Here is a 111,386-nt window from a genome sequence, read left to right as displayed (position 1 = left end):
GCAATTCTACAACCGGCTGATGCCCTGGGATCACCTGCCCGGCTGGCTGCTGCACCGCGAGGCGGGCGGCTATGCCGCGCGATTCGACGGCAGCGCCTACACGCCGCAGCATCGCGACGGCGGGCTGATCTGCGCCCCCGACCGCGCCTGCTGGGAGGCGGTGCGCGCCACCCTCCTCGACCCGTGAGCGCCGAGGGTGAGGATGAGGGGGAGGACGGGCCGCCCGGCCTGCCCCCCGGCACGCCCTTCTACATGACGCCCGCGGGCGCGGCCGCGCTGCGCGAGGAACTGCGCGCGCTGTGGGAGGAGGAGCGCCCGAAGGTGGTCGAGGTGGTGGCCTGGGCCGCGAGCCTCGGCGACCGGTCCGAGAATGCGGACTACCAGTACGGCAAGCGGCGCCTGCGGCAGATCGACGCCCGCGTCCGCTTCCTGCGCAAGCGGCTCGAACGCGTGCAGGTGGTGGACCCGGCGGCGCAAGAGCGGCGCGACCAGGTGTTCTTCGGCGCCACGGTGACCTTTGCGCGCCTCGCCGACGATGCCGAGGTGACGATCCGCATCGTCGGGGTGGACGAGGCGGATGCGGAGAAGGGGGATGTCTCCTGGGTGGCGCCGGTGGCGCGCGCGCTGCTCGGCGCGCGGGTGGGGGATGTGCGGAAGATCCGCACCCCCGGCGGCGTGGAGGAGGTGGAGGTGGTGGCGATCCGCTACCCCTGAGCGGGGGCGCGGGCTGCCCGGGCGCCTGCGTCGGCGTTCTTTTCAACCCGGGCGGGTGGCGCGGCGGGTGGCGGCATAACCCATTGAGCGAAGGCTGTTTTCAGACTGGCATCCGCCTTGCAAGACAATCGCTCAGATCCGTTACGCCGCACTGGAGACACCCCCATGTCCCTCCGCAAGGCCCTTTTCGCCGCTTCCGCCCTTCTCGGGCTTGCCTTCGCCGCCCCGGCCACCCAGGCCTCGACCGTCGGCACCATCCCGGGCGGAGCGACGGCCAACAACCAGGTGATCGCCCCGCTGCCGAAGATCGAGGGCTGGTACGGCGCGAATCTCTACCTCATCGGCGGGCCGTCGCAGATCACCGCGACGCTGATCGGCTACGAGGCGGGCTGGACGAACTCCTTTGTCTGGAACGGCACCCCGATCCTGACCGGCGGCGGCGGCACGTCCGGCACGCTCGGCAGCCCGATCGGCACGAGCGTCACGATCAACAACGTGCTGTCGGGCCTCCTGCCCTTCATGTTCGACACCAACGGCGGCGGCAATCCGACCTTCGCGGCGAATGGCGACGTCGTGAACGGGGCGAACGTCCTGCCGAACAACAACCTCGGCAATTTCTTCGTCACGCTCGGCAACTGCACGGCCCTGTCCTGCATCGACACCACCATCAACGGCATCACCGCCTCGAGCGGCACGGTGGCGTGGCTGTTCTTCGACGACCTCGGCGCCGGGCCGGACGACAACCATGACGACCTCGTGATCCGCCTGGAGATCACCGGCGGCTCCGTCAGAGTGCCGGCGCCGGCCTCCATTGCCCTGCTGGGCATGGGCCTGCTCGGGCTGGGCGCGGTCGTGCGCCGCCGCCGCGCGGCGGCCTGAAGGCGGTCCTGCCGCGCCGACCCGCGCGGCGCCGGAACGGGGGGAGAAGTGGGGCGGTCCGCCGGCGCGGGCCGCCCCTTTCGCGTGCGCGCCTGCAGGCGGCGGGGATGGCGGCCGGGCGGGGGCGTCCCCATCCTCATGGGACCACGGCCGGGAGCGCGCCATGTCCACCCTCGACGAAGCCGAGCCATCCTGCCCCGCGCCGCCCCCGGGCCTCGAGCATGTCATCATCCCCCGCGCCCACGACGTCGGCGGTTTCGAGGTGCGCCGGGCCTTGCCCGCGCGCGAGCGGCAGATGGTCGGCCCCTTCATCTTCTTCGACCAGATGGGGCCGGGCGAGTTCCTGACCGGGCAGGGGCTCGATGTCCGCCCGCACCCGCATATCGGCCTCTCGACCGTCACCTACCTGTTCGAAGGAGAGATCCTGCATCGCGACAGCCTGGGCAGTGCCCAGCCGATCCGCCCGGGCGAGCTGAACTGGATGACCGCGGGGCGCGGCATCGTCCATTCCGAGCGCACCGACCCCGCGCAGCGCGACCGGGCGCAGCGCATGTTCGGCATCCAGTCCTGGGTGGCGCTGCCCCGCGAGGCGGAGGAAACCGCCCCGGCCTTCGCCCATCACGGCGCCGGCGCGCTGCCCTTCGTCGAGGACCAGGGGCTCAGACTGCGCCTGATCGCCGGGGAGGGCTGGGGCCTGCGCGCGCCGGCCGCCGTCTCCTCGCCGCTGTTCTACGCCGATGCGCTGCTCGCGCCGGGGGCGCGGCTGCCGCTGCCCTCGGGGCATGAGGAGCGGGGCGCCTACCTCGTGCAGGGCAGCGCGGAGGTGGCCGGCACCTGGTTCGAGGCCGGCCGGATGCTGGTCTTCCGCGCCGGGGATTCGCTCGCGCTCACCGCCGGGCCGCAGGGGGCGCGGCTGCTGATGCTGGGCGGGGCGGTGATGGACGGGCCGCGCTACCTCTACTGGAACTTCGTCGCTTCCTCCCGCGAGCGGCTCGAACAGGCCAAGGAAGACTGGAAGGCCGGGCGCTTCGGCCGCGTGCCGGGGGACGAGGCCGAATTCATCCCCCTGCCCGAAGGGCGCGTGACGGTGCGGGCCGGGATCCGCCCGGCCTGATCAGCGCCAGCCGAGCGTGAAGACCGCCGTCTGGTCCGGGCCGTTGCGCTGGCAGCGCGCGGTGGTGAAGGGCGCGCGCGGCGCGTTCACCGCCCGCACCGCCGCGGCGAAGGGGCTGCAGGCGAGGCGCGCGGCGAGCTGGCGCTCGGTCTCGGCGCGGCCGGGGATGTCCGCCGGCCAGGCCTCGCGCAGCAGGTGCGCCGCCTCTCCGGCATGGCCGGCATAGATCAGGCAGGCGGCGAGGCGCGCGGCCTCGACCCCCGGATGGGGCTGGTCCGCCGGGCGGCGCCAGTCCCGCGCGCGCAGGGCGGCGATGGCGGCATCGAGATCGGGGTAACGGGCGATCCTCTCCTCGGGCGGGGGCAGGTCGTCGGGCGCGGCCATCTCGGCGCAGGCGGTGCCGAGCGCCTCCGCGACCGGGCGGCGCATGGCGGCAAGGTCCGGCTCCAGCGCCCGGCCGTTCCAGCGGAAGGGGATGGTCGGGTGCAGGTCGGCGGCGAGGCTGGCCGGCGCCTCCCAGAAATCGAAGGCCGCATCGGCGAGGCGGATGCCCGCGGCCCCGGGCGGCGTCAGGCGCAAGACGGCCGGCTCCCGCTTGCCGAGCGGCAGGGAGGCGATATGCGCGAGGCCGCCCGGACCCCGCCGGAAGAGATGGAGGGTCCAGCAGCAATAGGCGCCACCCGACCAGCCCGTGATGCCGATGGCGGTCTGCCCGTCACCGATCGGGACGGGGGTGCCCTCGCTGAACAGTGTGAAGCGCTGGTCCCGGGCCTGCCAGACCGTGCGGCCCTCGCGGCGCAGGCGCAGGGCCTCGCCCTGGCCCTGCGGGGCGGCGACGACACGGCCGGCCGGCCCTTCGTCCAGCAGGGTGCGGCGGGGCTGGGCGGATGCCTCATGCACCGAGAAGAATTGCAGGATCAGCACAAACAGGATCGCAGCGCGCATCATCTTTCAACGGCTCCGCTGTTCGAGGCGCTTGGCCTCCTGCCAGATCGCCTCCATGCGATCGAGCGTCGCGTCGGCCGGCGAGGATCCTTCACGTCGAAGGGTTTCCTCGATGTGGCGGAAGCGGCGCTCGAACTTCCGGTTCGCCCCGCGCAGGCAATCCTCGGGGTCGAGATCGAGCTTGCGGGCGAGGTTGGCCAGCACGAAAAGCAGGTCACCGACCTCGTCGCGCAATGCTGCAGGATCAGCGGTTTCCGGGGTGCGCCTGAGTTCCTTGCGGAGTTCCAGCGCCTCCTCCTCGAGCTTGTCGAGCACGGCGGCGGCGTCCGGCCAGTCGAAGCCGACGCGGGCGGCGCGGCGGGTCAGTTTCGCCGCCCGCGTCAGGGCCGGCAGGCCGGCTGGGATGCCGGCGAGCGTGCCTGCCTCGGCGCGGTCGCGGCGCTCGGCCTCCTTCTGCGCCTCCCAGGCCTGGACCTGCTGGGCCGTGTCCCGCGCCGCGGCATCGCCGAAGACATGCGGATGGCGGCTGACCATCTTCTCCGAGATGGCCTGCGCGACGTCGGCGAAGGCGAACCAGCCGCGCTCCTCGGCCATGCGGGCGTGATAGACGACCTGGAAAAGCAGGTCCCCGAGCTCGTCCTTCAGCGCGGCGGGGGAGCCGCGGGCGATGGCGTCCTCGACCTCGTAGGCCTCCTCGATCGTGTAGGGGGCGATGGTCGGGAAATCCTGTTCCCGGTCCCAGGGGCAGCCGGTCTCGGGGTGGCGCAGCGCCGCCATGATGGCGAGCAGGCGGGTCAGCGCGGCTTCGGGCTCCTGCGGCATCACGTCTCCGGGGGCGAGGATGGCGGAGTCCTCGCGCGGCGGGCGGCGGCAGGCAAGCCCCCGGGGGACGGTTGCCAGGGCGGTGGAGCGGGCTGAGACTGCCCGCGTCGCGCCCGCCGAGGAACCCGCCCCCGATGCCCAAGACCCGCGTCGTCTGCGGCCATGACTGCCCGGACATGTGTTCCCTGATCGTCGAGACCGAGGGCGACCGCATCATCCGCATCCAGGGCGACCCGGAGGAGGCCTACACCGCCGGTTTCGCCTGCGCGAAGGTCAACCGGGACATGGAGGTGGTGCATTCGCCCGACCGGCTGCGGACACCGCTGCGCCGCACCGGGCCGAAGGGCGCCGGGCGGTTCGAGCCCATCACCTGGGACGCCGCGCTGGACGAGATCACCTCCCGCTGGAAGGCCATCATGGCCGAGAGCGGGCCGGAGGCGATCCTCGGCTATGCCTATTCCGCCCATCAGGGCCAGATGAACCGGCGGCTGGTGGCCGGGCTGTTCCACGCTCTCGGCACCTCGCGCCTGATGGCCGGCACGGTCTGCGACACCTGCTGCGAGACGGCCTGGGACCTGACGCTCGGCCCGGTCGGCGGCACCGATCCGCAGAGCGTGGTCCATTCCGACCTCGTCATCGCCTGGGGCTGCGACCTGATGGCGGTGAACGTCCATTTCTGGGCGCTGCTGGAAAAGGTGCGCAAGCGCGGCGTGCCCCTGGTGGTGATCGACCCCCGCCGCAGCCAGACCGCGGCGCGGGCGGATTGGCACCTGCCCATCCGCATCGGCACCGACGCCGCGCTGGCCTGCGGCATCGCGCATATCCTGCTGCGCGACGGGCTGCTGGACCGCGACTACATCGCCGCCCATACCCTTGGTTTCGAACGATGGGCGGCGGAGGTGCTGCCCGGCTTCCCGCCGGCGCGGGTGGCTGCCATCACCGGCCTGCCCGAGGCCGATATCGAGCGGCTGGCCGCGATGTACGGGGCGGCGCGCACCTCGCTGATCCGGCTGGGCGAGGGCATGACGCGGCTCGCCCGCGGCGGGCAGGCGCTGCGGGCGGTGGCGACCCTGCCGGCCCTGACAGGCGCCTATGGGCGGGAAGGGGGCGGGGCGCTGCTGCTGGCCGCCGCCTCGATGGACTTCCAGTTCGGCTTCGTGGGCAAGCCCTCGGGCCCGGCCTCGGCGCGGACGGTGAACCACCTGGCGCTGGGCGAGGCGCTCGAGGAGATGCGCGACCCGCCGATCCGGGCGCTCTTCATCGCCGCCAACAACCCGGCGGTGACCAACCCGGACGTGAACCGGCTGCGCCGGGCACTGGCGCGGGAGGACCTCTTCACCGTGGTCCACGACCCCTTCATGACCGACACGGCGCGCTATGCCGACATCGTGCTTCCGGCCGCCACCTATCTGGAAACTGAGGATTTCTACCGCTCCTACGGCTCCTACCGGATGCAATACGCGCCGGCGGCGGTGGCGCCGCAGCACGAGGCCTGGTCGAACTTCCGCCTGGCGCAGGAGCTGGGCCGCCGGATGGGGCTGACCGACCCCGCCTTCCACCTCGGCCCGCGCGAGATCGTGCCGCATTTCTTCAAGGGCGCGACGGGCATCATCGCCGGCGTGGACCCGGCCGAGGTCTTCGCCGGGCCGGTGAAGGTGAGCCCGCCCCCGGCGCAGGCGTTTCGCACGCCGTCGGGCCGGCTCGAGATCCATTCCGAGGCGCTGGCCAGCCAGGGCGTGCCCCCCATGCCGGTCTGGGAGGAGGATCCCATCGAGGCCGCGGCGGCCGCCCGCTGGCCGCTGCGTCTGCTGACCGCGCCGGGCTACTTCCAGGCCCACACGGCGTATGCCGCCTCGCCCTTCCTGCGGAAGCGGGAAGGGGAGCCCTGCGCCATTCTGCACCCGGAGGAGGCGGCGCGCCGGGGCCTGACGGACGGGCAGCGGGTGAGATTGTTCAACGATCTCGGGGAGGTGGGGCTGGTTCTGAAGATCAGCGACGAGGTGCGGCCGGGGGTGGTGCTCGTGCCCGGCCAGCGCCCGGACGGGGAGGCGGTTGCCGGGACCATCAACATGCTCTGCGACATGCGGCGGACGGATATCGGGGAGGGGGCCTGCTACCAATCCACCTTCCTCGACGTGGCACCCTGGCGGGAGGCGGCGTGATGAGGGGCCGGCGCATCGCCTGTAGCCCCTAGTTGGGCCATGCTCGGGTGGACCCCGAGAGCGCCGATGCGGCCCCGCGCCGCCGCCGGGACCATCGCGCTTGCGCGAGCGCAAGGCTGCGGAACCGACGGCAGGATAGGGAATGCGTCACTCCACGGAAGCAAGGAGGGTCGAATGAATCGACGTGTATTCCTCTCCCTCGCCGCTGTCTCCCTGCCGGGACTTGCCCTTGCCCAGCCGGCGACGACGCCGCCCTGGCGCGGCTCCGGCCCGCCTCGCACGGCCGAGGAGCGGGCCGCCCGCCATCGCTGGCTGGAGGAGAACTGGGACACGCTGCCGCCCGAGGAGCGGCGCCGGGTCGAGGATCGCTTCCGGCGCGGCATGGGTCCGCAAGGCCCGGCCCCTGAGGAGATGCGCCGCCGGTGGGATTCGATGTCGCCGGGCCAGCGCCGCGAGCTGATGGGGCCGATGCATCGCCGAGGCCCCGGGCCGCACGGCTATCGCACTCGGCCGCCAGCACCCGCCGGCAGCCAGAACTGACGGCTGGCAGGCGCGGCCGCCCCCAGGGGCCCGCCGCTGACGCTCGCGGCGCATGGCTGATTCGGAGCACCGGCGGCAAAGGGGGCGGTGGAGATTGCCGCATAAGGTATATTATGGAAAATACGGCTGGCGCGGGGTGAGGCTCAGATCTCCTCCACCGCCGACACCCCGGGCACCACCTTCATCGCCTGCATGACCTTCGGGCCGACATTGAAGCCGCCGGGCAGCGCCACCTCCACCTCCTGGCCCGGCCCCGTGCGCGGGACCAGCACCACCCGGCCCCGGCCGCGGCCCTCCCGCGCCAGGATGGCGCGGATCGGATCCACCGCCGCCACCTCGTCCAGCCAGAGCCTGATCCCGCCCCCCACGCCCGAGGCCGCCTTCTCGAGGCTCTCCACCTCGCTCGCCGTCAGGCGCAGCGCCTCGCCCTCCATCCGCGCATCGGCGGTCACCAGCACGGCCTGGCCCTCGGCGAGCAGATCCCGGGACCGGTTCAGCACCTCGGCGAAGCAGGTCACCTCGTAGGAGCCCTGGGCGTCGGACAGCCGCACCCAGGCCATGCGGCTGCCGGTCTTGGTCGTCCGCTCCTTCGCATTGACCACCGTGCCCGCGAGTTTCAGCCGCGCCGAGCCCGCCCGCGCGCGCTCCGCGATCTGCGCGGATGGGGTGACGCCCAGGCGATGAAGCGCCCTCCGATAGGTGTCGAGCGGATGCGCCGAGAGATGGAAGCCGACCGCCTCGGCCTCATGGGCCAGCCGTTCCAGCAGCGGCCAGTCGGGGATCTCGGGCAGCCGCAGGGGCTCGTTTCGTTGCGAATCCGCCCCGAAAAGGCCGATCTGGCCGGACTCGCGCTCCTCCGCGCTGGCCTGGGCGCGGCGCAGGATCGTCTCGGCCCCGGCCATCACCTTCGCCCGGTTCTTCTCCAGCGCCTCGAATGCACCGGCGCGGGCGAGGTTCTCGAGCTGCATCTTGTTCAGCAGCTTCGGGTCCACCCGCGCGGCGAAATCGGCCAGGGAGGCGAAGGGCGCCTCGCCGCGCGCGGCCACGAGGTCGCGCATCGCCTGTTCGCCCACGCGCTTGACGGCGGCGAGCGCGAAGCGGATCGCCTCCTTGCCCTCGGGCGTCTTCTCGACGCGGAACTCGGCGCCGGAGCGGTTGATGTCGGGCGGCAGGACCGGGATGCCGAGGCGCGCGGCCTCCTGCATGTGCCCGGCGAGCTTGTCCGTGTTGGAGAGGTCGAGCGTCATGGAGGCCGCGAGGAAGGCGACCGGATGGTTCGCCTTCAGCCAGGCCGTCTGGTAGCTGACCAGCGCATAGGCCGCGGCGTGGGATTTGTTGAAGCCGTAATCGGCGAAGCGCTCCATCAGGTCGAAGATCTCGGCCGCCTTGGCCGGCTCGATCCCGCGCTTCTCGGCGCCTTCGCAGAAGATGGCGCGCTGCTTGACCATCTCCTCGCGGATCTTCTTGCCCATCGCGCGCCGCAGCAGGTCCGCCCCCCCGAGGCTGTAGCCCGCGAGTTCCTGCGCGATCTGCATCACCTGCTCCTGGTAGACCATGATGCCGTAGGTCTCGGCCAGGATGTGGTGGATCGCCGGATGCGGCGCCGCCCAGGGCTCGCCAGCCTTGCGCGCACAATAGGCGGGGATGTTGGCCATGGGCCCCGGGCGGTAGAGTGCGACTGCCGCCACAAGATCCTCGAAGCGGGAGGCGCGCATCTGCCTCAGGCAGTCACGCATCCCCTGCCCTTCGAACTGGAACACGCCCGCCGAATCGCCCTTGGCGAGCATGGCGTAGGTCTTGGCGTCGTCGAGCGGGATGGCCGCAATGTCGATATGCGTGCCCTGCGCGCGCAGGATCGCGAGCGCGCGCTCGATCACCGTCAGCGTCTTGAGGCCGAGGAAGTCGAACTTCACGAGCGACGCGGCCTCGGCGTACTTCATCGAGTACTGCGTCACCAGCATGTCCGAGCGCGGGTCGCGGTAGAGCGGGACCGTCTCGATCAGCGGCTTGCGCCCGATCACCACGCCCGCCGCATGGGTCGAGGCGTTGCGGTAGAGCCCCTCGACCTGGCCCGCGATCTCGAGCAGGCGGGCCACCTGCTCGTCGGAATCCCGCATCTCCTTCAGCCGCGGCTCGCCCTCGATCGCCTGGGCGAGCGTCACGGGCTTGGCCGGGTTGAAGGGGATCAGCGAGGCGATCTTGTCCACCTGGCCGTAGGGCATGCCGAGCACGCGCCCCACGTCGCGCACCGCCGCCTTGGCCTGCAGCTTGCCGAAGGTGATGATCTGCGCGACCCGGTCGGCGCCGTATTCGCGCACCACGTAGCGGATCACCTCGTCGCGCCGGTCCTGGCAGAAGTCGATGTCGAAATCCGGCATCGAGACGCGCTCGGGGTTCAGGAAACGCTCGAAGAGCAGGCCGAAGCGCAGCGGGTCGAGGTCGGTGATCTGCAACGCCCAGGCCGCGACCGAACCCGCGCCCGAACCGCGCCCCGGCCCCACCGGAATGGGCGGCGTCTGCGCCTTGGCCCATTGGATGAAGTCCGCGACGATCAGGAAGTAGCCCGAGAAGCCCATCGTCTCGATGACGCCGAGTTCGTAGTCGAGCCGGTCGCGATAGACCTTCCGCTGCGCCTCGTCCGGCGGCGGCTGCATGGCATCGAGCCGCCGCTCCAGCCCCTCGATGGCCATGGCGCGCACTGTCTCGGCCTCGGTCTTGCCGGGCTGCACCTTCGGGCAGATGGGCAGTTCGGGCTTCCGCTCCTCCGCCATGACGGCGCAGAGGCGCGCGATGGCGAGCGTGTTGTCGCAGGCATCGGGCAGGTCGCGGAACAGCGCGCGCATCGCCGCGGCGGGCTTGAACCAGTGTTCGGGCGTGACGCGCCGGCGGTCGCGCTCGGCCATGGTGCGCCCCTCGGCGATGCAGAGCAGGGCGTCATGCGCCTCGTGCATCTCGGGCCTGGCGAAATAGACGTCGTTGGCCGCGACGATGGGCAGGCGCGCCTGCTTCGCAAGGCCGAGCAGCCCGCTCTCGATGGCGGGTTCCTGCGGCAGGCCGTGGCGGTGCAGCTCCACGGCCAGCCGGTCCGGGAAGGCCTCGCGCAGCGCGTCGAGGATGCGCGCGGCGGCATCGCGCCGCCCCTCCCCGAGCAGCCGCGCGACCGGGCCGAGAGTGCCGCCGGTCAGGAGGAACAGCCCCTCGGCATGCTCGCGCAGCAGGTCGAGCGTGACGGCCGGACGGCCCGAGGGGTCGTCGCGCAGGTAGCCCTTCGAGGAGAGCTTCTGCAGGTTGTCGAGCCCGGCCGCATCCATGGCGAGCGCGACCAGCGGATCGGGGTTCTGGCGCGCTGCCTCCGGGCGGTCGGGATCGGCCTCGGCGCGGGTGAGGAACAGCCGGCAGCCCATGATCGGCTGCACGCCCTTCTTCGCGCAGGCGCCGGCGAATTCGAGCGCGCCGAACATGTTGGCGCTGTCGGTCAGCGCGACCGCGGGCATGCCCTCCTCGGCGGCGAGGCTCGCGAGCTTGTCGGCCTTGATCGCGCCCTCGCTCAGCGAATAGGCCGAATGGACATGGAGGTGGACGAAGGCGGCAGGCTCGGTCATGGGCGACTCGCGCGGCAGTATTCCAGGCTAGCGGAGCGGGGCGCGGGGCGGAACGCGCGGCTCAGGCCGGGACCACCCTGCCCTCGCGCAGCGTCACGATGCGGTCCATCCGCCGCGCCAGATCGGGGTTGTGGGTCGCCACCAGCGCGGCGACACCGTGCCCGCGCACCTCGTCGAGCAGTTCGGCGAAGACGCGCTCCGAGGTGCCGACATCGAGGTTCCCCGTCGGCTCGTCCGCAAGCAGGATGCGCGGGCGGTTGGCCAGCGCGCGGGCGATCGCGACGCGCTGCTGCTCCCCGCCCGAGAGCTTGCCGGGCCGGTGCCCCTCCCGGCCCGAGAGGCCGAAGGCGGCCAGCAGATCGCGCGCGCGCGCCCTGGCCGCGCCGCGCGCAACGCCTGCGGCCATCTGCGGCAGGGCGATGTTCTCCTCGGCGGTGAACTCGGGCAGCAGATGGTGGAACTGGTAGACGAAGCCGATGGTCGCGCGGCGGATCGCCGTGCGCGCGTCATCGGCCAGGGTGCCCGCGGCGCGGCCTTCCACGAACACCTCCCCGCCATCGGGGCGTTCGAGCAGCCCGGCGAGGTGCAGCAGCGTGGACTTGCCGGTGCCGGAAGGGGCGACGAGCGCGACGATCTCCCCGGCGGAGAGCGTCAGGTCGGCGCCGCGCAGCACGGGCAACTCGCCCGCGCCGCTGCGGTAGCGGCGCTCCACGCCGGCGAGGCGGAGCGGCGGTTCACTCATCGCGCAGGGCCTCCACGGGGTCGAGGCGCGCGGCGCGCCAGGAGGGATAGAGCGTGGCGAGCAGCGACAGGCCGAGGGAGAGCGCGGCCACCTGCGCGACCTCCCACGGGTCCACCACCGCGGGGATGCGGGTGAGGAAGTAGATCTCGGGATCGAAGACGGCGGTGCCGGTGGCGCGCATCAGCGCCTGGCGGATCGCCTCGATATTCGCGCAGAAGAGCAGGCCGAGCACGAGCCCGGCCGCCGTGCCGAGCCCGCCGATCGCAGCACCGCAGAGCAGGAAGATCCGCATCACCGCCCCCCTGCCCGCCCCCATGGTGCGCAGGATGGCGATGTCCCGCCCCTTGTCCTTCACCAGCATGATGAGGGAGGAGATGATGTTGAAGGCGGCGACGAGGATGATCAGCGTCAGGATCAGGAACATCACGTTCCGCTGCACCTGCACGATCTGGAAGAAGCCGCTGTTGGCATCCTGCCAGTCGAGCAGCGCGATGCGGCGGTCCGAAAGCGCCGAGCGGATGGCCTCCGCCGCGGCGAAGGAGGCATCGGGGTCGCGCAGATGGACCTCGATCTGGCTGACCGCGCCGGGCTGGCGGAAGAACAGCTGCGCGGCGGGCAGCGGCATGAAGACGAAGCCGCCGTCATAGTCCTGCATGCCCACCTCGAAGACGGCCACCACGCGATAGGCGCGCAGGCGCGGCACGGTGCCGAAGACCGTGACCCGGCCCTCGGGCGAGACCACGGTCACACGGTCCCCGACGCCGACATCGAGGCGGCGGGCCAGCACCGTGCCGATGGCGATGGCGTCCTCGCCCTCGAAATCCGCGAGGCTGCCGGCGCGGATGTTGCCCGCGACCATGGGCCGGGCGCGCAGATCCGCGGGCGCGATCCCGCGCACGAGGCCGCCGGCCGAGGCGCCGGCATCGGTGGTGAGCAGCACCTGGCCTTCCAGCACCGGCACCGCCTGCGCGACCATGGGCAGGGCGCGGATGCGCGCGGCGGCCTCGGCATAGCCGCGCATCGGCCCCTCGCCCGACACGATGCCGAGATGGCCGTTCAGGCCGAGGATGCGCGCCTGCATCTCCTGTCTGAAGCCGCCCATCACCGCGAGCACGACGATGAGCGTGCCGACACCGAGCGCGATGCCCGCGAGCGAGAAGGCGGCGATGAGGGAGACGGCGCGCTCGCCCCGCCCCGCGCGCAGGTAGCGCGCGGCGATGCTGCGCTCGAAGGCGCTGAACACGCCGGCCTCAGCCATGGCGCAGCCCCTCGACCGGGTCCACCCGCGCGGCCCGCCAGGAGGGATAGAGTGTCGCCAGCAGCGACAGGCCGAGGCCCATGGCGAGGATCGCCACCACCTCGCGCGGCTCCACCACCGAGGGCAGTTGCATCAGGAAGCGGAGCTCGGGCCCGAGCGGCATCACGGCGTCGAGGCGCGCGAGCCAGCCGCGCAAGGCCGGGAAGTTCGTCGCGACGCCGAGACCGAGGGCGAAGCCGACCAGCGTGCCGCCGCAGCCGATGCTCGCGCCGCAGAGCAGGAAGATGCGCAGGATCGCCCCGCGTGGCGCGCCCATGGTGCGCAGGATGGCGATGTCGCGCGCCTTGTCCTTCACCAGCATGGTCAGCGAGGAGACGATGTTGAAGGCCGCGACGATCACGATGAGGGTGAGGATGAGGAACATCACGTTCCGCTCGATCACCACCGCGGCGTAGATGCTGCTGTTCGCCCCCTGCCAGTCCACCACGCGCAGCGGACTGCCCGCCACCGCGGCGCGCACCGCCGCGGTGACCTGCGCGACGCGGGCGGGGTCGTCCACCAGCAGCTCGACCTGGTTCACCGCCTCGCCGAGGCCGAACAGCGCCTGGGCGGTGGCGAGCGGGACGAAGAGGAAGCGGCCGTCGTATTCCGGCATGCCGACGTCGAAGGTGGCGGCGACGCGGAGCGCGCGCTGGCGCGGCGCGGCGGTGAAATCCCCGCCGCGGGCCTGGGGCAGCAGGAGCGTGAGCGTGTCCCCCGGCTGCAGGCGCAGCCGCGCGGCGAGGCGCGCGCCGACGATGACGCTGTCCGGTTCGCCGAAGGCCTCGAGGCTGCCGAGGCGGATGCCGCGGCGGATGACCGGCCGCGCGGCGAGCGCCTCGGGCGGCAGGCCGCGCAGCATCGCAGCCCCTGCCCCGCCGCCCGGCGCGGAGAGCAGCACCTGGCCGTCCACCACCGGTGCGGCCTGCGCGACGCCCGGAAAGGTGGCGAGGCGCGCGACGAGGGCCTCGTGATCGGCCAGCACGCGGCCCCGCTCGGGCTGCACGGTGAGGTGGCCGTTCAGCCCGATGATCCGGTTCATCAGGTCGGCGCGGAAGCCGTTCATCACGCTGGTGACGATGATGAGCGCGGCCACGCCGAGGGTGATGCCGAGCAGCGAGAAGGCCGCGGTGATCGAGACGAAGCGTTCGCCCTTGCGCGCGCGCAGGTAGCGGAAGGCGATGGCGCGCTCGAAGGCGTCGAACATGCGGCGTCAGGAACCGCGGATGCGTGCCACCGCGTCCTCGAGCGAGACCTCGGCGCGTTCGCCGCTCGCGCGGCGCTTGAGTTCGATACGGCCGGCCGCCGCGCCGCGCGGGCCGATGATGGCCTGCCAGGGGAAGCCCATCAGGTCGGCATCGGCGAATTTCTCGCCCGCGCGGGCGGGACGGTCGTCATAGACCGCGTCCTCGCCGAGGCGGGCGTAGAGCGCCTCGCTCAGCGCATCCGTCGCGGCATCGCCGGGGCGCAGGTTCAGGATGGCGGCGGACCAGGGGGCGACCGCATCGGGCCACTTGATCCCGGCCTCGTCGTGGTTGGCCTCGATCAGCGCGCCGACGAGGCGCGAGACGCCGATGCCGTAGGAGCCCATCTCCGGCGTGACCAGCGCGCCATCCGGGCCGGCCACGGCGAGGCCCATGGCGGCGGAATACTTGGTGCCGAAATAGAAGACGTGGCCGACCTCGATGCCCCGCCCCTCGCGGCGCCGGGCCTCGGGCACGGCGGCCCATGCCGCGGGGTCGTGCATCTCGTCGGTCGCGGCGTAGGTCGCGGTGACGCGCTCGAAGAAGGACTTGAGCCCCGCCACGTCGTCATAGGCGACGGTGCTGCCGGCCCAGTCCGTCTCCTCGTAGGCGGCGTCGTAGAAGACGGCGCTCTCGCCCGTCTCGGCCAGGATGATGAACTCGTGGCTGAGATTGCCGCCGATCGGCCCGGTGTCCGCGCGCATCGGCACGGCGGTCAGCCCCATGCGCTGGAAGGTGCGGAGGTAGGCGAGGAACATCTGGCGGTAGGAATGCTGCGCGCCCGCCTGGTCGAGGTCGAAGGAATAGGCGTCCTTCATCAGGAATTCGCGGCCGCGCATCACGCCGAAGCGCGGGCGCACCTCGTCGCGGAACTTCCACTGGATGTGGTAGAGGTTGCGCGGCAGGTCGCGGTAGGATTTCGCGAACTGCTTGAAGATGTCGGTCACCATCTCCTCGTTGGTCGGGCCGAACAGCATCTCGCGCTCGTGCCGGTCGCGGATGCGCAGCATCTCCTTGCCGTAGTCGTCGTAGCGACCGGACTCGCGCCAGAGCTCGGCCGGCTGGATCGTCGGCATCAGGATCTCCTGCGCGCCGGCGCGGTCCTGTTCCTCGCGCACGATCTGCTCGACCTTGCGCAGCACGCGCAGCCCGGCCGGCAGCCAGGCATAGATGCCGGCCGAGGTCTGCCGGACCAGCCCGGCGCGCAGCATCAGGCGGTGGGAGGCGATCTGCGCCTCGGCGGGGGTTTCCTTGAGCGTCGGCAGGAAGGCGCGGGAGAGGCGCAAGTTGCGATCCTTTGCTGCGATGCGGGCGGGGATTCGCGGCGGACCCTAACGGCGGCCGGGCATTGCCGGAAGGGGCCAGCGGCGCCGGCGCGGCGCGAAAGAAGCGTGCGGCGGCGTGAGGCCCGGCGACAGGAAATATCGGCGAAAGGCCGCCTGTGGCAGTTTTCCACTTGCACGCGGCCGTGAGGATTGCTTAGGAAAAGAAAGGGCCGCGCCCCAAGGGTCGCGGCCCAAGTTTAGGGAGGAAACGCCAGTCACACGGCAGGAAGAGCACCAACTCTTCCTGTGCATCAGAGTGACGGCTGGGCGGCTGCCGGACAACGGGAAACCCAAGGCGAAAAGCCGAAAAATGCGGCGCCCGGCCCGATTCTGCACATGCCGTGACCATGGGCTGCCCAGCCTGCCCCGAAAACGGTCAGGAACCCGGCATGGCCAGGATGCCGCTGCGGAAGGAGAGCCATTCGCTCTCCACCAGCGCCCAGATGCCGAGCCAGATCAGGCTGGCGAGGACGGTGGTCCCGATCAGCTTGGCCCCGAGCCGGGCCGCGACCGGCGTGCCGCGCCAGCCGCCGGCGGCGGGGTCGCCCGCCGGATCGGGGCGTGTGCCGATCGGCAGGACGCAGAACAGGGCCGTCCACCACACGAGCAGATAGACGACGATGCCGGTGAACCATGTCATGATCGCTAGGTGGCGCATTCCCCGCCCCTTCGCCAGGGGGTGAGGCGCGATGCCCGCCATGACGACTGATCCAGGGACCGTGTTATGACTGGCAGGCGGAAGGCCGTTCCGAGTGCGATGCTGCTCGTCCTGCTCGCCATGCCGGCCGCTGCGCTGGTCCTGCCGCCCGCTGCCCTGGCCGCGGGCGAATCCGGCGGCGGGGCCTCGGCCGGGCACGAAACGCCGCGGGAGGGCCGCATTGCCGAGCATGAACGGGCCATGATGGAGGCGCTCGCCATGCCGGCCCGCACGCCAGCAGAGATCGCGGCGCGCGAGGCCGCGATCGCCGCGGCGCGGGCGCAGGAGCTGGCCGAGGCACCGAACCGCCCCCAGGGCGGCGGCGTGGTGGACCGGGTGGACCAGTCGCTGGGCCTGCCCCCCGCCGACCCGACGCTCGGGATCGGCCGGCGCTGACCGGCCGGGCGTGCCCATCGCCGCCGGGCTGCCGGGGCCGCCTCCCGGGGAACGACCGATCCCTTGCCCGGCGCGGGTCAGACGCGGATGACGTGGACCTCGACCGTCGGGCGCTTGCGCAGCCGCCGTCCGACCTGCTTGCGCAGCGTGGCGCGCACGGCCTCGCGCAACTCGTCGTCGCCGCGGCGCAGCGCGGCCGGCATCTCGGCGAGGCCGCGGCGCAGCTCGGCGGCGATCAGGCCCGGTTCGGGGTCGCCCATCTCGAACAGGCCCGGGGCGGAGATCTGCGGCTCGCCGAGCAGGCGGCCCTGCCCGTCCACCGCGAGCGAGGCGACCACCACGCCGTTGAACATCATCCGTCGCCGCTGCGCGAGCAGGCTGCCATCCATCGGCACCAGCCGGTCCCCGTCCACCGCAAGGCGGCCAGCGGGCACGCTCTCGCACACCTCGGGGCGGTTGCCCGAGAGGCGCAGCGCGTCGCCGTCCTCGATCAGGAAGGGCACGGCGCCGCATTCGGTCGCGAGGGCGGCGTGTTCCTGCATGTGCCGCCATTCGCCATGCACGGGCACCGCGAAGCGCGGCCTGACCAGGGCGTAGAGGCGGCGCAACTCGTCCCGCGCTGGGTGGCCGGAGACATGGACCATGTGGTCCTCGTCCGTCATCACGCGGCAGCCGCGCCGCGCGAGCCCGTCCTGCACGCGCTGGATGGCGCGTTCGTTCCCCGGGATGCGGCGGGAGGAGAAGATGACCGTATCCCCCTCCCCCAGCGCGATGTGGGGGTGGGTGTCCTCGGCGATCTTGGCCATGGCCGAGCGCGGCTCGCCCTGGCTGCCGGTGCAGACGAGGAGGATCTCGTCATCGGGCAGGAAGCCCGCCTCCTCCTCCGGCACGAAGGGGGGAATGGATTTCAGGTAGCCGCAGTCGCGCGCCGCCTGCTCGATGTTGCGCAGCGAGCGTCCGAACAGCGAAACCTGACGCCCCGCCGCGCGCGCGGCGAGCGCGATGGATTCGAGGCGCGCGACATTGGAGGCGAAGCCGGTGACGGCGACGCGGCCCTTGAGGCCACGGATCAGCGCGGCGAGATTGCGCCGCACCTCCGCCTCGCTGCCCGAATGCCCCTCGACCATGGCGTTGGTCGAATCGCAGATCATGGCGAGCACGCCTTCCTCGCCGAGGGCCGCGAAGGCGGCCTCGTCCGTGCGGGGGCCGATCAGCGGATCGGGGTCGAGCTTCCAGTCGCCGGTATGCAGCACGAGGCCGTGGCGCGTGCGGATCGCGAGCGCCTGGGCCTCTGGGATGGAATGCGCGACGGGGATGTATTCGAGGTCGAAGGGCCCGAGGCGGAAGCGCGCGCGGGGCTGCGTCACCACGAGCGGCACCTCGTGGATCATGCCCGCTTCCGTCAGCTTGCGCGTCAGCACGGCGGCGGCAAAGGGCGTGGCGTGGACGGGGCAGCGGAACTGCCGCCACAGATGCGCGACCGCGCCGAGATGGTCCTCATGCGCATGGGTGATCACGAGGCCTACCAGCCGGTCGCGGCGTTCCGCAAGCCAGGCCGGGTCGGGCACCATGATGTCCACCTCGGGGGCGTCATCGCCCGCGAAGCCGATGCCGCAATCCACTGCGAGCAGCGCCTCGTCGCAGCGATAGACGTTGAGGTTCATCCCGATCTCGCCCGTCCCGCCGAGGGGGAGGAAGGCGAGGTCGCCAGAGACGGCATCCATGTCGGTCAGTCGGACTCCGAGCGCAGAGGGTCGCGCAGCGCTGAGTGGTGGAAGACGGGAACGGGGTTGCGGTCCGCGAGGAGGCGCAGTCCCTCGAGCGTGATGTCGGGGTCGGTCTTCTCGATGACAAGGGTGCCCTCGGCGAAGAGGGGCGCGAGGCCGCCGGTGGCGATGACCTTGAGCGGCGCGCCGAACTCCGCCTTGATGCGCGCGACGATGCCCTCGATCATGCCGACATAGCCCCAGTAGATGCCGGACTGCATGGCGGGGACGGTCGCGCGGCCGATCACCGCCTGCGGGCGGCCGATGCCGATGCGCGGCAGGCGCGCGGCGGCCTTGTGGAGCGCCTCGATCGAGAGGTTGATGCCGGGAGCGATGACGCCGCCGAGATAGGCGCCGTCGCCGTCCACCACGTCGAAGGTGGTGGCGGTGCCGAAGTCGATCACCACCAGCGGGCCGCCGTAATGCGTGTGGCTCGCCAGCGCGTTGAGCAGGCGGTCGGCGCCGACCTCGTTCGGCTGGTCCACGCGGATCTCGAAGCCCCAGTCGAGCGGCGCGCGGGCGATCAGCGGCTCGGTGTCGAACCAGTCGCGGCAGAGGCGGCGGAGATTGTAGAGCGCGGCGGGCACCACGGTGCCGATGACGCAGCGCGTGACATCGTTCGCGTTCACGCCCGCGTGCTGGAACAGCGCGAGCAGCCAGACCGCGTATTCGTCCGAGGTGCGGTCCGCGCGCGTCGCGATGCGCCAGCGCCCGCGCCATTCGCGCCCGTCATGGACGGCGAAGACGACATTCGTGTTGCCGGCATCGATGGCGAGCAGCATGGCTCAGGTGACCTCCCCCGAGGCGACGGCGTGGATGCGGCCGCCGCTGGCGAGCAGCAGGCTGCCATCCTCGGCGAGGCCCGCGAAACGTCCGGCGATCTCGCAGCCGCCCCGATGCACGGCCAGCAGCGTGTCGAGCGCCGGCCCGCGGGCCATCCAGGCGGCGCGGATCGGGCCGAAGCCCTCGAGCAGCCTCTCGCGCCGGCGGCGCGCGAGGGCGGCGAGCAGGCGTTGGGCGAAGGCCTCGGGCGCGGGCGCGGCGATGCCGGCATCGGCGAGGCAGGCGGTGGCGCGGCCCGGCACCTCGGGCGCATGGGCAAGGTTCACGCCGAAGCCGAGGCTGAGCCAAGCGATGCGCGAATCCGGGCCGGCCGCGGCCTCGGCCAGGATGCCCGCGGCCTTGGCGCCGTTCAGCAGCAGGTCATTGGGCCATTTGAGGCGGAGCACAGCCGGATCGGGCAGGTAGTCCGCGACCGCATCGGCGAGCGCGACGGCCGCGAGCAGGCCCCATTGCGGGGCATGGCGCATGGGCTCGGACGGGCGGAGCAGGACGCTGAGATGGAGATTGCCCGCGCGCCCTTCCCAGGCGCGGCCCTGGGTGCCGCGCCCGGCCGTCTGACGGCGCGCGAGGACGGCGAGGCCCTCGGGCTCGCCGGCCTCGGCCAGGCGCAGGACGAGATCCGAGGTGCTGGGCAGCGCCTCGTGGACGCGGAGGCGGAAGGCTGCGCCGCTCACCCCAGGAGCGCGGCGGCGGCGGCCTGCGCGGCGGCGACGAGCGGCGCGGGCCAGAGGAAGAAGAGCGCGTTGAACAGGCCGGTGCTCGCCATCACGAAGGAGGCGCCCGTGGGGCGGACATCGAGCGCGCCGGCCGGCTCGTCGAAGAACATCACCTTGACGATGCGCAGGTAGTAGAAGGCCGAGACGACCGAGGCAAGCACGCCGACGACGGCGAGCGTCCAGAGCCCGGCGTCGATCGCCGCCTTGAAGACGAAGACCTTGGCGAAGAAGCCCGCGAGCGGCGGGATGCCGGCCATGGAGAACATGAAGATGGCCATCCAGACCGCCATGCCGAGATCGGTCCTGGCGAGGCCGGCAAGGTCGCCCACCGTCTCGACCGCCCTGCCCTGCCGCCGCATCGCGACGATCACGGCGAAGGCGCCGAGGCTCATGAGAAGGTAGATCGGCGTGTAGAGGATGACGCCGCGCAGGCCCGCATCGCCGCCGGCGGCGAGGCCCATCATCACGAAGCCCGTGTGGCTGATCCAGGAATAGGCCATCAGGCGCTTGATGTTCTCCTGCCGCAGGGCGGCGAAGGCGCCGAGCACCATGGAGGCGAGCGAGGAGAGCATCAGCACCTGCTGCCACTGGTCCGCCAGGCTGCCGAAGGGGCCGGCCATGACACGGACGATGACGGCGATGGCGCCGACCTTGGTCGCGGTGGCGAAGTAGGCGACGACGCTCGAGGGCGCGCCCTCGTAGACGTCGGGCGTCCACATGTGGAAGGGCACCGCCGCGACCTTGAAGGTGAAGCCGGCGATCATGAACACCATGCCGACGATCACGCCCGAGGAGACGTTCGCCGGGGTGGCCATGGCATCGGCCAGGCGGTCGAAGTTGGTGGTGCCGGCGAAGCCATAGACGAGGGACATGCCGTAGAGCATGAGGCCCGAGGAGAGCGCGCCGAGCACGAAGTACTTGAGGCCTGCCTCCGCGCTGCGGGCATTGTCGCGGTCGAAGGAGGCGAGGACATAGAGCGAGAGCGAGAGCAGCTCGAGCCCCATGTAGAGGCTCATGAGGTCGTTCGCCGAGATCATCACGAGCATGCCGAGCGTGGCGAAGAGCACCAGCACCGGATACTCGAAGCGCGCGATCCCTTCCGCCCGGTTCCATTCGAGCGAAAGCAGCAGCGCGAGCGCCGCGCCGCCGAGGGTGAAGAGCTTCATGAACCGCGTGAAGGCATCCGAGACGATCTGCCCTCCGAAGGCCGTGCCTTCGGGCGAGCCGAGCACCAGCGCCCCGGTGAGGATGAAGGCGCCGATCGTGGCCATGCAGCTCGCATCGTAGGTGTCCCGCCGCGGCAGGACGCCGACGCCGAGGATGGCGAGGCCGGAGAGCGCGAGCACGATCTCCGGCAGGGCGAGGGTCCAGTTCATCGGTTCACATCCCGGCCAGGCGGGTGGCCGCAAGAGCCGCCTCGTGGCGCACCACCAGCGCGTTCACCGAGGCCTCGAAGAAGGAGAGGAAGGACTGCGGATGGACGCCCATCCAGACGGCCAGCAGAATCAGCGGCGCGAAGACGAGATGCTCGCGCGGCGACATGTCCGCGAGGCCGCGCAGATCCTCCCGCGTGATCCGGCCGAAGGCGACCCGCTTGTAGAGGAAGAGCATGTAGGCCGCGCCGAGGATCATGCCGAGCGCCGCGCCGAAGGCGACCCAGGGGTTGATCTTCCACGCGCCGACGATGACGAGCAGCTCGCCCGGGAACCCAGCGAGGCCGGGCAGCGCGACCGAGGCCATGGTGAAGAGCATGAAGACCAGGGCGTAGGCCGGCATGATCTTCGCGACACCGCCGTAGCGCGCGATCTCGCGCGAGTGGACGCGGTCGTAGAGGACGCCCACGCAGAGGAAGAGCGCACCCGAGACGACGCCGTGGGACAGCATCGTGAACAGGGCGCCCGAAAGCCCCTGCGCGTTGAAGGTGAAGATGCCCAGCGTGACGATGCCCATATGGGCGACCGAGGAATAGGCGATGAGCTTCTTCATGTCCTCCTGCGCCAGCGCGACCAGCGAGGTGTAGACCACCGCGATGATCGAGAGCGCGTAGATGAAGGGCGCGAAATCCGCGCTGGCATGGGGCAGCATCGGCAGGCTGAAGCGCAGGAAGCCGTAGGCGCCCATCTTCAGCAGCACGCCCGCGAGGATGACCGAGCCGGCCGTGGGCGCCTCCACATGCGCGTCCGGCAGCCAGGTGTGGAAGGGCCACATCGGTACCTTCACCGCGAAGGAGGCGAAGAAGGCGAGGAAGATCCACGTCTGCAGCGCCGGCGGGATGGCATGTTGGAACAGCGTGGGGATGTCCGTGGTGCCCGCGCGATACCACAGCAGCAGGATCGCGAGCAGCATCAGCACCGATCCGAGCAGCGTGTAGAGGAAGAACTTGAAGGAGGCATAGACGCGCCGCTTGCCGCCCCACACCCCGATAATGAGGAACATCGGGATCAGCACGCCCTCGAAGAAGATGTAGAACACGATGAAGTCGAGCGCGCAGAACATGCCGACCATCATCGTCTCGAGGACGAGGAAGGCGACCATGTACTCCCGCACCCGGTTCTGGATGGCGTCCCAGGAGGCCAGGATGCAGATCGGCGTCAGCAGCGTGGAGAGCAGGACGAACAGCACCGAGATGCCGTCCACGCCCATGTGGTAGGTGATGCCGATATCGGCCAGCCAGTCGAGGCGCTCGACGAACTGGAAGCCCGGATCCGCCTTGTCGAAGCGGAACCACAGGATGAGGGAGAGCGCGAAGACGATCAGGCTGGTCCACAGCGCGGTCCAGCGCGCGTTCTCGGCGACGACCTTCTCCTCCCCGCGCAGCGTCAGGATGAAGAGCGCGCCGGCCAGGGGCAGGAAGGTGAGTAGGCTGAGCAGCGGGAAGCCGGCGGCGTTCATCGTGCGGCACCGAAAGCGAGAAGTGTGACGAAGACCGCGAGCCCCGCGATCATGACGAATGCGTAGGAGGCGACGCGGCCGGTCTGGATGCGGACCGCCCCGCCCGCCACGTCGTCCGCGAGCGAGGCCGCGCCGTTGGGCACGCCGTCAATGATGCGGGCATCGGCCGTCTGCCAAAGGACGCGCGCGAGCGCGCGGGCAGGGCGGACGAAGATCGCGTCATAGAGCTCGTCGAAGTACCACTTGTTCAGAAGGAAGCGGTACACGCCGCCGAAGCTCGCGGCGAGCCTGCCGGGAATGGACGGCGCCAGCATGTAGAGCAGATAGGCGAGCGCGATTCCCGAGAGCCCCACCACGGTCGGCGCCAGTGGCACCCAGGAGGGCACGTGGTGCGCGGCCTCCATGATGTGGTTGTGCGGCGCGTTGACAATGGCGCCGTTCCAGAACTGGCCCCACTCGTAGCCCACGAAGTAGGGGTAGAACACGGCGCCGGTTACGACCGCCCCGAGCGCAAGGACCAGCAGGGGCACGATCATCACGGGCGGGCTCTCATGCACATGGGCCATCGTCTCGGCATCGGCCCGCGGCGTGCCGTGGAACGTCAGGATGATGAGGCGCCAGGAGTAGAAGGCCGTCAGGAAGGCAGCGGCGAGGCCGCACACGAAAGCATACATGCCGACGCTGGTATTCGCCGCAAAGGCGGCCTCGAGCACGAAATCCTTCGAGTAGTAGCCGGCGAAATACGGCACGCCCGCGAGCGCGAGGGAACCGATCCACATCAGTGCATAGGTGATCGGGATCTTGCGCCAGATGCCGCCCATCTTGCGGATGTCCTGCTCGTCAGACATCGCGTGGATCACGGAACCCGCGCCGAGGAAGAGCAGCGCCTTGAAGAAGGCGTGGGTGAAGAGGTGGAAGATCGCGCCCTGATAGGCCCCCACGCCGGCGGCGAAGAACATGTAGCCGAGCTGCGAGCAGGTCGAGTAAGCGATGATGCGCTTGATGTCGTTCTGCACGCAGCCGACCGTCGCGGCGAAGAGCGCGGTCGAGGCGCCGACCACCGTCACCAGCGCCAGCGCGGTCGGCGCGTATTCGAAGACCGGCGACATCCGCGCGACGAGGAACACGCCGGCGGTGACCATCGTCGCCGCGTGGATGAGAGCGGAAACCGGGGTCGGGCCCTCCATCGCGTCCGGCAGCCAGGTGTGCAGGCCGAGCTGCGCCGACTTGCCGCAGGCGCCGAGGAACAGCAGCACGCAGATGACCTCGTAGGCGGGCAGGCCCGCGAAGGCGGCACCGCGATGCTGGTCCACTGAGGCGAAGATGGTGCTGAACTCGACCGAGCCGAACACCCAGAAGGTCAGCGCCAGGCCCAGCATGAAGAAGAGGTCGCCGACGCGATTCACGATGAAGGCCTTCATCGCCGCGGCGCAGGCGCTCTCCTTCTCGTACCAGAAGCCGATCAGCAGGTAGGAGGCGAGGCCAACCCCCTCCCAGCCGAAGAAGAGCTGCACGAGGTTGTCCGCCGTCACCAGCATCAGCATCATGAAGGTGAACAGCGAGAGATAGGCGAAGAAGCGCGGCCGGTCCGGGTCGTGGGACATGTAGCCGACGCTGTAGATGTGGATCAGCGTCGAGATCAGCGTGACCATCCCGACCATGACGGCGCTGAGCGTGTCGTACCGCAGCGCCCAGGATACCTCGAAGCCGCCGACATCGAGGAAGGTCACGATCTCGACCGTGCTCGGCGCCTGGCCGAGCGCGACCTGCCAGAAGGCGGCAAGCCCGCAGATGGCGGCAAGCACCATGCAGATGATGGTGGCCATCTGCGCGGCGCGATCGCCGATCCAGCGGCCGAAGAGGCCCGCGATGCTCGCACCCAGCAGCGGGAAGAAGACGGCGCCGACGAACATGCGCTCAGCCCTTCAGGGTCGAGATGTCCTCGACCTCGATGGTTCCGCGGTTGCGGAAGTAGATGACAACGATGGCGAGCCCGATCGCGGCCTCGGCTGCCGCGACGGTCAGGATGAACATGGTGAACACCTGGCCGGTCAGGTCGTTCAGCGCGGCGGAGAAGGCCACGAGGTTCAGGTTCACCGCCAGCAGCATCAGCTCGACCGACATCAGGATGACGATGACGTTCTTCCGGTTGAGGAAGATGCCGAACACCCCGAGAACGAGCAGGATCGCCGAGACGGTCAGGTAGTGGGCGAGCGAGACGGCCATCATCAGTGATGCCCCCCGTGATGGTGTTCGATGGGCTTGGGGGCCGTCTCCTCAGGCGAGGGCGGGCGCTCGATGCCGATCTCCTTGAGGCCGGCGCCGAGCGGCACCCTCCGCACGGAGACGCTGCCGGAGCGCGAGACCTGCGCCGCGATGTCCTGCCGCCGCGTGCCCGGCCGGTCTCGCAGCGTGAGGACGATGGCGCCGATCATGGCGACCAGGAGGATCAGGCCGGCCGCCTGGAAGAGGTAGATGTAGTCCGTGTAGAGGATGCGCCCGAGCGCTTCGGCATTGGTCACGCCTTCCGGGTTCGGGTTGAGGCGCAGCGTCGCCGCCTCCGGCGCGAAGCGCCAGACTGTGACGGCCATGAAGAGCTCGATGAGCAGGATGCCGCCGATGACGGCACCGAACGGCGCGTAGCGCTGGAAGCCCTCGCGCAACTGCGCGAAGTCGATGTCCAGCATCATCACGACAAAGAGGAACAGAACCGCGACCGCCCCGACATAGACGATGACGAGGATCATCGCGAGGAACTCGGCGCCCGCGATCAGGAACAGCCCCGCCGCGTTGAAGAAGGCGAGGATGAGGAACAGCACCGCATGGACCGGGTTGCGCGCGGTGACCACCATGACCGCGGAGGCGATCAGGATGGCGGCGAAGGCGTAGAAGGCCAGGGCAGCGATCATCGCACGCTCACCGGTAGGGCGCGTCGAGGCGCAGCCGCTCGGCGAGCATCGGCTCCCAGCGGTCGCCGTTATCGAGGAGCTTCTCCTTGGTGTAGATCAGTTCCTCGCGCGTCTCGGCGGCGAATTCCATGTTCGGCCCCTCGACGATGGCATCCACCGGGCAGGCCTCCTCGCAGAGGCCGCAATAGATGCACTTCGTCATGTCGATGTCGTAGCGCGTGGTCCGGCGGGATCCGTCCTCGCGCGGCTCGGCCTCGATGGTGATGGCCTGGGCCGGGCAGACGGCCTCGCACAGCTTGCAGGCGATGCAGCGCTCCTCGCCGTTCGGGTAGCGGCGCAGCGCGTGCTCGCCCTTGAAGCGCGGCCCCAGCGGCCCGCGCTCATAGGGGTAGTTCAGCGTCACCTTCTTCTTGAAGAAGTACTTGAGCGTCAGCGCCATCCCCGAGACGAGCTCGGAGAGCAGCAGGCTGCGCGCGACGCGGTCGAGAGCGGCCATGGTCAGGACCCCATCAAGCCGGCAGCCAGCCGGTCAGCTTCAGCACCGCCGCGGTCAGCACGAGCCAGGCGAGCGAGAAGGGCAGGAACACCTTCCAGCCGAGGCGCATGAGCTGGTCGTAGCGGTAGCGCGGGAAGGTCGCGCGGACCCAGATGAACACGAACAGGCAGAAGCAGATCTTGAGCACGAACCAGACCGGCCCGGGCACCCAGTTGAAGGGCGCGATGTCGATCGGCGGCAGCCATCCCCCGAGGAACAGGATGGTCGTGAGCGCCGACATCAGGATCATGTTCGCGTATTCCCCGAGGAAGAACAGCGCGAAGGACATCGAGCTGTATTCCACGAAGAAGCCGGCCACGAGTTCGGACTCGCCCTCCGGCAGGTCGAAGGGCGCGCGGTTCGTCTCCGCAAGGGTCGAGATGAAGAAGATCACGAACATCGGGAACAGCGGAATGACGAACCAGACATTCTGCTGCGCCCGGACGATCTCGGTCAGGTTCAGCGAGCCGACGCAGAGCAGCACGGTCACGATCACGAAACCCATGCTGACTTCGTAGGAGACCATCTGCGCCGCCGAGCGCAGCGCGCCGAGGAAGGCGTATTTCGAGTTGGACGCCCAGCCCGCGATGATCACGCCATAGACGCCGAGGCTCGAGATCGCGAAGAGGTAAAGGATGCCGACATTGATGTCGGCGATCGCCCAGCCGTCGTTCACCGGGATGACGGCCCAGGCCAGCATCGCCAGCATGAAGGTCAGCATCGGCGCGAACAGGAACAGGAGGCGGTTCGCGCCGGTCGGCACGATCGTCTCCTTCATCAGCATCTTGATCGCGTCCGCGAAGGGCTGGAACAGCCCGAAGGGACCGACGACATTCGGACCCTTGCGGAGCTGCATGGCGGCCAGCACCTTGCGCTCGGCATAGGTCAGGTAGGCGACGCCGATCAGCAGCGGCACCAGCAAGGCGAGCGCCTTCACGACGGTGAGGATCAGGATCCCGAGCGGATGGTTGAAGAAGAAATCCATGGCCTCACTCCGCCGCCAGGGCCGGCTGCGGCCCATAGACCGCGGCACAGGTGGCCATCACCTCGGAGGCGCGGCTGATCACGTCGGCCTGGTGGTAGACCGGGATCGGCAGCACGAAGGGCGCATCCGACACCTCACCGCCGGCAGCCGGACCGGTGATGTCCGCGCAGCCTGTGCGCGCCACTTCGCCCACGCGGGCGAAGACAGGGCTCACCTCCGCAAGCCGGGCGCGGATGGCGCCGATGTCGTCATAGGGCAGCGCCTTGCCCACGCCTTCGCTGAAGGCGCGGATGATGCGCCAATCCTCCTTCGCCTCGCCGGGCGGGAAGATCGCGCGATGCCCGCGCTGGGCGCGGCCCTCCGTATTGACCCAGGTCGCGTCCTTCTCGGTGTAGGCCGCTCCCGGCAGGATGACATCGGCGCGAGAGGCCATCGCATCCCCGTGATGGCCCTGGTAGATCACGAAGGTGTCGGCGGCGATGCGCGCGGGATCGAAGCCGTCGGCATTCAGCAGCCACAGCGCGCCGACGCCGCCGGCAAGCATCTCCGCCAGCGGCTTGCCGCTGACGAAGCCGAGTTCCAGTGCGCCGACCTGCCCGCCGAACAGGTGCAGAAGGTTGAAGCCGTGCCAATCGGGCTTCAGCGCGCCGACATCGGCGGCGAGCGACCACGCCGCAGCAAGCACCGCCGGACCGTCCGGCCGCCGCAGAGCGCCGCGGCCGAGGATGATCATCGGCTTCTGCGCGGCCTTCAGGGTTTCGGAGAAGGCGCGCATCGCCGCAGGCCCCTCCCCCATATGCCGGGCCGGATAGGTCAGGTCCACCCCGCGCGGCCCGACGAAGCCGACAGGGAACTTGCCGGCCGTCCAGCGCTTGCGGATGCGGGCGTTCAGCACCGGCGCCTCGCGCCGCACGTCGCTGCCGATGATGAGCAGCGCGTCCGCCTCCTCGATCCCGGCGATGGTGGTGTTGAAGCGCCAGAAATCCGGGCGGCCCGCGTCGATCGCCGCGAAATCGTCCCGGCAGTCGAGGTTGTTCGAGCCGTAGGCGGCCATCAGCTCCTTCAGCACGAGCGTGCTCTCGGCATCGGCCAGCGCCCCGGCGATCGCGCCGATGCGCTCGGGCGGGAGCGCGGCGAGCCTGGTCGCGATGGCCGCGAAGGCCTCCGGCCAAGTCGCCGCGACCAGCTTGCCGTCCTTGCGCACCCAGGGGCGATCGAGCCGCCGCCGCTTCAGCCCGTCGAAGGAGAAGCGGCCGCGATCGGCCATCCACTCCTCGTTCACCGCCTCGTTGATGCGGGGGATGATGCGAAGCACCTCCGGCCCGCGCGCATCCACGCGGATATTCGCGCCGACAGCGTCCAGCACGTCGATGCTGTCCGTCTTGGTCAGTTCCCAGGGGCGCGACACGAAGGCGTAGGGCCGCGACGTCAGCGCACCGACCGGGCAGATGTCGATCAGGTTGCCGGAGAGCTCGGAGGTCAGCGCCTTCTCGACATAGGTGCCGATCTCCATGTTCTCGCCGCGGTTGGTGCCGCCCAGTTCGGGCGTTCCGGCGACCTCGGCGGCGAAGCGGACGCAGCGCGTGCACTGGATGCAGCGCGTCATCACGGTCTTGATGAGCGGCCCGATGTCCTTGTCCTTCACCGCGCGCTTCGGCTCGCCGTAGCGCGAGGTGTCGTGGCCGTAGGCGTAGGCCTGGTCCTGCAGGTCGCACTCGCCGCCCTGATCGCAGATCGGGCAGTCGAGCGGATGGTTGATCAGCAGGAACTCCATCACGCCGCGGCGCGCATTGCGCACCACCGGCGTGTCGGTGAACACCTTCATGCCGTCCGCAACGGGATAGGCGCAGGAGGCGACCGGCTTCGGCGCGCGCTCCACCTCGACGAGGCACATGCGGCAATTGCCCGCGACGCTCAAGCGCTCGTGGTAGCAGAAGCGCGGGATCTCCTTGCCCGCGGCCTCGCAGGCCTGCAGCACGGAGGCGCCGTTCGGCACCTCCACCTCGATGCCATCGACCGTGACCTTCGCCATGGCGCCTACTCCGCCGCGAGGCGCTGGTGCCGCGCCTTGTACGCCTGGATGCGTTCTTCCATCAGCGGCCGGTAGTGGCGGATCAGCCCCTGCACCGGCCAGACGCCGCCATCGGCGAGCGCGCAGATGGTATGGCCCTCGATCCGGCGCGTGACGTTCTCGAGGACGTCGATCTCCTCGATCTCCGCATTGCCTTCGACCATCCGGTCCATCATGCGCTTCACCCAGCCCATGCCCTCGCGGCAGGGCGTGCACTGGCCGCAGCTCTCATGCTTGTAGAAGGCCGACAGCCGCGCGATCGCCTTGATGACGTCGGTGGACTTGTCCATCACGATCACGCCCGCGGTGCCGAGGCCCGACTTGTGCTCGCGCAGCGCGTCGAAATCCATCAGCACGTCGTCGCAGATGTGCTTCGGAAGCAGCGGCGTGGAGGAGCCGCCGGGAATGACGCAGAGCAGGTTGTCCCAGCCGCCGCGAACCCCGCCCGCATAGCGCTCGATGAGCTCGCGCATGGGGATGCTCATTTCCGCTTCCACGTTGCACGGCTTGTTCACGTGCCCCTGGATGCAGAAGATCTTGGTCCCCGAGTTCTTCGGCCGCCCGAAGGAGGCGAACCAGTCGGCGCCGCGCCGCATGATCTCCGGCACGACGGCGATGGTCTCGACGTTGTTCACCGTGGTCGGGCAGCCATAGAGGCCAACGGCGGCGGGAAATGGCGGCTTCAGCCGCGGCATGCCCTTCTTGCCCTCGAGGCTCTCGATCAGTGCCGTCTCTTCGCCGCAGATATAGGCCCCTGCCCCGCGATGGACGTAGAGGTCGAAGTCGTAGCCCGAGCCGCAGGCGTTCCGGCCGAGAAGCCCGGCATCATAGGCTTCCTGGATCGCCGCCTCGAGCACCACGCTCTCGTTGTAGTACTCGCCGCGGATGTAGATGTAGCCGGCGACCGCGCCCATCGCGAAGCCGGCGATCAGGCAGCCCTCGATCAGCGTGTGCGGATCGTGGCGGATGATGTCGCGGTCCTTGCAGGTGCCGGGCTCGGACTCGTCGGCGTTCACCACGAGGTAGGAGGGGCGGCCATCCGACTGCTTCGGCATGAAGGACCACTTCATGCCGGTCGGGAAGCCCGCACCGCCGCGTCCGCGCAGGCCGGAGTTCTTCACTTCCTCGATGATCGCGTCGCGACCTTTCGCGAGGATCGCCGCCGTCCCGTCCCAGTTGCCGCGCCGGCGCGCGGCATCGAGGTTCCAGGGCTGGAACCCGTAGAGGTTCCGGAAGATGCGGTCCTTGTCGGAAAGCGCCATGGCTCAGTCCTGCTCCGCGCCCGTCAGCGCAGTCGCGCCGCCGGCGGCCTCGCTCGAATGGCGCCCGATCGCGCTGCCCGGCTTCGGCCGCTCGCCGCGCTTCAGCGCCTCGATCAGCCTGACCGTGCTCTCGTAGTCGAGGTCCTCGTAGTAGTCGTCGTCCACCTGCAGCACCGGCGCGTTCACGCAGGCGCCGAGGCACTCGACCTCGGTGAGCGTGAAATTGCCGTCCGCGCTGGTGTCGCCGTAGCCCTTGAGGCCGCCGGCATCCTTGCAGGCGCGCAGCACCTCGTCCGACCCGCGCAGCATGCAGGGCGTGGTGCCGCAGACCTGCAGGTGATAGCGGCCGATCGGTCGCGTGTTGAACATGAAGTAGAAGGTCGCGACCTCATAGACGCGGATCGGCGGCATGCCGAGCCGCTCCGCGATCACGTCCATCGCCACGCGCGGGACCCAGGCGCTGCCCGTCTGCCGCCCCATCTGCTTCTGCGCGACGTAGAGCAGAGGGATCACCGCCGAGGCCTGCTTGCCCTCGGGGTAGCGCCGGATGATCGTCGCGATCTTCGCCTCGCTCTCCGCATCGAAGGCGAAGGAGGCGGGTTCCTCGTGCTGCGGCGCGCTCACCGGTCGATCTCCCCGAACACCACGTCAAGCGAGCCGATCACAGCCACCGCGTCGGCCAGCATGTGCCCCTTGGACAGCACCTCCATCGCCTGCAGATGCGCGTAGCCCGGCGCGCGGATCTTGCAGCGATACGGCTTGTTCGTGCCGTCCGCCACGAGATAGACGCCGAACTCGCCCTTGGGCGCCTCGGTCACCGTGTAGGTGCTGCCGGCCGGCACGTGGTAGCCCTCGGTGTAGAGCTTGAAGTGATGGATCAGCGCTTCCATCGAGCGCTTCATCTCGCTGCGCTTCGGCGGTGCGATCTTGTTGTCGAGCACCTTCACCGGGCCAGGCTTCATCTGGTTGAGGCACTGGTGGATGATCCTGAGGCTCTCGCGCATCTCGAGCATGCGCACGAGGTAGCGGTCGTAGCAGTCCCCGCGCGTGCCCACCGGAACGTCGAACTCCATCCGGTCATAGACGTCGTAGGGCTGCGCCTTGCGCAGGTCCCATGCGCAGCCGGAGGCACGCAGGCAGGGGCCGGAGAAGCCCCACTCCATCGCCTGCTCGGCCGTCATCACGCCGATGTCCACGGTGCGTTGCTTGAAGATGCGGTTCTCGGTCAGCAGGCCCGAAAGGTCGTCGATGAAGGCGGGAAACTTCCGCGCCCATTCGCCGATGCGGTCCTCGAGCCCCGGCGGCAGATCCTTCGCCACGCCGCCCGGGCGGAAGTAGTTGGCGTGGTAGTGGCTGCCGCTGACCTGCTCGTAGAACTCGAGCAGCGTCTCGCGCTGTTCGAAGCCCCAGAGGGCGGGCGTGATGGCGCCGCAATCGAGCGCATAGGTCGTGATGTTCAGCAGGTGGTTCAGGATGCGCGTCAGCTCCGCGAAGAGCACGCGAATGTACTGCGCCCGCTCCGGCGCCTCGATGCCGAGCAGCCGCTCCGTCGCCAGCGCGAAGGGATGCTCCATGCACATCGGGCTGACGTAGTCGAGCCGGTCGAAATACGGCAGCGCCTGGATGTAGGTCTTGTGCTCGATCAGCTTCTCGGTGCCGCGGTGCAGCAGGCCGATATGCGGATCGGCACGCTCCACCACCTCGCCCTTCATCTCGAGGATCAGGCGCAGCACGCCATGCGCGGCGGGGTGCTGCGGACCGAAATTGATCGTGTGGCTCTCGACCTCGACGCTGCGCTTCGTCGTCTCGACGGGCGCCTCGCCGAGCAGGGGCTGGCCGCTCATGCCGGGCCCTCCAGACGGTTCAGATGGACCTTCTCGTCCCCCGGGAGCGTCGTCATCCCTTCCCAGGGGCTGAGGTAGTCGAAGTTGCGGTATTCCTGCGTGAGCTGCACCGGGCCGTAGGCGACGCGCTTCAACTCCTCGTCGTAGCGCAGCTCGACGAAGCCGGTGAGCGGAAAGTCCTTGCGAAGCGGATGGCCCTCGAAGCCATAGTCCGTCAGCAGGCGGCGCAGATCGGGCTGGCCCTCGAAGACCACGCCGTACATGTCCCAGGTCTCGCGCTCGTACCAGGTCGCGGAGGGCCAGATGGCAGCGACCGAAGGCACCGGCGTCGCGGCGTCGGTCGTCACCGAGACGCGCACGCGATGGTTATGGGAGAGGCTCAGCAGGTTGTAGACGACCTCGAACCGCTCGGCCTCCTGCGGCCAGTCCACGCCGCAGATGTCCATGCACTGCTCGAAGGCGAAGCGCGGGTCGTCGCGCAGCAGCAGCATCAAGGCCGGCAGCGATTCGCGGCGCGCGCGCAGCACGAGTTCGGCGCCGCCGCGCGCCAGCGTCACCTCGGTGACCGCGCCACCGGCCGCGGCCGCGATGGCCGCGCCGAGGGCACGGAGCGGATTCTCGGGCGCGGCGGGCTCCGCCGCCGCGATCTCGTTCTCAGCCACGCAGGATGGTCCCCGTCCGCCGGATCTTCTTCTGCAGTTGCAGGATGCCGTAGACCAGCGCCTCGGCCGTCGGCGGGCAGCCCGGCACATACACGTCCACCGGCACGATGCGGTCGCAGCCGCGCACCACGCTGTAGGAATAGTGGTAGTAGCCGCCGCCGTTCGCGCAGGAGCCCATGGAGATCACCCAGCGCGGCTCGCTCATCTGGTCGTAGACCTTGCGCAGCGCGGGGGCCATCTTGTTGGTCAGCGTGCCTGCCACGATCATCACGTCGGACTGGCGCGGGCTACCGCGCGGGATGATGCCGAAGCGGTCGAGGTCGTAGCGCGCCATGTAGGCGTGGATCATCGGCACCGCGCAGCAGGCGAGGCCGAAGGTCATCGGCCAGAGCGAGCCGGTGCGCGCCCAGTTCACCACCTTGTCGATGTTGGCGACGACGAAGCCCTTCTCCTGGATCTCGTCCGTCACCTGCCCGATCACGGCATCCTGCGCCGCGCCCGGCGGCAGGGCCTGGCTGTTCCAGGCGATCTCGTTGCTGGCGCCGCTCATGCTGCGCTCACTCCCAGTCCAGGGCGCCCTTGCGCCATTCGTAGAGGAAGCCGACCGTCAGCACGAAGAGGAAGGCCATCATCGAGCCGAAGCCGAGCCAGCCGATATCCCCGAGCGTGATCGCCCAGGGAAAGAGGAACGCCACCTCGAGGTCGAAGATGATGAAGAGGATGGCGACCAGGTAGAAGCGCACGTCGAACCGGCGCCGCGTGTCGTCGAAGGGGGCGAAGCCGCATTCATAGGCCGAGAGCTTCTCGGCATAGGGCTTCTGCCGGGCCGCGAGGAAGGCGCCGCCGACCATGGCGATGGCGATGCCCGCCGCGATCCCGAGGAAGACGAGGACCGGAAAGTACTCGGCCAGCAGCGGCTGGGTCATCTCAACCTGGCTCCCCTGCCCGTTTTCCGGGCACGCAGTTGCCGCGCGGGGCGTCATGCCGCAGCGCAGCGCGGGCGGACATTAGCCGCCCTTCTCGCGCTTCGCCATAGGGCGCGGCGGAATGATTTCAAGGATATCGAGGCTGCGTGCCGCACAGACGAAAGCGGCGCCGCGGATGATCCCGCAGCGCCGCTTTCCGTCCGATGAAGCGCGGCGTGGCGCGAGTGACGGGGCTCGAACCCGCGACCTCCGGCGTGACAGGCCGGCGCTCTAACCGACTGAGCTACACCCGCGTAACCGCGACAGGTGGCGGGGGATACGGGCTGGGGCGGGTTTCGTCAAGCGGTGCTGTGAAGGTGGTGCGTTGGTCGGTGGGCCGCGCCGCAACGCAATGCGCTGCGGGTAGTTACGCTCTCCCTCCGGGAGATTCATCTCGGGCCAGCCCACGGCACGGGGTGGCGCGAGATGAATGGGCGCTGCCGGGATCGAACCAGCGACATCCTGTGTGTAAGACAGGCGCTCTACCGCTGAGCTAAGCGCCCCCTGCCCCACCGCATAGCACAAGGGCCGGCCCTTGCGGACCGGCCCCTGGCGGTTCCATCCCCGCGGGGAAGGATCAGTTCACGGCGTCCTTGAGGCCCTTGCCGGCCTTGAAGCGCACGGTGGTGGAGGCAGGGATCTTGATCTCCTCGCCCGTGCGGGGGTTGCGGCCCTTGCCGGCCTTGCGCTTGGAGGTCGAGAAGGTGCCGAAGCCGACCAGGCGGACTTCCTGCTTCTTCTTGAGCGACTTCTGGATCGCCTCGAAGACGGCGTCCACGACGTCGCCGGCCTTGGCCTTCGGCAGATCGGCCGCCTCGGCGACGGCGGCAATCAGGTCCTGCTTGTTCACTGGGGTATCCCTCCGTTGATCCGCGGATGACAGGCCGGCGAGTCGTCCGACCGGGTCGGCGCGGAGAGTAGGAGCGCGGATTTTCCAGCGTCAACGAGAGACCGCCCGATTCGCGGCGGAAAACCGCCAGTTTCGCGACGCGATGCGGCAGGAATGCAACGGGGGCCAGGGTTTTCCACAGGCCGGCCCCGGCGAAGCGGCCTTCGCCGGGGCTTTGCGATGCGCCCCCGCGGGCGCGACTCGCATCAATGCGGCAGCGCCGGCCCCATCGAGCCGGCCTCGCCGCCGCGAGGCGCCGGGGTTTCCTCCGGCTCCTCCCAGGTGATCGGCTCCGGCTTGCGCACGAGCGCCCGGCCGATCACCTCGTCCACATGCGAGACGGGGATCAGTTCGAGCCCCTTCTTCACATTGTCCGGGATCTCGGCGAGATCCTTCTCGTTCTCCTTCGGGATGAAGACCGTCTTGATGCCCGCGCGCAGCGCGGCCAGCAGCTTCTCCTTCAGCCCGCCGATCGGCAGCACGCGGCCGCGCAGCGTGATCTCGCCGGTCATGGCGATGTCCCGCCGCACCGGGATGCCCGTCAGCACCGAGACGATCGAGGTCGCCATCGCGATGCCCGCGCTCGGCCCGTCCTTCGGCGTCGCGCCCTCGGGCACGTGCACGTGGATGTCGCGCTTCTCGAACAGCGTCGGCTTGATGCCGAAGGTGGTCGAGCGGCTGCGCACGTAGGACATCGCGGCCGAGACGCTCTCCTGCATCACGTCGCCGAGCTTGCCGGTCTGCTTCACGTTGCCCTTGCCGGGCAGCATGACGCTCTCGATCGTCAGGATCTCCCCGCCCACCTCGGTCCAGGCGAGGCCGGTGACGACGCCCACCATGTCCTCGGCCTCGGCCTCGCCGAAGCGGAACTTCCGCACGCCGGCGAACTTCTCGAGGTTCTTGTGGGTGATGGCGACCTTCTTCGACTGCTTGGAGACGATCTCCTTCACCGCCTTGCGCGCCAGGCCCGCGATCTCGCGCTCGAGGTTCCGCACGCCGGCCTCGCGCGTGTAGTAGCGGATCAGGTCGCGGATCGCGCTGTCGGAGAGCGACCATTCGCCTTCCTTCAGCCCGTTCGCCTCGCTCACCTTCTTCATCAGGTGCCGCTTGGCGATCTCGACCTTCTCATCCTCGGTGTAGCCGGGGATGCGGATGATCTCCATGCGGTCGAGCAGCGGCTGCGGCATGCGCAGGCTGTTGGCCGTGGTCACGAACATCACGTCCGAGAGGTCGTAGTCCACCTCGAGGTAGTGGTCGTTGAAGGTGGAATTCTGCTCCGGGTCCAGCACCTCGAGCAGCGCCGAGGACGGGTCCCCCCGCCAGTCGGCGCCGAGCTTGTCGATCTCGTCGAGCAGGAAGAGCGGATTGGACGTCTTCGCCTTCTTCATGCCCTGGATGATCTTGCCCGGCATGGAGCCGATATAGGTCCGGCGATGGCCGCGGATCTCGGCCTCGTCGCGCACCCCGCCGAGGGACATGCGCACGAAGTTGCGCCCGGTCGCCTTGGCGATGGACTTGCCGAGCGAGGTCTTGCCCACGCCGGGCGGGCCGACGAGGCAGAGGATCGGCCCGCGGATCTTCGCGCTGCGGCTCTGCACCGCGAGATACTCGATGATCCGCTCCTTCACCTTCTCCAGGCCGAAATGGTCGGCGTTGAGGACCTTCTCGGCCTCGACGATGTCGTTGCGGACCTTGGAGCGCTTCTTCCAGGGGATGGAGAGCATCCAGTCGAGGTAGTTGCGCACCACCGTCGCCTCGGCGCTCATCGGGCTCATGGTGCGGAGCTTCTTGAGCTCCTGCATGGCCTTCTCGCGCGCTTCCTTGGACAGCTTGGTGGCCTTGATGCGCGCCTCGAGCTCGGCGGCCTCGTCCTTGCCGTCCTCGCCCTCGCCGAGCTCCTTCTGGATCGCCTTGAGCTGCTCGTTCAGGTAGTACTCGCGCTGCGTCTTCTCCATCTGCCGCTTGACGCGGTTGCGAATGCGCTTCTCCACCTGCAGCACGCCGATCTCGCCCTCCATATGGGCGAAGACGCGCTCGAGCCGCGCGGTGACGGAGGGCGTCTCGAGCAGCTCCTGCTTCTCGGGAATCTTGAGGCCGAGATGCGAGGCGACCGTGTCGGCGAGCTTCGCCGGCTCCTCGATCTGGTTGATCGAGACCAGCACCTCGGGGGCGATCTTCTTGTTGAGCTTGATGTACTGCTCGAACTGGGAGACCACGGTGCGCGCGAGCGCCTCGGCCTCGCGCGGGTCGGAGAGCACCTCCTCCACCGGCTCGGCGAAGGCCTCGAAATAGTTGGTGGTTTCCTTGAAGGCGGCGATGCGCGCGCGGCGCCCGCCCTCGACCAGCACCTTCACCGTGCCGTCGGGCAGCTTGAGCAGCTGCAGCACAGTGGAGACGGTGCCGACCTGGTAGAGGTCGTCCGCGCCAGGGTCGTCCTGCGCGGCGTTCTTCTGCGCGACGAGCAGGATCTGCTTGTCGTCCTTCATCACCGCCTCGAGCGCGCGGACCGACTTCTCGCGGCCGACGAAGAGGGGGACGATCATGTGCGGGAACACCACGATGTCCCTCAGGGGGAGCACCGGGAGGAGTTCGCCGCGGATGGTTTCCGTCATGTGACCTCGCTGGGGACAGTCGGCGCCCGGCCCGCCCGGAGGCGGCACGGGCGGGGCGCCACGGTATCTCCCGGATCTGGGGGCCGGGTGGCGCCCGCTCAAGATCTTGACAAGGCGGCCCCGGCCGCCCTGTCCGGGCCGGTCAGGCCGAACTCTGCTCGGCCGGCCGCTCCGAGAGGATGAAGAGCGGCTGGGCGCGGCCTTCGGCCACTTCCCGGTTCACCACCACCTCCTCGACCGATTCGAGGCCGGGCAGGTCGAACATGGTGTTGAGCAGGATGGCTTCCATGATCGAACGCAGCCCGCGCGCCCCGGTCTTGCGCTGGATGGCCCGCGTCGCTACCGCCTTCAGCGCATCCTCGGTGAAGGTGAGTTTCGCGCCCTCCATCTCGAACAGGCGGCCATACTGCTTGACCAGCGCGTTCTTGGGCTTGGTCAGGATCTCGATCAGCGCCTTCTCGTCCAGGTCGTCGAGGGTCGCGACCACCGGCAGGCGGCCGATGAACTCGGGGATCAGGCCGAATTTCAGCAGATCCTCGGGCTCGACCTCGCGCAGGATCTGGCCGGTGCGGCGCTCATCGGGGTCGCGCACATCGGCGCCGAAGCCGATGCCCGAGCCCTTGCCGCGCGCGGCGATGATCTTCTCGAGCCCCGCGAAGGCGCCGCCGCAGATGAACAGGATGTTGGAGGTGTCCACCTGCAGGAATTCCTGCTGCGGATGCTTCCGCCCGCCCTGGGGCGGGACGGAGGCGACGGTCCCCTCCATGATCTTGAGCAGCGCCTGCTGGACGCCCTCTCCCGACACGTCGCGGGTGATGGAGGGGTTGTCCGACTTGCGGCTGATCTTGTCCACCTCGTCGATGTATACGATGCCGCGCTGCGCCCGCTCCACGTTGTAGTCCGCGGCCTGGAGCAGCTTGAGGATGATGTTCTCGACATCCTCGCCGACATAGCCGGCCTCGGTCAGCGTGGTCGCATCCGCCATGGTGAAGGGCACGTCGAGGATGCGCGCGAGCGTCTGCGCCAGCAGCGTCTTGCCCGAACCGGTCGGCCCGACCAGCAGGATGTTCGACTTCGCGATCTCGACCTCGGGGTTCTTTCCCCCGTGGGCGAGGCGCTTGTAGTGGTTGTGCACCGCGACGGAGAGGACCTTCTTCGCATGGTCCTGCCCGATCACGTAGTCGTCGAGGACCTTGCAGATCTCCTTGGGCGTCGGCACGCCGTCGCGCGACTTCACCAGGGTGGTCTTGTGCTCCTCCCGGATGATGTCCATGCAGAGTTCGACGCATTCGTCGCAGATGAACACCGTCGGACCGGCGATGAGCTTCCGGACCTCGTGCTGCGACTTGCCGCAGAACGAACAGTAGAGAGTGTTCTTGGAATCGCCCGACTTGCTCATGCGGTCTCCGTGTCCCCCGCAAGGGCGGGGAACTGCAACAGGAATGTAGCCCCCGGAACCCCCAAGGGAAAGTGAAAGCCGGCCCGGCCCCGGCGGCGCGTCACGCCTTGGCGGCTTCCGCGGCGGGGACCGGCCGCTCCTCGACCACATGGTCCACCAGGCCGAAGTCGCGGGCCTCCTCGGCGGACATGTAGCTGTCGCGGTCGAGCTTCTTCTCGATCGCCTCGATGGGCTGGCCGGTGTGCTTGACGTAGATCTCGTTCAGCCGCTGGCGGAGCTTCAGGATCTCGCGCGCCTGGATCTCGATGTCCGCCGCCTGGCCCTGCGCCCCGCCCGAGGGCTGATGGACCATGATCCGGCTGTTCGGCAGGGCGTAGCGCTTGCCCTTGGCACCCGCGCAGAGCAGCAGCGAGCCCATGGACGCGGCCTGGCCGATGCAGACGGTGCTCACCGGCGCACGGATGTACTGCATGGTGTCGTACATCGCGAGCCCGGCCGAAACCACGCCGCCCGGAGAATTGATGTAGAAGGCGATGTCCTTGGTGGGGTTCTCGCTCTCGAGGAACAGAAACTGCGCGCAGATGAGCGAAGACACCTGATCGAATACAGGGCCAGTCAGGAAGATGATCCGTTCCTTGAGCAGGCGCGAATAGATGTCGAAGGCCCGTTCGCCCCGCGCCGTCTGCTCGATGACCATCGGCACCAGGGTGTTGTTGTAGACCTCGACCGGGTCACGATCCCGAATCATGGGGTTTGTCCTTTCGTCCCGGCGGCGCCGAATCAGCCCGCCGATCGTGTGGCGAATGTGGGGCATCCGCCGCGCCTGCGAAAGCCCCGGCGGTCGCGCATGGCTGCCCGGCCTCAGCCCGGGACCTCCAGCACCATCCCGTCATGCCCCGGCTCGATCCCCGGCGGCAGGTTGGCGAGCAGCCAGCCATGGTCGAGGTCGGGGCTCATATGCGTCAGCACCGTCCGCCGGGGGCCGAGCCGCTCCACCCAGGTCAGGACCTGGTCGAGGTTGGCATGGACCTTGTGCGGCCGCCGCTGGAAGCATCCCACCACCCAGGTGTCGAGGCCGTGCAGCCGCGCGAGGCTCTCCTCCGGCAGGCGCACGAGGTCGGTCGAATAGGCGAAGCCGCCGATCCGCAGCCCGACCGTTTCCATCACGGCATGGTCCTGGCTGAAGGTCTGCACGGTATGGCCGGCGATGCCCAGCGCCTCCCCCGTCCGGAAGCGGACGGGCTCCACGGCCGGGCGGAAGAAGGCCGGGCCGGTCGAAGGCAGGAAGGCGTAGTCGAAGCGCTGCTTCAGGATCGCGAGGGTGCGCTCCATCCCGAAGGCCTCGAGCGGCCGCCCGGCGATCCGGTTGAGGATGCGCACCTCGTCGAGCCCCATGATGTGGTCGGCATGCTCGTGGGTGAAGAGGATGGCATCCACGCCCGGCACCCCGCAGGCCAGCATCTGGCTGCGCAGGTCCGGGCCGGTGTCCACCAGCAGCCGACCACCTCCATTGCCCTCGATCAGGATCGAGGAGCGGGTCCGGCGGTTGAGCGGATTGGCGGGGTCGCAGGCGCCCCACCAGCCGCGGCCGTCCTCCCCCCCGATCTGGGGCACGCCGCCCGAGCCGCCGCAGCCGAGAATCGTGACCTTGAGCAAGGATTTATGCGGCCTTCCTGAACAGGCGATGGAAGTTGGCCGTGGTCAGTTCCGCCAGCGCCGCCATCTCCAAGCCCCGCACTTCGGCGAGCATCCGCGCGGTATGGGCCACCATCGCGGGCTCGCAGCGCTTGCCGCGGAAGGGCACGGGGGCGAGGTAGGGGGCATCGGTCTCGACCAGCAGGCGCTCGGCCGGCAGGTCGCGGGCGATGGCGCGTATCGCCTCGCTCTTCGGGAAGGTCAGCATGCCGGAGAAGGAGACATAGGCCCCCATCTTCACGGATTCCTCCGCCAGTTCGCGCCCGCTGCTGAAGCAGTGCAGGAGGAAATCGAAAGCCCCGCCGGAGGCCCGTTCCTCGCGCAGGATGGCAAGGATGTCGGCGTCGGCGTCGCGCGCATGGACCACCAGCGGCAATCCGGCCATCCGCGCGGCGCGGATGTGACGGCGGAAATTCTCCGCCTGCGCCGCGCGCGGGGCCTTTTCGTAGAAGTAGTCGAGGCCGGATTCGCCGATGCCGATGATGCGCGGGTGCTCGGCCTCCGCCGCGATGGCCTCGGGGCTCGGCAGCGGCCCCTCGCCGGCATTGTGCGGATGGATGCCGACGGTGCCCCAGACCTCGGGGAAGCGGTCCGCGAGCTCCTTCACGCGCGCCGCCTGGGCCATGCGGACGCCGATCGTGACCATGCGGCCGACCCCGGCCTCCTTCGCGCGGGCGATGACCTGCCCGATCTCGGCCTCGCCGTAGTAGTCGAGGTGGCAATGGCTATCGACAAGCATCAGGCGGGCAACTCGATCTTGCGGAACAGGGGAGAGGGCGGCGGCAGCGGCGTGCCCTCGGGGAGCGGGTCGTCCAGGGCCGCGAAATGCCGTGCGTCGCGAGGCACGCCGAGCTGGTCGAGCAGCGCGGCCATGGTGCCGGGCATGAAAGGCTGCAGGGCAGTGGCATAGCAGCGCAGCGCGGTGTGCAGGTGGCGCAGCACGGCGGCCATGCGCGCCGGATCGGTCTTCCGCAGCGCCCAGGGCGCCTGCCTCGTGATGTAGGCATTGGCCTCGCGCACGCTCGCGAAGATCGCCTCGAGCGCCGAGTGGAAGTGCTGCTGGTCGAGGTGCTTGCGCAGCGTGTCCACCACGCCGTCCACGGAGGCGAAGAGCGCCGCATCCTCCACGCTGCGGGCGGCATCGGCCGGTAGCCTGCCCTCGCAGTTGCGCTGGATCAGCGAAAGCGTCCGGTTGGCGAGGTTGCCCAGCGCATCCGCCAGTTCCCCGTTCAGCCGGTTCACCAGAGCCTTGCGCGAGAAATCCCCGTCCTGGCCGAAGGGGACCTCGCGCAGCAGGAAGTAGCGCACAGGATCGAGCCCGTATTCCGCCACCAGCGCCACCGGGTCGATCACATTGCCGAGCGACTTGCTGATCTTCTGGCCCTCGTTCGTCCACCAGCCATGGGCGAAGACGCGCCGCGGCGGGGCGATGCCGGCGGCCATCAGGAAGGCCGGCCAGTAGATGGTGTGGAAGCGCACGATGTCCTTGCCGACGAAATGCACATCGGCCGGCCAGAACTTCCAGCGCGGATGGTGCGTGTCCGGATAGCCCACGGCGGTGATGTAGTTGGTCAGGGCATCGAGCCAGACATACATCACATGCGCCGGATCGCCCGGCACCTTCACACCCCAGGTGAAGGAGGTGCGTGAGACGGAGAGATCGAGCTTCTCCGGCCGGTCGGCGAAATCCTTCAGCCCCTGCTGGATGAAGGCGCGGATCTCGTTGCGCCGGCTCTCGGGCTGGATGTCGATGCGCTCGGGGTGGCCCTCGGGCAGGTCGTAGCGGCGCAACAGTTCCGGCAGCCATTTCGAGAGGCGGAAGAAGTAGGAAGGCTCCCTCACCCACTCCACCGGCGCCCCGGAGGGCGCGTATCGCACGCCGTCGCGCTCGGTCAGCTCATCCGGGCCGTAGAAGGCCTCGTCGCGCACCGCGTACCAGCCCTCGTAGTCGCCGAGGTAGATCTCGCCCCGCTCCGCCAGCACCTGCCACAGCGCGACGCAGGCCGCCTTGTGGCGCGCCTCGGTGGTGCGGATGAAGTCGTCGTTCGAGAAGCCCATCGTGACCGTCAGGTCGCGGAAGGCCTGGCTCACGCGGTCGGTGAAGGCCTGCGGGTCCTCGCCCGCCTCCTGCGCCGCCTTCTCGACCTTCTGCCCGTGCTCGTCGGTGCCGGTGAGGAAGAACACCTCGTGCCCGTCCAGGCGCTTGAAGCGCGCGAGCACATCGGTCGCGAGCGAGGTGTAGGCATGCCCGATATGGGGCTTGTCGTTCACGTAGTAGATCGGCGTGGTCAGGTAGATCGGTGGCTTGGCCATGGGGCTGTCCGGTGAGGTGTCCGGGCGCTCCGGTCAGGGCCGCGCGAGCCAGGAAAGGCCCGTCAGCACGGCCTGCTTGCGGTCGAGATTCAACCGCTCGGTGTCGTCCGCGAGGGTGCCGAGCCTATCCCACAGCGAAGCCCACACGGCAAGCGGATGCCGGGCGAGCCAGGGCGGCGCGGGCCGCCCGCGCGCGGCCTCGCGCAGCGCACCGGCAATGGCGCCGCGCAGCAGCGCCATGAAGATCGTGAAGGCGCCGCCGCTGCGATCCGCCGCGAGGCGGTCGGCGAGGGCATGCTCGCGCGGCGGCTCGGGCCGCGCCAGGGCGGCGAGCGTCGCCTCGACGCTTTCCTGCAGTTCGAGCCCGCCCGCCTCGGCGAGCGCGAGCGCCCGCCCGGGCGATCCGGCGGCGAGCGCGGCAAGGCGGGCGCGTTCCGCCTTGCCGGTCGCAGGCAGGAGGCGTTCGAGCAACCCCTCCATCGCATCGGCCGGCAGCGGGTTGAGATCGAGCCGCCGGCAGCGGCTGCGGATGGTGGGCAGCAGCCGCTGCGGCGCCGAGCAGACGATCAGCAGCACGGTGCGCGGCGGCGGTTCCTCGAGCGTCTTGAGCAGCGTGTTCTGCACCGCGGCCTGGTCGGCGCGCTCGGCCTCGTCCATCACGACGACGCGCCAGCCGCCCTCGGCCGCGGTCTGGGTGAGGAAGCGCACGGCCGCGCGGGCGTCCTCCACCCGCAGCACGCGCTTGGTGCCGCGCTCGCCGGTGTTGGGTTCGAGGGTGAAGCAGTCGGCATGGGTGTCGGCGGCGACGCGGCGGAAGACGGCGCTGGCCGGGTCCACATGCAGGGGCGGCGTGCCGGGCGGCATGCCGGCGAGCAGCCAGCGGGCGAAGCGCCAGGCGAGCGTCGCCTTGCCGATGCCGGGGGGGCCGCAGAACAGCCAGGCGTGGTGCAGGCGGCCGGAGCGCGCCGCCGCCTCGAGCAGCCGCGCCGCCTCCTCGTGCCCGGCCAGGTCCGGGTTGGCGCGAGGTTCGGTCATGGGCACGGCGGCGCAGGCGCCACCCTCCCCCCGTGCCTCTTTCGCAACATGCTGCCGCGCAGCCACGGACGAGCCCGGGAATCGGTTTCCAAAGGCTTTTCGGCCTTTGGCGGGGAGGCCCGGAGGGGCGGAGCCCCTCCGCTCACAGCCGCACCCCGAGCCGTTCCCGCACGGCCTGCCCGATCGCAGCCGCCACCTCCTCGACGGGGGCTGATGCGTCCACCACCGCGCAGCGCGCGGGCTCGGCGGCGGCGATGGCGCGGAAGGCCTCCCGCACCGCCTCGTGGAAGCGGCGGCCCATGCCTTCGTAGCGGTCGAAGGTCTCGGCGGGATCGGCCCGGCTCGTGCCGGGGCGGGCGCCGCCGCGGTTGCCGACGCGCGCCATGCCGGCCTCCACGGGCAGATCCAGGACCAGCGTCAGGTCGGGCGAGAGACCTTCGAGCGAGAGGGCGGCGAGCCGGGCCCAGACCTCGCGCGGCAGGCCCTGCGCGCCCTGGTAGGCGAGGGTCGAATCGGCGAAGCGGTCGCACACCACCCAGCCGCCGGCGTCGAGGAAGGGCCGGATGACGCGCACCAGATGCTCGCGCCGCGCGGCGAAATGGAGCATCGCCTCGGCCACCGGATCCCAGGGCCCGTGGCCAAGCAGGAGGTCGCGGATGCGCTCCGCCCCGGGCGTGCCGCCGGGTTCGCGCGTGCGCAGCACCGGCAGGCCGGCGCCGGCCAGCGCCGCGGCAAGGCGCCGGGCCTGGGTGGATTTCCCCGCCCCCTCCCCGCCTTCGAGGGTGATGAACCGACCACGCGCCGCCATGGCGCTGGTGTGGCGCCGCGCGGCCACGGCGTCAAACCATCGCGCGTGACTTGCTGGATATTCCCGAATATCAATCTATGATTGAGATTCGGTATCCGCGGGGGTGGCGATGTGGCTCCGGCGACTTCTCGGCCGCAGCGAAAGAGCGGAGGGATGGACGCCACAGCCCGCCGAGGGCGAGGGCAAGGCCCGGCCTGCGGCGGCCCCGCCGGCGCCCGGCTTCGCCGAAGGCCCCGCGGCGCCGCCCTGGCCGCCCCGCGCGCGGGAGCGCCTCGCCACGGAGGCGGCGGAGCATGACCCCGGCTATGTCCATCGCGCGCCCGTTCCGCCCCGGGATGCGCGCGAGGCCCCCTTCCCCAGCATCGGCCCACATGGCCACCGAGGCCGGATGCGCGAGCGGCTGCTCGAGCGCGGGCCGGATTCGCTCGCCGATTACGAGATGCTGGAGATGCTGCTCTTCTTCGCCTTCAAGACCGGCGATACCAAGCCGCTCGCGAAGTCGCTGATCAACCGCTACGGCAGTTTCGCCGCGGTGCTTTCCGCCCCGGTGCAGCAGCTGATGCAGACGCGCGGGCTCGGCCCGCACAGCGTCGCGGCCATCAAGCTCGTGCAGGGCGCGGCGCTGCGCCTCGCGCGCGCCGAGGCCGCCGAGAAGCCGGTGCTCAACAACTGGGAGCGGCTGATGGACTACCTGCACGCCGCCATGGCGCGCGAGCGGGTCGAGCAGTTCCGCATCCTCTTCCTCGACCCGAAGAACCGGCTGCTGGCCGACGAGGCGCAGGCGCGCGGCACGGTGAACCACACCCCGGTCTATCCGCGGGAGGTGGTCAGGCGCGCTCTCGAACTGCACGCCACCGCGCTGATCCTGGTTCACAACCATCCTTCGGGCGACCCGACGCCCTCGCGCGAGGACGTGCTGATGACGGCGGAGGTGAAGAAGGCCGCGGCCGCGCTCGCGATCGTGGTGCATGACCACGTGATCGTCGGCAATGGCCGCACCTTCTCCTTCCGGCGCGAGGGGCTGCTCTGACGCGCCGCGCGATCCGGCGGCATCGCCCGGGCGGGGCGGGCCGGAACGGCCCTAGGTGCCGAACACGTAGCGGCTGACCACCGCCGGGATGCGGGAGACGAGCCCGAGCCGCGCCACATCCGCCCCCGCGAGCAGAGGGATGCGCAGTTCGGGCACCCCCTGCCCGCCCACCAGCATTTCGCCGATCTGCTGGCCGCGCGCGACGGGGGCGGACAGCGGGGCCTCGTAGCGCAGCCGCACCTGCAGGTTCCGCCGCCACTGACGCGGCAGCGTCAGCACCAGATCGCGCCCGCCCACCATCGGCACGCGGGCGCGTTCGCCGAGATAGACCGGCACCTCCTCGATGGTGTCCTGGGCGCGGAACAACACCACCGCCTCGAACTCGCGGAAGGCCCATTCCATCAGGCGCTCGGTCTCCTCCGCGCGCGCGCGCATCGAAGGCAGGCCGTTGACCACGAGGATCACGCGCCGGTCGCCGCGCATCGCCGTGCCGGTCAGGCCGAAGCCTGCCTCCTCGGTATGGCCGGTCTTGAGGCCGTCGGCGCCCGCGACGCGGCCGAGAAGCGGATTGCGGTTCGCCTGTTCGATGTTGTTGAAGCGGAAGGAACGCTCGCTGTAGAAGCGGAAGTATTCCGGGAAATCGGTGATGATTCGCCGCGCGAGCGTCGCGAGGTCGCGGCAGGTGGTGCGGTGCTCGGGGTCGGGCCAGCCGGTCGCGTTGCGGAAGGTGCTGTTGATCAGCCCGATGCGGCGCCCCGTCTCGTTCATCAGCTCGGCGAATTGCTGCTCGCTCCCGCTGATCGCCTCGGCGAAGACGATGCAGGCGTCGTTGCCCGACTGCACGATGACGCCGCGCACCAGATCCTCGACGCGCACCTGCGAGTTCAGCTCGACGAACATCCTCGAGCCGCCCATCCGCCAGGCGCGCTCGCTGACCGGCAGGGTCTGCTCCATCTGCAGGCGGCCGGCCTTCAGCTGCTCGAAGACGACGTACATCGTCATGAGCTTGGACATGGAGGAGGGCGGCATCCGCTCGTCGGCGTTCTTCTCGAGCAGCGTCGCGCCGGTCGCGAAATCCACCACGAGTGCCTGCCGCGCCTGGGTGTCGAGCGGGCCGAGCGGCGTCTGCGCCGGCGTGCCCTGGGGCTGGGCCGGACCGCGCCGCGGCTGGGCGCGCTGCGCGACCGCCGGGGCGGGCAGCGTGACAGCGGCGAAGGCGGCGGCGACGGCGCCGAGCACGATGCGGCGATGGGTCATGCGAAGGGCTCCCGTGGTCTCGTTCGGCCGGGTCAATCCACCAGGATCCGCGCCCCGGATACCCCCGCGGCCAGAGTCCGCTCAAGCGCCGCGTCGGCCGCCGCGACCGAGGCGAAGGGCCCGAGCACCACCCGGAACTGCTGCGCCCGGCGCGGGCCGGAGGCCTCCACGCGCGCGCCGGGCAGCCGCGCGGCGAGCCGCCCGGCGGCATCCGCGCCGGAGAGCGTGCCGGCCTCGATCACCAGCCGCCCGGGGCTTGCCGGGCCGGTGGTGACGGTCTCGGGCAGCCGCAGGGCGGGCATGGCCGCGGACTCGGGCGCGGCGGCGGCCACGGCGGCGCGCGGCGGCGGCGCGTCGGCGGCGCGTGCGCCCGGCGGGGGCGCGAGGCTCTCGGCGGCCACGGCGGCGCGTGGCGCGGTCGCGATGGCAAGCACGGGGCGGCCTGGCGCGGCCTCGGCGAGGAGGCGGCTGCGCTCGCCATCCACCGCGACGCGCACCTGCGCCGCGCCGCCCGGCGGGACGCCGAGCAGCTCCGCCGCGCGGTCCGACAGGCCGATGACGCGCCCCGGATGGACCGGCCCGCGCTCGTTCACCCGCAGCAGCATGGAGCGGCCATTCTCGAGGTTGGTCACGCTGACCACCGCGGGCAGTTGCAGCGTGCGGTGCGCGGCGACCGCGCCGGACCACGCCTCCCCGTTCGCGGTGCGCGCGAAGGCGCCGGGGCCGGGGTGGCGGGTGGCGAGGCCCGTCTCGACCAGCGCGAAATCCTCGCGCGGGTAGGACCAGACGCCGCCCATCCGGTAGGGCTCGCCCACCACGTAACGCGCGGGGGTCTCGGCGCAGGCGGCGAGCGCCAGCGGCAGGGCGAGCAGCGCCGCCCTCAAGCGATGCGGTCCGACAGCAGCCCCACCGCGAGGCCGTAGTTCACCGGCGAGTTGTAGCGGCGGATGACGCGCAGGTTGTGATGGCCGAGGAAGACCTGGCCGCTGCCGCGCGAGGGCAGGACGATCTGCGCCTCCGGCCCGTCGGGGAGCGGGCCGCCGCCGGCCGCCCGGAAGCCCATGCGGGCGAAGTCGCGCATCGGGCGGCGCTCGGCGTCGGCCCGGGCGGGGCTGAAGCCGGGTGGCGGCAGGACCTCGCGGCCCCAGGGCTCGCCCGGCCGCCAGCCGTTGCGCTGGAAGTAGTTGGCGATGGAGGCGAGCGCGTCGGCCCGGTTGTCCCAGATGTCGCGCCGCCCGTCGCCGTCGAAATCCACCGCGAGCCGCTCGAAGTTCGAGGGCATGAACTGCGGCTGGCCCATCGCGCCGGCCCAGGAGCCGAGCATGCGGTCGGGGCGGATGTGCCCGTCATCGAGGATCTTCAGCGCGGCGAGGAGCTCGTTGCGGAAATAGGCGGCGCGGCGGCCCTCCCAGGCCAGCGTGGCCAGCGCCTCGATCACGCGGAAGCCGCCGGTGTTGCCGCCGAAATTGGTCTCCACGCCCCAGATGGCCACGATGATCCGCGGGGAGACCTGGAAGCGCGCCTCGATCCGCCGCAGCAGGTCGGCGTTCTCGGCATACATGCGCCGCCCGTTCTGCACCCGGGTCGGGGAGACCATGATGCGGTCGCGGTATTCCTCCCAGGGCAGCCCGCCCTCGGCCTGGCGGCGGTCGAGTTCGATCACGCGCTGGTTCGCCCGCACCCCGGCGAAGGCGGTGTTGAGCGTGGCCGCCGATATGCCGCGGCGGCTCGCCTCGGCCTTCACACCTTCGACGAAGCGGTCGAAGGAGACGGAGGAGACGCCGGCATAGACCGGCGCCTGCAACGGCGGCGCGGCGGCGGCGGGCGCGGCAGGCGACGAGGCCGAGGGGCTGCCGGAGGCCGCGCAGCCGGCCAGCGGCGCGGCGGCGAGAAGGAGGCGGCGCGTGATCATGCCGATGAGGTGCCATGCGCGCCCGCGCGACGCAAACGCCGGTTGCATGCCTTGGCCCGCGCGGCGGGAGTGCTACAAACCGGCGATACGAACCGGAGGAACGCCGCCATGGCCGCCGTCACGCGCGAACTCGCCGCCTTCACCGCCGCCATCCGCTACGAGAGCCTGCCGGCCGAGGTGCAGGAGCGCACCCGCTTCCTGGTGCTCGACCTCGTGGGCAACATGCTGCGCGGGCGTCACGATGCCGAGAGCACCGCGCCGCTGCTCGCCGCGGTGCGCGCGCTCGGCCTCGCGGCGGGCTCGGCCGCGGCCTTCGGCGATTCGGCGCGCTACACGCCGGCCGGCGCGGCGCTGGTGAACGGCACCACCGCCCATTCGCTCGACTTCGACGACACCCATGCGGCGGGCACGCTGCATCCCGGCGCGCCGGTCATCCCCGCCGCGCTCGCGGCGGCCGAGATGGTGGGCGCCGACGGCAGGACGGTGCTCGCCGCGATCGTGGCGGGCTACGAGGTGACGTGCCGGCTCGCGCTCTCCCTGCCCGGTGGCGACCACTACGAGCGCGGCTACCACCCGACGGCCACCTGCGGCGCTTTCGGCGGCGCGGCGGCGGCTGCGCGCGTGTTCGGCCTGAGCGCGGAGCAGGTCGAGAGCGCCTTCGGCATCGCGCTGTCCCAGGCGGCCGGGTCGCTGCAGTTCCTCGCCAACGGCGCCTGGACCAAGCGCTTCCAGGTGGGCTGGTCGGCGCTGAACGGGCTGACCGCCGCCTGCCTCGCGCGCGAGGGCTTCCGCGGCGCGGGCGAGGCGCTGGAAGGCCGCGCCGGCTTCCTGCGAGCCTACGCCCCGAACCCGAAGCCCGAGCGCGCGCTCCAGGATCTCGGCAAGGTCTGGGAGCTGATGGAGACGGCGGTGAAGCCCTACCCCTCCTGCCGCTACGGCCATGCCAATGTGGACGCGGCGCTCGCGCTGCGCGCCGAACTCGGCCTGAAGGCCGAGGAGATCGAGGCGGTCACCATGGGCCTGCCGAACAAGGGCATGCTGCTGGTGGGCACCCCGATCCAGTACAAGCAGAACCCGCAGAACATCGTGGACGGGCAGTTCTCCGGCCCCTTCGTCGTGGCCTGCGCGCTGGCGCGCGGCCATTTCGGCTGGGATTCATACGCCTGGCTGCAGGATGCGGACATCCGCGCCCTGATGCGCAAGATCACGCCGGTCGAGGATGCCGAGGTGGAGGCCGACTTCCCGACCTACATGTCCGGCAAGCTGACCGTGCAGGCGCGCGGCCAGACCTTTGTGAAGAAGATCAACGTGCCGAAGGGCGAGCCCGCCAACTTCCTCACCGAGGCGGAACTGCGGGCGAAGTTCCATGGCCTCGCCGATGCGGTGCTCGGCGCCGAGCGGGCGAAGCAGCTTGCCGATGCCGTGCTCAACCTCGACAAGGCGGCCGATGTGCACGCGATGATGCGCCTCGGCGCGCCGATGATGGCCGCGCGGCTCGCGGGCGAATAGCCGCGCGCAGCCTGCCGGGATGGGTGGCCGAGCGGTCGAAGGCAGCGGTCTTGAAAACCGCCAGGGCGCAAGCCCTCGTGGGTTCGAATCCCACCCCATCCGCCAGGCCGCGCCGCGGGCCGCGCGGGTGTGAGCGCCTTCCTGCATGACGCGCTGCGCGGCCTCGTCCTCGTCGGGGGGCTGATCGCCTTCGGCGTCGCGCTGCGCGCCGCCTATGCCTGGCGCGACGAGCGCGAGCGCGTCGGCCTTGTCATGGCGCTCGCGCTCCTGATGCTGCTCGGCATGGGGCTCAACCTCGCCGCCTTCGGTGCGGCGCGGCCGGGGGCGGGCTGGACCGGATGGCTGCGGATCGCCACCGATGCGGCCCTGCCGGTGCTCGTGCTGCTGCTGCTGCAGGCGATGCGCCGGCGGGTTTTGGCGGCGGAGCGCGCCGCGCTCGCCTCGCCCTTCGATCCCGTGACTGACCTCGCGCGACGCCCGCTCTTCCTGCGCCATGCCGCGACGACGCTCGCGCTGTGCCGGCAGACGCGCGTTCCGGCGACGATGCTGGCCGTCGCGATCGACGATCCCGCGGCGCTCGAGGCGGCGCACGGGAAGGAGGCCCGCCGCGCGGCGCTGCGCGGGCTCGCCGGCGTGCTCGCCGATGCGCTCGGCCCGGCCGATCCCACGGGCATGCTGGCCGAGGATGTGCCCGGCGCGCTGCTCGCCGGCCAGGACATCGTCGCCGCGCGCGCCACCGCGGCCCGGCTCTCCGCCCTGGTGCGCGAGCAGGTGGCCGATCCGCGCATGGACGGGCGCGGCCTCGGGGTCAGCATCGGCCTCGCGGCGGTGGGCGACGGCGCGGAACAAGCGGTGCTCGAGGAAGCCGCCTCGGGCGCGCTGAGGGCCCTGGCCGGCGCGCAGGCGGCGGGCGGGGCGGCGATTGGCGAGGCGCCCGCGCCGCCGCCGCGCCGGGCGACCGCGCCCTGAGGCCGCGGGGCGGGACGGCGGGCGCGCTCCGCGCTATGCTGTGCCCGTGAACCTTCTCGTCCCGCCCCGTGCCCGGCTGCAGATCGAGGTCGTCTTCGATCTCGTCTGCCCCTGGTGCTACCTCGGCACGCGGCGCCTGCGCCGGGCGCTGCGCGCGCGGCCCGACGTGCTGGCCGACATCCTCTGGCGGCCCTTCCTGCTGAACCCGGACATTCCCGCGGCCGGCCTGCCGCGGCAGGAGTTCCTGACGCGGAAGTTCGGCGGCGAGGAGCGCGCGCGCCGGCTGCACGCCACCATCGCCGAACTCGGCGCGGCCGAAGGCGTGGCCTTCCGCTTCGACCGCATCCGCCGCATGCCCTCGAGCCTCGACGCGCACCGGCTGGTGCGCTTCGCGGCGCGCGAGGGGCTGGCGGAGGCGATGGTGGATGCGCTGTTCCACGCGCATTTCGCCGATGGGGCGGATCTCGGCCACGCGGACACGCTGGTCCGCCTCGCGACGCGCGTCGGCCTCGACGGCGATGCCGTGCGGCGCTTCCTCGAAAGCGGCGCCGAGGTGGATGCGGTGCATGCTGAGAACCTCCGCGCCCACCGGCTCGGCATCAACGGTGTGCCCTGCTTCGTCATCGGCGGGCGGCATGCCATCGCCGGGGCGCAGGAGCCCGAGGTGCTGGAACGCCTGATCGACGTCGCGCTGGTGGAGGCGTGATCCCGCCGCGGGGCCTTGCGCGCATCGCGCACCGCGGTTAGAGAGGCGGCCCCGTCAGGGCCCGGGGGCGCATAGCTCAGTGGTATGAGCGCCTGCTTGACACGCAGGAGGTCCGTGGTTCGATCCCACGTGCGCCCACCATTCCCGAACCGCCCGTCTTGTGCGGCTTGTGCCGCGCGCTCGCGCGGGGCGGGCACGCCCCCCGGATGCGGCGGAACGCGCCGCCCCCTTCAGAACCGGTAGCGGAAGCCGAGCACGAAGCTGTTCGCGCCCTCATAGACGCCGTTGTAGGTGCCGAAGATGCCGCTGCGATGCATGTAGCGGAAGGCGAGCTCGTATTGCGGGTAGTCGGGCAGCGCCACCGTGATCTCGGGCGAGAAGTAGTTCAGCCAGCGCGACTGGTTGGGCTCCGGCCGCAGGTCGGTGCCGCGCTCCACGCGCGGCAGGCGCGTCACGTAGTCCGGCCCCATCGAGAAGCCGATCGTGGTGTAGAGGTAGTTCGTCCAGGGAAAGCCGTCGTAGCGCAGATAGGCCGCGGCCCAGAACTCGCCGCCCTCGGTGTCCCCGATGCGGTAGAGCCCGCCGCCCTCGAGATCGAGCATGAAGAAGCGCCAGAAGCGCGCGACCCGGTACTGGACGGCGCCGCCGACGATGGTGTCGTCCCCCCAGGAGCCCGACCACGGCGCCACCACCAGGTCGCGAAGCTTCCCATCCGCGACCGAGGAGCCGAGGAAGAGCGTCGCCGACCAGCGCCGCGCATCCGCAAGCGCGCGGGCGCGGTCCCCGGGCGAGAGGCCCGTCAGGTCCGGCACGCGCACCGTCTCGGGCGCCGCCGGGGCGGCCCGCATCGGCCCGGGCACCGGCGCGGGCTCGGAGACCGGCGCGGGCTGGGCGGCGGGTGCGACCTGCGCGCGCGGCACTGTCCGCCGTTCCGGCGGCGGGCCGCCGGCCACGAGCAGGAAGGCAGCGGCCATCAGCCCGGTCAGGCGGGCCGCCGGGAAGCGGGCGGTGGTCATGCGCCGGGCACCTCGGACGAATTCCGTTCCGCTTAGGGCGCGCCGCCCCGGCTGGCAACCGGGTTCAGGCGGCCCGGGCCTGGCGCGCCACCTTGGCGAGCGAGGCGAGCAGGTCCCGCGCCGCCTTGACACGCTGCATGAGGTCCATCTCCCGCAGCAGGGCGAGCTTGTGGTCGGGCCGCAGCTTCACCTGGTCCTTGCGCGCCTGGACCCAGGCCACGAGCCCGGCGGGATTGGCGAAGCGGTTGCCGCGGAAGGAGAGCACGATGCCCTTGGGCCCGGCGTCGAGCTTCTCCACACCCGCCTCCCGGCAGAGGCGCTTGACCGCGACGACGGCGAGCAGGTTCTCGACCTCGGGCGGCAGCGGGCCGAAGCGGTCCACGAGCTCGGCGGCCATGGAGTCGTTCTCGCCATCCGTCGCCAGCGCGCCGATGCGGCGATAGAGGCCGAGGCGCACCGGCAGGTCCGCGACGTAGTCCTCCGGGATCAGCACCGGCAGGCCGAGATTGATCTGCGGCGTCCAGTCGCGCTCGGATTCCGCCTCGCCCTTGCCCTGCCCCGCCCTGATGTCGGCCACTGCCTCCTCGAGCATCTGCTGGTAGAGTTCGATGCCGACCTCGCGGATCTGGCCCGACTGCTCCTCGCCCAGCAGGTTGCCCGCGCCGCGGATGTCGAGGTCGTGGCTCGCGAGCGTGAAGCCGGCGCCGAGGTTGTCGAGCGTCTGCATCACCTCCAGCCGCTTCTCCGCCGCGGCGGAAAGACGGTGCGATTGCGGCCAGGTCAGGTAGGCATAGCCGCGCAGCTTGCCGCGGCCCACGCGGCCGCGGAGCTGGTAGAGCTGCGCGAGGCCGAACATGTCCGCGCGGTGGATGATCAACGTGTTCACCGCCGGCATGTCGAGGCCGGATTCGACGATGTTCGTGGACAGCAGCACGTCGTGCTTGCCGTCGCCGAACTCGGTCATCACCCGCTCGAGTTCGGTCGGGCTCATGCGGCCATGGGCCTGCACCACGCGCGCCTCGGGCACGATCTCGGCCAGCCGCTCGGCGACCTTCGCCATGTCCTCGATGCGCGGCACCACGCAGAAGACCTGCCCGCCGCGGAAGCGCTCGCGCTGGATCGCCTCGCGCAGCACCACAGGGTCCCAGGGCATGATGAAGGTCCGCACCGCGAGGCGATCGACCGGCGGGGTCGCGATGACGCTCATCTCCCGCACGCCGGTCAGCGCCAGTTGCAGCGTGCGCGGGATCGGCGTGGCCGTCAGGGTCAGCACATGCACGTCGGCCTTGAGCGCCTTCAGCGCCTCCTTGTGCTTGACGCCGAAATGCTGCTCCTCGTCCACGATCACGAGGCCGAGGTTGTCGAACTCCACGCCCTTGGCCAGCAGGGCATGGGTGCCGATGACGATGTTGATCGCGCCGGACTTCAGCCCCTCGCGCACCTGCGCGGCTTCCTTGGCCGTCACCATGCGGGACAGTTGCGCCACCTTCACGGGGAAGCCCTGGAAGCGCGCGGCGAAGATCCGGCTGTGCTGGCGGGCGAGCAGCGTGGTCGGCACCACCACCGCCACCTGCGCGCCCGACATCGCCACCACGAAGGCCGCGCGCAGCGCCACCTCGGTCTTGCCGAAGCCGACATCGCCGCAGACGAGGCGATCCATCGGCCGGCCGGCCGAGAGATCCTCCAGCACGTCGGCGATGGCACGATGCTGGTCCTCGGTCTCGGCGAAGGGGAAGCGGGCGCAGAACTCGTCCCAGAGCCCCTCGGGCGGGGTGGCGAGCACGCCTTCCTTCATCCGGCGCAGCGCCGCGGTGCGGATCAGTTCCCCCGCCATGTCGCGGATGCGCGACTTCGCCCGGGCCTTGCGGTTCTGCCAGGAGACGCCGCCGAGCTTGTCGAGCGCGACGCCCGCCGTCTCGGTGCCGAAGCGCGAGAGGATCTCGATGTTCTCGACCGGCACGAAGAGCCGGTCGCCGCCGTCATAGGTCAGTTTCAGGCAGTCATGGGGGGCGCCGTTCACCTCGATGGTGACCAGGCCCTCGTAGCGCCCGATGCCGTGGTCCTGGTGGACGACCAGATCGCCCTCCGCGATCTCGGTGGCATCCGCGATGAACTGGTCGGCGCGCCGGCGACGCCGCGGCGGGCGGGCGATGCGCTCGCCGAGGATGTCCTGCTCGGCCGTGACGCAGATGCCCTCGGCCACGAAGCCGCGTTCGAGGCCCATCACCACCAGGGCGACGACGCCCTCGGGCAGCGCCCGCGCGGCCCTCCAGTCCTCGGCGGGGGCGGCGGCGACGCCGTTCTCGCGCAGCAGGTTCGCCAGCCGCTCGCGCGAGCCCTTGGTCCAGGCCGCGAGCAGCGGCCGTCGCCCGGCCTTCACCTGCGCGGCGGCGAGGCCGGCATAGGCGGCGAAGACGTTCTCCCCCGCCGTTCGGGCTTCCGTCAGCAGCGGGCCGGGGCGGCCGCCGGCCTCGATGCCCTCCGTCCCCTCGGGCTTCGCGAAGGGGTTGAACTGCAGCACCGGGCCGGCGGAAAGCATCTCGTCCCAGGCCCGGCGGTCTAGGTGCAGCGTCGCGGGCGGCGCCGGGCGGTAGGGCACCTCGCCCTCGTTCACGCGCACCGGCACGCGGCGGGCCTGGTAGTGGTCGGCCACCATCTCGAAGCGCGCGGTGGCGACATCATCCGCCTGGTGGTCGAGGCTGACCGAGGCGCCCGGCGCATAGTCGAGCAATGTCGCCATGCTTTCGTGGAACAGCCCGGCCCAGTGCTCCATGCCCGGGTGCTTCCGCCCGGCGCTGATCGAGACATAGAGCGGGTCCTCCGCCGCCGCCGCGCCGAACAGGTCGCGATAGGCGGTGCGGAAGCGCGCGCGCGACTCCTCGTCGAGGAAGACCTCGCCGACCGGGCGCAGGCGCAACTCGGGCACGATCTTGCCGCTGCGCTGTGTCGCGGTGTCGAAGCGGCGCATGTCCTCGATCTCGTCGCCGAAGAGGTCGAGGCGCACCGGATCGGGCTCGCCCGCCGGGTAGAGGTCGATGATGCCGCCGCGCACGGCGTATTCGCCGTGTTCCATCACCGTGCCCGTGCGGTGGTAGCCATTGGCTTCCAGGAAGGCGGTCAGGGCCTCGGGCCGCACCCGGCCGCCCTTCCGCAACGCCATGGTGGCGCCCTCGAAGGTCGCGGGCGGCGGCACCTTCTGCGCCAGGGCGTTGACCGTCGTCAGCAGGATGCGCGGGCGGGTGGGCTTCTCCAGCAGCCGCGTGAGCGTCGCGACGCGCTCGGCGACGATCTCCGGGTTGGGGGAGACGCGGTCATAGGGCAGGCAGTCCCAGGCCGGGAAGCGCAGCACCTCGACCTCGGGGGCGAAGAAGCCGATCGCCTCGGCCATGCGGGCCATGCGCGCGTCGTCGCGGCAGACATGAACGACCGGCGCATCGGTCTCCGCCCGGCGGCGGCACAGGAGGAGGGCGTCGAAGCCTTCGGGGGCGCCGTGGACCTGGACGGCCCTCACCGCTCCGCCCCCGGCGGCACACCCGCGCCCATCCGGCCGCATTCGGCGGCCATGCGGCGCAGCATCGGGCTGTCGGCCTCGGGCGGGATGGGACGGCGGCCGGAAAGCCAGTCGGCGAGGTCCACGTCCCAGTGTTCGAGGATGGCCTCGATGGCCTCGAGGTCGGCATCGGAGAAGGTGGCGATGTGGCGGGAGACGAAGCCGCCGATCATCAGGTCGGCTTCCTTGGTGCCGCGGTGCAGCGCCCGGAAGACGAGGCGACGGCGGCGCGGATCGAGGTCGGGGGTGTCTGACATGTCGGCTGCGGCTGGCATATAGAGGCCGATGGGAATCGTGTCAGCCCGGCCGGATACGCGCCAGACGCAGGGTGCCGATGCGCTGGCGCCGCTGATGGGCCCGCTCGCCGGGCTCAAGGGCGTGCGGGAGAACGAGGCGCAGCTGATCGCCCGGGCCGCGGGCGGGCCGCGGGTGCTCGACCTGCTGCTGCACCTGCCTGAGCGCTACATGGTCCGCCGCCGCGTCACCCGCCCCTCCGAGGCGCCGCCGGAGGCCGAGGTGCTGATCGCGGTCACCATCGGCACGCACAAGGCCGGGCGCTCGGCGCAGGGCCGCCCCTATGTGCGCGTGCGCTGCGAGGCGGGGGGCGAGCCGCTCACCGCCTACATGATGAACTGGCAGAAGGCCTGGGCGGAGAAGGCCCTGCCCGCCGGCGCGACGCGCTGGTTCGCCGGCACGCTGAAGGCCGAGCAGGACGAGTGGGTGATCGTGAACCCGCAGGTCTCCGTGCGGCCGGACGGCATTCCCGCGATCCAGCCGGTCTGGCCGCTGAGCGGGGCGCTCACCCTGCCGCAGGTCACGCGCGCCATGGCCGCGGCCCTGGCGCTGCTGCCCGAGCTGCCGGAATGGAACGACGCCCCGCTGCTGCGGCGGGAGGGATGGCCCGGCTTCGCTGCCGCCATCCGCGCCATCCAGGCCCCGGAGGCGGAGCCCGGCGAGGCGCCGCGGCGGCGGCTCGCCTATGACGAGCTGCTCTCGGGGCAGGTGGCGCTCGGCCTGGTGCGGCGGCGCTCGCGTGAAAGGCCCGGGCGCGCGCTTGTCGGCCACGGCGCGCTGCGCGCGCGCGCCCTTGACGCTTTCGGCTTCCCGCCGACCGAGGCGCAGCGCCTCGCGATCGCCGAGATAGACGCCGACCTCGCGGCGCCGCGTCGGATGCTGCGGCTGCTGCAGGGCGATGTCGGCTCGGGCAAGACGCTGGTGGCGCTGATGGCGATGCTCCGCGTCGCCGAGGCCGGCGCCCAGGCGGCGCTGATGGCGCCGACGGAACTGCTCGCGCGTCAGCATCTGCGCGGTTTCGAGCGTCTCTGCGGCGCGGCGGGCGTTCCGGTGGCGCTGCTGACGGGCAGCGTGAAGGGCAAGGCGCGCCGGCGCGTGCTGGAGGGCCTCGCGGACGGCTCCATTCCGCTGGTCGTCGGCACCCATGCGCTGTTCCAGGAGGGTGTGGCCTTCCGCGACCTCGCGCTCGCCGTGGTGGACGAGCAGCATCGCTTCGGCGTGGCGCAGCGGCTGATGCTGGCCGAGAAGGGCGAGGCGGTGGACATGCTGGTGATGACCGCGACACCCATCCCGCGCACCCTGCTGCTGACGCAATGGGGGGAGATGGCGGTCAGCCGCCTCGCCGGGAAGCCGCCCGGGCGGCAGCCCATCACCACGCGCGTCGTCAGCCAGGACCGGCTGCCCGAGATCGTGGCCCGGCTCGGCGAGGCGATCGGGCGGGACGAGCGTGCCTATTGGGTGGTGCGCGCCATCTCGGGCTCCGAGCGCGACGATTCGGTGGCCGCGGAGGACCGCTTCGCCGAGCTGGCGGCGCGCTTTCCCGGCCAGGTGGGACTCGCCCACGGGCTGCAGGACATCGCGGTGCGCGAGGCGGCGCTGGCCGATTTCGCCGCCGGGCGCACGCGCATCCTGGTCGCGACCACGGTGATCGAGGTGGGCGTGGACGTGCCCGAGGCCACCATCATGCTGATCGAGCAGGCCGAGCGCTTCGGCCTCGCGGCGCTGCACCAGTTGCGCGGGCGCGTCGGGCGCGGCTCGCGGCCCTCCTCCTGCCTGCTGGTCCACTCCCCGGGCCTGACCGAGGGCGAGAAGCGCCGCCTCATGGTCCTGCGCGATTCCGAGGACGGCTTCGTGATCGCCGAGGAGGATCTGCGCGCCCGCGGCGGCGGCGATGCGCTCGGCGCCCGCCAGGCCGGGCTGCCCGGGGCGCGCCTGCTCGACCCGCGCGAGGACCCGGAGGAGTATGCGCGCCTCGTGGACATCGCGCATCGCGACGCGGAACTGCTGCTGGGAAAGGATCCCGGCCTGTCCGGCCCGCGCGGGCGGGCGGCGCGGCTGCTGCTCGCGCTGTTCGGCCACGACATCAGCATGGCGCCGCTCGACGCGGGCTAGCAGGAGCCCCGGGGGGTTGCATCCGGGGCCGGGGCGGGTCAAATCGCCCCCCGCCCGACGAGGCTTCTGTCCGGAACGGTGAACCACAGGGGAGACCGGCCTTGGCCGCGTTGATCGAGATCGAGCGCCTGAGCAAGCGCTTCGGCGCCTTCACCGCCGTGGACGACGTGTCCTTCACGGTGGATCGCGGGGAGGTCGTCGGCTTCCTCGGCCCCAATGGCGCCGGCAAGTCCACCACCATGAAGATGCTCGCGGGATTCGTCACGCCTTCCGCCGGCACGGCCCGCATCTGCGGCAAGGACGTGGTGGAAGATCCGGTGGCGGCCAAGCGCAGCCTCGGCTACCTGCCCGAAGGCGCGCCGACCTACCCGGAGATGACGGTCACCGCCTTCCTCGGCTTCGTCGCGCGCATCCGCGGCTATCGCGGCGCGGAGGCCGCCGACCGCGTGGCGCATGCGATGGGGCTGACGCAGCTCGAAGGCGTGCGCCTGCAGCCGATCGAGACGCTGTCCAAGGGCTTCAAGCGCCGTGTCGGCCTCGCCCAGGCGCTGCTGCACGACCCGCCGGTGCTGGTGCTGGATGAGCCGACGGACGGCCTCGATCCCAACCAGAAGCACGAGGTGCGCGAGCTGATCCGCCGCATGGCGCCGGAGAAGGCCATCGTGATCTCGACCCACATCCTCGAGGAGGTGGGCGCGGTCTGCACGCGGGCGATCATCATCGCGCGCGGCAGGGTGCTGGCGGATTCCACGCCGGCCGCACTCGAGGCGCCGGGCAGGACGCTCGAGCAGGTCTTCCGGGACCTGACCATGGCGCGGGAGGCCGCGTGATGGCCGCGCTGACCGTCGCCCGCCGCGAACTCGCGGGCTATTTCGCCACCCCCGTCGCCTATGTGTTCATCGTCATCTTCCTGATGATGGCCGGCGCGCTCACCTTCACCATCGGCGGCTTCTTCCAGCGCGGGCAGGCCGATCTCGGGCCGTTCTTCACCTTCGTGCCCTGGCTGTTCCTGTTCCTGGTGCCGGCGCTGACGATGCGGCTCTGGGCCGAGGAGCGCCGGCTCGGCACGATCGAGCTGCTGCTGACGCTGCCGCTGCCGCAGTGGCAGGCGGTGGTGGGCAAGTTCCTCGCCGCCTGGGCCTTCTGCGCCATCGCGCTGGCGCTCACTTTCCCGCTGGTGCTGACGGTGAACTTCCTCGGCAAGCCGGACAATGGCGTGATCCTCGCGGGCTATGCCGGCTGCCTGCTGGTCGCGGGCGCCTATCTCTCGGTGGGTGCCGCGATGTCGGCCATGACCAAGAACCAGGTCATCGCCTTCGTCCTCGCGGTCGCGGTGTGCTTCGTCTTCGCCGCCGCCGGCTCGCCGGTGGTGACCGAGTTCCTCTCGAAGCGCATCCCGATGCTGGCCGAGGTCGCGCGCGGGCTGTCCGTCACCGAGCGCTTCAACAACTTCACCCGCGGGGTGATCGCGCTTCGGGACGTGGTGTTCTTCGCCTCCTTCATGGGCTTCTTCCTCTTCGCGAATGCGGTAGTGATCGACCACCGGAAGGCGGACTGAGCGATGAGCGGCACCCCCTCCCCCCGCCCCGGCACGCGGCGGATCTGGTCCTCCGCGCTCGGCCTTGTCGCGGCCGCCGTGCTGGCGGTCGGCGTCAACATGCTGGTGGACCGCCTCGCGCCGCGCGCGCGGATGGACCTGACCGAGCAGCGCCTCTACACGCTCTCCGAGGGCACCCGCTCGGTCCTGCAGAACCTGCAGGATCCGGTGACGCTGCGGCTGTTCTATTCGCGCCGCCTGGGCGCCGCGGTGCCTGCCTACGGCGCCTATGCCGAGCGCGTGCGCGCCATGCTCGAGGAATATGTCGCCGTCTCGGGTGGGAAGGTGCGCCTCGAGGTCTTCGACCCCGAGCCCTTCAGCGAGACCGAGGACCGCGCCCTCGCCTTCGGCCTGCAGGGCGTGCCGGTGGACCAGTCGGGGGAGCAGATCTATTTCGGCCTCGCCGGCGTGAACCTGCTCGACGACGAGCGCACCATCCCCTTCTTCCAGCCCGAGCGCGAGCGCTTCCTGGAGTTCGATCTCACGCGGCTGGTCTATGAGTTGTCCAATCCGCGGCGGCCTGTCGTCGGCGTGATGTCCACCCTGCCGGTCAACGGCGACCCGCGCATGATGATGATGATGCGCGGCAGCCCGATGGCCCAGCCCTATGCGGTGATGCAGACGCTGCGGCAGTTCTTCACCGTCCAGGACGTGGCGCTGGATGCGCAGCGCATCGGGGATGACGTGCAGGTGCTGCTGGTGGTCCATCCGCAGGACCTGCCGGACGCCACGCTCTACGCCATCGACCAGTTCGTGATGCGCGGGGGCAAGCTGATCGTCTTCGTGGACCCGCATTCCGAGGGCCAGGCGTCGCGCCCCGGGCCCGGCGGGCAGCCCACGCGGCAGACCGCCTCGAACCTCGACCGCCTGCTCAACGCCTGGGGCGTCGAGGTGCCCGAGAACGGCGTCGTGCTCGACCTGCGCGGCGCCTGGCGCGTGCGCGCCAACCCGACCGACCGCGTGCAGGCGGTGGACTACGTCGCCTGGTTCAACCTGCAGGGCGATTCCATCAGCCAGACCGAGGTCGCGACCGCGCAGCTCAACCAGGTGACGGTCGCCTCCGCCGGCTGGGTACGGCCGCGGGACGGCGCCACCATCGAGTTCGTGCCGCTGCTGCGCTCGAGCGAACGCAGCATGACCGCGAGCGTCGAGCATGTGCGCGACAATCCGAACCCGGCGCGCATCCTCGCCGAGTTCCGCCCGGACAACCTGCGCCGGACCATCGCCGCGCGGGTGCGCGGGGAACTCGCCTCGGCCTTCCCCGACGGCCCGCCGCCGCCGCCCGAGGGGGCGGAGCGCCCGGCCGATTTCCCGCCGCATCGCGCGCGCAGCGAGGGCCCGGCCAATTTCGTCGTCGTCGCGGATGCCGACATCCTCGAGGACCGCTACTGGGTCCGCGTGCAGGACTTCTTCGGCCAGCAGGTCATGACGCCGGTCAGCGACAATGGCGCGCTGGTGGCGAACCTCGTGGACACCTTCTCGGGTGGCGATGCGCTGATCTCGCTGCGCTCGCGCGGCGAATCGCTGCGCCCCTTCACCGTCGTCGAAGACATCCGCCGCGACGCCGATGCGCGCTTCCGCCAGACCGAGCGCGACCTGCAGGCGACCCTCGAGCAGACCGAGCGCCGCCTGCGCGAGCTGCGCCAGGGCCAGGGCGGGGAGCGCGGCCAGGGCAGCGCCGTCATCACGCCCGAGCAGCGCGCGGAGATCGACGCCGCGCGCGCGCAGATCCTGCAGACGCGCCAGCAGCTCCGCGCCGTGCAGCTCGAGCTGCGGCGCGACATCGAGGGACTGGAGACCTGGCTGCGGGTGATCAACATCGCCGCCGTGCCGCTGCTGCTGACGGTGTTCGCGCTCGGCCTCGGCATCGCGCGGGCGCGGCGCCGCGCGGCGGCGCGGGCCTGAGGAGGCGGCGATGCAGCGCAGGACGCTTCTTCTCCTCGGTGGCGCGGCGGCGGTTGTGCTCGGCGGCGCGCTGCTGCTGAGCCCGGCCGAGCAGGCGCCACCCTCCCCGGCCGGCGCGGCCCTCGCCTTTCCGGGCTTGGCGCAGCGGCTGCAGGGCGCGGCGCGGATCGAGGCCACGCGCCACGACGCGAGCCTTGCGGTCGAGCGTCGCGGCGAGACCTGGGTGCTGCCGGCGAAGGGCGGCTATCCGGTCAGGCAGGAACGGGTCCGCGAACTGCTCACCGGCCTGACGGAGCTGCGCCTGACGGAGCCGCGCACCGCCAATCCGGAGATGCTCGACCGGCTCGGCCTCGAGGATCCCGCGCGGGAGGGAGCGACCTCGACGCTGCTGCGCGTGCTCGACGCGCAGGGCGGCGTGATCGCCGAACTGGTGATCGGCCGGCGGCGCGTACGGACGCAGGGCAACGTGCCGGAGAGCGCCTTCGTGCGCCGCCCGAACGAGAACCAGGCATGGCTCGCCGAGGGGCGGGTGCCGGTGGACACCGACGCGCAGCTCTGGCTCGACCGCGACATCGCGAACATCCCGCGCGACCGCGTGCGCCGGGTGGCGGTGGCGCGCACGGGGGAGGCGCCGCTCGTCGTCACGCGCAGCGGCGACCCCGATGGCCGCTTCGGCCTGACCGAGCCGGCCGATGCGCCGCCGGCCGAGGAGACGGCGCTCGACGAGATCGGCCGCGCCTTCGAGTTTCTGACCTTCCTCGATGTCAGGCCGGAGGCGGAGATCCCCGGCGAGGCGCTGGGCGAGACGCGCTTCGAACTGACCGACAACCTCGCCATCCTGGTGCGCCCGCGCAAGGACGGCGAGGCGGTCTGGATCACCCTCGCCGCCGAGGGCGACGACGAGGCGGCGCGGCTGAACGCGCGCTGGCGCGGCTGGGCCTATCAGGTGGGGCAGTGGAAGGAGAAGGCCTTCGCGCCGCTGCTCGCCGACCTGCGCCGGCAGGAGGAGCAGCCGGCGGAGGAGACGCACGCCGAGCCGCCCGCAGGGGCGGAACCGCCCGCGCCCGCCGCTGCCGAGGGCGCCCAGGGCGAAGCCCCGCGCCCGCAGTGAGCGGCCGGGAATATCCGGACCGGCCCTGGGTCGGCATCGGCTGCATCGTCTTCCGCGAGGAGCGCGTGCTGCTGGTCCGCCGCGGGAAGCCGCCGAGGCTCGGCCAATGGTCGCTGCCCGGCGGCGCTCAGCATCTCGGCGAGGCGGCGGAAGAGGCGGCGCGGCGCGAACTGCGCGAGGAGGCGGGCGTCGAGGTCGGACCGATGGTGCTGGCGACGGTGGTGGACGCGATCTCGCGCGATGAGGCGGGGCGCGCCCTCTATCACTACACGATCATCGACTACGCTGCGGAGTGGCTGGCCGGCGAGGCGCAGGCCGGCGACGACGTGAGCGAGGTCGCCTGGGCCGCGCCGGCGGACCTCGCGCGCTTCGACCTCACGCCGCAGACCCATCACGCGATCTCGGCCGCGCGGCTGGCGCTCGGGCGCGGCTGAGCGCGCGCCACCTTTGATCCGCGCCGCGTGATGGGGCAGGCTGGCCGCGCCCTTCCCTTTCCTGCCGGAGCGCCCCGCATGAGCCGCCCTCTCCCGCTCGCCCGCCGCGCCCTGATGGGCGGCGCCGCAGCCCTTCTCGCCGCGCCGGTGGTCGCGCAGCCGCTCGCCGGCGGGCGGACGGTGCGGGTCATCGTCCCCTTCCCGCCCGGCGGCGCGGTGGACATCACCTCGCGCCTGCTCGCGGACCGGCTGGGCCCGGTCCTCGGCCAGACCGTGGTGGTGGAGAACCGCGCCGGCGCCGGCGGTCTGATCGGCGCCGACGCCATCGCCAAGGGCGATCGGGACGGCACGGTGATCGGCCTCGTCAGCGCGACCACCTATTGCGCCATGCCCTTCATGCATGCGCGCATGCCCTTCGACCCCCTGCGCGACCTGACGCCGGTGACGCAATTGACCGACGGCGTGCTGCTCTGCGTGGTGAACGCGCAGACCGCGCAGGCCCGGGGCTGGACCGATTTCCGCTCGCTGATCCAGTGGTCCCGCGCCAATCCCGAGCAGCTCCGCATGGGCTCCTCCGGCACCGGCACCTCGTCGCATCTGAACATCGCGGCGATCAACCGCTTCGCCGAGGCGAGGATCCTGCACGTGCCCTATCGCGGCGGCGGGCCGGCCATCAACGACCTCCTCGCCGGCACCATCGACATGATGTTCGACGTGATGCCGGCGCTGATGCCGCATGTGGAGGCGGGGCGCTTCAAGGCCTTCGCGGTCTCCTCGGGCGATCCCATCCCGCTGCTGCCGCAGGTGCCGGGCATGAAGTCCTTCGCCGATCTCGGCCTCGCCCAGCACGAGCTGATCAACTGGAATGTGCTCAGCACCGCCGGCGGCACGCCCGCCCCGGTGGTGCAGCGGATCTTCGAGGCCGTGCGCACCGTGAGCCAGCAGCGCGAGTTCATCGAGCGTCTGCGCCCCCTCGGCTACGGCATCGTCCTGAGCGAAAGCCCCGAGGCGGCCGCGCGCATGATTCGCGGCGAGGTGCCGCGCTGGCAGCGCATGGTGGAACTCTCCGGCGCGCGGATCGAATAGCGCGGCCTATCCGCGCCGCGCCCAGGCCTCCCGCTTGCGGTAGAGCGTCGAGGGGCTGACGCCGAGGAAGGCGGCGGCCTTGGGGATGTTCCCGCCGCACAGGCGGATCGCCTCCTCGATCGCGTCGCGCTCGACCTCCGCAAGAGGGCGGATGCGCCGCGCGGGGTCGGCCGGGCGCGCGGGCGGCGCGGGCGCGGCGCCCTCGGCAGCGCCGCCATGCACGCTGACCGGCAGCATCGCCGCCGTCAGCGCCTCCCCGTCATGCAGCACGACGGCGGTGCGGATCGCGTTCTCGAGTTCGCGCACATTGCCCGGCCAGCGATGGGCGCGCAGCAGCGCGAGCGCATCCGGCGCGAAGCGGAGGAAGCGCTTGCCCTCCTCGGCGGCGCTGCGGGCAAGGAAGGCTTCGGCCAGCAGCACGACATCCTCCCCGCGCTCGCGCAGCGGCGGCAGCGCCACCGGCACCACGTGCAGGCGGTAGTAGAGATCCTCGCGGAACCGCCCGGCCTTCACCTCGGCCAGCGGGTCGCGGTTGGTGGCGCAGACGAAGCGCACATCGGTGGAGACGGGGCGCGTGGCCCCGACCGGGACGAAACTGCCGGTCTGGATGAAGCGCAGCAGCTTGCCCTGCAGCGCGAGATCCATCTCGCAGATCTCGTCGAGGAAGAGCGTGCCGCCATCGGCCGCGCGGGCCGCGCCGGGCCGGTCGGACACCGCCCCGGTGAAGGCGCCGCGGACATGGCCGAAGATCTCGCTCTCGATCAGGTCCTTCGGGATGGCGGCGCAGTTGAGCGGGACGAAGGGCCCCTCGCGCCGGGGCGAGAGGGCATGCACCGCCTCGGCCGCCAGTTCCTTGCCGGTGCCGCTCTCGCCCGTCACGAACACGGTCGCGCGGGAGGCGGCGGCGTTCTCGATGATGCGATAGACGGCCTGCATGGCCGGGGCGGCGCCGATGAATCCGGCGAAGCCCGCGCGGGGGGCGCCGGCGGCCAGCGTCTCCACCTCGCGCCGCAGGGCCGCGCGTTCGAGGACATTGGCCAGGGTGACGACCAGGCGCTCGGCCGGGAAGGGCTTGACCAGGAAATCCGCCGCACCCGCGCGCATGGCGGCCACCGCGTTGCCGACCGAGCCATGCGCGGTCATGACCACCACGGGCGGCGGATTCGCGCCGCGCCGGATCTCCGCCAGCAGGTCGAGCCCATCGCCGTCGGGCAGGCGCAGGTCGAGCAGCACGGCGTCGGGCGTGGCCTCCGCGAGCGCCCGGCGGGCCTCGGCGAGGTTCGGCGCATGGCGGATGGCATGCCCCTCCCCGCGCAGGAACTCGCGATAGAGGGTGGCGAGCGACAGCGTGTCCTCGACCAGCAGAAGCCGGGCCGGCGGCACGCGGTTCAGCCCTTGCCGGGCCGCAGGGCGCTGATGAGGACGAAGAGCGTGCCGAGCGCCACGGGGATGACCCAGGCCGGGAGCTGGAGCAGCGGCACGAAGATCGAATCCCACAGCGCGGGCGAGAGGTTGCGCTGCACCCCGGCCTGGAAACTGTTCAGCGCGCCGGGGTTGATGTTGAACAGCATGGCGCCGAACGACCAGCCATAGCCGAAGGCCAGCGCGATGAGCAGCGCCGCCGAATAGAGCACGAGGGCGATGGTCTTCAGAACCATGTCATGCCCAAAGTCGCTCGTTCCGCAGCCCGGTGTAAAGGGCCGCGACGAATTCGCCGTAGCCGTTGAAGATCTGGGTCGGAACCCGCGCATTGGTGCCGAGCACGCGCTCGCTCGCCTGGCTCCAGCGCGGATGGGGCACTTCGGGGTTCACATTGGCCCAGAAACCATATTCCTGGGGCTGGACCCTCTCCCAGAAGGAGACGGGCCGGCGGTCGGTCAGGGTGATGCGGACGATGCTCTTGCCGGCCTTGAAGCCGTATTTCCAGGGCTGGTGGAAGCGGATGGGGCCGCCATTCTGCGGCGGCAGCGGCTTGCCATAGGCGCCGACCACCATGAAGGAAAGCTCGTTGGCGGCCTCCTCGATGGTGCAGCCCTCGATATAGGGCCAGGGATACCAGGACTGGCGCAGGCCGGGCATCACGGCCGGGATGGCGGCGGTCTCGAACACCACATACCGGGCCGAGCCGAGCGGCCGGACGGCATCGAGCAGCGCGGAGAGCGGGAACCCGGTCCAGGGGACCACCATGGACCAGGCCTCCACGCAGCGCAGGCGATAGACCCGCTCCTCGAGCGGCATGAAGCGGAGCAGGTCCTCGATGCCGAACTCGCGCGGGGACTCGACCATGCCCTCGACCTTCACGGTCCAGGGCCGCTGCGGCAGGCGCTGGGCGGCGCGGCTGATCGTCTTGTGACTGCCGAACTCGTAGAAGTTGTTGAAGCTTGTCGCCTCTCGCTCATCGGTTATGTCGCGGCCGGGCGCGTAGCGCGTGTTGCGCATCGCCGGCGGCAGGGCCGGGGGCGCGCCCTGGGCGAGCGCCGTGGCGGGCGCGGCCAGAAGCCCCGCGCCGAGGGCCAAGCCGCGCCGTCGGCCGAGAACCAGCGCTTCGGGCGTGACGCGGCTCTCCGGGATCTCCCAGCCGCGCGGAATGCGGATCGGCATCGTCTCTCCTCCGGTATCCGGTGCAGATCGGGCGCCGCGCGCCGGGGTCAAGCGGGACCGGCCGTCACGGGCGCGGCAGCACCGCGGCGGGGGGCTGGCCGGGCGCCGTCCGCACGCGGAACAGCCGGTAGGCTTCGGCCTCGATGCCGCCGCGGCTGCGGACGAGCCTGCCCTCCGCACCCCCCAGGGCCTCGGCGCCCGGCCACAGGGGCGGGCCCTCGCCGCGCCTCTCGCTGCGGATCAGCAGGCCGCTCGCACCGATGGGCGGCGGGGCGAGGCGGAAATAGGCCCAGCGCGGGTCCATCGCCACCACCATCCGCCCCGGCGGCAGGCTGAAGGCCAGGATGGCGGCGAGGCCGTATTCCTCGGCCGCCACGAAGCCGGCCTCCTCGCGCCGGGCGGATTCCTCGGCCGCGACCACGAAAGCCGGCCAGCCGCCGAGACGCGCGAGCGTCGGGTCGTGCCGGCGGGCGAGCGCGAGCGGCGCCGCCGTCGCCTGCAGATAGACGAAGCCGGTCATCGCGAAGCCGAGCAACAGCGCCGGCACGCGCAGGCGCCGCCAGCCCGGCGCGGTGAGCAGCGCCGCCGCCCCGATCGCCGCCGCCGGATAGAGGATCGCCGGCCAGTTCCCCTGCACGCGGCTGCCGGTCGCCTGCCAGAGGAACAGCGCCGCGCCGGGCAGGGTGAGCGCGGCGATCAGCAGCGCTTCCGCATCCCGCATCCGCCAGGCGTGCCGTGCCGCGGCCGCCGCGCCGGCAACGCAGAGCAGGAAGACCAGCGGGGTGGCGAGGCCGACCTGCCCCCCGAGCAGTTCGCCAAGGAAGCGCAGCGCATCGGCCGCATCGCCGCCGCCGGCACGCCCGCCCTGCTTGGCGAAGGAGGCCCAGCCATGCGCGGCATTCCAGGCGAGCACCGGCGCGAAGAGGGCGAGCGCGATCGTGCCGCCCGCCCAGGGCTCCCAGCGGGTCAGCCAGCGCCGCCCCTGCGCGTGCAGCAGCAGCCAGGCCAGGATGCCGAGGCCGAGCAGCAGGGCGGTATATTTGCTGAGCAGCGCCAGCCCGGCCGCCGCGCCGACGGCGAGCCACCACCGCCCCTCGCCGCTGCGCTGCAGGCGGGCGAGCGCCCAGATCGCGACGGTCCAGAAGAACAGCAGGGACGTGTCCGGCGTCATGGCGACAGCGCCGACGCCGGCCAGCAGCGTGGCGTTGAGCAGCGCCGCCGCCCAGGGGCCGGCGCCGCGCCCGGGGAACAGAATGTCGGTCGCGCGCGCCAGCAGCACCGAGCCGAGGGCGAGCGAGAGCGGCCCCAGCAGCCGCACCCCGAGCGGCGTCTCGCCCGCGATCAGCGTTCCCGCGCGGATGAACAGCGCCACCATCGGCGGGTGGTCGAGGTAGCCGGGCTGGAGGCTGCGCGACCACAGCCAGTAGTAGGCCTCGTCCGGCGCGAGCGGCAGGATCGCGGCCAGAACCAGGCGCAGCGCCGTCAGCGCCAGCAGCGCCGCGAGCCAGAGCCTCACCGCGGCCGCCAGACCAGTGTCGAGGAGACGGCGTAGTTCCACACCACCGTCAGCAGCGCCCCGGCCGTGCCCGCGAGCCCCCAGGAGACGACCCCATCGCGCAGCAGCAGCCCGGCTATGCCGACATTGGCCACCGCCCCGATGCCGCAGACCAGGTAGAACAGCACCAGCCCGCGCAGCAGCGCCGGGCCGCGCAGCCGCCGGTCGCGATAGGTGATGCGGTTGTTGAGCAGGAAGTTCGCCGTCATGGCGACGAAGGTCGCCGACCATTGCGCCGCGTCGAAGCCGAGCGGGCCGAGCCCGTGCAGCAGGCCGAGCGCGGCGAGATGGACGAGAACGCCGACGCCGCCGACCAGCGCGAAGGCGAGGAAGCGCAGCGGCACCATCCCGCCCAGCGCCTTGTCCGCGAGCAGGCCGGCGAATTCGAGCAGCACGGTGGCGTCGAGCTTGCTCTCGCCGGCCTCGCGGCTGCGGAAGGTGTAGGGGATCTCGGCCACGCGCAGCGGCCGCCCGGCCGAGAGAAGGATGTCGAGCAGGATCTTGAAGCCGGTGGCGGTCAGGTTCGGCGCGATGCTGTCGAACAGGGCGCGCGGCATGGCGAAGAAGCCGCTCATCGGGTCCGCGACGCGGACCGGCAGCACGGCATTGGCGAGCGCCGCCCCGCCGTCGGAAACCATGCGCCGGATCGGCGAGAGCCCCTCCCCCTTCGTGCCGCCCTCGACATTGCGGCTGCCGATCGCGATCTCGGCCTCGCCGCTTTCCAGCGCCGCGAGCATGCGCGGCAGGATCGTCTCGTCGTGCTGGAGGTCGCCGTCGATGACCGCGACATAGGGTGCGGCCGTGGAGAGCATGCCCTCGACACAGGCCGAGGCGAGGCCGCGCCGCCCGATCCGGCGGATGCAGCGGATGCGTGGATCGGTCGCGGCGATGGCCTTGGCCCGCTCGGCCGTGCCGTCCGGGCTGTTGTCGTCCACGAAGATCGCTTCCCAGGCGATGCCCGCGAGCGCGGCGTCGAGTTTCGCCACCATCGGGGCGACATTGGCCGCCTCGTTGTAGCAGGGGATCACCACGGCGAGTCGGGGCGTCAGGGGCTCCGTCATGGGTCCGCTTCCTGCGCCGCCCCGCGGCCGAGGGCAAGCGCGGCGAGCGGGGGTGACCTCAGCTCCCGGGCAGGGAGCCAGGCCTGCCGAACAGGTAGCCCTGGCCGAAGGTGACGCCGAGCTCCTGCATCAGCCGGGCCTGGGCCTCGGTCTCGATGCGCTCGGCCACCACCTCGGCGCCGACGGTGCGGGCGAGGTCCACCATGGCGGCGATGAAGCCGCGGTCGCGCTCGCTCTCGGGCGCGTTGCTCACGTAGATGCCGTCCACCTTCACGAAGTCCACGCGGAACAGGCGCAGGTAGCGGAAGGCGGCGGCGCCGGCGCCGAAATCGTCGATGCAGACCGGCAGGCCAAGTCCGCGCAGGGCCTCGACGGTGCGCACGGCCTCGGCCTCGTTCTCGATCTCCGCCGTCTCGGTGATCTCGATCAGCAGGCGGCGGGCGAGGTCGGGCGCGGCTTCCAGCATGGCGACGAGGCGCTCGCGGAAGGGCGGGGATTGCAGCGACAGGCCCGAGAGGTTGCAGGCGATGCGCGCACCGGCCGCCGCGCGGGCGGCCTCGCAGGCCGTCTCGACCACCGCCCAGTCGAGGGTCTCGGACAGGCCGACCGTCTCGGCGAGGGCGATGAACTCCGAAGCCTGGTCGTAGGGATTGCCGGGCGTGGCGATGGGCCGGAGCAGCGCCTCGTAGTGGTGCGCCTTGCGGTCCGCGAGCAGGACGATCGGCTGGAAGGCGAGGCGGAAGCGGCGTTCGGCGATGGTGCGCCGGAGCGCGGCCGCGCGCTCCCCCGCGCTGGCGACGAACCCGGCGAGGCCGCCCGAGAAGCCCGCCTTCTCGAGCGCCGCATCCCCGCCGCGGGCGAAGGCCGAGAGGGCGAAGCGCAGCGCGCGGCTGGCCTGGACCGGGCTCAGCCCCTCCGAACTGAGCGGGACGGCGCGCGTGCCGACCTCCCCGGGCAGTCCGTGCTGGGCGAGCAGCAGCGCCACATGGCCTGCGAGTGCGGCGAGATCGGGCATACCCTCCCCTGGCAGCACGCCGAACCGGCCCGAGCCGAGGTCGGCCGCGATGGCGCCGCTGCCGGCGCGCGAGGCGAGCGTCTCCTGGATCCGGGCGGCGAGGTCGGCGCGCGGGTTCAGCCCGCCGCCATCCCCGCGCAACTCGATCAGGCCGACGGCGCCCTGGCCCTCCTCGCCGCGCAGCATCTCCTCCGCGGCGCGGCTGAGGCCGGGGCCGCCGGGCAGCGGCCCGCCGGGGAGGTCGGCCGGCAGGGGGGCGAAGGTCAGGCAGTAGCGCCCATGCCCCCCGGGCGCGGCAAGGCCCGCGACGCTGAAGGGCGAGCGCGCGGCATCGGCGAGGCGGATCGCCGTCGGGCGGATGCGGCCGGTGGCGCCGAGCAGTTCCAGCGCCGTGCCCATGCCCGAGCGCAGGTCCCGCGCGACCAGCCGGTGCACAGGCTGGCCGAGGAAGCTCCGCCCCGGGCGGCCGAAGCGGGCGGGGAAGGCGCCCTCGGCGAAGGTGATGCGCCCGGAGGGGTCGGTCTCAACCAGCAGTTCGGCCGCGGCGAAGGCGAAGGTCAGGAAGCGGTCCGCGGCGCTGACGGCGGGGGGGCGTACGGTTTCCTGCATGATCCTTCCGTCGGCGGGCAGGCGCATCCTCGCCGACGGGGGCTTAAGCGGAGGTGAAGCCGCGGATCAGCGGGCCTTGACCGGCCGGTTGCCGTGGCTGTCCTGCGGCACGCCGCGGCCGAGCGACATGTGGCTGTGCACGCCCACCCAGCGCCCGTCCGGCTGCTTCTGCAGCACGATGGTGGCGCGGCCGGGCCGGTCGAACTCGCTGCCATCGGGGTTCCAGCCGATGCTGGTCCAGGGGGTGACCGCAACCGCCATGGCGCCGTCGGCCGAGGCCAGCACCTCGGTATTGGCGAGGTCGAAGCGGAACTCCTTGGTGCGCGGCCAGACATTCGACCACTGCGTGTCCGTCCAGGCGAGGCGCGAGCGCACCAGCTCCTGGTAGGTGCCGAAGATCACGATGTCGTCGTGCCAGAACGGGTAGGCCGACCTGAAGTCCACCTCCCGCACGCAGGCGGCGAAGCGGTCGAGCCAGTCGAGGATCTCGGCGCGGGTCGCGGCATCGGCCGCGGGAATGGGAAGGTTGCTCATGCCGGCTGCCCCTGCTGGGCCGCGGCGCGGGCGCTGCGGCCCGCGCCGGGCGACATCACTTCACGACCGAGAAGGCGGTCGGCTTCAGCGCCATCACGGTCTGCTGCTTGAGGGCGCCCATCTCGCCCACCTTGCGCATGAACTCCTGCCATTGCGGGTCGGCGGCCATGGCAGCGCGGCGGCGGTCGCGGTCCCCGAAGCCTTCATAGAGCCAGCAGAACACCACCTGGTTGATCGGGCCGATCTCGGTCACGCCGAACATCAGCAGCTGGCCGAGCAGGCGCTTCTGGATCGGCAGGCCGATCTCCTCATAGGCCTTGAGCCAGAGCGGCATCTTGCCCGGGTGGAAGTCGTAGGTGCGGTGGTCCACGACCATGCCGGTGCCGCCGATCTCGCGCCTGAAGGCGAAGCCCTTGGCGGACTGGATGGGCGAGAAGGCGGTCGGCTTCAGGAACTTCACCTCCTGCGACATGATGCAGCCGGCCGAGAGCTTCTTGAACTCGGCCCATTGCGGGTCGGCCTCGCGCGCCGCCAGGCCCGCGTCGCGGGTGTCGATGTCGTCCCAGCCGCGCATGAAGACGAAGCGGTTGATGGTGCCGACCTCGACCGTGAAGGTCCCGAATGAGGGCGCGCCCAGCGTGCGCACCGAGGCAGGGAAGCCGTGGCTGCCGAAGGCCTCGATCCATTGCGGCTGCTTGCCGGGATGGAAGGTGTACTGGCGGTGCTCGATGTACATCGCGTGTCCTCTGCTGGCGGGGCGCGAACCATCATCCCTGCGCGCGCGGCGCGCAACCCGGGCGCGGGGCCGGAGCGGCGCCGGAAGGCCCTGCTGCATTGCAACAGAAATGCGCTGGCCGGGCGAGGCTGATCTGTCCTAGGTCAAGGACGGGTGCGCCGTCCGCATGGCACCCGGCCCCGGCTTCCGCGGCGGAGAGCGATCGTGACAGCAGAACGACGGCCCCTCGACCCCCTGCCGACAGTCTGGGACCCCGACAGCCGGGTCGGCGACATGCTGAAGGGCAAGCGCGGGCTGGTCGTCGGCATCGCGAATGCCGATTCCATCGCCTATGGCTGCGCGGTGAAGCTGCGCGCCTTCGGGGCCGAGCTGGCCGTCACCTACCTGAACGAGAAGGCCGAGCGGCATGTCCGGCCGCTGGCCGAGCAGATGCAGGCCGCCATCATCGCGCCGCTCGACGTGCAGAAGCCGGGCGAGCTCGAGGCCGTCTTCGCGCGCATCGCGGAGGAATGGGGCCGGCTCGACTTCGTGATCCACTCGATCGCCTTCGCCCCGCGCGAGGACCTGCACGGCCGCGTGGTGGACTGCAGCGCCGAGGGCTTCGCCCAGGCGATGCATGTCTCCTGCTGGTCCTTCCTGCGCATGGCGAAACTGGCGGAGCCGCTGATGACCGAGGGCGGCGTGCTGGTCACCATGTCCTACTACGGCGCCGACAAGGTCGTGGGGAACTACAACATCATGGGCCCGGTGAAGGCGGCGCTGGAGGCCTCGGTCCGCTACCTCGCCGACGAGCTGGGCGAGAAGGGCATCCGGGTCTTCGCCGTCTCTCCCGGCCCGCTCAAGACGCGCGCGGCAAGCGGCATCGCGCAGTTCGACGAGCTCGTGCAGATGGCGCGGCAGCGCGCGCCGCAGCACCGGCTGGTGGACATCGCGGAGGTCGGGCGCGTGGTGGCGTTCCTGGTGGGCGGCGCCTCCTCCGGCATGACCGGCGACACGATCTACGTGGACGCCGGGCTGCACAACGTGGCGTGACGGCGATGCGCGACCGCCCCCGCCCCGCCGCCTTCCCGCCGCCCCATCCCGCGACACAGCCGGAGACGCGCCCGTGACCCTGACCGCCCCTGCCCTCATCGGCCGCACCTGGGAGGAGATCGAGGAAGGCGAGAGCGCGAGCCTCACCCGCGTCTGCACCGCCAACGACCTGATCGTCTTCGCCCATGCCTCCGGCAACCTGAACCCGGTCAATCTGCCGGGCGAGGCGGAGCAGGAGACCGGACGCAACGCGATCGCGCCGGGCATGTGGTGCGCCTCGCTGTTCTCGGCCGTGATGGGCAACCGGCTGCCGGGGCCGGGCTCGGTCTATCGCTACCAGGATGTGCGCTTCCACGCCCGCGTGGAGGCCGGGGACGCGGTGATCGCGACCGTGAGGGTGCGCGAGAAGCTGCCCGGCAACCTGCTGGTGATGGACTGCCGGCTCGAGAAGCAGGACGGCGCGCTGGTCGCGGACGGCACGGCGGAGATCAGCCCGCCGCTGAGCCGGCTGGTGACGGATGGCGTCGCCATCCCCGAACTGACGCTGCTGCCGCGGGGGAAGTTCTCGCGCCTGCTGGAGGCCTGCCGCGGACTGCCCGCCATGCCGACCGCCGTCGCCGCGCCGACGGATGCGAACTCGCTCGGCGGCGCGTGGGAAGCGACGAAGGAGGGCCTGATCGAGCCGATCCTGGTCGGTCCCGAGACGCTGATCCGCCGCGCGGCGGAGGAGATCGGCTGGAACCTCGCCGGCGCGCGCATCGAGGCCGTGGCGAGCGAGCACGACGCGCCGGCGCGCTGCGTCGCCATGGTGCATGAAGGCCGCGCCGAGGCGGTGATGAAGGGCAACATCCATTCCGACGAGGTGCTGCGCCACGTCACCAAATCCGACGGCGGGCTGCGCGCCGGCCGCCGGGTCAGCCATGCCTTCGTGCTCGACATCCCCGGCCACGAAAGGCTGATGATCATCACCGACGCCGCCATCAACATCCTGCCGGACCTGATGACCAAGGCGGACATCACGCAGAACGCGATCGACCTCGCCCGCGCGATCGGCATCGAGGAGCCGCGCGTCGGCATCCTCTCGGCGCTCGAGACGATCAACCCGGCCATCCCCTCGACCATCGACGCGGCGGTGCTCGCGAAGATGGCCGAGCGCGGGCAGATCAAGGGCGGGCTGGTGGACGGGCCGCTCGCCATGGACAACGCCGTGGACCTCGAGGCGGCGCGCACCAAGGGGATCCATTCGAGCGTCGCCGGCCGCGCCGACGTGCTGGTCGCGCCGAATCTCGAGGCGGGGAACATGCTGGCCAAGCAGCTCGTCTTCCTCTCGCAGGCGGATACGGGCGGGCTGGTGCTCGGCGCGAAGGTGCCGGTGATGCTGACCTCGCGCGCCGATGACGAGCATGCGCGGCTGATGTCCTCCGCCCTCGCGGTGCTGTACGGGCATTGGCGGCGCACGGGCCGCTCGCGCCTCGCGGAGCTGGCGGCGTGATCGCGCCGGGCGATGCGGTGCTGGTGCTCAATGCCGGCTCCTCCTCGATCAAGTTCGAGCTGTTCGAGGTGCGGGCCGAGGCAGCGCCCATCGCGCGCTTCGCCGGGCAGGTCGAGGGCATCGGGGCGGCGCCGCGGTTCACGGCCAGGGATGCCGCGGGCCGCCGGCTCGCCGAGCGCGACTGGGCGGAGGGCGGCGCGCCCGACAGCCACCGCGCGGCGCTCGCCGCCATCATCGCCTGGCTCGATGGCGTGCTGGAAGGACGGCGCGTCGCCGCGGTCGGGCATCGCGTGGTGCATGGCGGGCCCGATCTCGCCGCGCCTGTGGTCGTGGATGGCGCGGTGATGGAGCGGCTTCGCGCCCTCGCCCCCCTCGCGCCCCTGCACCAGCCACACAACCTTTCGGGCATCGCGGCGGCGGCCGAGCGCTTTCCCGGCATCCCGCAGGTCGCCTGCTTCGACACCGCCTTCCACCGCGCCCATCCCTGGGAGGCCGACACCTTCGCCCTGCCCCCCGAGTTCTACGAGCGCGGCATCCGGCGCTACGGCTTCCACGGCCTGTCCTACGAATACATCGCGCGCAGCCTCGAACAGCACGAGCCGGAACTGGCCGCCGGTCGCGTGGTCGTCGCCCATCTCGGCAACGGGGCCTCGCTCTGCGCCATGCGCGCGGGCCGCAGCGTGGACAGCACCATGGGTTTCACCGCGCTCGATGGCGTGCCGATGGGCACGCGCAGCGGCCAGATCGACCCGGGCGTGCTGCTTCACCTCATCATGACCGAGGGCATGGCGCCCGAGGCCGTCCAGGCGCTGCTCTACGGCAATGCGGGGCTCAAGGGCATGTCGGGCATCAGCCAGGATGTCCGCGACCTCGAGGCCAGCGACGATCCCCGCGCGGCGCGGGCGCTCTCGCACTTCGCCTGGCGCGTGCGCCGGGAGATCGGGGCGCTTTCCGCGGTGCTCGGCGGCATCGAGGCGCTCGTCTTCACCGCCGGTATCGGGGAGAATGCGCGGGGCCTGCGGGCGCGGATCTGCGACGGGCTCGGCTTCCTCGGCATCGCGATCGACCCTGTGCGCAACGCCGCGAATGAGCGGGAGATCTCCCCGCCCGGCGCTGGCGTGCGCGTCCTGGTCCTGCCGACGGACGAGGAGGCGATGATCGCCCGTCACGTCGTCGGATTGTTGCGGCGCAGCATTTCATCTTGAAGTGCCTGCCCCCGAGGCGCACAAGGATCGCGACCGAGGATACCGAGCCATGCCGAAGACGCCCGCCCTGCCGACTCGCGAAGTGCTGGAGAAGGCAAGCGAGACTGCGACCCGCGTGCTGGACCAGGTGCGCGACCTGACCGATGTGGTCGGGCGCCATGCCGCGGCGCTGCTGCCCGCCCCGCTCTCCGCCGAGGCCGTCGGGCGGATGCGCGAGACCGCCGCGGCCTTCGCCCGCACGCCCGCGACGCTCGCCCAGGACGCGCAGGCCTATGCGGTGGATGCCGTGCAGCGCTGGGTGATGTTCTGGGACGTGATGCGCGAGGCGGGCAACAACTTCGTCGCCCACGAGCAGGCCGGCTGCCCGCCCGTGCTGGTCTTCGACTACGACACTGTGGTGGATGGCCGCAGCCTCGCCCGGCCGGTGAACTATGCGCTGGTGCGCATCCGCCCGCCCGAGGACTACCCGCCGACCGACCCGAAGCTGCGGCCCTTCGTCATCATCGACCCGCGCGCGGGGCACGGCGCGGGCATCGGCGGCTTCAAGTCGGACAGCCAGGTGGGCGTGGCGCTGCGCCGCGGGCATCCGGTCTATTTCGTGATCTTCTTCCGCGAACCGGAGAAGGGGCAGACGATCCTCGACGTCACGGCGGCGGAGGCGACCTTCCTCGCCCGCATCGCCAAGGACCATCCGGACGCGCCGAAGCCGGTGGTGATCGGCAACTGCCAGGGCGGATGGGCGACGATGATGCTCGGCGCCGCCGCGCCGGAGATGGTCGGCGCGCTGGTGCTCAACGGCGCGCCGCTGTCCTACTGGGCCGGCGAGAAGGGGCGCAACCCGATGCGCTACCTGGGCGGCCTCGCCGGAGGCGGCTGGCCGGCCTCGCTGATGGCCGACCTCGGCAACGGCAAGTTCGACGGCGCCTCGCTGGTGGCGAACTTCGAGAGCCTTTCGCCCGGCAACACCTGGTTCCGCAAGTATTTCGACCTCTACGCCAAGGTGGACACCGAGGCCGAGCGCTTCCTCGAGTTCGAGCGCTGGTGGGGCGGCTACTTCCTGATGACGCGGGACGAGATCCGCTGGATCGTGGACAACCTCTTCATCGGCAACCGCTTCTCCTCGGGCACCATCGCCTCGGGCGGCGGCGAGACGTTCAACATGCGCGAGGTGCGCGCGCCGGTGATCGTCTTCGCCTCCGCGGGCGACAACATCACGCCCGTGGGCCAGGCGCTGCGCTGGATCGCCGATGTCTATCGCGACGAGCAGGAGATCAAGGCGCTCGGCCAGACCATCGTCTACCTGCTGCACGACCAGATCGGGCATCTCGGCATCTTCGTCTCGGGCGCGGTGGCGAAGAAGGAGCACACCGAGATCGCGACGACGCTCGAGATGATCGAAGCCGTCGCGCCGGGCCTCTACGAGATGAAGATCACCGGCCACGAGGGCAGCGGCGCGAACGAGGAGTGGCAGGTCGAACTCGTCGAGCGGAAGATCGCCGACATCCGCGCGCTCTCGGGCGAGGCCAGCAACGAGGCCTTCCCCGCGGTCGCCAAGATCTCGGAGATGAACCAGCACCTCTATGACGTGCTGGTTTCGCCGCTGGTGCGCCAGTTCGCCACCGAGGCGGGCGCCGAAGCCCGCCGGCAGGCGAGCCCCATGCGCATGCGGCGCTATGCCTTCAGCGACATGAACCCGTTCATGATGCCGGTGCGCGCGATGGCGGCGATGGCGCGCCAGCACCGCGCCCCCGCCGCGCCGGACAATCCCTTCCTCGCGCTGGAGAAGGCCTGGGCGGACGGCGTCGAGCGCGGCATCGACGCCTGGCGCGACGCCCGCGACGCCTGGATCGAGACCGCCTTCCACGCGATCTATGGCGGCCTCGCCGCCATCGGCGTGACCGGCGACGACGGCGCGGCCGAGGCCGAGGCCGCGCGGCGCTCCCTCGCCATCGAGCCCGCCCATCTGCCCGAGGCGCGCGCGAAGGTGGCCGAGGGTGGCTATGCCGAGGCGGTGATCCGCATGATGATCCTGCTGGCCGATGCGCGCGGCGGCGTGCGGCGCTCGCGCCTCGCGCGCTCGAACGCGCTGCTGACGACGGAACCACCCTTCGCCGGCATGCCGCCCTCCGCCCGCCAGGCGATGATCCGCGAGCAGACCATGATCGTGACGCTGCTGCGCGAGGAGGCCCTCGCCGCCCTGCCCGCGCTGCTGCCGACGGCGGCGGACCGCCGCAAGGCCCTGGCCGCAGTGGAGCACGTCGCGGGGCCGGACGAGGAACTCGGCGAGAAGGCGCGCGAGATGATCGTCCGCATGCGCGAGGTGCTCGGCCTCGGCCCCAAGGCCGCGGTCGCCTGACGCCGCGCCGCGCAGGTCGCTGGTGCCAGGCTGATCGCATCTGCTCTAGGATGACGACGGACGTCCTCGAAGGAGGCCATGGCGCCATCCGCCGTGCCGGACAGGGAAGTGCTCGCGCTGGCGCTCGCCGGGCGCCCGCCGCGCGAGGTGCTGCGCGCCGCCGAACATGACCTGATGGCGAGGCGCGCCGCGCCACCGGATGTGGCGGGATGCTGCGCGGAGGCCCTGGCCCTGGTCGCTGGCGAACACGCCGAGGATGCGCCGATGCGGGCGACCGCGCTGGCCATCGCCCGGGCGGTGGAGCGCCACGGCGCCGGCTTCCCGCCCGGGAAGGAGCCGCCCTACCACGACCGCCACCATCAGGCCGAGGCCACCCTCGCCATGGCCTGGCTTGCCGGCTTCGCGCATGCGCGCGGATGGCTCGATCGCCGCACGGCCCTGCTGGCCGTCGCCGCCATGGCCGGGCACGACCTGCTGCATGACGGCTCGGCCGGCGGGCCGCGCGGCGTCCTCGAGGAACGCTCGGTCGAGGCCGCGGCGGCGATCGGGCGCGCCCATGGGCTGGATGAGGCGGGCATCGCGCAGATCGCGCGCATCATCCGTGCCACCACCTGGCCCTGGGCGGAGGCCGATGCGCCGGACCTCGCCTGCCGCCTCGCGCGGGAAGCCGACCTCTTCGGCAGCATCCTGCCCTGCCTGGGGCCGAGGCTGGCGCGGCGGCTCGCGGTCGAGCTCGCCATGGCGGGCCAGCCGGATGCCGATGCGGTGGCGAGCCATGCCTCACGGCTTGGCCTGCTGCGCCAGATTCAGGAGCCGAGCCCGGCGGCAACCGCGCTCGGCCTCGGCTGGGCGCGTGAGCGGCAGATCGCGGCCTATGCAGCCGTCGCGCAACGCCTCGGCGCGCAGCCTCCGCTGCCGGAGGCCGGCGCCGCTGCCCTCGATGCCATGGACGAGGCGGATGCGGCGGCGCTGCTCGCCCATGCCGCGGCGGCGGCATGACGACGGCGCGGCGCGGCCCGCCGCTCGCGGCGCTGCTGATCGGGATCGTCGCGCTCGCCGCGCTCCCCGCGCTCGGCGCGCTGCTCGTCGCGGCCATGAGCGGCGAGGTCGGCGCGGCGGCATGGGCGCTCGCGGCGGGCGGCACGGTGCTCGGCGCGGCCGCGGCGGCCTGGCTCGCGGCGCGGCTTGGCGGGCGGCTGCACGGGCTCGCGCGCGAGGTCGAGCGGATCAGGCGCCTGGATCTCGACGCCCCCGCGCAGCGCGGCGGCGTGACGGCGGAGATCGCCGCGCTCGACGAGGCGATGGAGGGCATGAAGGGCGCGCTGAGGACCTTCAGCGTCTATGTGCCGCGCGATCTGGTGCGCAAGCTGACCGCCGAGGGGGCGGAGGTGAAGCTCGGCGGCGAGCGGCGCCGCCTGACCGTGATGTTCAGCGACGTGCAGGGTTTCACCACCATCGCGGAACCGATGGACCCGGAGGAGCTGATGCAGGTCACATCCGCCTATTTCCAGGCGGTGACCGACGACCTGCTCGCCCACCACGCGACCATCGACAAGTACATCGGAGACGCGGTTATGGCGCTGTGGAACGCGCCGAAGCGCGACCTCGCGCACGCCATGCACGGCTGCCGCGCCGCGCTGCACGCGCGCGCCCTGACGCTGCGGCTGGAGGAGGAGTTCGCCGCGCGCGGCTGGCCGCGCCTGCACACGCGCTTCGGGCTGCACAGCGGCGAGGCGGTGGTGGGCAATGTCGGCTCCTCGGACCGGATGGCCTTCACGGCCATCGGCTCGATGGTGAACATCGCCTCGCGGCTCGAGGGCATGAACAAGATGTACGGCACGCAGATCCTGGTCTCGGAGCAGACGCGGCTCGGCGCGGGCAACGCCTTCGTCTTCCGCCCGGTGGACCTGGTGCTGGCCAAGGGCGCGCAGGATCCGCTCGAGGTCCATGAGCTGGTGGGCCTGACCTTCGCGCAGGATCCGAAGGAGGCGGCGCTGGTCGCCCCCCCGGCGGTGGTCGCGCGCCTGCCCGCCTGGGGCGAGGCGATCCGCCGCTATCGCGCCGGGCAGTTCGGCCATGCACGGGAGGCGCTGCGCGAGGCCGGGGACCCGCGCGAGGATCCGCTCGTCGCCGCCTATGCGGAGCGGCTCGCGCGCTTCCCGGACGGGCCGCCGCCCGGCTGGTCCCCGGTGACGCGGCTGGACAGCAAGTAGGGCGGGATGGGCACGGCGAACCGCAAGCCGATCAAGCTGGCGCTGCAGGGCGGCGGCTCGCACGGCGCCTTCACCTGGGGCGTGCTGGACCGCCTCCTGGCCGACGGTCGGCTCGAGATCGAGGCCGTGGTCGGCACCAGCGCCGGCGCGATGAACGCGGCGGTGCTCGTGGACGGGCTGATCGCGGGCGGGGCGGAGGAGGCGCGGCGGCGGCTCGACGCCTTCTGGGAGGGCGTGGGCGCGATGGCGGCCTTCTCGCCCCTGCAGCCGACGCCGCTCGACCTGATGTTCAGCGCGGGGAACATGGATTTCTCCCCGCTCTGGCGCATCGCCGACGTGATGACGCGGCAGTTCTCGCCCTACGAGCTGAACCCGGCCAACCTCAATCCGCTGCGCGAGCACCTCGAACGCCTGGTGGATTTCGCGCGGCTGCGCAGCGCGGCCGGCCCGGCCCTCTATGCCTGCGCGACGAACGTGCTGACGGGCCGGCTGCGTGTCTTCGAGCGGGCGGAGATGAGCGTGGAGGCGGTGCTCGCCTCGGCCTGCGTGCCGCTGCTGCATCACGCCGTCGAGGTCGGCGGCGAGCACTACTGGGACGGCGGCTATTGCGGCAATCCGCCGATCTTCCCGCTGATCTACATGGGCGGCGCGCCCGACATCCTGATCGTGCAGCTCAACCCCATCAACATCCCCGAGGTGCCGCGCGACATCCGCGCCATCGTGGACCGCATGAACACCCTCGCCTTCAACTCCTCCCTGATGCGCGAGATGCGGATGATCCGCTTCGTGACGGACCTGATCGACCAGGGGCAGTTGCCGAGGGAAAAGCACCTGCGCTGCTTCATCCATACGGTGGATGCGGAGGAGGAACTCGCCGCCTTCAACGCGAGCTCCAAGATGAACGCGAGCATCGGCTTCCTGCGCCACCTGCGCGCGCTGGGCGCGGCGCGTGCCGAGGCGTTCCTCGATGCGCATTTCGAGGCGATCGGGCAGCGCTCCTCGACGGATGTGGTCGCGAAGTTCCTGTAGCGCTCAGTAGGTCCGCTCGTTCGCGCCGATGCGCCCCGCCGCGCCGCCGCGTGCAGCCGCGACCGCGCGCGCGACCGCCTCGACATACTCGCCGGCGACTTCCCGATGGATCGGGTTGAGATGGAGATGGATGCCGTCGGGTTCCTGCTGGCGGCCGACGAGCCAGCCCTCGGCATCGAGCGCCGCGGCCACCTTGCCGATATCGAGCGCCGGGTCGGTCGCGCGCCAGACGAAGATCCCGAGGTCGCTCGGCTCCAGGATGGCGAGGCCCGGGATGGCGGCGATGCCCGCGGTCATGATGGCCTTTGCCTCCATGATCAGCCGCGCGCAGCGCAGGTAGCCCTCCTCGCCGAGATGCATCATCGCCGCCCAGGCCGCGGCCACCGCGCCGCCAGGCCGCGTGCCCTGCGTTGTGTAGGCGACATAGGGGCCGCGCTGCCAGGCGCGGCTTTCGAACTTGTGCCATTCGCGGTCCGCCGCATCGGCCACCAGCAGCAGCGAGGCGCCCTTGGGCGCCATGCCGTGCTTGTGGATGTCGGCCGAGAGCGAGGTGACGCCGGGCACATCCAGTTCGAAGGGCGGAATGGGGTGGCCGAGCCGCCGCACATAGGGCGCGAGGAAGCCGCCGACGCAGGCATCCACATGCATCCATGCGCCGCGGCTGCGCGCGAGCGCGGCAAGGTCGGGGATCGGGTCGAAGGTGCCGAAGGGATAGTTCGGCGCGGAACCGATGAGCGCGACCGTCTCGGCATCCATGCGCTCCGCCATGGCCGGGACATCGGCGCGGAACCCGGGGCCGACGGGCACGCGGCGCACTTCGAGGCCCAGCGCCTCGGCCGCGCGGTCGAAGGTCAGATGCGCGGTGTCCGGCAGCACGATGTTCGGCCGCGTCACGCCGCGCTGCGCGCGGGCCTTGTTCCGCGCGGCCATCATGGCGAGGAAGATGCTCTCCGACCCGCCCGAGGTGAAGGTGCCGCCCGCCGATGGCCCGCCGCCGAGCAGCGAGAGGGCCATGCCGATCACCTCCTCCTCCAGCGACTTCAGGCTGGGATAGGCGCGCTGGCCGAGGTTGTTCTCCGTCCAGTAGGCCAGATAGGCCTCCTGCTGGACGCGCTCGAGTTCCTCGTCGAGCCAGTAGAAATAGACGGCGAGGCGCCCGCGCCGCCAGTCGCGGTCGCCCGACTTGCGCGCGGCGAGCTCGGCCATGATGTCCGCGCGCGCGCGGCCTGTGGCAGGAATGGCGGTCATGGGGCGTCCTTCCGCGCGGCGGCGTCCAGCAGGGCCAGCACCTCCGCATCCTCGAGCTGATGGAAATCCCGGTAGCATCCGCCGATCCCCGCGGGGATGGCGTGGATCTCGGCGGCGATGACGCGGTCGCATTCGCCGGCCATCGCGGCGACGCTCTCCTCCGGCGCCACGGGCACGGCGAGGATCAGCGGCGACGCCCCCTGCGCGCGCAGCGCGCGCAGCGCGGCGAGCGCCGAGGCGCCGGTGGCGAGCCCGTCATCCACCAGGATCGCGGGGCGGCCTCTCGGGTCGGGGCGCTCGCGGCCCGCGAGATAGACCGCGCGGCGACGAAGCAGTTCCGTCTCCTCCCGTGCGTGCACGGCCGCGATCTCGGCTGGCGTGAGACCACAGGCCCTGATGATTGCGCTGTTCAGCACCGGCTCCCCACCGCCTTCCGCAAGCGCGCCGAAAGCGAGTTCCGGCTGCCAGGGAACGCCGAGCTTCCGGACGAGGAAGGGCACGAGAGGGGCGCCGAGCGCCGCCGCGATGGGCGCGGCCACCGCCGCCCCGCCGCGCAGCAGGGCGAAGACGATCGGGCGATCGAGACCGAGCGCCGCGAGCGCCGGAACCAGCCGCTCGCCGGCCTCCTGCCGGTCGCGGAACAGCGCGCCGCCGCGGCGCATCGCGTCAGCGCAGCGCGGCGTTGATCTTCTCGAGCGCATCGACGCCCGGACAGAGTTCCGCGTCCCCGAGCGCGTTCAGCGGCTGCGGCACGGTGCCGAGATGCGCGTGCAGCGCGGTCGGCTCGGGCTCGACATAGATCAGGCCGGTGACGATCTCGCCCGCCGCGCGCCGTTCGAGGATGTGATGCATGGCCGAGGCGCGGTTGGTCGGGTCGTGCTCCGTCCGCAGCTTGCGCAGGCGCAGGACGGAGCCGTCATGCTGCGTCACCTCCGTCACCTCGCCCGGTCGGTAGCTGGCGGTGATCGTCTCGCGCGGGACCATGACGTCGAGACGGTTCAGTGCCTCGTTGTGTTCGCGGACGTAGTCGTAGGACTTCGTGCTGCCGGGGTGGTTGTTGAAGGCCACGCAGGGGCTGATGACATCGAGGAAGGCCGCGCCCTCGTGCAGCAAGGCGGCCTCGATCAACGGCACGAGCTGCTCCTTGTCGCCCGAGAAGGAGCGCGCGACGAAGGTCGCGCCGAGCTGCACGGCGATGGCGGCGAGGTCGATCGGCTGGTCGGTGTTGACCGCGCCCTTCTTCGCCACCGAGCCGAGGTCCGAGGTGGCGGAGAACTGTCCCTTGGTCAGGCCGTAGACGCCGTTGTTCTCGACGATGTAGGTCATGTTCACGCCGCGCCGGATGGAATGCGCGAACTGGCCGAAGCCGATCGAGGCGGAATCCCCGTCCCCCGAGACGCCGAGATAGATCAGGTCCCGGTTCGCGAGATACGCCCCCGTCAGCACCGAGGGCATGCGTCCATGCACGGAATTGAAGCCGTGCGCGGCGCCGAGGAAGTAGGTCGGCGTCTTCGACGAACAGCCGATCCCCGAAAGCTTGGCCACGCGATGCGGGGGGATCGAGAGGTTGAAGCAGGCCTGGATGATCGCCGCGCTGATCGAATCATGCCCGCAGCCGGCGCAGAGCGTGCTGATCGCGCCCTCGTAGTCGCGGCGCGTCAGGCCGATCGCATTGGTCGGCAGCTTCGGATGGTGCAGCTTGGGCTTCGGCAGGTAGCTCATGGCGTGGCCTTGCGGAAGGGCAGGACGTTCGCCGCCGAAGCGCGCTCGGCGATGGCGGACTGGATGAAGCGGGCGGTGATCGGCGTGCCGTCATAGTGCAGCACCGGCACCAGCCGGGCGGGGTCGATCCCGAGCTCGGTCACGAGGAGCGTGCGCAGCTGCGCGTCGCGGTTCTGCTCGACGACGAAGACGCGTTCATGGCCCGCGATGAACTCCGCCACGTCGTCGTGGAAGGGGAAGGCGCGGATGCGCATGGCGTCGAGATGGATGCCCTGCGCCTGCAGCGCCACCAGCGCCTCGCGCATCGCGGCGGAGGTGGAGCCGTAGAAGATCACGCCGTCCCTCGCCTTCTCCTTGGCCGGCGTGGCGATGGGATGTGGCACCAGCAGGCGTGCCGTGTGGAACTTCTTCAGCAGGCGCTGCATGTTGTCCACGTAGGGCCCGCCATCCTCGGTATAGCGCGCGTAGCGGTCGCGCGAGGTGCCGCGGGTGAAGAAGGCTCCCTTCTCGGGGTGCGTGCCCGGCCAGGTGCGATAGGGAATGCCGTCGCCGTCCACGTCGAGGTAGCGCCCGAAGGTCTTGGCCGCATCGAGCGCCGCCGCGTCGAGCACCTTGCCGCGGTCCATACGGCGGTTCGGATCCCATTTGAAGGGCTCGCAGAGCCAGTCGTTCATGCCGATGTCGAGGTCGAGCATGACGAAGACGGGCGTCTGGAGACGGTCGGCGAGGTCGAAGGCCGTCGCGCCGAACTCGAAGCACTCCGTCGGATCCTCGGGCAGGAGCATGACGTGCTTGGTGTCGCCATGGCTCGCATAGGCGGCCGAGAGCAGGTCCGATTGCTGCGTGCGCGTCGGCATGCCGGTGGAAGGCCCTGCACGCTGCACGTCGAAGACCACGGCGGGGATCTCGGCGAAATAGGCGAGGCCGAGAAACTCCTGCATCAGCGAGATGCCCGGGCCGGAGGTGGCGGTGAAGGCGCGCGCACCGTTCCAGGCCGCGCCCACGACCATGCCGATGGAGGCGAGCTCGTCCTCCGCCTGCACGATGGCGTAGCGCTTCGCCCCGGTCTCGGGATCCTTGCGCAGCCGTCCGCAATAGCGTTCGAAGGCTTCCGCGAGCGAGGTGGAGGGCGTGATCGGATACCACGCGCAGACCGTCGCGCCGCCATAGACCGCGCCGAGCGCGGCGGCGGCATTGCCGTCGGTGAAGATGCGGTCGCCCACCGCGTCCGCGCGCCGCAGACGCAGGCCGATCGGGCAGGAAAGGTGCTGGATCGCCCAGTCGCGCCCCATCTCGAGCGCGGCGTAGTTCGCCGGAACGAGCTTCTCCTTGCCCTTGAACTGCGCCGCGATGGCGGCCTTCACCGCCTCGACCTCCATGTCGAGCAGTGCCGAGAGCGCGCCGAGATAGACGATGTTCTTGAACAACTGCCGCTGGCGCGGGTCGGAATAGGCGTTGTTGGTGATCTCGGTCAGCGGGCAGCCGATGACGGTGATGTCGTCACGGAACTTCGACTTCGGCATGGGCCGCGTCGAGTCGTAGAACAGGTAGCCGCCTGGCTCGATCTCGGCCACGTCGCGGTCCCAGGTCTGCGGGTTCATCGCCACCATCATGTCCACGCCGCCGCGCCGCCCCATGTGGCCGGCCTCGCAGACGCGCACCTCGAACCAGGTCGGAAGGCCCTGGATGTTCGAGGGGAAGATGTTGCGCGAGGCGATGGGAACGCCCATGCGCAGGATGGACTTCGCGAACAATCCGTTGGCCGAGGCCGAGCCCGAGCCGTTGACGTTGGCGAACTTGACGACGAAGTCGTTGGTCGCGGTTATCGGCTGTGGCATGCGTGCGCCTTCGGCTTGGCGGTCTCGAGCAGGAATTTCTGCATGTCCCAGGCACCGGTCGGGCAGCGCTCGGCGCACATGCCGCAGTGCAGGCAGACATCCTCGTCCTTGACCATGACCCGGCCCGTCTTGAGCCCGTCCTGGACGTAGAGATCCTGGTAGAGGTTGACCGCGGGCGCCTTGAGGCGCGTGCGCAGGTCGTCCTCCTCCCCGTTCTCGGTGAAGGTGATGCAGTCGGTCGGGCAGATGTCCACGCAGGCATCGCATTCGATGCAGAGCTTCGCGGTGAACACCGTCTGCACGTCGCAGTTCAGGCAGCGCTGCGTCTCGAGATAGGCCACTTCGCGGTCGTAGCCGAGCTCGACCTCCGCCGTGATGTCGCGCAGCGCCTTCTCGGCTGGCAGGTGCGGCACCTTGTAGCGGAGATCGAGCGAGATCGCGTTGTCATAGGCCCATTCGTGGATGCCCATCTTCTGGCTGGCGAGCGTCACATCCGGCGGCGGGCGGTTGCGGACGTCCTCGCCCCGGCAGAACAGGTCGATCGAGACGGCGGCCTGATGGCCATGCGCCACCGCCCAGATGATGTTCTTGGGGCCGAAGGCGGCATCGCCGCCGAAGAAGACGTTCGGCAACGTCGATTGCAGCGTGTCGGCATCGAGTTTCGGCAGGCCCCAGCGATCGAACTCGATGCCCGCATCGCGCTCGATCCAGGGGAAGGCGTTCTCCTGGCCGATCGCCACCAGCACGTCGTCGCACTCGATGGTGACGTCGGGCTCGCCCGTCGGCACCAGGCTGCGGCGACCCTTCGCGTCGTACTGCGCCGCGACCTTCTCGAACACCATGCCTCTCAGGCGGCCGTTGTCGTGCAGAACTTCCTTCGGCACCAGGTAGTTGAGGATCGGGATGCCCTCATTCATCGCGTCCTCCTTCTCCCAGGGGGACGCCTTCATCTCCTCGAAGCCCGAGCGGACGACGACCTTCACATCCTCCCCGCCCAGGCGGCGGGCGGAGCGGCAGCAATCCATCGCCGTGTTGCCGCCACCGAGCACGATCACACGCTTGCCGATGGACTTCACATGCCCGAAGGAGACCGAGGCCAGCCAGTCAATGCCGAGATGGATGTTGGCCGCCGCCTCACGCCGGCCGGGCACGTCGAGTTCACGCCCCCGCGGCGCGCCGGAGCCGACGAAGACCGCATCATAGCCTTCGGCGAGCAGCGCCTTGAGGCTGTCAACGCGACGGTTCTGGTGGGAGACGACGCCGCCGCGATCGAGGATGTAGCCGCATTCCTCGTCGATCACCTCCTCCGGCAGGCGGAAGCGCGGAATCTGCTGTCGGATGAAGCCGCCGGCCTTGGCCTGCTCGTCGAAGACATGCACCTCGTAGCCGAGCGGGGCGAGGTCGCGCGCGACCGTCAGGCTGGCGGGCCCCGCGCCGACGCAGGCGATGCGTTTGCCGTTCTTCTGCTGCGGGATCGGCGGCATGCGGCCGCTCACTTCGCCCTTGTTGTCGGCCGCGACGCGCTTGAGGCGGCAGATCGCGACCGGTTCCTCCTCCACGCGGCCGCGCCGGCAGGCGGGCTCGCAGGGCCGGTCGCAGGTTCGGCCGAGCACGCCGGGAAAGACGTTGGAATGCCAGTTCACCATGTAGGCGTCGGCATAGCGCCCCGCGGCGATCAGCCGGATGTACTCGGGGACCGGCGTATGGGCCGGACAGGCCCATTGGCAGTCGATCACCTTGTGGAAGTAGTCCGGGGACGAGATGTCCGTCGGCTTCACGCGCGTTGCCTCCCTCGGAACCGGCACCGAACGATCAGGGGAGCGTGGCCGGCCGGATCGGCCGAGGCAACGCGGCAGCATGGGCCAGGACGCCGCATGAGCGCCGTCTTCATTCCTGTTCGTCTGCTCCCCAGCCGTTCAACGGCTTCGCTGCGAATCCTGCCCCAACCGGCTGGGAACGGCAACCTGAGACCGCAGCATCGCATGCCGCCGGCATGCTGCATCGCAGCGCGGCGATGACGGCTAGACTTCGAGGAAGACCGTCTCCCCCTCGCCCTGCAGCCGTATGTCGAGGATCCATTCGTGCTCGCCGGCGGGGCGCGCGATCAGCGTGGAGCGGCGCTTCTCCGGAACCAGCGCCAGCACGGGATCCTCGGCGAGCAGCGGATCCCCTGCGAAATAGGCGCGGGTGACGAGTCCGCGCATCAGGCCGCGCGCGAAGATCGTCAGCGCGACATGGGGCGCCTGCGTCGCGTTGCCGGGCCCTGCGACCGGGCCGGGGCGCAGCGTGACGAAGCGATAGCGGCCTTCGGCATCCGTGGCGCAGCGCCCGAAGCCGTGGAAGGTGGAATCGTAGCGGCCATCGGGGTCGGCCTGCCAGATCTCGACCATGGCATCGGGCACCACGGCGCCCGTCCCGTCCGTGATGGTGCCGCGGAGGATGATGCGCTCGCCGGCCGCACCGGCATTCGGCCCGTCGGCGCGCAGCAGGTCCGCCCATTCCGGGAAGTCGATCATGTGCCAGTAGGGGCCGGCCGTCTGGCTCGCGGTGGCGGCGGTCATGTCAGGCGCTCTCGAAGGGCGTGGCGGCGCGGCCGCGCAGCACGATGTCGAAGCGGTAGCCGAGCGCATGATCCGGCACCATCAGCGCCGGATCGAGTGCGGCCACCAGGCGCTGCCGCGCGGCCTCGTCGCCGCTGCCCTGGAAGATCGCGTCGAAGGCCAGCAGGGGGTCGCCGGGGAAGTACATCTGCGTGACGAGGCGCTGCGCGAAGCCCGTGCCATGCAGGCCGAAATGGATGTGCTGCGGCCGCCATCCCGGGCCCGGGTTGCGCCAGGGATAGGCGCCCGGGCGGATCGTCGTGAAGCGGTACCGCCCATCGGCATCGGTGAAGACGCGCCCGCGGCCGAGGAAGTTGGGATCGAGCGGCGCATCATGCTGGTCGCGCGGATGGTGGTAGCGGCCCGCCGCATTGGCCTGCCAGATCTCGACCATCGCGCCGGCCACGGGGCGGCCGTTCTCGTCGCTCACGCGCCCGGCGACGATGATGCGCTCGCCGATCGCGGCCCTGCCCTCGACCATCGAGAGGTCGCCATGCGGCGCATACCAGGCGGGATCGAAGCGCGGCGCGGAAGCCTCTGTCAGCGTCGCCGGAATAAGAACCGGCGCGGCCTTAGGGTGACGATGCGCGGTGCTGAGATAGGCCGGCAGATCGAGCGGCGGCTGGCTGCCGGCCTGCACCGGCCGGAACGGAACGGGATCGGCCATGATGTCCTCCCTGCCCTGCCGACCCTGCGAGCGCCGGCCCCGCCCCGTCAACCGTCTTCGCGGAGGATACGCACCGCGGCCAGCAGCGCCTTCTCGTAGCGCGCGCGCTCGCGCGCCGTGACCTCGGGCGGCCATTCGCGGAACCCGCGGCCGGTCTTGGGACCAAGGCGGTTCTCCGCGACCAGCCGAGCGAGCGTCGGGCTGGGCTCGGGGCTGTTGCAGAGCGAGGGGTAGATGGTCCGCCCCGCCTCGAGCTGCGTCTCGAGCCCCGCGAGTTCCTTCTGCATGATCGGCCCCGCGGCGAGGTAGCGGAAACCGAAGCAGTAGCGCACGGCGTTGTCCACATCCTCGGCCGTGGCGAGGCCCTGGTCGATCACCGCGAAGGCCTCGCGCATCAGCGCGTGCTGGATCCGGTTGGCGAGGAAGCCGGGGACATCCTTCGCGACGCGGATCACCTTGCGGCCGAGGCCGTCCATGATCGCCGCCACGGTGTCGCAGATGGCAGGGTCAGTGTGCTCGCCCCGCACGACCTCGACGCCCGGCACGAGATGGGCCGGCAGGAAGAAGTGCAGGTTCGCGCAGCGGCCCCGCGTCGCGATGTGACCGGCGATGTCGGTGATGCGGTATCCGGAGGCATTCGAGACGAGCGGCACATGCGGCGGCACCTGCGCGTCGAGCCGCGCGAAGAGTGCCTGCTTGAGATCGAGCCGCTCGGGGATCGCCTCGATGACGATCTCGGCCGAATCGTAGCCGGCCTCCTCCGCCGCCGAGACCAGCGTCAGACTGGCCGCGACCTCCGCATCGCCGTCGAGTTGCGCGATGGATGCGCGCACGCGCTCGGTGGCGGCGGGCCATCGCGCGGCGTCGGGTTCAGCCGCCGTCACGTGCCAGCCGCCGGCGAGGAAGATCGCCGCGATGTCGCAACCCATCAGGCCCATGCCAATGACGACCGCATGGCGGCGCGCGGCGCTCATGCCGCGATGCCCCCCTGGCGCAGCACGAAATCGGCGATCTCGGCCACGCCCTTGTTCTCCTTGAGGTTGGTAAAGACGAAGGGGCGGCTGCCCCGCATCCGCCGCGCGTCGCGGTCCATCACGGAAAGATCGGCGCCGACCAGCGGCGCGAGGTCGATCTTGTTGATCACCAGCAGGTCGGACCGCGTGATGCCCGGTCCGCCCTTGCGCGGGATCTTGTCGCCTGCCGAGACGTCAATGACGTAGATGGTGAGATCCGCGAGCTCGGGGCTGAAGGTGGCGGCGAGGTTGTCGCCGCCGCTCTCGATGAACAGCACCTCGAGCGAGGGGAAACGCTCCACCATGTCGTGCACGGCGGCGAGGTTGATCGAGGCATCCTCGCGGATCGCGGTATGCGGGCATCCGCCGGTCTCCACGCCGGCGATGCGCTCGGGTTCGAGCGCGCCGGCGCGGGTGAGGAACTCGGCATCCTCCTTCGTGTAGATGTCGTTGGTGATGACGGCGATGTCGTGGCGCGCGCGCAGGTGGCGGCAGAGGCGCTCGGTCAGGGCGGTCTTGCCGGAGCCGACCGGGCCGCCGATGCCGACGCGGAAGGGGCCGTTGCGGGTGGCGCTCATGATCGGAACAGCCTCGTGTACTGGGTTTCGTGACGGATGGAGACAAGGTCGAGGGCGGGGCTCGCCGTGCCCAGTGTGCTCATCCTCGCCGCCAGCGCCGCCGCCGTCGAGGCCGCGACGGCCGGCATCAGCGCCGCCATCGCGACCTGCCCGTCGGTCTGGCCGAGCGGCACGAGCCGGACACCCGCGGAGACAAGATTCGCCGCGAAGGCCGAGAGGTAGCCGAAGGCCGCCTCGCGCAGCGCGACGCCATGGGCGGCGGCGGCGGACCCGAAGGCGACGGCGTGGACGATGCGGCGCGGATGGCGCGCGGCGAAGGCGGCGAGCCGGGGCTCGGGCCACGCGACGAGGGTCACCGCAAGGAAGGCCGTGCCCTGGGCCTCGGCCTCCACCGCCGTCTCGGCCGTGCCGCGCCAGGCCATGCCGAGTTCGGCGGCCTCGTCCAGGGCGCGCATCCGCCCGCGCTCCATGGCGCGATGCGCGGCGGCGAGCAGCGCGCCGTCCACGCGGCCCGCCCCGTCGCGAAGCGCGGTCGCGACATAGGCGACGAGCGCCGCGCGGTCGCGCACCGCGCCTTCCTCCACCGCCGCCTCCAGCCCGTGGCTGTAGGTGTAGGCACCGACCGGATAGGCCGGCGAGAGCCAGGCGAGCAGCCGGTAGAGCGCGTCAGTGCTCGTGGTCGCAGTGGTCGTGGTGATGGTGGTGGCCGCCGTGATCGTGGTGGTGGTGATGGTGCCGCTGGCTGGCGGGCGCGTGGTTGTGCTCGCCATAGGCGCCGCCCTCGGGGTCGAAGGGCGCCTCCACCCGGCGCAGAGTCGCGCCGAGGCCTTCCAGCATGTGGACGATCACGTGGTCGTCGCGGATCAGCAGGCGATCGCCCTCGATCCGGGTCGGGAGGTGGCGGTTGCCGAGGTGCCAGGCGAGGCGCGCGAGGTGTTCAGCATCGCGGCCCTTCACCTCGACCAGCGGTTCCGGCGCGGCCTCAACGCGCACGAAGCCGCCCGTGGCGAGTTCAAGCCCGTCGCCGTCGCGCAGCACCGTCGCTTCCGGAAGGTCGAGCAGGAAGGCGAGGCCGGCCTGGCCGGTGTAGAGCCGGCGGCGGCGGTAGCGGTCGTCGAAATCCACCAGCACCGCATCGCGGGCCTGCTCGGCGGGCCAGGTGCCGGCGCGGCGGACGGCGGTGGCGCGCGGGATGCTTTCCTGGTCCATCATGCTCCTCAGAACAGGAAGTAGCGCTGCGCCATCGGCAGCACCTTCGCGGGTTCGCAGACGAGCAGCGCGCCGTCAGCGCGGACTTCGTAGGTCTCGGGGTCCACCTCGATGCGGGGCAAGGCGTCATTGTGCAGCATGGCGCGCTTCGAGATGCCGCCGCGGCAGTCCCGCACGGCGGCGAGTGGCCGCGCGAGGCCGATCCGCCCGCCGATATCGCCTGCAAGCGCCGCCTGGGAGACGAAGGTCAGCGCGCTCGCCCGGCGCGCGCCCGCGAAGGCGCCGAACATGGGGCGGTAATGCACCGGCTGCGGCGTCGGGATCGAGGCATTGGGATCGCCCATCAGCGACATGGCTATGGCCCCGCCCTTGATCACCATCTCCGGCTTCACGCCGAAGAAGGCGGGGCTCCACAGCACCAGATCCGCCAGTTTGCCCACCTCGATGCTGCCGACATGCTCCGCCACCCCCTGCGCGATCGCCGGGTTGATCGTGTACTTGGCGATGTAGCGCAGCGCGCGGCGGTTGTCGTTGTCGCCCCTCTCCTCCGGCAAGCGGCCGCGCTGGAGCTTCATCTTGTGGGCGGTCTGCCAGGTGCGGATGATCACCTCCCCGACCCGGCCCATGGCCTGGCTGTCGGAGGACATCATGCTGATCGCGCCGATGTCGTGCAGGATGTCCTCGGCCGCGATGGTCTCCTTGCGGATGCGGCTTTCGGCGAAGGCCACGTCCTCGGCGATGCGCGGGTCGAGGTGATGGCAGACCATCAGCATGTCGAGGTGCTCGTCCACCGTGTTCACGGTGTAGGGCATGGTCGGGTTGGTGGAGGAGGGAAGCACATTCGCCTCCCCCACCAGGCGCAGGATGTCCGGGGCGTGGCCGCCGCCCGCGCCCTCGGTGTGGAAGGCCTGGATGGTGCGGCCGCGGATGGCCTTGATCGTCTCCTCGACGAAGCCGCTCTCGTTCAGCGTGTCGGTGTGGATCGCCACCTGCACGTCCATCGCGTCCGCAACCGAAAGGCAGGTGTCGATCGCCTTGGGCGTGGTGCCCCAGTCCTCGTGCAGCTTCAGCCCGCAGGCGCCTGCGGTGACCTGCTCCTCGAGCGCGGCGGGGAGCGCCGCATTGCCCTTGCCGAGGAAGCCGAGATTCATCGGGAAGGCCTCGGCCGCCTGCAGCATCCGCGCGATGTGCCAGGGCCCCGGCGTGCAGGTGGTGGCGAGGGTGCCATGCGCCGGCCCGGTGCCGCCGCCGAACATCGAGGTGATGCCCGAGGCGAGCGCCTCCTCGATCTGTTGGGGGCAGATGAAGTGGATATGCGGGTCAATGCCGCCCGCGGTGAGGATGCGCCCCTCGCCCGCGATGATCTCGGTCCCCGGGCCGATGACGATGGTGACGCCGGGCTGGGTGTCCGGGTTGCCGGCCTTGCCGATGGCGGCGATGCGCCCCTCCTTCAGCCCGACATCCGCCTTCAGGATCCCGGTCACGGCATCGAGGATCAGCGCGTTGGTGATCACGGTGTCCATCGCGCCCGCCGCGCGGCTCACCTGCGATTGCCCCATCCCGTCGCGGATAACCTTGCCGCCGCCGAACTTCACCTCCTCACCATAGGTGGTGAGGTCGCGCTCCACCTCGATCAGGATATCCGTATCGGCGAGCCGCACACGGTCGCCGACGGTCGGGCCGTACATGCCGGCATAGGCGGCGCGGGAGATGCGTGTGGCCATGCTCAGAGCGCCCCTTCCGTCTCGCCGCGGAAGCCGTGGATCACGCGCGCACCGCCGATGGCGATCAGCCGGACCCTTCGGCTTTGGCCCGGCTCGAAGCGCACCGCGGTGCCCGCCGGGATGTCGAGCCGCCGCCCGCGCGCGGCCGCCCGGTCGAAGCGCAGCAGCGGGTTCGTCTCGGCGAAGTGGTAGTGGCTGCCGACCTGCACGGGCCGGTCGCCGGTGTTGGCGACGTCCAGCTCGATCGCCTCGCGCCCGGCATTGAGCTCGATGTCCCCCGCGGACGGGATGATCTCGCCCGGGATCACCGCCGCGCTCCCTTCGCGGGCTTCGCGCGTTTCGGCGCGGGCGGGGCCTTCGCCCGGACCTTCGGCTTCGCGGAGGCCTTCGGCTTCTGCCGTGGGGTCGCCTTGGCCTTAGCGCGCGGCGCAGGCGCGGCGTCGCGGATCGGCTCGTGCACCGTCACGAGCTTGGTGCCGTCGGGGAAGGTCGCCTCGACCTGGATCTCGTGGATCATCTCCGCGATGCCTTCCATCACCTGGTCGCGTGTCAGCACCCGGGCGCCGTCCCGCATCAGTTCCGCGACGCTGCGCCCATCGCGCGCGCCCTCGACGACGAAATCGGTGATGAACGCGACCGCCTCAGGGTAGTTGAGCCTGAGGCCGCGCTCGAGCCGCCGCCGGGCGACGATGGCCGCCATCGCCACCAGCAGCTTGTCCTTCTCCCGCGGCGTCAGGTTCATCGCGTTCCTCTCCTCGCCGGCGCCGGATGCGGCAAATGCCGATCCCGCACGGCGATGCAGGTTTGCAAGAGACGCGCCATCATGTGCGACCGCCCCTCAGCAGGTCCACAGCCGCGGCAGCGTCGGCGGCAGGCCGAACAGGGTGCCGCGCGCGAGGCGGATCGCCGCACCAATCCCGCCACGCAGCGGGGCGGCGGAACCGAGCCAGCGTGCGACCAGCAGCCCGGGACGGGGCAGTGTCGCCGCCACACCCTGCGTCCGAAGCGCATCGCGCAGGGGGACGAGGCCCTCCTCCGCCGCCACGGCAAGCGTGGCGCAGGCCTCCGCGCCCGCGAAGCCGAACGGGTTGTCCAGCGCGGCGCGCGGTTCAGGCCCGAGGGAGAGGCCGTCCGCCCAGAGCAGTCCGCCGCCGCGACGCAGCCGCCAGATGTCGAGCAGCCCGCCATGGCGGAGGATCTCTCCGCGCGCATGGCGGCCGAAGACCAGCATCTCCGCCATGAGGATCCGGGCTCCGGGCGCGAAGTCCACCTCGATGCGCCGCGCGAGGCGGGCGCCGTCGAACAGGATCGTCTCCTGCGGGAGCCATTCCAGCGCGCCACCGGCGGCGACGGAGATCCGCGTCTGCACGCGCGCCGCGGGCCCGAGGCTGCGATAGACCTTCTCCGCGGCCGGCGTGGTGACCGTCGCGAGGGTGCCGGGTTCCATCGCGACCCTGATCCGCACCGAATCCCCGCCGGCAAGGCCGCCCGCCGTGTTCACCAGCGCCGCCAGAGGCGGCTCCCCGGGCTCCGGCGCGGGAAAGAGGACGCGCAGCGGCACCTCCTGATGCAGATCCGCAAGGCGCGTGCGCCCGCCCGCCGCGACGAAGCGAAGGCTCGCCCCGCCGTGCGCGCGCTGGTGTCCTGGTTCGGCCGGCCTGCGGGGCATCCGCGCCAGACTGCCATGCGGCCACCGCGACGCAAGCGGCCCTCGGCTGCCCGGAAAACGGGCGGCGCTGCCGCCATTCCGGGCAGGCGTTCAGGCGTTAGGCCGCAGCATCTGGCGCAGCACGCTGCCGTCGGAAAGCAGGTCGAAACCCTCGTTGATCTGGTCGAAGGTGATGTGGCTCGTCTTGAGCCGGTCCACCGGCAGCTTGCCGCGGCGATAGAGGCCGAGCAGCCTCGGCAGGTCGCGCTCCGGCACGCAGGAGCCCATGTAGGAGCCGCGGATGCTGCGCTCCTCGCTCACCATGCTCGCATGCAGGTAGGAGACCTGCGCGTTGATGTTGGGCAGGCCTGCGCTGATGGTGCTGCCGCCGCGCGCGGTGATGGCGATGGCGAGCTGCATCGCCGGCACCGTGCCCGCGGTCTCGATCACCGTGTCGAGGCCGCCCTCGGTCGCCTCGCGCACCTGCGCGGCGCAATCCTCGTTGCCGGCGAGGAAGACATCGGTCGCCCCCCACTGCTTCGCGAGTTCGAGCTTTCGCGGGTTGGTGTCCACCGCGACGATCCGCTCCGCGCCGGCGGCCACCGCCGCGAACAGCGCATTCATGCCGACGCCGCCAAGGCCGACCACGGCCACGCCCTCCCCGGCTTCGAGCCGCGCCGTGTTCAGCACCGCGCCCGCGCCGGTCATGACGGCGCAACCGAAGATCGCGGCATCGTCGAGCGGGATGTCCTTGTCGATCTTGACCGCCGAGCGCCGCGCCACCACCGCGTATTGCGCGAAGAGCGAGAGGCCGGAGTTGTGGTTGATCGGGGTCCCGTCCAGCCGGCGCAGCCGGCGCGTGCCGGTCGGCAACTGCCCGGCCGCGCGGAAGGCGTTGCCGGTCGGGCAGATGTTCGGACGGCCGCGCACGCAGTAGCGGCAGTTCCCGCAGGAGGGCGCGAAAACCGTGATGACGTGATCGCCTGGCTTCACATCCGTCACGCCGGCCCCGACCTCGCGCACGATGCCCGCGCCTTCGTGCCCGATGACGATGGGCAGCGGCCGCGGCCGCTGGTTCTCGATGGTCGATAGATCGGAATGGCAGAGCCCGGCTGCGGCGACCTCGATCAGCATCTCCCCGGGACCGGGCGGGTCGAGCTCGACCTCCTCGACCACCATGGGGCGGGAGGTGGCGTAGGGACGCGGCTTGCCCTGCTCGAACAGGACGGCGGCCTTCATGCGCATGGGGCGTTTCCTCGCTTCGGCACTCAGATGATGGGCGCGTCGTCCGGGTCGAGCGCGCGCCGGACGAAGCCGTCGGCCAGTGGCGCGTACTCCTCCCAGAGCCGGCGCAGGGCGGCCAGGGGGCGCGGGTCCTTGTCCACGCGGAGGTCCACATAGGGGAAGCATTCGCGATGGACGACAAGGAGGCTCGCGGAGGTCACCTCGCCATGCTCCCCGCCGGCCGCCTCCCCCGCCTCGAGCGCGCGCAGCAGGCGCTCGGCCAGCGGCGCCTCCTCCGTGGCCTCGAAGGCCGCGGCCATGGCGGCCGGCACATGCGGGCTCGAGAGGATGTTGCCGATGGCCACCACGCCGGGGCCATGCGCGGCGCCACGCTCCGGCTTGACGTTCGCGCCATCGAAATGCGCGGTGCGGCCCGCCGCGTCCATCACCGCGATCTGCCGCCATCGGTGATGCGGCGTCGAGGCGACGAGCGCGGCGACCGTCTCCTCCGCCGTGCAGCCCGAGCGCAGCAGCCCGAGCCCGCGCGGGCCGAGGCGCGGATCCGTCCGGTGCTGCGTCAGCACCCCGCCGATGCCGGCTTCGAGGAAGGGCACGCGCGTGCCGACGGCGATGGACGACGTCGTGACCGCGGCGCCGAACTGCCCCGTCCGCGCGCAACGCCCGAGAAGCGAGAAGGTCATGCGGTTCCCCCGAACGACGCGGCCATTGAACGTCGGGATCCCGAAACCGTCCAGGCGCCGCGGATGGACAAGCCCCGGCAGGCTGGGATCATATTCGCGCAAGGCACAGGAGGCTCGCATGGTGCGGCAGGGACGCAGGGTTCTGGCGGGGGCGGCGGCTGCGCTGCTCGCGCTTCTGGGCACGCAGGCCGAGGCGCAGCAGGCGCCGTCGGGCACGCTGCGGATCGTGCTCGTGGGTGCGCTGCCGAGCCTCGATCCGGTGGTCTCGACCGCCGCGATCGTCCGCAACCACGGCTTCATGGTCTACGACCAGCTCTTCGCCTTCGACAGCCGGGGCGTCGCCCGCCCGCAGATGGTCGAGCGGCACGAGGTCTCGCCCGACGGCATGACGCACCGCTTCACCCTGCGCGAAGGCCTCGCCTTCCACGACGGCCAGCCGGTGCGCGCGGCCGATGCCGTGGCCTCCATCCGCCGCTGGGGGCAGCGCGACATCGCCGGGCGCGCGCTGCTCGCCGCGACGGCGGCGCTGGAGGTGGTGGACGAGCGCAGTTTCTCGCTGCGGCTCTCGCGCCCCTTCGGCCTGGTGGCGGAGACCCTGGCGCGGCCCACCGCCAGCGCGCTCTTCGTCATGCCCGAGCGCATCGCCGCCACCCCCGCCAGCACGGCGATCACGGACGCGACGGGCTCCGGCCCCTTCATCTTCCGCCAGCAGGACTTCCTGCCCGGCGAGCGCGCGGTCTATCTCCGCAACCCCGCCTACCGGCCGCGCAGCGAACCGGCCGACGGGCTGGCGGGCGGCAAGGTGGTGCATGTCGAGCGCATCGAGTGGCTCGGCATTTCCGACCCGGCCACCCAGGCGGCGGCGCTGCAATCGGGCGAGATCGACTTCATCGAATCCCCCTCCCCCGACGTGCTGCCGGTGCTGGCGCGCAACCGCAACATCCGCACCTTCGCGCTCAATCCGGTCGGCTCGATGGTGTGGCTGCGGCCGAACCATCACATCCCGCCCTTCAACCACCCGCGCGCGCGGCAGGCGCTTCTTCATCTCGTGAACCAGCTCGAGAACCTGCAGGCGATCGGCGTGCCGCCGCCCGAGCAGGTGCCCTATTGCCCGGCCTATTTCCTCTGCGGCACGCCTTTCGAGAGCGATGCCGGCGCGTCGGGCCTGCGCGAGATCAACCTCGACCGCGCGCGCGCGCTGCTGCGCGAGGCGGGATACAACGGCGAGCGGGTGGTGTTCCTCAACGCCGCCGACTGGCCCGCGAACAACGCCGTGGTGCTGACCATGGCGGCGAACATGCGCCGGGCCGGCATCAACGTGGATGTCGTGGCGACGGACTGGGCCACGGTGACGCAGCGCCGCAACCGGCGCGAGCCGATCGAGCAGGGCGGCTGGAACCTGTTCGTGACCATCGCGAATGTGCTCGACGCGCAGAACCCGCTGGTCAATGTCTATCTCGCGGCGACCTGCGAGAGCGCGCCCGCCGGCTGGCCCTGCGACGCCGAGCTCGAACGCCTGCGCGCGAGCTGGTGGGAGGAATCCGACCCCGCGAAGCGGCAGGAGATCCTGCACCGCGTCCATGCCCGCGCCTACGAGGTGCTGCCCTACATCAACGCCGGCCAGTACCGGACCCTGGCCGCGCACCGGACCAACATCGAGGGCCTGCGCCCGACGATCATCCCGGTCTTCTGGGGCGTCACGAAGCGGTAGCGGCGGCCCCCGCGCTCAGACCGGGTCGCGGACCAGCGGCGCGGTGGAGCAGTGGATGCCGCCACCGCCGAGATAGACCTTGTCGTAGGCGACGAGGCGCACGCTGATGCCGGCCTTGTCCAGCGCTTCCTGCGTGCGCGGGCCCACTTGGTCGCTCATCAGCACCCGGCCGGGCGCGACCGCCAGGCAGTTGATCGCCCAGGACGGATCCTCGTGGTTCAGCGCGATCATGCGGATCCCGAGGCGCTTCAGCTCCTGCATGAAGACGAAGGGCAGGATGACGGGATTCACCAGCGCCACATCGTGGTCGATCATCACGAAGGCCCCGTCGATGTGCAGGCGATAGCCCGGGATCTGCACGCGGATCAGCCGCGTGCCCTGCAGCGCCAGCACCTCCTCCATCTGCCGCGCCCCTTCCTCGTTGACGCGCGAGGAGACGCCGATCACCGCCACGTCAGGGCGGATGTAGGCGAAGGAGCCGCCCTCCATCAGCCCGGTTCCGGCGATGGTGCGCAGGATGGGCATGCCGATGGCGGCGAGCGTCTCCGTCACCGGGCGTTCCTCGCCGCGGCGGATGCGCGGGCCCATGCGCGTGACGACCGCGCCGCCATCGAGCGCGATGCAGGAATCCCGCGTATAGACCGATTTGTGGCGGCCCGGCGCGGCCCTGTTGAGCATGACGACCTCGACGCCCTCCTCGCGCAGCGCGGCGGCCAGCGCGTCGTGCTGGGCCTGCTGCTCGGCGAGCGGAGGAATCACCTCGCCGCGCCAATAGGCCCCGCTCGCGGGGTCGCCATAGGCACCGAGTTCGGGGATCAGCGGCAGGCCGTCGAGGACCCGCATCTCCTCCCCCGGCCGGTGCATCAGCACCATGCGCAGCCGGCCGATGTCGGAGTTGCAGCCCCAGCGGCGGCCCCAGCCGGCTTCCTGCTCGCCCGGGCTGTTGAAGGCGGGCTCGGGCTCCGAGGCGAAGCGCTCGATCAGCATGTTGTAGCGATGGTCGAACTCGCTCATCGCCTGCGAGGTCGCCGCCCTGCGCGTCATGGCATCCGGCCCTTCCGTCCTGGCGCCGCGTGCCGGGACGGCGTCGCGCGACGCCTCTCCCGCCCGCAAGGCGCGGTAACGGACGAAGCCGACCACGAAACGCCGCAGGGCGGAAGCCGCATCGCCCGCGCTCGCCGAACCGGCGGCCCGGCCCGAGGAACTCCGCTATCAGAGGGCGCGCAGCAGCGCGGTCGTGCCCTCGGCCGGCCCGGTCAGGCGAGCCAGCGAGACGCCGAGGCCCGCCCGGGCCGCGGTGCGGACCTCGCCGGGCGGGCAGCCGAATTCCTGGCGGAAGGCGCGGCTGAAGGTGGAAGGGTCGAACATGCCGACCGCCTCGGCGATGGTTGCGATGCTGCGCTGTTCCGTCGGGTCGGCAAGGCGGCGGAAGGCCCAGCGCAGGCGCTCGTGCAGGATGCTGGACGCGACCCCGCCCAGCGGCTCGAACAGCCGGTAGAGCTGGGACCGCGACATGCCGGCCAGCCGGCCCAGCCGCTCGGGACCGAGCGTCGCGAGGCCAAGATTTTCGCGTATCAGCCGCCGCAGCCGCGCAAGCTGGCCGGCGGCAACGAGCGCGCGGGAACCCGCGTCAACGCCTTCCGGGCAGGCGCCGCGCAGCAGGGACTCCATCGCGGCGGCGATGTGCGGTGCCTCGGCGGCGGCCATCTCCGGCAGCCGGTCCGAGAGGCCCTTCAGCAGGTCGGCGAGCACCTGCGCCATCGGCCCGTGCAGCCGCCCGTTGGCGGCCATGGAGAGCGCGCCCTCGAGTTCCGGCACGGCATCGCGCGGCAGGTAGAGGCAAAGCCAGTCCAGGCGCGGCCCTTCCCGTTCGGATTCGAATGCGTCCGCCATGGAGAAGACGAAGGGGGCGCCGGGCAGCATGAGCGTCTCGGTGTCGCCGCTGCGCTGGCTCAGGCTTCCCTCGCGGCAGACAGCGACCAGCCAGTGATCGAGGGAATCCCGGCAGATCTGCGCCGGCGTGCGGCGATACCCGCAGGCATCGCGGCGCGTGTGCTCGAGGACGAAGCCGCCGAGGCGCCAGGCCCGCGTATTGGCGGCAAATCCCTGCTCCGCCGCCGCCCCGGGCAAGGCCTCGAGCACGGGGGCGCGCATGGCTTGCCAGGCGGCGAACTGCTCCTGCGGCGGCAGGCCGGTGGTGTCCTCGATGACGGGGCGCAGCAAAGCGGATGGCGCAGGACGGGGCAGCGTCGCGGGGCGCGATGTGGCCGGCGGCGCGAGCGTGGCTTCGTCTCGGATGATGCGGTTCATGCGGTTCCGCCGGACGGCGGGGAGCCGGATATGCGCGCGCGGGGGAAAACGCAAGGAAAAACAGAGGCCTGCACGCCGCGCGCGCATGGGCTGGCTCGGGGGCGGTGCCGCCCGGCCCTCAACGCCTGACGCCGAGGGTGACCTCCCGGTGCCAGATGTAGAGCCCCGCCCCGACCAGCACCGCGATCCCGGCGAAGTCCCACCCGCCCGGCAGTTCCGCCCAGGCCACGGCACCGAGCGTGGTGGTCCAGAGGATCGCGGCGTATTCGAAGGGCGCGAGCAGCGAGGTCTCGCCGCTGCGATAGGCCTCGGTCATCAGCACCTGGGCCAGCGCGGAGACGAGGCCGATGCCGATCAGCAGCGCCCATTCCAGCGGCGTGGGCCAGACCCAGACCGGGATGGCCGCGATACCCGCCAGCACGGAGGAGCCGACCGCGAACCAGAAGACGATGGCGACGGAACTCTCGCCCGCCTCGCCCATCCGGCGGATGGTGATCATCGCGAGCGCCCAGCCGACCGAGCCGAGCAGGCAGAGCACCACCGCAAGCCCCGCCTGCCCGCTCGGCAGCCCGTCCGGGCGGACCATCAGCAGCACGCCGGCGAAGCCGACCAGCACCGCAAGCCCCCGCCGCCAGCCCACCTTCTCCCCCAGGAGCGGCACGGCGAGCACGGTCAGGAACAGCGGCATGGTGAAGCCGAGCGCGGTGACGGTCGCGAGCGGCAGGTGCACATAGCCGTAGAAGGCGCCGATCATCCCCATCATGCCGAACACGGTGCGCGCGGCATGGCTGAGCGGGCTGCGCGTCGCCACCGCCGCCCAGCCGCCGGCCGCGAACACCACCGGCAGCAGCGCGGGAATGGCGAAGAGGTTGCGGAAGAGGATGACCTCGGCGGTCGGGATGCGCGCGCCGATGATCTTCACGAAGGCCGCGGCCAGGGCGAAGACGGCCGAGGCCAGCAGCACGAGGACGATGCCCCGGCGGCGCGCCCTGGACTGCGCGGTGGGGGCGGCGGGCGCCTTGGGGGGTGGGGTCATGGACGGGCTTCGCCGCCGAGGGTAGGGTCGGGCGCGCATGAACGCCAGACCGCCCAGGGCGACGCCGATCCCTTCCCATCCCGGCCTGACGGTGCTCTCGGACGAGGTGGTCTGGGACGGCCGCTTCCCGCTGCAGCGCATCCGCTTCCGCCGCATCCGCTTCGACGGCACCGAGGGCGGCGTGCAGACCTGGGAATTGTGGCGCCGCGGCCAGGCGGTCGCGGTGCTACCCTGGGATCCCTGGACCGACCGCGTCGCGCTGATCGAGCAGTTCCGTCTGCCCGCGCTCGCCGGGGGCTTCGATCCGGTGATGGTGGAGTGCCCCGCCGGACTGCTCGAGCCGGGCGAGGATCCGCTCGAGGCGGCGCGGCGCGAACTCGCGGAGGAGACGGGCCTCGCCGCGGACCGCATGGAACCGCTCGGCCGCTACATCCTGAGCCAGGGCGGCTGCGACGAGGGGATCAGCCTCTACCTCGCCCGCGCGCGCCTGCCCGAGCCCGGCCATGCCGGCACCCATGGCCTTCGCAGCGAGCACGAGGACATCCGCGTGCTGGTGCTGCCCGCGAGCGAGGCGCTCGCCATGCTGGACGACAACCGCATCGCCAACGCCACCGGCGCGCTGTGCCTCGCGCGCTTCGCGCGGCGGCGCGAGGCACTGATGAGGGACTGGACAGGGGAATGACGACGGCGCTGCTCTTTCGCGACGACGCCTATCTGCGCGAAGCCACCGCGCGCGTGCTGGCGGCAGGGCCGGAGGGCGTCGTGCTCGACCGAACCGTGTTCTACCCCCGCGCCGGCGGACAGCCGGGCGATACGGGCGTGCTGCGCTGGGCGGGCGGGGAGATGGCGGTGGCCGATACGCTGAAGGGGCCCGGGGACGGCGTGCTGCATGTCCCGGCCGCGGGCGCGGCGCTGCCCGAGGTCGGTGCCGAGGTGACCGCTCTGCTCGACTGGGAGCGACGGCACCGGCTGATGCGCATGCACACCTCGCTCCACCTGCTGTGCAGCCTGATCCCCGGCGCGGGCGTGACGGGCGGGCAGATCGGGGCGGAGAAGTCGCGGCTCGACTTCGACCTGCCGGAGCCGCCGACGAAGGAGAGCCTGACCGAGCGGCTGAATGAACTCGTCGCCGCCGATCATCCGGTGACCGAGGGCTGGATCACCGAGGCCGAACTCGACGCCAACCCCTCCCTGGTGCGCACGCTCTCCGTGCAGCCGCCGCGCGGCTCGGGGCGCATCCGCCTGGTGCGGATCGGCGATGCCGCGTCGCCGGTTGATCTCCAGCCCTGCGGCGGGACGCATGTGCGCTCCACGCGCGAGATCGGGCGCGTCGAGGTCGCGAAGATCGAGAACAAGGGCAAGGCCAACCGGCGCGTGACGCTGGTGCTGGCCGGGGAGTGACGCGGATGGAGATGCTGGTCTCGACCGAATGGCTGGCGGGGGAACTCGGCAAGCCGGACCTGGTGGTGTTCGACTGCTCGACCTTCCTGCCGAACGAGCCGGGCAACAAGCAGGATGCCTTCCGCGCCGCGCGCATCCCGGGTGCCAGGCTGTTCGACATCGACAGGATCGCCGATGACGAGACCGACCTGCCGCACATGGTGCCCACGCCGGCGAAGTTCGCGCGCATGGTCGGCGCGCTGGGCGTGTCGAACGACACGCGCGTGGTGTTCTACGACCAGCACGGGCTGCGCGGCTCCCCGCGCGGCTGGTGGATGATGCGGCTGTTCGGGCACGACAAGGTGGCGGTGCTGGATGGCGGGCTGCCCGCCTGGGTGAAGGAAGGCCGCCCCACCGAAAGCGGCGACGCCCCTGCCCCGGCACCCGCGACCTTCGTGCCCGATTTCCGCGCCTCCATGCTCGCCGGCATCGGCGACGTGAAGCGCATCGTCGCCGATGGCTCGGCGCTGATCCTCGATGCGCGCGCCAAGGGCCGCTTCGACGGCACGGCGCCGGAACCGCGCGCGGGGCTGCCCTCGGGCCACATGCCCGGCGCGGCAAATGTGCCGGTGAGCGAGATGGCCGGGCCGGACGGGCGGATGAAGGACCCCGCCGCGCTGCGCGCCATCTTCGCCGCCGCGGGGGCCGCGGGCGGGAAGCCGGTGGTCACCTCCTGCGGGTCCGGCGTGACCGCCTGCGTGCTGGCCTTCGGCATGGTGCGCGCGGGCCTGCCCGAACCGGCCGTCTATGACGGCTCCTGGTCCGAATGGGCCTCGCGCCCGGAAACCCCGAAAGAGAAGAGCGCCTGATGGCCGACGACGCCCCCAAGCCGCACCGCAGCCACGGCTTCGCCACCCGCATGTCCCATGCCGGGCGCGCGGGCACGCATGCCCATGGCTTCGTGAACCCCGCGGTGCATCGCGGCTCGACCGTGCTGATGCCCAACGCGCAGGCGCGGCGGGATTTCGCCAAGGACCGGTTCAACCGCGTGATGACCTACGGCACCGCGGGCGGGCCGACGCAGTACGCCCTCGAGGACGTGATTTGCGAGATCGAGGGTGGGTCGCGCTGCGTGCTGGTGGGCACCGGCCTCGCCGCGGTCACGGTGCCGCTGATGGCCTATCTCAAGGCGGGCGATCACTGCCTGATGCCCGACAGCGTCTATGGCCCGGCGCGCACCATCGCCAACGGCCTGCTGGCGAACTACGGCATCGAGACGACCTTCTACGACCCGACGATCGACGGCGCCGGGCTCGCCGCGCTCATGCGGCCCAACACCCGCGTCGTCTATACCGAAAGCCCCGGCAGCCACACCTTCGAGCTGCAGGACATCCCCGCCCTCGCGGCGGTGGCGCATGCGAGGGGCGCCAAGGTGCTGATGGACAACACCTGGGGCATCCGCAACTTCATGCCCTTCGAGAAGGGCGTGGACGTCTCGATCCAGGCGCTGACCAAGTATGTCGGCGGGCATTCGGACGTGCTGCTCGGCTCGATCACCACCAACACCGAGGAGGACTACCTGCTGGTGCGCGGCGCTGCCTCGCAGATGGGCCATTTCGCCGCGCCGGACGATTGCTGGCTGGCGCTGCGCGGGGCGCGCACCATGGCGCTCAGGCTGAAGCACCAGGAGCAGAGCGGCTATGCCGTCGCGCGCTGGTTCGAGCAGCGGCCCGAGGTGCTGCGCGTGCTGCATCCCGGCCTGCCCTCGCATCCGCAGCACGCGCTGTTCAAGCGGGATTTCGCCGGCGCCTGCTCGCTGTTCGGCGTGGTGTTCCAGCCGCGCTACACCGAGGCCGACATCTTCCGCTTCATCGACGGGCTGGAACTGTTCGGCATCGGCGCCTCCTGGGGCGGCTACGAGAGCCTCGCCCTGCCGACCACGGGCTTCATCACCCGGACCGCCACGAGCGAGAACCTCGGCGGCTACGCCGTGCGCATCCATGTCGGGCTCGAGGATGTGGACGACCTGATCGCCGACCTCGAACACGGCCTCGCCACCCTGCCGCGATAGCGGCGCAGGGCCGGCGGAGAGCCGGCCGGCCCGCACCTTTCAGCGCCGGCCGCGCTCGATCGCGAAGCCGGAGGCGCCGCCGACGCCGGCGCCGATCAGCGCGCCCATGCCGGCATTGCCCGAAAGCGAGCCGATCGCGGCGCCGCCCAGCGCGCCGATGCCGGCACCGGTGGCCGTGGCGCGCTGGGAATCGGTCATGCCCTCGCAGGCGGCGAGGCCGAGGCCGGCCAGCAGGACGACGGCGAGGCGGAGGGGCTTCTTCGTGGTCATGGCGTGCTCCTTCCGATCAGCGCCGGCGTGCCGCGGCGGGCTGCGGGCAGGGATAGGTGGCGGCGGCGAAGCGCAGCACGCCCTCGGCCGCGCGGGTGCCCGCATGCTGCGGATTGGCCGCGGCCCAGGAGACGAAGCGCGCCGAGACCTGCTCCAGCGAGGGCGAGGGATCGGGCAGGCAGAAGACCGGGCGCGGCGCCTGCCGGCCGCTGGTGTAGATCGCGTGCGTCTGGCCCACCGCCACCATCACCGCATAGCAGACGGAGCGCGCGGCGAGCGCATTGGCATCCTCCGCCGCCGGGCCGCAGGCGCGGGCGAGTTCGCCGGTGGTGAAGAGCGGGGTCGCCGCCTGCCCCTGGGCGGCGGCCGGCTGCGCGGCGACGGCGCAGCCCGCGGCGGCAAGGGCGATGGCCCCGCGGCGCAGGGCGCGAATCGGTTTCAGGGAAAGCATGGGTGCTGTCGTCCTCCTTGCCGGGGCCGGGATGGCCCTCGGGTCTCTCGGCCCGCGCGGCGAGACTAGCCCCGGCGCGGCTGCGCGCCATGACACAGCGCAAGCCACCGGGACGGGTTCCGCAGCGACGGGACGCCGGGCCAACCGCGCCGGTTCAGGCGGCGGCGCAGCGGGCGCAGGTGCCCTCGATCTCCACCGTCGCCTCGGCGATGGCGAATCCGGCGCGCCGCGCAGCGGCCTCGATGGCGTGCGCGACCGCGTGGTCGGCGATCTCCGCCGTCGCGCCGCAGCGGCGGCAGATCAGGAACTGGTGGGGATGGTCGTGCTCATGCCCGTGGCCATGCCCGGCATCGGCGCAGCCGATATAGGCGTTGAGCCGCTCGACCTTGTGGATCAGGCCATGCTCGAGCAGGAAATCGAGCGCACGATAGACGGTGGGCGGCGCCGCACCCGGGCGGCTCGCCTTGAGCCGGTCGAGCAGCGCATAGGCGCCGACCGGCGCCTCCGCATCGAGCACCAAGGCGAGCACCTGGCGGCGCAGCGGGGTGAGTTGCGCGCCGCGGCGCAGGCAGGCCTTCTCGGCCTCCTGCAGGGCCCTTTCGCGCGATGCCGCATCGCTCATCGGATGTCCTCGTCAAGCCGGTGGAACACTATATCATCGAAGCATGCAGAGCGCCGCCCCTTCCGATCCCGCCCGCCCCTTCCTCGACGCGATCCGCTTCGATGCCGCGGGCCTCGTCCCCTGCATCGCCCAGCAGCACGACACGGGCGAGGTGCTGATGATGGCCTGGATGAACGCCGAGGCGGTGGCGGAGACGCTCGCCACCGGGCGCGTCTGCTACTTCTCGCGCTCGCGCGGCGGGCTGTGGCGGAAGGGGGAGACCTCGGGCCAGCGGCAGAGGCTGGTGGAGCTGCGCCTCGACTGCGACGGCGACACGCTGCTCGCGCTCGTGGACCAGACCGGCGTCGCCTGCCACACCGGGCGGCGCTCCTGCTTCTACCGCGCGATGCGCGACGGCACGCTCGCCGAGATCGCGGCCCCTCTGGCGGACCCCAAGGCGCTCTACGGCGCATGAGGGGCACGAAGATCCCTGTCACGGTGCTGACCGGATTCCTCGGCGCCGGCAAGACGACGCTGCTGAACCGGCTGCTGAAGGCGCCGGAGATGGCCGGCACGGCGGTGCTGATCAACGAGTTCGGGGAGATCGGCCTCGATCACCTGCTGGTCGAGCGCCTCGACGAGGACACGGTGCTGCTGAACGCGGGCTGCCTCTGCTGCACCGTGCGCGGGGACCTCGTGCGCGCGCTGCGCGACCTCGCCCGGCGGGCCGAGGCCGGCCAGGAGATCCGGCGCGTGGTGGTCGAGACGACGGGCCTCGCGGACCCCGCGCCGATCCTGCAGACGCTGATGTCCGACCCGGTCGTGCTCTCGGCCTATGCGCTGGACGGCGTGGTGACTCTGGTGGATGCCGCGGCGGGCATGGCGACGCTCGACACCCAGGTCGAGGCCGTGAAGCAGGCCGCGATGGCCGACTGGATCGTGCTGAGCAAGACCGACCTCGCCCCGCCCGGGATGGCGGAAAGGCTTGACCGCCGGCTGGCCGCGCTGAACCCGCTGGCGCCGCGCATCAGGGCGGTGGCGGGCGATGTCAGCCCTTCGGCGCTGCTCGGCGCGGGCGGATCCGCGCTGGAAGGCCGCATCCCCGAGGTCGCGGCGTGGATGGCGGCGGAGGACCATCACCATCACCATCACCATCACGACCACGGCCACCACCACGACCCGAACCGCCACGACGCCGGCATCCATGCCTTCGGGCTGACCTTCGATGCGCCGCTGCCCTGGGAGGGGATCGCGACCTGGCTCGAGATGCTCGCGGTCACGCGCGGCGAATCCGTGCTGCGGGTGAAGGGCATGCTGAACATCGCGGGGGAGGAGCGGCCCGTCATCGTGCATGGCGTGCAGCACCTGTTCCATCCACCCGTCAGGATGGCGGCGTGGCCGGCCGGCCACGACCGGAAGTCGCGCATCACCTTCGTGCTCCGCAACCTGCCGAAGGAGGTTGTGGAGCGGGGCCTAGCCGCCTTCCTCGATGCAGCACGCGATGCGCCGCACGGAAGCGATGCAGGGACTACCACGCGGGCAGGCGCGTAAGTTACGGTCTTGCGCCTGAGGGGGACCCGATGATGCGGCGACTTGCCCTGTTGACCGGCTGCGTGCTCGCGCTTGCGCTCGCGGGCCAGGCCTTCGCGCAGGGCGGACAGAACCGCTTCCGCGATTGCGAGACCTGCCCGGAGATGGTCACTCTGCCCGGCGGCGCCTTCACCATGGGCGTGCCCGCCGGCGAGGAGGAGCGCGAGGGCGTGCCGCAGGACCTGCGCGGCCGCTCGCAGCCGCTGCGGCGCATCACCATCGCGCCGGGCCTCGCGATGAGCCGCACCGCGATCACGCGCGGGCAGTTCGCCGCCTTCGTCGAGAGCACCGGCCATCAGACGGGAGAGGGCTGCTGGACCTTCACCAACACCGGCGCGACCTATGAGTACGAGATGCGCCCCGGCGTGACCTGGCGCGCCCCCGGCTTCGAGCAGGACGACGAGCATCCGGTGGTCTGCGTGAACTGGGCGGATGCCGCGGCCTATGCCGCCTGGCTCTCCCGCACCACCGGCCAGATCTATCGCCTGCCGAGCGAGGCCGAGTGGGAATATGCCGCCCGCGCCGGCACGGTCTCGTCCCGCTTCTGGGGCGATTCAACCGCATCCGCCTGCGAGTTCGCGAATGTGGCGGACCTGACGATGGCCAACCGGCTGAACCTCGACCGTCGGCCGCAATTCACCTTCCGCTGCAACGACGGGCACGTCTATACCGCCCCGGTCGCGAGCTTCCGGCCCAATGCCTTCGGCCTCTTCGACATGCTCGGCAATGTCTGGCAGTGGACGGCGGACTGCCTGAATCCCTCGCTCGATGGCGTGCCCTCGGACGGCTCGCCCCGGCTGAGCGGGGATTGCGACGCCCGGCCGCTGCGCGGCGGCTCCTGGAGCCACGTGCCCTGGCATGTGCGCGCGGGCAACCGCACCCGCGGCACGGCGAACGAGCGCTACAGCTTTGTCGGCATCCGCGTGGTGCGGGACCGCTGAACCCGACCCCTTCCCGCCGGGCGCGCGGGCCCCTATGCAGCGCGCATGAATGCCGGACTTCGCTTCGAGACGCTGCGCGGGGAGACGCTGCGCGCCTGGCTGCCGCGGCTCGCCGGGCTGCGCATCGCCGTGTTCCGCGACTGGCCCTACCTCTATGACGGCGACATCGCCTACGAGGAAGGCTATCTCGCCGCCTATGCCGAAAGCCCCGGCGCGGCGGTCGTCGCGGCCATCGAGGGCGATCGGG

104 protein-coding genes, 4 tRNA genes and 1 pseudogene (2 of these 109 cut by a window edge) are annotated in these 111,386 nt (G+C 71.3%); 36 read left to right on the top strand and 73 right to left on the bottom strand.

The features are described 5' to 3' along the window. From FHS88_RS15955 to FHS88_RS15940, 4 genes are all read left to right on the top strand, one after another. Window positions 1–187, top strand: the end of a protein-coding gene (locus tag FHS88_RS15955; protein WP_184486458.1) for an inositol monophosphatase family protein. It extends 641 nt beyond the left edge of the window; the window shows 187 of its 828 coding nt (coding positions 642–828); the start codon falls outside the window, past its left edge; it ends in the stop codon at window positions 185–187. Continuing rightward, on the top strand, window positions 184–714 hold the full coding sequence (gene greB / locus FHS88_RS15950) for a transcription elongation factor GreB (protein WP_184486457.1): 531 nt from the start codon (window positions 184–186) through the stop codon (window positions 712–714). The genes FHS88_RS15955 and greB overlap by 4 nt, the downstream gene beginning before the upstream one ends. A gap of 165 nt (window positions 715–879) precedes the next feature. Beyond that, complete coding sequence (locus FHS88_RS15945) at window positions 880–1,593, top strand: PEP-CTERM sorting domain-containing protein (RefSeq protein ID WP_184486456.1); 714 nt, start codon at window positions 880–882, stop codon at window positions 1,591–1,593. A gap of 163 nt (window positions 1,594–1,756) precedes the next feature. Further along, a complete protein-coding gene (locus FHS88_RS15940; protein WP_184486455.1) occupies window positions 1,757–2,707 on the top strand; it encodes a pirin family protein in 951 nt (316 codons plus the stop codon). Here the strand turns inward: FHS88_RS15940 and FHS88_RS15935 are convergent, their stop codons facing one another. Together FHS88_RS15935 and mazG are read right to left on the bottom strand one after the other, a co-directional pair. Beyond that, complete coding sequence (locus tag FHS88_RS15935; protein WP_184486454.1) at window positions 2,708–3,652, bottom strand: hypothetical protein; 945 nt, start codon at window positions 3,650–3,652, stop codon at window positions 2,708–2,710. 6 nt (window positions 3,653–3,658) lie between these two features. Then, window positions 3,659–4,474: a nucleoside triphosphate pyrophosphohydrolase gene (gene mazG, locus FHS88_RS15930; protein WP_184486453.1), complete on the bottom strand. Its 816-nt coding sequence runs from the start codon at window positions 4,472–4,474 to the stop codon at window positions 3,659–3,661. Between the two features lie 134 nt (window positions 4,475–4,608). Here mazG and FHS88_RS15925 point away from each other — a divergent pair, with 134 nt between their 5' ends. Continuing rightward, window positions 4,609–6,636 carry a molybdopterin-containing oxidoreductase family protein gene (locus tag FHS88_RS15925; protein ID WP_184486452.1) on the top strand — a complete coding sequence of 676 codons (2,028 nt, stop codon included), beginning with the start codon at window positions 4,609–4,611 and terminating at the stop codon, window positions 6,634–6,636. A gap of 174 nt (window positions 6,637–6,810) precedes the next feature. Beyond that, window positions 6,811–7,176 (top strand): hypothetical protein, encoded by a 366-nt coding sequence (locus FHS88_RS15920; RefSeq protein ID WP_184486451.1) that lies wholly within the window; start codon window positions 6,811–6,813, stop codon window positions 7,174–7,176. A gap of 143 nt (window positions 7,177–7,319) precedes the next feature. Here FHS88_RS15920 and dnaE read toward each other — a convergent pair whose 3' ends face one another. From dnaE to FHS88_RS15890, 6 genes are all read right to left on the bottom strand, one after another. Then, on the bottom strand, window positions 7,320–10,778 hold the full coding sequence (gene dnaE, locus FHS88_RS15915) for a DNA polymerase III subunit alpha (RefSeq protein ID WP_184486450.1): 3,459 nt from the start codon (window positions 10,776–10,778) through the stop codon (window positions 7,320–7,322). 61 nt (window positions 10,779–10,839) lie between these two features. Then, a complete protein-coding gene (locus FHS88_RS15910; protein WP_184486449.1) occupies window positions 10,840–11,520 on the bottom strand; it encodes an ABC transporter ATP-binding protein in 681 nt (226 codons plus the stop codon). Further along, window positions 11,513–12,763 carry a lipoprotein-releasing ABC transporter permease subunit gene (locus tag FHS88_RS15905; protein WP_184486500.1) on the bottom strand — a complete coding sequence of 417 codons (1,251 nt, stop codon included), beginning with the start codon at window positions 12,761–12,763 and terminating at the stop codon, window positions 11,513–11,515. The genes FHS88_RS15910 and FHS88_RS15905 overlap by 8 nt, the downstream gene beginning before the upstream one ends. Window positions 12,764–12,770: 7 nt before the next feature. After that, a complete protein-coding gene (locus FHS88_RS15900; protein ID WP_184486448.1) occupies window positions 12,771–14,024 on the bottom strand; it encodes a lipoprotein-releasing ABC transporter permease subunit in 1,254 nt (417 codons plus the stop codon). Between the two features lie 6 nt (window positions 14,025–14,030). After that, window positions 14,031–15,347: a proline--tRNA ligase gene (gene proS / locus FHS88_RS15895; protein ID WP_184486447.1), complete on the bottom strand. Its 1,317-nt coding sequence runs from the start codon at window positions 15,345–15,347 to the stop codon at window positions 14,031–14,033. A 415-nt stretch (window positions 15,348–15,762) separates the two neighbouring features. Then, a complete protein-coding gene (locus FHS88_RS15890) occupies window positions 15,763–16,026 on the bottom strand; it encodes a DUF1467 family protein (protein WP_184486446.1) in 264 nt (87 codons plus the stop codon). A gap of 117 nt (window positions 16,027–16,143) precedes the next feature. Here FHS88_RS15890 and FHS88_RS15885 point away from each other — a divergent pair, with 117 nt between their 5' ends. Further along, window positions 16,144–16,479 (top strand): hypothetical protein, encoded by a 336-nt coding sequence (locus FHS88_RS15885; RefSeq protein WP_184486445.1) that lies wholly within the window; start codon window positions 16,144–16,146, stop codon window positions 16,477–16,479. Window positions 16,480–16,556: 77 nt separating this feature from the next. On the opposite strand, the gene FHS88_RS15880 is transcribed toward FHS88_RS15885, so the two are convergent. The 28 genes from FHS88_RS15880 to tmk form a co-directional block, all read right to left on the bottom strand. Then, the gene (locus tag FHS88_RS15880; protein WP_184486444.1) at window positions 16,557–18,203 is read right to left on the bottom strand and encodes a ribonuclease J; all 1,647 of its coding nucleotides are present in this window, start codon (window positions 18,201–18,203) and stop codon (window positions 16,557–16,559) included. A 5-nt stretch (window positions 18,204–18,208) separates the two neighbouring features. Next, the gene (locus FHS88_RS15875; protein WP_184486443.1) at window positions 18,209–19,027 is read right to left on the bottom strand and encodes a type III pantothenate kinase; all 819 of its coding nucleotides are present in this window, start codon (window positions 19,025–19,027) and stop codon (window positions 18,209–18,211) included. A gap of 3 nt (window positions 19,028–19,030) precedes the next feature. Next, window positions 19,031–19,762 (bottom strand): biotin--[acetyl-CoA-carboxylase] ligase, encoded by a 732-nt coding sequence (locus FHS88_RS15870; protein ID WP_184486442.1) that lies wholly within the window; start codon window positions 19,760–19,762, stop codon window positions 19,031–19,033. Continuing rightward, window positions 19,759–21,180 (bottom strand): NADH-quinone oxidoreductase subunit NuoN, encoded by a 1,422-nt coding sequence (gene nuoN, locus FHS88_RS15865; RefSeq protein ID WP_184486441.1) that lies wholly within the window; start codon window positions 21,178–21,180, stop codon window positions 19,759–19,761. Before nuoN ends, FHS88_RS15870 begins: the two co-directional genes overlap by 4 nt. Window positions 21,181–21,184: 4 nt before the next feature. Then, complete coding sequence (locus FHS88_RS15860; protein WP_184486440.1) at window positions 21,185–22,696, bottom strand: NADH-quinone oxidoreductase subunit M; 1,512 nt, start codon at window positions 22,694–22,696, stop codon at window positions 21,185–21,187. Continuing rightward, a complete protein-coding gene (gene nuoL, locus FHS88_RS15855; RefSeq protein ID WP_184486439.1) occupies window positions 22,693–24,609 on the bottom strand; it encodes an NADH-quinone oxidoreductase subunit L in 1,917 nt (638 codons plus the stop codon). The genes FHS88_RS15860 and nuoL overlap by 4 nt, the downstream gene beginning before the upstream one ends. 4 nt (window positions 24,610–24,613) lie before the next feature. Beyond that, complete coding sequence (gene nuoK / locus FHS88_RS15850) at window positions 24,614–24,925, bottom strand: NADH-quinone oxidoreductase subunit NuoK (RefSeq protein WP_456306797.1); 312 nt, start codon at window positions 24,923–24,925, stop codon at window positions 24,614–24,616. Continuing rightward, a complete protein-coding gene (locus tag FHS88_RS15845; protein ID WP_184486437.1) occupies window positions 24,925–25,605 on the bottom strand; it encodes an NADH-quinone oxidoreductase subunit J in 681 nt (226 codons plus the stop codon). Before FHS88_RS15845 ends, nuoK begins: the two co-directional genes overlap by 1 nt. 7 nt (window positions 25,606–25,612) lie before the next feature. Then, a complete protein-coding gene (gene nuoI / locus FHS88_RS15840) occupies window positions 25,613–26,101 on the bottom strand; it encodes an NADH-quinone oxidoreductase subunit NuoI (protein WP_184486436.1) in 489 nt (162 codons plus the stop codon). A gap of 13 nt (window positions 26,102–26,114) precedes the next feature. Then, window positions 26,115–27,125 carry an NADH-quinone oxidoreductase subunit NuoH gene (nuoH, locus tag FHS88_RS15835; protein ID WP_184486435.1) on the bottom strand — a complete coding sequence of 337 codons (1,011 nt, stop codon included), beginning with the start codon at window positions 27,123–27,125 and terminating at the stop codon, window positions 26,115–26,117. Window positions 27,126–27,129: 4 nt separating this feature from the next. Further along, window positions 27,130–29,157 (bottom strand): NADH-quinone oxidoreductase subunit NuoG, encoded by a 2,028-nt coding sequence (gene nuoG, locus FHS88_RS15830; RefSeq protein ID WP_184486434.1) that lies wholly within the window; start codon window positions 29,155–29,157, stop codon window positions 27,130–27,132. 5 nt (window positions 29,158–29,162) lie between these two features. Beyond that, window positions 29,163–30,458, bottom strand: a complete 1,296-nt coding sequence (nuoF, locus tag FHS88_RS15825) for an NADH-quinone oxidoreductase subunit NuoF (protein WP_184486433.1) — start codon at window positions 30,456–30,458, stop codon at window positions 29,163–29,165. 3 nt (window positions 30,459–30,461) lie between these two features. Further along, a complete protein-coding gene (locus FHS88_RS15820; RefSeq protein WP_184486432.1) occupies window positions 30,462–31,082 on the bottom strand; it encodes an NADH-quinone oxidoreductase subunit NuoE in 621 nt (206 codons plus the stop codon). Further along, window positions 31,079–32,302 carry an NADH-quinone oxidoreductase subunit D gene (locus FHS88_RS15815; RefSeq protein ID WP_184486431.1) on the bottom strand — a complete coding sequence of 408 codons (1,224 nt, stop codon included), beginning with the start codon at window positions 32,300–32,302 and terminating at the stop codon, window positions 31,079–31,081. The genes FHS88_RS15820 and FHS88_RS15815 overlap by 4 nt, the downstream gene beginning before the upstream one ends. After that, window positions 32,299–32,964 carry an NADH-quinone oxidoreductase subunit C gene (locus tag FHS88_RS15810; protein WP_338146608.1) on the bottom strand — a complete coding sequence of 222 codons (666 nt, stop codon included), beginning with the start codon at window positions 32,962–32,964 and terminating at the stop codon, window positions 32,299–32,301. Before FHS88_RS15810 ends, FHS88_RS15815 begins: the two co-directional genes overlap by 4 nt. After that, the gene (locus tag FHS88_RS15805) at window positions 32,957–33,514 is read right to left on the bottom strand and encodes a NuoB/complex I 20 kDa subunit family protein (protein WP_184486429.1); all 558 of its coding nucleotides are present in this window, start codon (window positions 33,512–33,514) and stop codon (window positions 32,957–32,959) included. Before FHS88_RS15805 ends, FHS88_RS15810 begins: the two co-directional genes overlap by 8 nt. 7 nt (window positions 33,515–33,521) lie before the next feature. Beyond that, the gene (locus FHS88_RS15800; RefSeq protein WP_184486428.1) at window positions 33,522–33,890 is read right to left on the bottom strand and encodes an NADH-quinone oxidoreductase subunit A; all 369 of its coding nucleotides are present in this window, start codon (window positions 33,888–33,890) and stop codon (window positions 33,522–33,524) included. 216 nt (window positions 33,891–34,106) lie between these two features. Further along, a tRNA-Asp gene (locus FHS88_RS15795) sits at window positions 34,107–34,183 on the bottom strand. A gap of 177 nt (window positions 34,184–34,360) precedes the next feature. Then, a tRNA-Val gene (locus FHS88_RS15790) sits at window positions 34,361–34,432 on the bottom strand. A gap of 74 nt (window positions 34,433–34,506) precedes the next feature. Next, on the bottom strand, window positions 34,507–34,779 hold the full coding sequence (locus tag FHS88_RS15785) for an HU family DNA-binding protein (RefSeq protein ID WP_184486427.1): 273 nt from the start codon (window positions 34,777–34,779) through the stop codon (window positions 34,507–34,509). Between the two features lie 245 nt (window positions 34,780–35,024). Then, window positions 35,025–37,430, bottom strand: a complete 2,406-nt coding sequence (lon, locus tag FHS88_RS15780; protein ID WP_184486426.1) for an endopeptidase La — start codon at window positions 37,428–37,430, stop codon at window positions 35,025–35,027. A gap of 142 nt (window positions 37,431–37,572) precedes the next feature. Beyond that, on the bottom strand, window positions 37,573–38,829 hold the full coding sequence (gene clpX, locus FHS88_RS15775; RefSeq protein ID WP_184486425.1) for an ATP-dependent Clp protease ATP-binding subunit ClpX: 1,257 nt from the start codon (window positions 38,827–38,829) through the stop codon (window positions 37,573–37,575). Between the two features lie 100 nt (window positions 38,830–38,929). Further along, the gene (clpP, locus tag FHS88_RS15770) at window positions 38,930–39,577 is read right to left on the bottom strand and encodes an ATP-dependent Clp endopeptidase proteolytic subunit ClpP (RefSeq protein WP_184486424.1); all 648 of its coding nucleotides are present in this window, start codon (window positions 39,575–39,577) and stop codon (window positions 38,930–38,932) included. Between the two features lie 113 nt (window positions 39,578–39,690). Then, window positions 39,691–40,485, bottom strand: a complete 795-nt coding sequence (locus FHS88_RS15765) for an MBL fold metallo-hydrolase (protein ID WP_221244454.1) — start codon at window positions 40,483–40,485, stop codon at window positions 39,691–39,693. A 4-nt stretch (window positions 40,486–40,489) separates the two neighbouring features. After that, entirely contained in the window at window positions 40,490–41,263 is a 774-nt protein-coding gene (locus tag FHS88_RS15760) for a TatD family hydrolase (protein WP_184486423.1), read from the bottom strand. Further along, window positions 41,263–42,837, bottom strand: a complete 1,575-nt coding sequence (gene metG / locus FHS88_RS15755) for a methionine--tRNA ligase (RefSeq protein WP_184486422.1) — start codon at window positions 42,835–42,837, stop codon at window positions 41,263–41,265. The genes FHS88_RS15760 and metG overlap by 1 nt, the downstream gene beginning before the upstream one ends. Before the next feature lie 33 nt (window positions 42,838–42,870). After that, the gene (locus FHS88_RS15750; RefSeq protein WP_184486421.1) at window positions 42,871–43,872 is read right to left on the bottom strand and encodes a DNA polymerase III subunit delta'; all 1,002 of its coding nucleotides are present in this window, start codon (window positions 43,870–43,872) and stop codon (window positions 42,871–42,873) included. 142 nt (window positions 43,873–44,014) lie between these two features. After that, the gene (gene tmk, locus FHS88_RS15745) at window positions 44,015–44,680 is read right to left on the bottom strand and encodes a dTMP kinase (protein WP_184486498.1); all 666 of its coding nucleotides are present in this window, start codon (window positions 44,678–44,680) and stop codon (window positions 44,015–44,017) included. A 109-nt stretch (window positions 44,681–44,789) separates the two neighbouring features. Between tmk and radC the strand changes: the two genes are divergently transcribed. Beyond that, window positions 44,790–45,710, top strand: coding sequence for a RadC family protein (gene radC, locus FHS88_RS15740; protein WP_408902420.1), 921 nt, complete (start codon window positions 44,790–44,792; stop codon window positions 45,708–45,710). Between the two features lie 51 nt (window positions 45,711–45,761). On the opposite strand, the gene FHS88_RS15735 is transcribed toward radC, so the two are convergent. Genes FHS88_RS15735 through FHS88_RS15725 form a run of 3 tightly spaced genes read right to left on the bottom strand, consistent with a single transcriptional unit; the run spans window position 45,762 to window position 48,879 of the window. After that, window positions 45,762–46,967 (bottom strand): D-alanyl-D-alanine carboxypeptidase family protein, encoded by a 1,206-nt coding sequence (locus tag FHS88_RS15735; RefSeq protein WP_184486419.1) that lies wholly within the window; start codon window positions 46,965–46,967, stop codon window positions 45,762–45,764. 32 nt (window positions 46,968–46,999) lie between these two features. After that, window positions 47,000–47,851, bottom strand: a complete 852-nt coding sequence (locus FHS88_RS15730; RefSeq protein ID WP_246420062.1) for a septal ring lytic transglycosylase RlpA family protein — start codon at window positions 47,849–47,851, stop codon at window positions 47,000–47,002. Next, window positions 47,848–48,879 carry a lytic murein transglycosylase gene (locus FHS88_RS15725; protein WP_184486418.1) on the bottom strand — a complete coding sequence of 344 codons (1,032 nt, stop codon included), beginning with the start codon at window positions 48,877–48,879 and terminating at the stop codon, window positions 47,848–47,850. The genes FHS88_RS15730 and FHS88_RS15725 overlap by 4 nt, the downstream gene beginning before the upstream one ends. Window positions 48,880–48,987: 108 nt before the next feature. Between FHS88_RS15725 and FHS88_RS15720 the strand changes: the two genes are divergently transcribed. The 5 genes from FHS88_RS15720 to FHS88_RS15700 all read left to right on the top strand — a co-directional run bounded on the left by FHS88_RS15720 (window position 48,988) and on the right by FHS88_RS15700 (window position 52,204). After that, window positions 48,988–50,388, top strand: a complete 1,401-nt coding sequence (locus FHS88_RS15720) for an MmgE/PrpD family protein (protein WP_184486417.1) — start codon at window positions 48,988–48,990, stop codon at window positions 50,386–50,388. Between the two features lie 17 nt (window positions 50,389–50,405). Then, window positions 50,406–50,493: transfer RNA gene (locus FHS88_RS15715), tRNA-Ser, on the top strand. Between the two features lie 24 nt (window positions 50,494–50,517). After that, window positions 50,518–51,357 carry a GGDEF domain-containing protein gene (locus FHS88_RS15710; protein ID WP_184486416.1) on the top strand — a complete coding sequence of 280 codons (840 nt, stop codon included), beginning with the start codon at window positions 50,518–50,520 and terminating at the stop codon, window positions 51,355–51,357. A gap of 46 nt (window positions 51,358–51,403) precedes the next feature. Next, entirely contained in the window at window positions 51,404–52,063 is a 660-nt protein-coding gene (locus FHS88_RS15705; RefSeq protein WP_184486415.1) for a DsbA family protein, read from the top strand. Between the two features lie 65 nt (window positions 52,064–52,128). Further along, a tRNA-Val gene (locus FHS88_RS15700) sits at window positions 52,129–52,204 on the top strand. Between the two features lie 89 nt (window positions 52,205–52,293). Here the strand turns inward: FHS88_RS15700 and FHS88_RS15695 are convergent. The 3 genes from FHS88_RS15695 to FHS88_RS15685 all read right to left on the bottom strand — a co-directional run bounded on the left by FHS88_RS15695 (window position 52,294) and on the right by FHS88_RS15685 (window position 56,886). Further along, a complete protein-coding gene (locus tag FHS88_RS15695) occupies window positions 52,294–53,079 on the bottom strand; it encodes a hypothetical protein (protein WP_184486414.1) in 786 nt (261 codons plus the stop codon). Between the two features lie 64 nt (window positions 53,080–53,143). Next, window positions 53,144–56,632, bottom strand: a complete 3,489-nt coding sequence (mfd, locus tag FHS88_RS15690; protein WP_184486413.1) for a transcription-repair coupling factor — start codon at window positions 56,630–56,632, stop codon at window positions 53,144–53,146. After that, window positions 56,587–56,886: an FAD assembly factor SdhE gene (locus FHS88_RS15685; RefSeq protein WP_246420060.1), complete on the bottom strand. Its 300-nt coding sequence runs from the start codon at window positions 56,884–56,886 to the stop codon at window positions 56,587–56,589. Before FHS88_RS15685 ends, mfd begins: the two co-directional genes overlap by 46 nt. 28 nt (window positions 56,887–56,914) lie before the next feature. Between FHS88_RS15685 and recG the strand changes: the two genes are divergently transcribed. The 7 genes from recG (at window position 56,915) to FHS88_RS15650 (ending at window position 65,168) form a co-directional block, all read left to right on the top strand. Then, a complete protein-coding gene (gene recG / locus FHS88_RS15680) occupies window positions 56,915–59,035 on the top strand; it encodes an ATP-dependent DNA helicase RecG (protein WP_184486411.1) in 2,121 nt (706 codons plus the stop codon). Between the two features lie 101 nt (window positions 59,036–59,136). Beyond that, the gene (locus tag FHS88_RS15675; RefSeq protein ID WP_184486410.1) at window positions 59,137–59,865 is read left to right on the top strand and encodes an ABC transporter ATP-binding protein; all 729 of its coding nucleotides are present in this window, start codon (window positions 59,137–59,139) and stop codon (window positions 59,863–59,865) included. Next, window positions 59,865–60,593 (top strand): ABC transporter permease, encoded by a 729-nt coding sequence (locus FHS88_RS15670; protein WP_221244453.1) that lies wholly within the window; start codon window positions 59,865–59,867, stop codon window positions 60,591–60,593. Before FHS88_RS15675 ends, FHS88_RS15670 begins: the two co-directional genes overlap by 1 nt. 3 nt (window positions 60,594–60,596) lie before the next feature. Further along, a complete protein-coding gene (locus FHS88_RS15665) occupies window positions 60,597–62,537 on the top strand; it encodes a GldG family protein (RefSeq protein WP_184486408.1) in 1,941 nt (646 codons plus the stop codon). Between the two features lie 10 nt (window positions 62,538–62,547). After that, window positions 62,548–63,648: a DUF4340 domain-containing protein gene (locus FHS88_RS15660; RefSeq protein ID WP_184486407.1), complete on the top strand. Its 1,101-nt coding sequence runs from the start codon at window positions 62,548–62,550 to the stop codon at window positions 63,646–63,648. Beyond that, a complete protein-coding gene (locus tag FHS88_RS15655; protein ID WP_184486406.1) occupies window positions 63,645–64,082 on the top strand; it encodes an NUDIX domain-containing protein in 438 nt (145 codons plus the stop codon). Before FHS88_RS15660 ends, FHS88_RS15655 begins: the two co-directional genes overlap by 4 nt. Before the next feature lie 78 nt (window positions 64,083–64,160). Continuing rightward, window positions 64,161–65,168, top strand: a complete 1,008-nt coding sequence (locus tag FHS88_RS15650; protein WP_184486405.1) for a Bug family tripartite tricarboxylate transporter substrate binding protein — start codon at window positions 64,161–64,163, stop codon at window positions 65,166–65,168. Window positions 65,169–65,174: 6 nt separating this feature from the next. Here the strand turns inward: FHS88_RS15650 and FHS88_RS15645 are convergent, their stop codons facing one another. From FHS88_RS15645 to FHS88_RS15610, 8 genes are all read right to left on the bottom strand, one after another. Further along, entirely contained in the window at window positions 65,175–66,551 is a 1,377-nt protein-coding gene (locus FHS88_RS15645; RefSeq protein WP_184486404.1) for a sigma 54-interacting transcriptional regulator, read from the bottom strand. 5 nt (window positions 66,552–66,556) lie between these two features. Continuing rightward, window positions 66,557–66,826, bottom strand: a complete 270-nt coding sequence (locus FHS88_RS15640; RefSeq protein WP_184486403.1) for a hypothetical protein — start codon at window positions 66,824–66,826, stop codon at window positions 66,557–66,559. 1 nt (window position 66,827) lies between these two features. After that, on the bottom strand, window positions 66,828–67,769 hold the full coding sequence (gene msrP / locus FHS88_RS15635) for a protein-methionine-sulfoxide reductase catalytic subunit MsrP (RefSeq protein ID WP_184486402.1): 942 nt from the start codon (window positions 67,767–67,769) through the stop codon (window positions 66,828–66,830). Window positions 67,770–67,833: 64 nt separating this feature from the next. Next, the gene (locus tag FHS88_RS15630; protein WP_338146606.1) at window positions 67,834–69,285 is read right to left on the bottom strand and encodes a glycosyltransferase family 39 protein; all 1,452 of its coding nucleotides are present in this window, start codon (window positions 69,283–69,285) and stop codon (window positions 67,834–67,836) included. After that, window positions 69,282–70,385, bottom strand: a complete 1,104-nt coding sequence (locus FHS88_RS15625) for a glycosyltransferase (RefSeq protein ID WP_184486401.1) — start codon at window positions 70,383–70,385, stop codon at window positions 69,282–69,284. Before FHS88_RS15625 ends, FHS88_RS15630 begins: the two co-directional genes overlap by 4 nt. A 58-nt stretch (window positions 70,386–70,443) precedes the next feature. Continuing rightward, window positions 70,444–72,009, bottom strand: a complete 1,566-nt coding sequence (locus FHS88_RS15620; RefSeq protein ID WP_184486400.1) for an EAL domain-containing protein — start codon at window positions 72,007–72,009, stop codon at window positions 70,444–70,446. Window positions 72,010–72,075: 66 nt separating this feature from the next. Continuing rightward, the gene (locus tag FHS88_RS15615; RefSeq protein ID WP_184486399.1) at window positions 72,076–72,543 is read right to left on the bottom strand and encodes a YybH family protein; all 468 of its coding nucleotides are present in this window, start codon (window positions 72,541–72,543) and stop codon (window positions 72,076–72,078) included. A gap of 55 nt (window positions 72,544–72,598) precedes the next feature. Next, the gene (locus FHS88_RS15610; RefSeq protein ID WP_184486398.1) at window positions 72,599–73,279 is read right to left on the bottom strand and encodes an NIPSNAP family protein; all 681 of its coding nucleotides are present in this window, start codon (window positions 73,277–73,279) and stop codon (window positions 72,599–72,601) included. A 204-nt stretch (window positions 73,280–73,483) separates the two neighbouring features. Here FHS88_RS15610 and fabI point away from each other — a divergent pair, with 204 nt between their 5' ends. The 7 genes from fabI to FHS88_RS15575 all read left to right on the top strand — a co-directional run bounded on the left by fabI (window position 73,484) and on the right by FHS88_RS15575 (window position 82,606). Then, entirely contained in the window at window positions 73,484–74,311 is an 828-nt protein-coding gene (gene fabI / locus FHS88_RS15605; RefSeq protein WP_456306794.1) for an enoyl-ACP reductase FabI, read from the top strand. A 73-nt stretch (window positions 74,312–74,384) separates the two neighbouring features. After that, window positions 74,385–75,803: a bifunctional enoyl-CoA hydratase/phosphate acetyltransferase gene (locus FHS88_RS15600; RefSeq protein WP_338146605.1), complete on the top strand. Its 1,419-nt coding sequence runs from the start codon at window positions 74,385–74,387 to the stop codon at window positions 75,801–75,803. Next, window positions 75,800–77,008, top strand: a complete 1,209-nt coding sequence (locus tag FHS88_RS15595; protein WP_338146604.1) for an acetate/propionate family kinase — start codon at window positions 75,800–75,802, stop codon at window positions 77,006–77,008. Before FHS88_RS15600 ends, FHS88_RS15595 begins: the two co-directional genes overlap by 4 nt. A 49-nt stretch (window positions 77,009–77,057) precedes the next feature. After that, window positions 77,058–79,364 (top strand): DUF3141 domain-containing protein, encoded by a 2,307-nt coding sequence (locus FHS88_RS15590; protein WP_184486397.1) that lies wholly within the window; start codon window positions 77,058–77,060, stop codon window positions 79,362–79,364. Between the two features lie 78 nt (window positions 79,365–79,442). Further along, a complete protein-coding gene (locus FHS88_RS15585; protein WP_184486396.1) occupies window positions 79,443–80,363 on the top strand; it encodes a hypothetical protein in 921 nt (306 codons plus the stop codon). Further along, window positions 80,360–81,577, top strand: coding sequence for an adenylate/guanylate cyclase domain-containing protein (locus tag FHS88_RS15580; protein ID WP_184486395.1), 1,218 nt, complete (start codon window positions 80,360–80,362; stop codon window positions 81,575–81,577). The genes FHS88_RS15585 and FHS88_RS15580 overlap by 4 nt, the downstream gene beginning before the upstream one ends. A 6-nt stretch (window positions 81,578–81,583) precedes the next feature. Then, on the top strand, window positions 81,584–82,606 hold the full coding sequence (locus tag FHS88_RS15575; RefSeq protein ID WP_184486394.1) for a patatin-like phospholipase family protein: 1,023 nt from the start codon (window positions 81,584–81,586) through the stop codon (window positions 82,604–82,606). 3 nt (window positions 82,607–82,609) lie between these two features. Here the strand turns inward: FHS88_RS15575 and FHS88_RS15570 are convergent, their stop codons facing one another. The 17 genes and pseudogenes from FHS88_RS15570 to FHS88_RS15490 all read right to left on the bottom strand — a co-directional run bounded on the left by FHS88_RS15570 (window position 82,610) and on the right by FHS88_RS15490 (window position 98,778). Beyond that, window positions 82,610–83,854: a pyridoxal phosphate-dependent decarboxylase family protein gene (locus tag FHS88_RS15570; RefSeq protein WP_184486393.1), complete on the bottom strand. Its 1,245-nt coding sequence runs from the start codon at window positions 83,852–83,854 to the stop codon at window positions 82,610–82,612. Continuing rightward, on the bottom strand, window positions 83,851–84,516 hold the full coding sequence (locus tag FHS88_RS15565) for a phosphoribosyltransferase (protein ID WP_184486392.1): 666 nt from the start codon (window positions 84,514–84,516) through the stop codon (window positions 83,851–83,853). The genes FHS88_RS15570 and FHS88_RS15565 overlap by 4 nt, the downstream gene beginning before the upstream one ends. Window positions 84,517–84,520: 4 nt before the next feature. Continuing rightward, on the bottom strand, window positions 84,521–85,576 hold the full coding sequence (locus tag FHS88_RS15560) for a 2-oxoacid:ferredoxin oxidoreductase subunit beta (RefSeq protein ID WP_184486391.1): 1,056 nt from the start codon (window positions 85,574–85,576) through the stop codon (window positions 84,521–84,523). After that, window positions 85,573–87,414, bottom strand: coding sequence for a 2-oxoacid:acceptor oxidoreductase subunit alpha (locus FHS88_RS15555; RefSeq protein WP_184486390.1), 1,842 nt, complete (start codon window positions 87,412–87,414; stop codon window positions 85,573–85,575). The genes FHS88_RS15560 and FHS88_RS15555 overlap by 4 nt, the downstream gene beginning before the upstream one ends. Further along, the gene (locus tag FHS88_RS15550) at window positions 87,399–89,192 is read right to left on the bottom strand and encodes an FAD-dependent oxidoreductase (protein ID WP_184486389.1); all 1,794 of its coding nucleotides are present in this window, start codon (window positions 89,190–89,192) and stop codon (window positions 87,399–87,401) included. Before FHS88_RS15550 ends, FHS88_RS15555 begins: the two co-directional genes overlap by 16 nt. Window positions 89,193–89,435: 243 nt before the next feature. Beyond that, window positions 89,436–89,975: a protocatechuate 3,4-dioxygenase subunit alpha gene (gene pcaG / locus FHS88_RS15545; RefSeq protein WP_184486388.1), complete on the bottom strand. Its 540-nt coding sequence runs from the start codon at window positions 89,973–89,975 to the stop codon at window positions 89,436–89,438. 1 nt (window position 89,976) lies between these two features. Continuing rightward, window positions 89,977–90,681, bottom strand: a complete 705-nt coding sequence (locus FHS88_RS15540) for a dioxygenase family protein (protein WP_184486387.1) — start codon at window positions 90,679–90,681, stop codon at window positions 89,977–89,979. A gap of 47 nt (window positions 90,682–90,728) precedes the next feature. Continuing rightward, window positions 90,729–91,655 (bottom strand): 3-hydroxyacyl-CoA dehydrogenase family protein, encoded by a 927-nt coding sequence (locus tag FHS88_RS15535; RefSeq protein WP_184486386.1) that lies wholly within the window; start codon window positions 91,653–91,655, stop codon window positions 90,729–90,731. After that, a complete protein-coding gene (gene ureG, locus FHS88_RS15530) occupies window positions 91,652–92,272 on the bottom strand; it encodes an urease accessory protein UreG (protein ID WP_184486385.1) in 621 nt (206 codons plus the stop codon). Before ureG ends, FHS88_RS15535 begins: the two co-directional genes overlap by 4 nt. Continuing rightward, on the bottom strand, window positions 92,269–93,042 hold the full coding sequence (locus tag FHS88_RS15525; protein ID WP_184486384.1) for an urease accessory protein UreF: 774 nt from the start codon (window positions 93,040–93,042) through the stop codon (window positions 92,269–92,271). Before FHS88_RS15525 ends, ureG begins: the two co-directional genes overlap by 4 nt. Further along, window positions 92,939–93,481 carry an urease accessory protein UreE gene (locus tag FHS88_RS15520; protein WP_184486383.1) on the bottom strand — a complete coding sequence of 181 codons (543 nt, stop codon included), beginning with the start codon at window positions 93,479–93,481 and terminating at the stop codon, window positions 92,939–92,941. Before FHS88_RS15520 ends, FHS88_RS15525 begins: the two co-directional genes overlap by 104 nt. 8 nt (window positions 93,482–93,489) lie before the next feature. Beyond that, a complete protein-coding gene (gene ureC / locus FHS88_RS15515; protein ID WP_184486382.1) occupies window positions 93,490–95,205 on the bottom strand; it encodes an urease subunit alpha in 1,716 nt (571 codons plus the stop codon). A 2-nt stretch (window positions 95,206–95,207) separates the two neighbouring features. After that, window positions 95,208–95,513, bottom strand: coding sequence for an urease subunit beta (locus tag FHS88_RS15510; RefSeq protein ID WP_184486381.1), 306 nt, complete (start codon window positions 95,511–95,513; stop codon window positions 95,208–95,210). Window positions 95,514–95,647: 134 nt separating this feature from the next. After that, window positions 95,648–95,947, bottom strand: a pseudogene (locus tag FHS88_RS15505) (urease subunit gamma); the annotation flags it as partial. Between the two features lie 96 nt (window positions 95,948–96,043). Beyond that, window positions 96,044–96,874: an urease accessory protein UreD gene (locus FHS88_RS15500; protein ID WP_184486379.1), complete on the bottom strand. Its 831-nt coding sequence runs from the start codon at window positions 96,872–96,874 to the stop codon at window positions 96,044–96,046. A gap of 90 nt (window positions 96,875–96,964) precedes the next feature. Then, complete coding sequence (locus FHS88_RS15495; protein WP_184486378.1) at window positions 96,965–98,098, bottom strand: alcohol dehydrogenase catalytic domain-containing protein; 1,134 nt, start codon at window positions 98,096–98,098, stop codon at window positions 96,965–96,967. Between the two features lie 23 nt (window positions 98,099–98,121). Next, window positions 98,122–98,778: a DUF1028 domain-containing protein gene (locus FHS88_RS15490; RefSeq protein WP_184486377.1), complete on the bottom strand. Its 657-nt coding sequence runs from the start codon at window positions 98,776–98,778 to the stop codon at window positions 98,122–98,124. 118 nt (window positions 98,779–98,896) lie between these two features. Here FHS88_RS15490 and FHS88_RS15485 point away from each other — a divergent pair, with 118 nt between their 5' ends. Continuing rightward, complete coding sequence (locus tag FHS88_RS15485) at window positions 98,897–100,489, top strand: ABC transporter substrate-binding protein (protein ID WP_184486376.1); 1,593 nt, start codon at window positions 98,897–98,899, stop codon at window positions 100,487–100,489. Between the two features lie 15 nt (window positions 100,490–100,504). On the opposite strand, the gene FHS88_RS15480 is transcribed toward FHS88_RS15485, so the two are convergent. The 3 genes from FHS88_RS15480 to FHS88_RS15470 all read right to left on the bottom strand — a co-directional run bounded on the left by FHS88_RS15480 (window position 100,505) and on the right by FHS88_RS15470 (window position 103,835). Continuing rightward, a complete protein-coding gene (locus tag FHS88_RS15480; RefSeq protein ID WP_184486375.1) occupies window positions 100,505–101,533 on the bottom strand; it encodes a dimethylarginine dimethylaminohydrolase family protein in 1,029 nt (342 codons plus the stop codon). Between the two features lie 168 nt (window positions 101,534–101,701). Further along, on the bottom strand, window positions 101,702–102,799 hold the full coding sequence (locus tag FHS88_RS15475) for a helix-turn-helix domain-containing protein (protein ID WP_184486374.1): 1,098 nt from the start codon (window positions 102,797–102,799) through the stop codon (window positions 101,702–101,704). A 118-nt stretch (window positions 102,800–102,917) separates the two neighbouring features. Next, complete coding sequence (locus FHS88_RS15470) at window positions 102,918–103,835, bottom strand: DMT family transporter (protein ID WP_184486373.1); 918 nt, start codon at window positions 103,833–103,835, stop codon at window positions 102,918–102,920. 37 nt (window positions 103,836–103,872) lie between these two features. On the opposite strand from FHS88_RS15470, the gene FHS88_RS15465 reads away from it, so the two are divergent. Genes FHS88_RS15465 through metC form a run of 4 tightly spaced genes read left to right on the top strand, consistent with a single transcriptional unit; the run spans window position 103,873 to window position 107,286 of the window. Then, window positions 103,873–104,517, top strand: a complete 645-nt coding sequence (locus tag FHS88_RS15465; protein ID WP_184486372.1) for an NUDIX domain-containing protein — start codon at window positions 103,873–103,875, stop codon at window positions 104,515–104,517. Next, window positions 104,514–105,236 (top strand): alanyl-tRNA editing protein, encoded by a 723-nt coding sequence (locus FHS88_RS15460; RefSeq protein ID WP_184486371.1) that lies wholly within the window; start codon window positions 104,514–104,516, stop codon window positions 105,234–105,236. The genes FHS88_RS15465 and FHS88_RS15460 overlap by 4 nt, the downstream gene beginning before the upstream one ends. A gap of 5 nt (window positions 105,237–105,241) precedes the next feature. Then, window positions 105,242–106,084, top strand: a complete 843-nt coding sequence (locus FHS88_RS15455) for a sulfurtransferase (RefSeq protein ID WP_184486370.1) — start codon at window positions 105,242–105,244, stop codon at window positions 106,082–106,084. After that, complete coding sequence (metC, locus tag FHS88_RS15450; RefSeq protein ID WP_184486369.1) at window positions 106,084–107,286, top strand: cystathionine beta-lyase; 1,203 nt, start codon at window positions 106,084–106,086, stop codon at window positions 107,284–107,286. Before FHS88_RS15455 ends, metC begins: the two co-directional genes overlap by 1 nt. Before the next feature lie 39 nt (window positions 107,287–107,325). On the opposite strand, the gene FHS88_RS15445 is transcribed toward metC, so the two are convergent. The 3 genes from FHS88_RS15445 to FHS88_RS15435 all read right to left on the bottom strand — a co-directional run bounded on the left by FHS88_RS15445 (window position 107,326) and on the right by FHS88_RS15435 (window position 108,629). Then, the gene (locus FHS88_RS15445) at window positions 107,326–107,556 is read right to left on the bottom strand and encodes a glycine zipper family protein (RefSeq protein WP_184486368.1); all 231 of its coding nucleotides are present in this window, start codon (window positions 107,554–107,556) and stop codon (window positions 107,326–107,328) included. Between the two features lie 16 nt (window positions 107,557–107,572). Further along, on the bottom strand, window positions 107,573–108,007 hold the full coding sequence (locus tag FHS88_RS15440; RefSeq protein WP_184486367.1) for a Rap1a/Tai family immunity protein: 435 nt from the start codon (window positions 108,005–108,007) through the stop codon (window positions 107,573–107,575). 154 nt (window positions 108,008–108,161) lie between these two features. Next, entirely contained in the window at window positions 108,162–108,629 is a 468-nt protein-coding gene (locus tag FHS88_RS15435; protein ID WP_184486366.1) for a Fur family transcriptional regulator, read from the bottom strand. 43 nt (window positions 108,630–108,672) lie between these two features. Between FHS88_RS15435 and hisI the strand changes: the two genes are divergently transcribed. The 4 genes in view from hisI to FHS88_RS15415 are tightly spaced (at most 45 nt apart) and all read left to right on the top strand, a layout consistent with a single transcriptional unit that may run on beyond the window. After that, the gene (gene hisI / locus FHS88_RS15430) at window positions 108,673–109,083 is read left to right on the top strand and encodes a phosphoribosyl-AMP cyclohydrolase (RefSeq protein ID WP_184486365.1); all 411 of its coding nucleotides are present in this window, start codon (window positions 108,673–108,675) and stop codon (window positions 109,081–109,083) included. After that, on the top strand, window positions 109,080–110,159 hold the full coding sequence (locus tag FHS88_RS15425) for a CobW family GTP-binding protein (protein WP_184486364.1): 1,080 nt from the start codon (window positions 109,080–109,082) through the stop codon (window positions 110,157–110,159). The genes hisI and FHS88_RS15425 overlap by 4 nt, the downstream gene beginning before the upstream one ends. Window positions 110,160–110,191: 32 nt before the next feature. After that, a complete protein-coding gene (locus tag FHS88_RS15420) occupies window positions 110,192–111,139 on the top strand; it encodes a formylglycine-generating enzyme family protein (protein WP_184486363.1) in 948 nt (315 codons plus the stop codon). 45 nt (window positions 111,140–111,184) lie between these two features. Continuing rightward, window positions 111,185–111,386, top strand: the start of a protein-coding gene (locus FHS88_RS15415) for a GNAT family N-acetyltransferase (protein ID WP_184486362.1). The gene runs 395 nt beyond the window's last position; the window shows 202 of its 597 coding nt (coding positions 1–202); its start codon is at window positions 111,185–111,187; its stop codon lies off the right edge, out of view.

Origin of the sequence: Neoroseomonas alkaliterrae, assembly GCF_014199195.1 — a bacterium.
In the GTDB taxonomy this organism is placed as follows: domain Bacteria; phylum Pseudomonadota; class Alphaproteobacteria; order Acetobacterales; family Acetobacteraceae; genus Neoroseomonas; species Neoroseomonas alkaliterrae.
Note: the sequence above shows the minus strand (reverse complement) of the source record. Positions and strands in the feature narration are given on the sequence as shown.

Bases quoted from the DNA above. Each gene is read 5' to 3' on its own strand.
- FHS88_RS15860 (WP_184486440.1), bottom strand. From the start codon at position 22,696: ATGAACGCCGCCGGCTTCCCGCTGCTCAGCCTACTCACCTTCCTGCCC.
- nuoI (WP_184486436.1), bottom strand. From the start codon at position 26,101: ATGGCCGCTCTCGACCGCGTCGCGCGCAGCCTGCTGCTCTCCGAGCTC.
- FHS88_RS15880 (WP_184486444.1), bottom strand. From the start codon at position 18,203: ATGGATGCCGTCTCTGGCGACCTCGCCTTCCTCCCCCTCGGCGGGACG.
- tmk (WP_184486498.1), bottom strand. From the start codon at position 44,680: ATGGCGGCGCGTGGTCGGTTCATCACCCTCGAAGGCGGGGAGGGGGCG.
- FHS88_RS15470 (WP_184486373.1), bottom strand. From the start codon at position 103,835: ATGACCCCACCCCCCAAGGCGCCCGCCGCCCCCACCGCGCAGTCCAGG.
- FHS88_RS15620 (WP_184486400.1), bottom strand. From the start codon at position 72,009: ATGCAGGAAACCGTACGCCCCCCCGCCGTCAGCGCCGCGGACCGCTTC.
- FHS88_RS15940 (WP_184486455.1), top strand. From the start codon at position 1,757: ATGTCCACCCTCGACGAAGCCGAGCCATCCTGCCCCGCGCCGCCCCCG.
- clpP (WP_184486424.1), bottom strand. From the start codon at position 39,577: ATGATTCGGGATCGTGACCCGGTCGAGGTCTACAACAACACCCTGGTG.
- FHS88_RS15475 (WP_184486374.1), bottom strand. From the start codon at position 102,799: ATGAACCGCATCATCCGAGACGAAGCCACGCTCGCGCCGCCGGCCACA.
- FHS88_RS15425 (WP_184486364.1), top strand. From the start codon at position 109,080: ATGAGGGGCACGAAGATCCCTGTCACGGTGCTGACCGGATTCCTCGGC.
- FHS88_RS15875 (WP_184486443.1), bottom strand. From the start codon at position 19,027: ATGCTGCTCGCCATCGATGCCGGCAACACGAATGTCGTCTTCGCCGTC.
- FHS88_RS15580 (WP_184486395.1), top strand. From the start codon at position 80,360: ATGACGACGGCGCGGCGCGGCCCGCCGCTCGCGGCGCTGCTGATCGGG.
- metG (WP_184486422.1), bottom strand. From the start codon at position 42,837: ATGGCCAAGCCACCGATCTACCTGACCACGCCGATCTACTACGTGAAC.
- lon (WP_184486426.1), bottom strand. From the start codon at position 37,430: ATGACGGAAACCATCCGCGGCGAACTCCTCCCGGTGCTCCCCCTGAGG.
- pcaG (WP_184486388.1), bottom strand. From the start codon at position 89,975: ATGACCGCCGCCACCGCGAGCCAGACGGCCGGCCCCTACTGGCACATG.
- nuoK (WP_456306797.1), bottom strand. From the start codon at position 24,925: ATGATGGCCGTCTCGCTCGCCCACTACCTGACCGTCTCGGCGATCCTG.
- FHS88_RS15815 (WP_184486431.1), bottom strand. From the start codon at position 32,302: ATGAGCGGCCAGCCCCTGCTCGGCGAGGCGCCCGTCGAGACGACGAAG.
- FHS88_RS15500 (WP_184486379.1), bottom strand. From the start codon at position 96,874: ATGCCCCGCAGGCCGGCCGAACCAGGACACCAGCGCGCGCACGGCGGG.
- mfd (WP_184486413.1), bottom strand. From the start codon at position 56,632: ATGCGGCCGGATGGGCGCGGGTGTGCCGCCGGGGGCGGAGCGGTGAGG.
- FHS88_RS15465 (WP_184486372.1), top strand. From the start codon at position 103,873: ATGAACGCCAGACCGCCCAGGGCGACGCCGATCCCTTCCCATCCCGGC.
- FHS88_RS15625 (WP_184486401.1), bottom strand. From the start codon at position 70,385: ATGACGGAGCCCCTGACGCCCCGACTCGCCGTGGTGATCCCCTGCTAC.
- FHS88_RS15520 (WP_184486383.1), bottom strand. From the start codon at position 93,481: ATGGACCAGGAAAGCATCCCGCGCGCCACCGCCGTCCGCCGCGCCGGC.
- FHS88_RS15460 (WP_184486371.1), top strand. From the start codon at position 104,514: ATGACGACGGCGCTGCTCTTTCGCGACGACGCCTATCTGCGCGAAGCC.
- FHS88_RS15610 (WP_184486398.1), bottom strand. From the start codon at position 73,279: ATGTACATCGAGCACCGCCAGTACACCTTCCATCCCGGCAAGCAGCCG.
- FHS88_RS15540 (WP_184486387.1), bottom strand. From the start codon at position 90,681: ATGGCCGATCCCGTTCCGTTCCGGCCGGTGCAGGCCGGCAGCCAGCCG.
- FHS88_RS15910 (WP_184486449.1), bottom strand. From the start codon at position 11,520: ATGAGTGAACCGCCGCTCCGCCTCGCCGGCGTGGAGCGCCGCTACCGC.
- FHS88_RS15640 (WP_184486403.1), bottom strand. From the start codon at position 66,826: ATGGTTCTGAAGACCATCGCCCTCGTGCTCTATTCGGCGGCGCTGCTC.
- metC (WP_184486369.1), top strand. From the start codon at position 106,084: ATGGCCGACGACGCCCCCAAGCCGCACCGCAGCCACGGCTTCGCCACC.
- FHS88_RS15445 (WP_184486368.1), bottom strand. From the start codon at position 107,556: ATGACCACGAAGAAGCCCCTCCGCCTCGCCGTCGTCCTGCTGGCCGGC.
- FHS88_RS15535 (WP_184486386.1), bottom strand. From the start codon at position 91,655: ATGAGCGCCGCGCGCCGCCATGCGGTCGTCATTGGCATGGGCCTGATG.
- FHS88_RS15925 (WP_184486452.1), top strand. From the start codon at position 4,609: ATGCCCAAGACCCGCGTCGTCTGCGGCCATGACTGCCCGGACATGTGT.
- FHS88_RS15670 (WP_221244453.1), top strand. From the start codon at position 59,865: ATGGCCGCGCTGACCGTCGCCCGCCGCGAACTCGCGGGCTATTTCGCC.
- FHS88_RS15570 (WP_184486393.1), bottom strand. From the start codon at position 83,854: ATGACCGCCATTCCTGCCACAGGCCGCGCGCGCGCGGACATCATGGCC.
- FHS88_RS15525 (WP_184486384.1), bottom strand. From the start codon at position 93,042: ATGGCGAGCACAACCACGCGCCCGCCAGCCAGCGGCACCATCACCACC.
- FHS88_RS15455 (WP_184486370.1), top strand. From the start codon at position 105,242: ATGGAGATGCTGGTCTCGACCGAATGGCTGGCGGGGGAACTCGGCAAG.
- FHS88_RS15805 (WP_184486429.1), bottom strand. From the start codon at position 33,514: ATGAGCGGCGCCAGCAACGAGATCGCCTGGAACAGCCAGGCCCTGCCG.
- FHS88_RS15720 (WP_184486417.1), top strand. From the start codon at position 48,988: ATGGCCGCCGTCACGCGCGAACTCGCCGCCTTCACCGCCGCCATCCGC.
- FHS88_RS15885 (WP_184486445.1), top strand. From the start codon at position 16,144: ATGCTGCTCGTCCTGCTCGCCATGCCGGCCGCTGCGCTGGTCCTGCCG.
- FHS88_RS15750 (WP_184486421.1), bottom strand. From the start codon at position 43,872: ATGACCGAACCTCGCGCCAACCCGGACCTGGCCGGGCACGAGGAGGCG.
- FHS88_RS15490 (WP_184486377.1), bottom strand. From the start codon at position 98,778: ATGACCTTCTCGCTTCTCGGGCGTTGCGCGCGGACGGGGCAGTTCGGC.
- FHS88_RS15555 (WP_184486390.1), bottom strand. From the start codon at position 87,414: ATGCCACAGCCGATAACCGCGACCAACGACTTCGTCGTCAAGTTCGCC.
- FHS88_RS15590 (WP_184486397.1), top strand. From the start codon at position 77,058: ATGCCGAAGACGCCCGCCCTGCCGACTCGCGAAGTGCTGGAGAAGGCA.
- FHS88_RS15695 (WP_184486414.1), bottom strand. From the start codon at position 53,079: ATGACCACCGCCCGCTTCCCGGCGGCCCGCCTGACCGGGCTGATGGCC.
- FHS88_RS15920 (WP_184486451.1), top strand. From the start codon at position 6,811: ATGAATCGACGTGTATTCCTCTCCCTCGCCGCTGTCTCCCTGCCGGGA.
- FHS88_RS15760 (WP_184486423.1), bottom strand. From the start codon at position 41,263: ATGCTTGTCGATAGCCATTGCCACCTCGACTACTACGGCGAGGCCGAG.
- ureC (WP_184486382.1), bottom strand. From the start codon at position 95,205: ATGGCCACACGCATCTCCCGCGCCGCCTATGCCGGCATGTACGGCCCG.
- dnaE (WP_184486450.1), bottom strand. From the start codon at position 10,778: ATGACCGAGCCTGCCGCCTTCGTCCACCTCCATGTCCATTCGGCCTAT.
- FHS88_RS15495 (WP_184486378.1), bottom strand. From the start codon at position 98,098: ATGCGCATGAAGGCCGCCGTCCTGTTCGAGCAGGGCAAGCCGCGTCCC.
- FHS88_RS15615 (WP_184486399.1), bottom strand. From the start codon at position 72,543: ATGAGCAACCTTCCCATTCCCGCGGCCGATGCCGCGACCCGCGCCGAG.
- mazG (WP_184486453.1), bottom strand. From the start codon at position 4,474: ATGCCGCAGGAGCCCGAAGCCGCGCTGACCCGCCTGCTCGCCATCATG.
- FHS88_RS15420 (WP_184486363.1), top strand. From the start codon at position 110,192: ATGCGGCGACTTGCCCTGTTGACCGGCTGCGTGCTCGCGCTTGCGCTC.
- FHS88_RS15735 (WP_184486419.1), bottom strand. From the start codon at position 46,967: ATGACCCATCGCCGCATCGTGCTCGGCGCCGTCGCCGCCGCCTTCGCC.
- ureG (WP_184486385.1), bottom strand. From the start codon at position 92,272: ATGAGCGCCACCCGCAACGGCCCCTTCCGCGTCGGCATCGGCGGCCCG.
- FHS88_RS15660 (WP_184486407.1), top strand. From the start codon at position 62,548: ATGCAGCGCAGGACGCTTCTTCTCCTCGGTGGCGCGGCGGCGGTTGTG.
- nuoF (WP_184486433.1), bottom strand. From the start codon at position 30,458: ATGGCGCTTTCCGACAAGGACCGCATCTTCCGGAACCTCTACGGGTTC.
- FHS88_RS15665 (WP_184486408.1), top strand. From the start codon at position 60,597: ATGAGCGGCACCCCCTCCCCCCGCCCCGGCACGCGGCGGATCTGGTCC.
- FHS88_RS15900 (WP_184486448.1), bottom strand. From the start codon at position 14,024: ATGTTCGACGCCTTCGAGCGCGCCATCGCCTTCCGCTACCTGCGCGCG.
- FHS88_RS15440 (WP_184486367.1), bottom strand. From the start codon at position 108,007: ATGCTTTCCCTGAAACCGATTCGCGCCCTGCGCCGCGGGGCCATCGCC.
- FHS88_RS15800 (WP_184486428.1), bottom strand. From the start codon at position 33,890: ATGACCCAGCCGCTGCTGGCCGAGTACTTTCCGGTCCTCGTCTTCCTC.
- nuoL (WP_184486439.1), bottom strand. From the start codon at position 24,609: ATGTTCGTCGGCGCCGTCTTCTTCCCGCTGCTGGGTGCGAGCATCGCG.
- FHS88_RS15650 (WP_184486405.1), top strand. From the start codon at position 64,161: ATGAGCCGCCCTCTCCCGCTCGCCCGCCGCGCCCTGATGGGCGGCGCC.
- nuoH (WP_184486435.1), bottom strand. From the start codon at position 27,125: ATGGATTTCTTCTTCAACCATCCGCTCGGGATCCTGATCCTCACCGTC.
- FHS88_RS15890 (WP_184486446.1), bottom strand. From the start codon at position 16,026: ATGACATGGTTCACCGGCATCGTCGTCTATCTGCTCGTGTGGTGGACG.
- msrP (WP_184486402.1), bottom strand. From the start codon at position 67,769: ATGCCGATCCGCATTCCGCGCGGCTGGGAGATCCCGGAGAGCCGCGTC.
- FHS88_RS15725 (WP_184486418.1), bottom strand. From the start codon at position 48,879: ATGATCACGCGCCGCCTCCTTCTCGCCGCCGCGCCGCTGGCCGGCTGC.
- FHS88_RS15945 (WP_184486456.1), top strand. From the start codon at position 880: ATGTCCCTCCGCAAGGCCCTTTTCGCCGCTTCCGCCCTTCTCGGGCTT.
- FHS88_RS15585 (WP_184486396.1), top strand. From the start codon at position 79,443: ATGGCGCCATCCGCCGTGCCGGACAGGGAAGTGCTCGCGCTGGCGCTC.
- FHS88_RS15480 (WP_184486375.1), bottom strand. From the start codon at position 101,533: ATGACGCGCAGGGCGGCGACCTCGCAGGCGATGAGCGAGTTCGACCAT.
- FHS88_RS15565 (WP_184486392.1), bottom strand. From the start codon at position 84,516: ATGCGCCGCGGCGGCGCGCTGTTCCGCGACCGGCAGGAGGCCGGCGAG.
- recG (WP_184486411.1), top strand. From the start codon at position 56,915: ATGGGAATCGTGTCAGCCCGGCCGGATACGCGCCAGACGCAGGGTGCC.
- clpX (WP_184486425.1), bottom strand. From the start codon at position 38,829: ATGAGCAAGTCGGGCGATTCCAAGAACACTCTCTACTGTTCGTTCTGC.
- FHS88_RS15845 (WP_184486437.1), bottom strand. From the start codon at position 25,605: ATGATCGCTGCCCTGGCCTTCTACGCCTTCGCCGCCATCCTGATCGCC.
- FHS88_RS15935 (WP_184486454.1), bottom strand. From the start codon at position 3,652: ATGCGCGCTGCGATCCTGTTTGTGCTGATCCTGCAATTCTTCTCGGTG.
- hisI (WP_184486365.1), top strand. From the start codon at position 108,673: ATGCAGAGCGCCGCCCCTTCCGATCCCGCCCGCCCCTTCCTCGACGCG.
- nuoN (WP_184486441.1), bottom strand. From the start codon at position 21,180: ATGAACTGGACCCTCGCCCTGCCGGAGATCGTGCTCGCGCTCTCCGGC.
- FHS88_RS15685 (WP_246420060.1), bottom strand. From the start codon at position 56,886: ATGTCAGACACCCCCGACCTCGATCCGCGCCGCCGTCGCCTCGTCTTC.
- FHS88_RS15435 (WP_184486366.1), bottom strand. From the start codon at position 108,629: ATGAGCGATGCGGCATCGCGCGAAAGGGCCCTGCAGGAGGCCGAGAAG.
- FHS88_RS15560 (WP_184486391.1), bottom strand. From the start codon at position 85,576: ATGAGCTACCTGCCGAAGCCCAAGCTGCACCATCCGAAGCTGCCGACC.
- radC (WP_408902420.1), top strand. From the start codon at position 44,790: ATGTGGCTCCGGCGACTTCTCGGCCGCAGCGAAAGAGCGGAGGGATGG.
- FHS88_RS15485 (WP_184486376.1), top strand. From the start codon at position 98,897: ATGGTGCGGCAGGGACGCAGGGTTCTGGCGGGGGCGGCGGCTGCGCTG.
- nuoG (WP_184486434.1), bottom strand. From the start codon at position 29,157: ATGGCGAAGGTCACGGTCGATGGCATCGAGGTGGAGGTGCCGAACGGC.
- FHS88_RS15575 (WP_184486394.1), top strand. From the start codon at position 81,584: ATGGGCACGGCGAACCGCAAGCCGATCAAGCTGGCGCTGCAGGGCGGC.